Here is a 115,343-nt window from a genome sequence, read left to right as displayed (position 1 = left end):
TCCGTGGTCGTTTCGCTCCCCTCTGTCGTGGTTTCGTCCGCCGTCGTGGTGTCGCTCCCGGTCGTCGTCCCCTGTTCGTCGCCGCCGGTACAGCCGGCGAGTCCGACGAGCGTCGCCGCCGTGCCGTGTTTCAGGAAGGTGCGTCGTTCCATTACCCGGTGGTTACATGCAGTGGTACTTAGTTTTCGTGATGTTGGCTGGCCGTGATTCGCGGGCAGGTCGCGCGGTGGACAACTTCCAGCCGCCGACAGCCGAAAGGCTTTGACGGGGGGCTTCGATAGGCCGGGCATGGCCGCGTCGCGCCAATGGGTGCTGGCAGGGCTGCTGGCAGTCGTCGGTGTGCTCACGACTGCGGTACTGTTCAACGTGCTCAGCACGGTCTTCTTCGCCATCACGGTGGCGTACGTGCTGGTCCCGCTCCACAAGCGACTCGTCGAGCGCGGCCTCCCGCCGTGGTGGGCCAGCGCCGTCGCGTCGACGGTGGCGTTCTCGGGCGTCGTCGCGGTGTTCGGGTCGCTCGGATTCCTGCTCTACCGGCGGCGCACCGCGCTGTTGGGCAACCTCTCGGCGCTGCCCGACAGCGTGTCGGTCGAACTGTTCGGCGTCGTCTACGCGGTCGACGCGAGTACCGTCGTCGGGGTCGCGCGCGAGTACCTCACCGACGTGGCGATCTCGATGGCCAGCGTCCTCCCGATACTCGCGATCAAGGGGACGCTGTTCGCGCTGTTGGTGTTCGCACTGCTGATCCAGCGCCGCCGGGTCCGGACCGCCCTGCTCGCGCCGGTGCCGCCCGCGTACCGCGACGTGGTCGCAGCGTTCCACGAGCGTACGCGGTCGACGCTCTCGGCCATCTACGTGCTGCAGGCCGCGACCGCCGCGGCGACCTTCCTCGTCGCGCTCCCGGTGTTCTACGCGCTGGGCTACGACCTGTTCGTCACGTTCGCGCTCGTCGCGGGCTTCCTCCAGTTCATCCCGGTCGTCGGTCCCTCGTTTCTGCTCGCGCTGCTCGCCGTCGGCCGCGCGACCGCGGGCGAGATGGTGCCCGCAGTGGTGCTGCTCGTCGTCGGTGGGGTGCTCATCGGCTGGCTCCCCGACGCGGTCGTCCGGCCGCGACTCGCCCGGAAGACGGCCGACCTGCCGGGCAGCCTCTACTTCATCGGGTTCACGGGCGGCCTGCTGAGCATCGGTCCCGTGGGGTTCATCGCCGGGCCGCTGGTGGTCGCGCTGCTCGCCGAGGCCACGACGCTGCTCGCCGCGGAGGTCAACAGACCCGATCCGCCCAGTCCCGAATCGCCGCCGAAGATCCGGTAGGCGTTCGTCGGACGCCGACAGGACACACCGGACCTCCTCGACCGCTCGGAAATCAACAACTATTTCTCGAATTCGGCCCCTACACGTTTCGGGATGCTACTACAGGGAACGGTCGTCGCCGACGCCGAGACTGTCGTCGAGGACGGAGCGGTCGTCGTGGAGGGCGACGCCATAGTTGCGGTCGGCGAGCGCGAGGAGGTGACCGACGCGTACCCCGACCACGAGGTCCGCGAGTTCGACCTGCTTGCGCCGGGCGTTGTCGGCGGGCACGTCCACTCGGTCCAGTCGCTGGGCCGGGGCATCGCCGACGACACCGCGCTGCTCGACTGGCTGTTCGACTACGTGCTACCGATGGAGGCCGAACTCGACGCCGAGGGGATGCGCGTCGCCGCGGAACTGGGCTACCTCGAACTGCTGGAGTCCGGCGTCACGACCGCCATCGACCATCTATCGGTCCGCCACGCCGACGAGGCGTTCGAGGCCGCGGGCGAACTCGGCATCAGAGCACGGATGGGGAAGGTGCTGATGGACACCGACTCGCCCGACGGGCTGCTGGAGGACACCGACGCCGCGCTGGACGAGACCGAGCGTCTGATTCGGAAGTATCACGACACCCATGGCGGGCGCATCCAGTACGCGGTCACGCCCCGGTTCGCAGTGAGCTGTACCGAGGCGTGTCTTCGCGGCGCGCGCGACCTCGCAGACGCGTACGAGGGCGTCCGCATCCACACCCACGCGAGCGAGAACCGCGACGAGGTCTCGACCGTCGAGGAACGGACTGGTCGTCGGAACATCCACTGGCTCGACGAGGTGGGGCTGACCGGTGAGGACGTGGTGCTGGCCCACTGCATCTGGACCGACGACTCCGAGCGCGAGGTGCTGGCCGAGACGGGAACTCACGTCACCTACTGCCCCTCCTCGAACATGAAGCTCGCCTCGGGCATCGCGCCGATCGTCGACTACCTCGACCGGGGCATCAACGTCGCGCTGGGCAACGACGGCCCGCCCTGCAACAACACGCTCGACCCCTTCACCGAGATGCGACAGGCCAGCCTGCTCCAGAAGGTCGAGCACCTCGACCCGACCACGACGCCAGCCCGACTCGTCTTCGAGATGGCGACCCGGAACGGCGCGAAGGCGGCGGGCTTCGAGAAGGTCGGGAAACTCCACCCCGGCTGGAAGGCCGACGTCGTGGGGCTGACGACCGACATCACCCGCGCGACGCCGCTCCACGACGTGTTCTCGCATCTCGTGTTCTCGGCCCACGGTGACGACGTGACGTTCACGATGGTCGACGGCGAGGTGGCGTACGACGACGGCGAACTGCGGACCGGCGACGCCGACGAGATCCGCCGGCGGGCCAGCGAGTACGAACTTCCGGTCGCGGTCGAGTGAGCGCCGCGGAACCACCCAAAATCGGACTGACCCGCTCCTGCGACCACTTGTAACCGCTATCCGTCACCGTCAGTTAGGCGAAGGATTAAGTCACGCCTTGACAATCCATCGCGTAGTTACAAGCGTTTCGTAGACGCAAGAGCCCACCCATGCAGGAAACCCCAGACGTCGTCGTCCTCCGAGAGGGGACCGAAGGACTGTCGATGGAAACGTACGCCGAGCGACTGCGCGAGCGCCTCCCCGACCGGACGGTCGCGCATGCCCGGACTCCGAAACAGGAGCGCGAACTCGTCGCCGACGCCCGCGCGGTCACGGGAATAAATCTCGACGAGGAGTTGCTCGCCGCGGCCGACCGGCTCGAACTGTTCGCCTGTACGTTCGCCGGCACCGACCACGTGCCGATGGACGCGTTCGCCGAGCTCGGGGTCGCGGTGACGAACGCCGGCGGCATCCACGCGCCGGGCATCGCCGAGCAGGCCATCGGCAATATGCTGACGTTCGCCCGGCGCCTCCACGAGGGGTGGCGACGCAAGTCGAACCGCGAGTGGCGTCACTTCCAGTCGAGCGAACTGACCGACAGCACGGTCACCGTGATCGGCCTCGGCTCCATCGGACAGGCGGTCGTCCAGCGCCTCCAGGGGTTCGAGGTCGACACCGTCGGCGTCCGGTACACGCCGTCGAAGGGCGGGCCGACCGACGAGGTCGTCGGGTTCGACGACGACGCCATCCACGACGCACTCGCCCGGAGCGAGTACGTCGTGATCGCGTGCCCGCTCAACGACACGACTCGCGGGCTCGTCAGCGAGGCCGAACTGGCGACGATGCCGCCGGACGCGGTGGTCGTCAACACTGCCCGCGGCCCCATCGTGGACACCGACGCGCTGGTGTCGGCGCTCCGGTCGAACAAGATCCGGGGCGCGGCACTCGACGTGACCGACCCCGAGCCGCTGCCCGAGGACCACCCGCTCTGGAATCTGGAGAACTGCCTCGTCACGCCACACACCGGCGGTCACACCCCGCGCCACTGGGACCGACTCGCCGACATCGTCGCGGAAAACGTCGACCGACTCGACTCGGGCGAGGCGTTCGAGAATCAAGTACTTGCCCCCGAGGCACAATAACTCGCACAGATGGCTACACACGACACGCCGGCCGACTCTCCCGGGTCGGATGGGGCCGACGACCCCGCCGCGGACCCCCGTGCGGACTACGACTACGTCGGCGGCGAGGAGCACCTCGGCGGCGAGGAAGCACGCGCCGACTTCGTGGCCAACCTCGTCGCACGCGTCGACGGCGACGTCCGCTTCGACGAGTACACGCGCGAACTGTACGCGACCGACGCCAGCGCCTACGAGGTGACGCCGGTCGGGGTCGTCCTGCCGACCTCGACCGACGACGTGGCCGCGGTCGTCGAGTACTGCGCGGAACGCGAGATTCCAGTCCTCCCCCGCGGCGGCGGGACCAGCCTCGCCGGGCAGACCGTCAACGAGGCGGTCGTCCTCGACCTGACGAACTACATGAGCGACCTGCTCGACGTGCGGCCCGACGACCGACTCGCCCGAATGGAGGCCGGGGCCGTGCTCGCCGACCTGAACGCCGAACTCGAACCCCACGGGCTGAAGTTCGCGCCCGACCCCGCGGCCGGCGACCGCAGCACCGTCGGCGGCGCTATCGGCAACAACTCCACCGGAGCCCACTCGCTGAAGTACGGCAAGACCGACGCCTACGTCGAGGAGTGCGAGGTCGTCCTCGCGGACGGCACGGTCACGACCTTCGGCGAGGTGGGCCTCGACGAACTCCGCGAGCGCGCCGACGCGGCCGACGGCGAGGACGACGCGGACGCCGACCTCGAATCCCGAATCTACGCTGCGGTCGCCCGCATCGTCGACGAGGAGGCCGAGACGGTCCGCGACGTGTACCCGCAGCTCAAGCGGAACGTCTCGGGGTACAACCTCGACAGGCTGGTATCGGAAGCAAAGTCCGGCACTGTCAACCTCGCGCGCCTGCTCGCGGGGAGCGAGGGCACCCTCGGTGTCGTCACCGAGGCGACCGTCTCGCTCGAACCCGTGCCCGAGACGAAGTCGGTCGCGCTGCTGACGTATCCCGACCTGCTCGACGCGATGGCAGACGTGGACGACATCGTCCGGAACCACGACCCCGCGGCCGTCGAGGCCATCGACGACGTGCTCATCGACCTCGCGCGGGACACCGAGGAGTTCTCGGACGTGGTCGCACGGCTCCCCGAGGGGACCGGGACCGCTCTGCTCGTGGAGTTCTACGCCGACGACGAGGCTCACGGCCGCGAGCAGGTCGCCGATCTGCTCGCCGACCGGGTCGGCGGGACCGGCGAGCGGTCCGAAAGCGACGAACCGCGCGAGGGAAAGCGCGCGTTCGACGCGCTGGAGGCGTACGACGCCGACGAGCGCGCCCAGCTCTGGAAGCTCCGGAAGTCGGGACTGCCGATTCTGCTCTCGCGGACCTCCGACGCGAAGCACATCTCGTTCATCGAGGACACCGCGGTGCCGACCGAGAACCTCGCCGACTACGTGGCCGACTTCCAGCAGGTGCTCGAAGACAACGACACGTTCGCGAGCTTCTACGCCCACGCGGGTCCCGGCTGCATGCACATGCGCCCGCTCGTCGACACCAAGAGTCCGGCGGGCGTCGACCAGATGGAGTCGGTCTCCGACGCCGTCACCGACCTGGTGGTCGAGTACGGCGGGTCGGTGTCGGGCGAGCACGGCGACGGCCGGGCTCGGACTCAGTGGAACCGGAAGCTGTACGGCGAGCACGTCTGGACCCTCTTCTGCGACCTCAAGACCGCGTTCGACCCCGACTGGCTGCTCAACCCCGGCAACGTCTGCGGCGACGTGGACATGACCGAGAACCTGCGGTTCAGCCCCGACTACGAGTTCGACGCGGGGTTGGACCCCGCGCTGAACTGGGAGAACGAGAACGGCTTCCAGGGGATGGTCGAACTCTGTCACGGCTGCGCGGGCTGTCGCGGCCAGCAGGACACCACCGGCGGCGTGATGTGTCCGACCTATCGGGCCGCCGACGAGGAGAGCACCGCCACGCGGGGTCGCGCGAACCTGCTCCGGCAGGCGATGAGCGGGGATTTGGAGGCGGCGAACGCCGCCGCTTCGGAGCGAGCCTCACCCGCGGAGACGACGGCGGCGACCGATACGGAGTTCATGGCCGAGGTGATGGACCTCTGCATCGGCTGCAAGGGCTGCAAGCGCGACTGCCCGAGCGAGGTCGACATGGCCAAGCTCAAGGCCGAGGTCGAGCACGCCCACCACGACGAGCACGGCGCGAGCCTCCGCGAACGCCTCTTCTCGGAGATCGGCCGGCTCAACGCGGTCGGGTCGGCCCTCGCGCCGCTCTCGAACTGGGCGAGCGAACTGCCGGGAGCCCGCACCGTGCTGGAGAAGACGGTCGGCATCGCCAGCGAGCGGAGCCTCCCGACGTTCCACCGCGAGAGCTTCACCGACTGGTTCGAGGCGCGCGGCGGGCCGCGAGTCTCGGAGGCCGACGCGGCCCGGAAGGTCGCGCTGTTCCCCGACGCCTACACCAACTACAACCATCCGGAAGCGGGCAAGGCCGCGGTCCGGGTCCTCGAAGCCGCGGGCGTCCGGGTCCGGATTCCCGCGGGCGTCACCTCGACGGGACGTCCCGCTCACTCGAAGGGCTTTCTCGACAAGTCCCGCGAGCGCGCCGCGCAGAACGTCGACGCCCTCACGCCGAAGGTCCGGGACGGCTGGGACGTGGTGCTGGTCGAACCCTCCGACGCGGTGATGTTCCAGTCGGACTACCTCGATCTGCTGTCCGGTCCCGAGGTCGAGCGCGTGGCGGCCAACACCTACGGCGTACTGGAATATCTCGACCGCTTCGAGCTCACCGCCGACCTCGACTTCGACGCGCCCGACGAGTCGCTGACCTACCACGGCCACTGCCACCAGAAGGCGACCAAGAAGGACCACCACGCCGCGGCGGTCCTCGACGCGGCGGGCTACGACGTGGACCCGCTCGACTCGGGCTGTTGCGGGATGGCCGGCAGCTTCGGCTACGAGGCCGAGCACTTCTCGATGAGCCGGGCCATCGGCGAGATCCTGTTCGAGCAGGTCGACGACAGCGACGGGGACCTCGTGGTCGCGCCCGGCGCGTCCTGCCGGACGCAGCTGGGTGACCGCGAGGGGGCCAGCGACGAGCCGCCCCATCCAATCGAGAAGGTCGCAGGGGCCGTCGGTCGGTAGCACGTCGTCCCGAGTCGCTTCGACCGAACTGGTTCCGATCCAACCGAGGAACCCGTCCGCGAAGAACGGCCGCCAGCACAACCTTGATTGCTCGCTCGCCCGTCCATCGGACGATGACTGTCGCACGCACGGTCGAACTCGAGGGCCACATCATCGACTCGGGGATGATGCAGCGGTGCTTCGGCGTGGTGATGGATCTGGGCGGCAACTTCGACGTCGAGGAGTTCGATGTGGGCGAGCACAAGGACGCCGAGTCGTACTGCCGGATGACGGTGACGGCCGACGACGAGGAGTCGCTTCGGGAGATCCTCCACGAACTCCACCAGAGCGGCGCGCACCTCTCGGACCCGCCGGACGCGACGCTGAAGCCCGCGCCCGCGGACATGGTGGTCCCGCAGGGGTTCTACTCGACGACCAATCACCCGACGAAGGTCCGCTACGAGGGCGAGTGGCTCCCCGTCGAGCGCATCGAGATGGACTGTGCTATCGTGGTCGAAGCGGACGGTGAAACCGGGCCGCGCGCGTACACGAAGGTCCTGAACGCCATCGAGGAGGGCGACCTCGTGGTGACCGACGAGGCCGGCGTCCGCGTGGACCCGCCCGAGCGCCCGCGGGGGTCCTCGGGGCCGTTCGGGTTCATGCAGGGCGGCGTCTCGCCCGAGCGCCCCTCGGAATCACTCATCCGACAGATCGCCGAGGCCATCGCCGAGACGAAGGCCGACGGCGGGTCGGTGCTGGCGGTCGCGGGTCCCGCGGTCGTCCACTCGGGCGCGGGCGACGCGCTGGCCCGCCTCGTGCGCGAGGGGTACGTCGACGCGCTGTCGGCGGGCAACGGCTTCGCGGTCCACGACCTCGAACGCGGTCAGTACGGCACCTCGCTCGGCATGGACGTCGAGACCCTGGAGAGCCCGCGGAAGGGCCACAAGCACCACATCTATACCATCAGCAGGATCATCCGCGCCGGGGGCATCGAGCCGGCGGTCGAGCAGGGCATCGTCGAGGAGGGCGTGATGTACGAGTGCGTCACGAACGACGTACCGTACGTCCTCGCGGGCTCCATCCGGGACGACGGCCCGCTCCCGGACACCGTCACCGACGCGGTCGAGGCCCAGAACGCCATCCGCGAGCAGGCCCACGAGGCCGACATGGTGGTGATGCTCTCGACGCTGCTCCACTCGGTCGCGGTGGGCAACTGCCTACCGTCGACGACGCCGGTCGTCTGCGTGGACATCAACCCCGCGACGGTGACCCAACTGCTCGACCGCGGGAGCGCGCAGGCCATCGGGATGGTGACCGACGTGGGGACCTTCGTTCCCAAGCTCGCGGAGACACTGCTCGACGAGGCCTGAGGCGGCTGCGGCGCTGCTGGTTTTCCGGACCGACTCCGCGAACTCTTTATCCGGCGCGCTCTTGCCCATCACGTATGGAACCCGAGGACGAGCATCGACCAGGGGACGACCACTCGCCGGAGGACAATCACCGGTACTGGGCCGACCGCTCCGAGGAGTTCTCGCCCGCCTACTACGCCGACATCGGGCCGAACGAGGTGACCGAGCGCCTTACGGCCATCTTCGACCACTACGTCGACCGCGACGCCGCCATCCTCGAAGTCGGCTGTAGCTCCGGCCGCCACCTCGCCGGACTGCTGGACGAGCGGTACGAGAACCTCACCGGCATCGACATCAACGACGAGTCGTTCGACGTGATGGCCGACCACTACCCCCGACTCGCAGAGACCGGACGGTTCCACACCGGCGCGATAGAGGACCTCGTCCCGGAGATGCCCGACGACGAGTTCGACGTGGTGTACTCGGTCGAGACGCTCCAGCACGTCCACCCCGACAACGCGTGGGCGTTCGAGGAACTCGCTCGCGTCAGCAGCGACCTGCTCATCACCGCCGAGAACGAGGGCAACAGCCCCCGCCGGGGCCGCGAGGGCCGGGAGGTGAGCTGCGTCCACGACGACTTCCCGCTGTATCACCGCAACTGGAAGGAGGTGTTCTCGTCGCTCGGACTCGCGCAACTGCTCTGCGAGCCCGGCAAGCGCGACACGGTTCGCGTGTTTCGGGTGCTGTGAAACGCTACTGAACTGGACTCCTCACGTCGAACTCCTCACTTTTCACCCGCGAACTCGGCGGTGTCACCGAGTCCCGGCGCGCTCGCATCGAATCCATCGTCGCGTAGCTCCTCTGCGAACGCCTCGCACCTGTCGCCGTGGTTCACCAGGACTCGGGCGTCGCGGTAGTCGTTCAGGAACGCCAGCAGACCCTCGCGGTCGGCGTGCGCCGAGAAGTCGTACTGCTCGACCTGCGCGCTCACGGGCATCACCCGCCCGTCGATCTCGGCCCGCCCGGTGTCGAGCAGTTCCCGGCCGGGCGTCCCCTCGACCTGATACCCCGTGAAGGCGATCTTGTTCGTCGGGCTCCCGCGGATCTCCGGCACGTAGGTCATCGCCGGCCCGCCCGAGAGCATCGGAAACGAAAATGTGCTAGTAACATTGTTATGGGAGTGGCACATCACCATCGGGTATGGAATTTCAGTACCAAGGAATGAAAGTTCAGCAGAAACCGGACGCTCCATCGTTATATATGCTACAGGTTCCTGCTGAAGAATTGCTAGATTGGGCTGATGTACCCAGAAAAAAGGCAGATTTCATGGCTGGATACCAGCGAGAATTAAGCAGTCGCCATAAGAAGATCAAAGATTTCCTTGAATTGGATGAAAATAACGTCATTCCGGGTGCACTTCTTGTTGCAGTCGGTGATGACGCTATCACAGTAGATGAAGACGGGAACATAGTTGATGTTGAAATTTCGTATGAAGAGCGTGATCTAGACACACTTATTGAAGATACCTACCAGTCATTTTATTCGCGTCTTGATGAAGATGAACAGGAATTCGTCGATCAAGACGAGAGTGACGGGGACGACCCTGAAGAAGAGGACCGTTCTATCCCATCCTCATATCTAGCAGAACTAACAAAAGAGTTGAAACGAGCTAATGAGAATTTTGAAGAATTACCAGAAGAAAGGCAGGAAGCAGTTCGAGACTATGTAACAGGGGTTTCACGCCCTGGCCGAATTCTTGACGGTCAGCACCGTGTATTCGGAGCAAAAGAGATTGCTGATTTCGATGTCAAATTCCCCGTTGTCTTGATGCCGGGAATGAGTGAGAGCGAACAAGTTTTCCACTTTTATGTAGTCAATAATAAGGCTAGACCGTTAAAAAAGACTGAACTCCGGGCGACAGTAAGCACCTCACTTACAAATGCGGAAATTGAGGATTTGTATGAGCGATTCCGGGATGCCGGTGTGCGTGCCGAAGAAGCCCAATTGACGTTTAGAATGCACAGAAATCCAGACTCTCCTTTTGCAAATCTCATCGACTTTGGGCTTGAAGACAGTCAAGGTGTAATTGATGAGAATGTTGCTCATCAAGTCGTTATGGACTTTGTGAAAATGGGATCAAAGTTCCGTCCATTATATGCTGACGTAGACGATTGGGACCCCGACCCAGAATTCGACTATAGATTGAAAACCTTCTATGCCTTCTGGCGGGCTATTAAAGAAGTCTATCAAGATGCATGGGAAGAAGCAGTTGAAGAGGGTGAAGGACAGATTTTGCAAAAAGTCACTCTACTACAACTACAAGAATTGGTGCTTGAGCGCCTAAAGCCCCTGAATAGATTGTACACTGATGAGCTTGGGAAGGATCAACTATTCGCCAATCATGAGAATTTGGAAGGTGCAGTAGAGAACACCCTTGAAGACCTGCCAGAGGAGTTCTTCACGAGAGAGTGGCAGATGAGTGGATTAGATACGAGTGATGGTCATGACCTATTTAAAGAACAGATGGAAAAAGCAATGTCTGGTGCTCAAATCGGGAAACTGAAACTTTTCAGAGATACTAATTAGGTGTCTATGAAATCTTCTCTCGATGCCTTGCTGTATCGGGTTTTGCTCGGTGACCCTGATCTAGGAGACGATTTTAATGAAGAGTACCAAGAATATGCGGTGAAAAGAGCAGCTGAATTGATTGATGCTCATAATGATCTTAAGTCCATTCAGAAATACGAGGTTCGACTTCGGTTAGCAGGACATCTGTGCCCAAGAGAGGCTTTCAATCACGACCCACAGAGTAGGAAATCTCGCCACCGTATCATAAAAGAATACTTGGAGGATTCATTTAGCTTCGAAGAAGATGATGCTGATGAATTAAGTAGGGAATTATCAAAAACACTTGACGTGTGGGAGGAAGGACGGAAATCGGTAACTAGCTTTAAAAATCGACTCCTAAAGAAGCAGAATAACCAATGTGCACACTGCCACGTAGACTTTTCATCTGAGCCACGAACATCTGATGAAAGAGATATGTATAAGCCATATCATCCAAAAACAGAACTCCGACATACCCCAGAAGTTGATCACATTGAGCCTGTATCGACGTTTGGAACTAACAAAATGGATAACTTACAGGTTCTTTGTCGCCTTTGTAATCATGGAAAGGGTGATGGTCTTGGCGTTGATGTCAGTTCTGAAATTGATAATGCTGGAAAATCTGTCAAGGAAGTCTCATGGAAACACCGAGCAAGGATATTCTACCAAGTAGTAAAGCGACACTCAAGAACGTGCCAAATATGTGGGTCAAGCGATGCTGAGTTGACTATTCGTCGTATTAACCCAAAAGGTGCATATGTGCGGTCAAATCTTATCCCAGTTTGTGTGAGTTGTGTTGATTGGAATGACGCGTAGATTCTGAAGTGGCCACTAGAATTTGTGGCTCTGACCAATAGAGACGCCCATATGAATCAGTATTGGCAATTTCGACTCAATTAAATACTATGCAAAGACCCAAGCTTAGGAGCCGAGGCTTCAAACCCATCTGCTCTAAGTTCAGAGGCAAATGTCTCACACTTGTCTCCGTGATTCACTAGAACCGAGCTATCTAGATACGATCCCAGGAAATTCAAAAGGCCATTTCGATCAGCGTGTGCAGAGAAGTCATATTGTTCGACTTGAGCACTAACAGGCATCACCCGGCCGTCAAGCTCGGCACTCCCGGTTTCAAGTAAATCGCGACCGGGTGTCCCTTCGACCTGATAGCCTGTCATAGTGATTTTGTTCATTGGATTCGCCCGGATTTCCGGGATATAGGTCATGGCGGGGCCACCAGACAGCATTCCACTGGTGGTGATGATCGCTGCCTTCTGTTCAGTTATCCGCTTTCGCTGACCGTTACGTCCGGTGACGAACCGTGCGTGGGATTTTGCTCGTCGAAATGCATCTGCGTCGCAAAGGAACTCGGGATACTGCTGAAGCATCTCGGTTACCCGCTTCCCCATCCCGTCGACGTAACAAGGGATGTCGTAGGCATCACAGATGAGCATTATCTCTTGCGTTCGTCCGATCGCAAAAGCGGGGACGACGACCGTGCCACCCTCCCATAGCGTCGTCTCGACGCTCTCAGCGAATCGCTCCTCCACCACGGATCGGTCCTCATGCTCGACATCGGAGTAGGTGCTCTCGCAAATGACGACGTCAGCTTCGGGTCGTGCGGTCGTCCCTGAAACCAAGCGTTGATCATCAGTATGGAAATCTCCCGTGTAGAGTAGCCGTGTATCCCCATCGTCAACGAGCACGTGAGCGCTCCCTGGGATGTGTCCTGCATTGTAGAATGTTACGTCATAGCCAGCCGCTTCGAAGGTTTCCTGATACCCGTGCGTTTTCGACACCTGCGTAACTCGCTTGAGATCGTTCTCAGTGAACGGGCAGTTGTATGATCCCCCGTGTAGCTTGAGTGTATCCCGCGCGAGCGTCAGCGTCAGCTCGTACGTCGGGGGTGTCCAATGAATCAGCGGCCGTTCGTCACCGGAAAGCAGGGACGGTATCGTACCAACATGATCGAGATGCCCGTGCGAAACAACGACTGCATCCGGATTCGGTGTTTGCACCGGAAACTGAGGAGGATTGTCCGTCAACATCCCAAAATCGAGCAGAAGAGAATCGTCCACGAGAATGGCGCTTCGGCCGATCTCGCGTGCTCCGCCAAGAAACTGAATATCCATTATCGGATTTATACTCGCCAACCGCTTTTCTTCGTCGATTTACCCGAAGCTATCTGTAGAGGTAGCCAACATCAGTAAAACGGATTTACAGAAGCTTCTCAGGTAGCAGTAATCAAGGGCGGTGTTCGAACTCTAAGGACTCGCCCAGCTGTGGCGTTTCACTTTGGTTTTCATCGCCCTCGTCATACTCGAGAGTACGATCGACGAGGAGCATATCTTCCTGTGCAGCAAGCTTTAGCACCGGAGAGATGTCTGGTATCTGTTCGCGGGGATCAGCAGACCAGCGAATGACTACAGTTGGATCTTCAAACAGTTCGTCAAGTGGTCGCTCGTAATCTGACAGAGGGTTCCCGACCACTTCGAATCGGTCAAATACGTTATCGATGGTGGAAGCAAAATCCTTGAAACTCATGCTGGGTCGTATTCTAGTGGCAGAGAAGTTCACTGGGGTCAGTAGAGCACATCTGGTTCAGAAACGTCTGAGAATACTGAACCCCCACTCTGCCGGAGAGCGGTGATCGCATCGTCTGTCAGATCAGCCTCTGATACGACAATAGCGCCGTACAGCATGTCATTTGCATTGTCGAGAGCGTCACAGCCGTCATTCCGGAAAATAGATTCGGGATAATGGACAGGACCGAGCTTGATCACCGATTTCGACCCCTGTTTGTGACGACTTGCACTGCCATGCCGCGTTCCGAGGAGAACGACCGGATTGTCGATGTGGACTCCAAACTCATCAACATCAAGATGAATGTCGGAAAGTTCGTAGAGTCCGACGGGCGTTCCGAGCATTAGATACCTCCGAAATGCTGTTCGTAGACCTCGTCGACGGCTTCAGCCATTTGGAGATACGCTTCGTGATGTTCGCCCGGACCAATCCTGTTGTACCCTGCATCGGTCTCGATGGCTCCCGTTGAGTCCAGAACCGGCAAGTAAATATCCAGCATCAGACCTTCCAGGATCGACACGCTAACATCCGCGTCATACTCTTGGTCACGGAGCGTTGCACGAGTGAGTTCTTTGAGAGATACTGATCCATCAGCGTCTGCAAGAACCCGGAGAATGATACGATGTTCAGGGTCCCCTAGTATGGAGTGAATTTTCGTCTTTCGAGGTTTGTGCTGTCGATCGTCGAGTGAAGCCGATTGTGTAGTTTGTGTCATAGTCTGGCGGTTGCAGTGGATGTCGAATTTCGAAAATCCACTGCTGCTTCAGGTCGTTAGTGAAACGGAGTAGCATTAACAGCGACTCCCACAGTCCTTACTCGGCGTATTAGAGCCTCTGTCTGCAACACGACACAAAATACAATAATTCAAAAACTGGTCCCGCCCACAGGGTGCGTAGAGAAATGTACCATGGAAACCAACCAACTGTGCCGAAACCGTCGGGTTTCTCAGAGTGGAACCTGTGCAGGTCATCAGATTTAACCCCAACAGGTGATCGTACAGCCCTACCCACAATAATTAGAATTAATAAGAGTTATAATTGCAGTCCATACAGTAAAGTATTATGCTGAAATTGATTCTATCGGGCCGTCCTACGGCCAAATACAAAAACAAGGAGCGCCAGTAGAATGGCTCCAGCCGATGTTTCGGCAATCGTAAACAATTGACCTAACGTACCCATAGGCCGAAAATCACCAAATCCTAGTGCAGTAAATGTGAGTGTGCTATAATAGATACTATCCCAAATCACTCTGGGGTTACTGAGAGCATTTTTCCAAAAGATTGGCTGCCCAAGTGTTCCCTGTGATTCTACGGGATGAATCCAACCTCCCATCAAATATATGATAGAAAACAGCAATATTATTGCCCCAGACCAGCCAACTATCCGCGAAAAGTGTTCTCCGTAGCCGAACAACATTCGTTGGAGAGACTGAAACCAATAACCTAGTCTGTCTCCTTCTTTTTTAAGGCGGTGTCGATAGACACTTTGCCTTAGGATGTAGAACCGTCGTTGCCAATTGGGCAGGGCATTTGCTGTGGCGAGTTGTTCAAATTGGCGGTACACTGCCCCTGCTCGGGCTTCGGTTGAGATACTATCTGTCTGATCAAAGTCGGTTGGTCGATCAATGATAATGTTCGGATCGTATACGCATCGATAAGAGTCATTGCCTACAGGACCCCAAATATACGTGTGTAGCTTTTTTCTCCAACTACCGTCAGGCTCTACCTCCGAAAGAGAAACATTCTCAAAAGTACCTTCATTTACTTGGGAATCGCCGAATATGGCCCCATATAGCCTAGATAGTTCAAACTCAACATCAAACAAGTTCGCTCGGTTGAAGATGGCTAATTCTGCATTTGCATGAGAGAAATCAGCTTCTCGAAGAGATGCATCTGTGAAATCAGCACCTGAGACGTTAGCCTCGGAAAAATCTGCTTTCTTAAATGCGACTCCTTCAAAATCAGATTCACTAAAATCACCCTTGCTAAATGTGCATTCATTCATACTCGCGTCAGAAAAGTCACTCTCTGAGCCAGTAGAGACATCAAATTTAGTATACCAGAATTCAGACTCTTGAAAGTTTGCTTTCGTCATTCTCGCTGAGGTGAAATCGGAGTGTTCAAATTTTGCACCCTCAAATTCTGCCCTAAATAGATCGGCATCTTCGAAATTTCTCGCCCCTAAGTTTGTGCTTTTAAAATCAGAGTCGCGAAGGGAGCAATCAGCGAATGAAAACGCATCTATGTTAGGGCCATAGACCTCAAGCGCATTATCAAGTTGACCAATAGCTAAATCCATACCTCGAACAATAGCGCCATCAAGACGTTCACTACAGTTAGAATTCAGACGCCGAATGTCATCCGGAGAACGTGATCTGCTTAGTGTTTCTATGTTTTTATGCGTAGTATTTCGAGGATCTGCATGCCAAGGACATCGGTTAGTATCTGGAAGCGTTCTTCTAAAGCAACAATTTTGCCCAATAGTTGGGTTGTATTTTTGCCCGTCGAAATCCTCGGGCCAAGTGTATTTACATCGTTCTGACTGTAAATCAGACACACTACTCGGGAGGGGACATTCTGATATGAAAGTTCCGGCCAAAATGACACAACTCCAATTTATGTCATCCGTCTACACTTACCACGAATTTCGAGGCCTTCTAAAACAAAGGAAGCAGTTTTCAATTCTGCTACTATACTCGAGGGTCGTTGCGAACTAACAGTTCTACTGCTGCGCCAAATTCTGGTCCGGGGCGAATCATGTTGTCTTCGAAGTCGACAACGTCATGCTCAGAGAGGCGGGGAAGATGACGTCGACGGAGAGTCTGTCGGACATCATCGTAATCAGGATCCTGTTCAGTTTGTTCATCGATATGATCCCGAAGATTCAGCGCAAGTTGTCGGAGTGACATCTCTCTGTTCGGTGCAGCTAGAACCTGCCGTACGACATGTTGACGGCGGGAATTAGTCCACAGCTTGGCTTTTTCAGCGATGACCGCGGCACTGTTATCGATATACCGTTGGTCCTTGCCAAGCGGACCGGTCCTGTTTTGTTCATTTTCGCCATCAGAGGTCATAGGACCCCTCCTGCTTGGAGTTCTTTTGATAACGGTACGTCCGACTTCGAGCGTAGGATTCAGGTTTGGTGCTTACGTATCGAGTCATGCGGTCGAACTGGTCTGACCGCACCGAGGTTGGAGCACCCACGAGTCAGCGTGGGCCGCTCGCCTCTTTCGAGACGAGTGTTCCTCGACGCGGTTCAAGATGGCTTGAGGGACAGAAACCCCATAACTAGTGGGATGTTCGTTCAGTAGACCACATTTCACATCGATTCTTGGACGAACTCGGGTGTGACTAACTCTCGGTTTTCCTCAATAGCAGAATCCAGCACGCGGCTACAGATAGCCAAGGCCTGACGAACGTTACCCTGTGAACGTTGTAGAATCACGTCCAACGCTTCATCAGTAAACGGGTCTATCGAAGAATCTTCGTTCGCCCCATTGCGTTCTCGGCTGAGGTAGTCTGCTACCAGCTCGTTCAGATGCTCGTTCGTGAGCGGTTTCAGGGCAACCTCCTCTCCGATTCTCTCACTGAAGGCATGATACTCACTCATGACGTCTTGCCAGACTTCGGGGGCACAGCCAAACAACATACACAGCCCGGAACTATTCTGGTCCATCAGGTGTCGAATACTGTTGAGCGTAGCCTGCTCGTTTTTTGGGCTGAGACGTGCGATGCTCTCGAACTCATCGACGAAAACAAATACGCCAGTGTAACCGAGTTCGAGTAGCATATTCTTGAAAGCGGTAAACGCCCGGACGCCCATCGTATCGTCATCAAGTGCGCTGTGGATCTCCATCTCCTTGCGCTGCTCATACCGGATGCCCTCTGCGGTCAACCACTGCCAAGCATAGAGATTGGTGTCTTCGTACACCATATGTACGATCGCACGAGCAAAGTCGGCAAAATGGGTCACATCGCTTAACCGTCGAACTGCCTCCGGGACGATCTCAGAGAGAAGGACATCTCCTTCATCGATGAGCGATTTCATTGCGCTCGCGCTAATTGGATTTGCATCCGTGACGTCACGAGCAACCGAGGCGAGGTACTCGTAGGCCAATTCTTGGACTCGATTGAAACCTAGGTCGTACACGAACTCATGATAGATGTCGAGAAAGCCCTCTCCCGGTTGAGCAACGTACCCAACGACGACATCGTCCCGGTCCCGTAACAGTGAGCGGGTATATTTGAGTGTATGCGACTTTCCGTTGCCGTATTTCCCAGTGATAACGAGATGCTTGGACTTTCCAGTCGAAAGCATCGTGGAGACTGTGGAGCTAATCTTTTCGGAGACGTGTTGTTGACCACAGTATATTTCGGGGTCTTCTGCGGGAACCGGGCTGTACGGAAACGGATTGGCCTCGAGACCGTACTGTGAGTAATCTTGCTGTTCGTCTGAAATTTCGAATGCGTCGGACATTATGTATTCTCCTGGTGGAACGTGACGTCGCGGTCGTGGACCGCGAGGTAGTAGTATTGTTTGTCGTACAATTCGACGCCAGACATCACCTGCTGTGTTGATTGCGATGTGGAGACCAACGTTCCCTCATCTGCCACGGAAATCCGCTTGATCCCGAGAGTAGAATCTTTAGCCTCCGTATCCATCGGAGCCCCCGAAAGCTCGAGTTTGCCGACGTTTTGCTGGCAGAGAGCGACTAGTGCCTCGTCGAAACCCGCACGTGAACATCCAATTCGTTCACAGACTTCCTCCCGAAGTTGCGGTATCGACAGATAGCGCTGTCGCAAATCTACGCCTGCTGTCTGTTCGAGGTGGTCATAAGCGTCAAGCACCACGAAAGGGAAGTTGTCCGGAATGCTGGATTGGCTGGTCAAATAGTAGCTCCCAGTGAAGGCATTCCGCTGAACGCGGCCTAATCGTTCGGCCCAGTCACCGACGACCTCTATGCCGGTCTGATTGAAGGAATAGGGTGTATACTTCTGGTCTTCTTCCAGGCTCTCCAGAAGGGTATCGAGGTCTGTCGGTTCGAGCTGCTCCAGAACCTCGAGAAATGTTCCGTAGTGAGGGCTACGAGTCGCGAGGATTGAACTCACTTGCTGCCAGTTCTCATCCCGAATCGCCTCTAAGAAGGCTTCGCCGATAGCGGTGGTCCCGTAATAGGAATCGTCATCTGATTCGCGTTCGTCCAGCAGATCGATTCGTTTCGCTTCCAGAACCGTTTCTCGTGCTCGTCGATGACTTACATCGAGGGCGGTCTCGAGATCCTCTGTCGTTTTCTCGTCGTCTTCACAGGCATGTGTGAGTTCGACCAAACGACTCAGTGTGACTGGACGGATCGTCGCTCGTTCGTCACTCATGTGAGCCTCCTCACTTGCTGTTTTGCGGTCTCATAGGCCCGCCTAGTAACTTCGTTGCCCTGAAAGCGAAGATCGAGATAATTCTCGACGTCCCGATCAGACTCAGCTATGTATTTGAATCGCCGAAGCTCCGTTGCAAGCGCCCAGAGATTATGCTGAGTGAGCGCGGTTCGATCTTCCCGGATGTCTTCTAAGCTCCGTTGCCCACAGATCGGACAAGGGCAAGGCAACCGATCTAAGTCCTCGATGTTGTGGAGCTCTTCCCCTCCAAAACCAGGTATCAGGTAGTTACGATTGCCGGCACTTCTGATGAACGCCGACGAGTCGAAACTATCGACACCGAGATAAAGTAAAAGTGGTTGATACACTAATCCGCCGAGACCATAGACGTGTAGATGTTTCTCCGTCGCATTTCTTGCAGCAAGTACCAACTTTGTTACCTTTTTGTAATCTGTCCGGATCGGCACCATGCTCCCGAGTGCATATCCATCAAAATCTCCGCGGTTCTCCAGGTACTGGATATTGTTCCGAATCGTTTCTGGATCGTACCCATGAACGCTCGCAAAGAGTAGAGCATCGCCAGTATGGAGATCACTCGCATCGAGAGCAAACTCGATGCTTCGATCGATACGCCGTTGATTCTCTGCTGCACGGTTTTCTCTGGACAAAGGGATGTCAATTGTCCCGTGTATGTCGCTGTCCAATTTCCGTTGAGTTTTGATCGTCTTTTCCGGCGTAGTGTCGATCTCCTGTTCCGAAAAATCGAATCCACCGCTATCAGCGAAGATGATGGTGTCTTCTGGAACGTCCATCTCTTCGCGGAGAGTCACACCATTCGTTAGCCGATTCCACATCGGGTCCCGGTTCCGTATCGATCGAGCGTTAATCATCGCCGCGGAAAACTCCGGGATAGTGCCGACGTACTTGGGAGTGTTGTCACTCGACCGTTTTCCCACGTTCCGAACCGGGAAGAGAACTGGTGTATCCAGTTCTCCGTGGGGAAGATCGAGTTTCCGTTGTCTGTACAGCATCCCTCCCGCTCGGATATGCTGTTATCTTACTTAGATAATGGGGCGATAGAGGATCAGAAGAGGTGAAGTATAGAGGTCCGCCTTAGTAATTTCTCGTCTAATACTTCTCGAAGGCCATCTGAGTAGGTTCCTCTTCTACACGACGACAGAGGCCCTCAATCGCTTCAGGTTCCAGTGATTCGACACTGTCTATACGGTGTGCGAAATTCTTCATATAGTGTCCTTTCAACCCTACTACGATTGTGCCGTGGTTTTTCGCGTCTTCTGTGCGGGCAGGCACTGACACGATATTATCGAACTGGTCGTCGACGAGTTCCCGGTTGAAGACGACTCCAATACGGTCAGAACGAACGTTCTGGACCATATTATCGATGTCAATGCTGGTGTAGTAATCCTTCCCGAGAGTGAAGAAGACTACATCGTAGTCTGACTCGTTCAGCACCTGCTCTAAGTCGGCCTGAATGCTGAGTTGTTTAGATCGCTCCCTGATGTCGGCAACGCCCATCGAGCTGAACGTCACTTCGTATGGCGGCAACGGTTCGTCCTCGGAAACGAGGCCGAAGCCTGCACTTATGAAGTACCGCTTGACATCGTGACCTTCTCCTTTGAGCCGTCTAACCGCTTCCTTCACGAACTCCTGCTGTCGGCCCGTGTAGAGATCCTTGGCGTTGATTGCGGGAACATTATCGCGCTCCAAGAGCTCTTCTCTCGAGAATTGGAGCGTCTCTTCATCATCGAAGACAGGTGCACCTTCCGGGAAGTCCTTTGAACCAGAGCATTGGTCGATGACCAGAATGTCGAGTCCATCCTTGACGTTGATTTCGGGTGGGTGAGGCAGGAAGTCATCCCCAGCTATGTAATTCTCTCCGCACGCTTCCAAAGCATTCTGGCGCAGTTTCGATGGATCTTGGAACGTCTGGATTGTGCAGTTGCTTTCCTCCACGGCATCTACGATGTGCTCGTCGATTTCTCCGTCAGGTGTGTGAAGGAACACCTTCTGGTATCGCTCTGCTTGCTGACCAAGGTTTTCAGCCATGCGACTCCGGGCAAGCGAAACACCGGTGGGGGTTTCGTCCCACCACTCTCGTACACCGCCGGCATCCAAAACGCCAACTTCGGCAACTGGGAGATCATGCACCTGCTGCCAGAAGTCAGGATGCTCGGCTCGCAGGTAGTCCTCGATGGTTTCGTAGCCGTTCAGAGATGCCGTTCCTCGAGTTCCGATGAGGATTTTCGGTAGCTCGTCGGTGAACTCGTCGTAGAACCGTCGGGTGTTATGGAATCCACGTCGACGGTTGCGGTCGTTACCACGGAAGATACAGACCTCGATACTGTTCTCGGTACAGATCGAGCAATCGCACTTCTCCCAAGGTCGGTTTTGCAGTGTACGCTGGTACTCTTCTAAGAGGTCTTCGTCGCCGATCCACGTCGCGTAATCGCGAACGACGGTCCAAATCGCGTCATAAGTAGTTTCAGGATCGTCGTTTTCAAGGATGGTAGTCATACGCGGGAAAGGCTCGAACTCCTGCTGTGCGACGGTTAGTAGATCAGAATACTCTTCGAAGCTAACCGGGTCCTCGGGATCGTCTTTCCGAAGAAGCTTGACCAGCTTTCCTCGAAGATTGTCGCTGAAACTCGCCTGGAGCTCTCGGGCGTACTCGAAATCGTCTCTAAAAGCGGTTTCAACTTCTTGGAGTAGCGACGCGTCGTATTGCTCGTCGTGACGGTGTTCACGCAGATATTCTCGAGTGGCCGGAAGGACCTTTTCTGCTTTCTTCTGCCACTCGTAGAGGGCATCAACGATAGATTCTCCAGAATCGTAGGCTCTCAAGGCTACTAACGTCTCGCGGCCGCGAAGGGACTTTTCTACGGCCTCGGCAAGAGAATCACGGTTAGATGGGTAACGGACTCGAATCGCGTCGTATCGCTCGTCATTGTCAAGCCGATAGTTCTGCCCTCCGGTCCATGCCGAACGGAGCATACTCGCACTATCGAAACTGGTCATCCCCGATCGACCGACCGTCTCGAATCCTTCACTCTTCGCAAACCCGAAGACGTGCGAGTCAATGCGAGTGTTATTCTCGCGTTCAAACTCCTTTACAGTCTTTCCGACGCCCTTCACGATTTGCCTGACGTCGTGGATGGGACTGCCAGCGACGCCACCGATACCGAGATAATTGTATCCAATGTCGAGCACTTCTTCCGTGGCCTCGATATACGTCTCGGGGTTCCAGCCCTGGATCGCTACCATTAGCCGGAATGGGTAGTTACCTCGGTGGTACAGGTCGTACATCTCCTGAGCGTTCCGGAGAGTAAGCTCGTAGCGGAATGCCGCGTCATCCTCTCGGTACACCGCTCTGGGATCACGAGCCAATCGCGCAAGTACCGTATCGACGTCACCCTCGAAGTCTTCTGGAGCAAAGGCCTCAACCTCCTTCTTCGATTGAGTACAGATGGACGGTTCGTACTCCTCAACGTAAGTAGGCCATTCGTTGGGCCACTCGTCGACCATCAAATCGACGACGTCAGTCAGTGCGTCTGGGATGTCACTCTTCTTGAAATCGGCATGGAAGGCGCGTTCGTCGAGGTACAGTCGACCCTTGTCTTTCCCCGAACCCAAAACGAGGTGATCGATAGTAACGCCGACTGTGACTTCCAGCGTTTCGTAGAAGTCGAGCATCTCGGCGTTCCCGTACGGAGGGAACGGGAGAGACTTGTAGCCCCAAGCGCCGCAGTCGCTGATCGTCGGAAGCCATTCTGGAACGGACAACACCGGATCATCGTAGACCCCGTACTCGGCGAGACGATCCGCCTTGCGAGTCGTCTCTTCAACCTGCTCACGCGAAATTAGCACGCCGTCAATCGGGGTTGTGTCGCGCTCAAAAATATCCCAGATGTAATCTAAATCCCGCTCCTGACGGTCGAGAGTAGAGAGTTCGTCGTGTCGGAAATCGTAATGGGAATCGACCGCGTCGTCCCACTCAGGAACGTAAAACCTCACAGATTCTATTCACCGTCTTACGCTAAGTTGGTACCTCCTTATGAATCTCCCTTTCCGCTTCGTCGAAGTGTAGTTCCGGAACGAATGAAAATATTATCACGATAGGACGTACTCGAGTCCAAGGTGGCTTTTCCTGGTACAGTTGGAATTTCAACAGGTGATAGCGGTTGTGCTGGAATACAGCGCACGTATCTCACGCGCTGGGGTTAGATTATAATTCTGGAACCAGACATAGACGATATGGAGGTTTTTTCGTGGAACGTACAGGGTGCATTTCCGCCGGCCGGATCACCTGACCGAATTGACAATCAGATTCAGTTCATCGTGGAGAGTGCCGACTGTCCCGATCTTCTGATGCTCAACGAGGTGACGACTAACCGGCGCGAACTCTGGTATAACAAACTGGAGAGCATTGCCGGGTATACGGAAATTGTAGATACCTTGGATTGGAGTCGTAAACTTGGAGAGCTTGACGTGCCCCCCTTCCAAGATTTCAACGGAGTAAACGGGAATCTCATTGCGATACATGAGGACAGTGCTCTGGAAGACCTCAGTAGACAGACGCCAAGTATCAGTGACCCACCGTTTGGTGACGCTACCCGCAAGCACTGGGATACAAATTTCCCTGAGAAGATTCTCAACGCAGAGGCTAATTTCGGAGACACAACGATTGACCTCTGGAACGTACGGACTGTGCCTGGGAATATGTTCGGAGAGGAGAAGATCAAAATTCTGGAGAACGTATACAATCGCATTCTTGCGAAAGAGACCGGGCCCCGAATACTCGCAGGGGACTTCAACGCTCCCAAGGCTGAGACCGAGGACGGTGAGGTGATTCCGTGGCGAAGCGAGAAGGACGATGCACTATCGGAGCGATGGCAGGCCGCAGAGTGCAACATCCTGACAGGATTAGAGGATGTTGGGATGGTAGATGTCTTTCGAACGATCCACGGCTACAGCGATCTCGATACACTGGACATTAGTCATCCCACGGGTGACCGTGATACTCTGACTGGGAAACGATTCGATCATGTAATCGCATCAGAGAGCCTGAATCCTGGGGACTGCTATTACGACGGTGATGGGCTCGAATACAGTGATCACGCTCCGCTTATTGCCCGATTCTCGCCTGACTTCTCCACCTGAGACTGGAAACCATAGTGAGGATAGCCTCTCTATCTTGTACGCCGTTATTCGCAGGTATCAGATACGCTAAGCGATCTTTCCTCTGCATGCAGCATACTATTTCTCTCAACTGAGGTGGGTTTCGACAGAATCAGGTTTCTCCGAGAGAGGCGAATCTCGAAGCTTGTTTTGTTGCCCACTGAGCCGATTTACCCACGGTTAAGACGGTTCTCGCCCTACCCGTTCTTGACGCGCGGTGGTCCACAGAAGTGGGCCCGGTGCTGAGACACCGAACCCGCGCTGTCTGGAGCAGACAGCATGTACATAGTCGAGGACGATTCGCAAAAGTCCGACGATGGAATAGTAGACGCAACTATCGCATTGCCCTCAACGGAGGTGGAAAAGAATGGCAGCTACGAGTGACGTCGACACCAGATCGGCTCAGGTTCACGAACTCCTCGGCAACGAACGGCGTAATCTGCTCATTCGGTACCTCTCTCTGTTCGAGGAGAACGCCTCCGTAACAGTCCGTCATATCGCGAGGGTCATTCGAGGGATAGAGACCGGCACGCCGCCTACGCAGGTTAGTACAGGCGATTACGAATCAGCCTACAACGGACTGATCCAAACGCACCTTCCGAAACTCAGCGCGAGGGGCTTGATTGAGTACGATGAATCCGCGAAAGAGATAGTGGTAACCCCCCGTCTCCAGAGGTACGCATCGATCTCTGTGCTCGCTCAACTCGCCATCTCGGTCTAAGGTCACCTCTTCAGAATAAAGTCAGTCACCAGTCTATGCGGCCAATATCTTTATTTCTTGACCGCGTTTGGTTCAGTGGACGACGGCCTACCGCGTAGTGGGATGCGTGGTATGCTCTGGAATTACGTCGTCCCCACCTGGGAAGCTTGGGAGTTGCCATCCTCCATCGGTGGCACGAACTTCCCTTTTGAAATAGTGACACAGCGCCGCCAAAGTAGCCGGTATTAATTTGTGTGAACGCAGAACACTCGACCATGCCAAGAATATCTCAGTCAACCACGCTGGAACAAGTTGAACACATTCTCGGGAGTGGATCTGGGATCCTTGATTTTGCAGTTGAGGGAGAGAATGACTACTACACGTGGGAGGATGGTGAAGATGCGAATTGGAAGATAGAGGACGTTGACTGCGTCAAAAACGTTGAAGAAGATCGATTCATCATGTTTCCTGAAGGAGATTCATTCACGTGTGAGATCGAAACCGAAGAGGATAAGAGTCGAGTTCGCTGCTGGTGCGAATGACCGGTTTTGTACGAGTTGACTCTGGTGAACCACTGAGCAGCGGCGACTTTCGGTAGAAAATCCCATCGCGCAAGGCGTCACGCTGGAACGCTCTTTAATGCAACTTCGAAGGATCCGTGTTAGCGTGCTAATTGGACGGGTTCACAAAGACTCCAAGACACTAGAACCTGATACGGTATGGCGACCCTCCTGAACCTACGAGTTACTAATAGCAGTGGGGACTGAAAACGCAGAAATGATAGATAGAGCTCAATTTAGTAGGCATTAGCACATGTGTATTTATATAAATCTGGCAAACATCCTAATATCAGAACTTTCACACAATACCTCTTGCCACGTCCCCCAATTCTCAAGGAATGTGTGCAACCTGCCCACATTAAGATAATCAATCAAACTATTTCGAGAGCGTATTTAATTTGAGTTATAAAATTCGTCTTATATTTGGTGAGTTACCTAGCACATATCTGATTTAGAATATGGGGTTTCGGATTTCTTCTTGCGGTTTCTGAAACCATGTGGGCAATCTGCCCACATTATAGTAAATAGTCTTTCATAATGTACCTCAGACGCACTCCATAATGGTAATATTATTTATAGTAAGAATGGTGATACACAGAATATCATTTGGATGATTTCAGAGTCGTATCGTTGGCCTGCGATTTTTAGATCGGTGTGGGCAGGTTGCACACATTTGTGTCATCCCGAGAAGCTATATTTACCGCCAGCACAGTTTATTCGGACTCTTCGTCGAGAAACAAACTTCTAGATTCCACTTTGAAACCTATAATCTTCTTAGAAAGTGCGAGGCCAGCAATGGCGAGAGTCGGCGAAAACTCTCACGCTTTCTCTCGCCATTAGAGAGGATATTATCGGGTCTAACGAGCCGATGTAGCAAAAAATGGAGTCGTGAGGGTGGTTTTGAGTCCGTAAGAACCCATGCCTATGAGCCATTAAGGCGACGAACCGAGTGAGCCAACTTGCGAAGAACTTCAGCCGCCAGTTGGGCTATCTACATATTTGCACCACTTGTATACTAACGTATGTTTCTTAGGCAGGGATCCGAATGCGCTTGTTAGGCAGAACAAGCCTAGCTATAGTACGTTGGTATTAGCTGGTGATCGGGAATCTCTTGCAACCGCTCAATCGATAATTCGTCAGCCGCCGAGATGTCCCATACGATGTCGAAGAATTCGATCGCGGCATCGACAAACTGCGTTCGTTCGGTGTAGATCCCACATTCGGGGTTCCAGTCGTAACTGTTCTCCATGAAGTTCGCAGACCCGAGGAGTGCGGCCCCTTCCTCCGGTGCACCGACCGTCTGGAGTTTGCCATGAATCCCGATTTCATTGAGATCACGGAAGTCCATATCGGGCGTCACACGCTGGTGTTCCTTGAACCGCGAATAGGTACGCACCGTCACTCGATCACGATGTTCTTTGATTTCGCTCAGCAGGTTTCGTTGAAGCCGCCGCCACTCCCAGGGTTCCTTCGTATGGCGAGTGAGCAAACGCAACTCGAAGCCGTGTTCGAGAAGACGACGAATCTGGGCCACGTACTCATTGAACGTATCGTCGTCGAACGGTGTCATGATGCGCAAAACCTTGTCCTCAATGTTGCGCTCGAGGCCGAGGCTGAACAAGCGGTCGGTCATTGCAGTGTACGGTTTCAGTCCCGACGAGCGCCTCTCATGCCAGCGGCGGAGACGTGCCCGTTCTCTACCGAGTCCACGTGAATCTCCGGCGTAGCCGTCCATCTTTTGCTCTCCGAGAGCGTCCGGATCGACGAGCGTGTAGGTGAAGTAGGTCGGCGCGATCGCCCCGCTGTCGATCGATTCGTAGTCCTGAACCACCATCGACTCGGTCGCAACGGGGGTTGGTGGGAGTGACACCGTCTCTTGAGAGAGGGTGTCGATGCGACTCTGAATGTCCGAACAGCGTTCCACGAGGTGTTTCGTATATTCATCTCGTACAGCCTCGACATCGACAGCTTCTGGCACGGTCTCAAATTCGACGAGGCCATCGCTGACCTCACACTCGACTCCCGGAACTGATGAAAGTGCTTGGTAGAGAGAGTACGGCGTTACGCTCGGCCACCGCTCAGTAACGAAGTGCATGTCGAACGTCGCCAGGACGGGGTATGCCGCAACAGTGGCGACGACTTTGAGAGCTGCCTCCCGTTCATCAGCGCTAAGATCCGCATCTTCCGATACATCGTCGAGTCCGACCGACTGGTCTGTGTTGACTCTCTCTAAGTCGGCCTCAGTTGATGGCACCAGCAGTGACCGCACTTGGTCGAATTCGTCCTCGTATTCCTGCCGCTGGTTACGGACTGCGTCTTCGATTTCCGTTTCATCGACTGTGATCGCTTGCGTACTGGCGAGGTTTGCTACCTCGGCCATCTCCAGTTCTCCCTTCGTCGGAGTTGTTCCAATTAATCGCTGCACGAGGTCTTCTAGACAGACTGCGTCCGCAGATTCGATGACGCGAGAGAGGATGTCGCGATAGGCTTCTGCAACAACTGTCTCGGTAGACATTGTCTGCTGGGCCGACAGCGAACTGTCGATCCGTTCCCGATTGAGGTCGACGCTGTCGGGATAGATCGTCATGAATCCGAGCGACCCTAAGAGGGGAGCGAGAACGGTTTCATCCCACTCGTCGGCGAGTAGGCTGTCGAGTTCGCGTCTCGGGACGTTATCCTCCTCGATCTCGTTGCACGAGCGAAGCACCATCTCAGCTGGCTGAAGCCGAGCGACAGTAGCTGTTCGGATGAACGGTTGTGGCTCGTCCGAGATTAGCACTACCATTCCCAGTAGCGAAATGGTGCCGTTGTGGACGAGACCGAGTTCGTCGAGTAGCCACTCGTGTATCGAGACGACGGGATCGCGGCCTCGTTCGTCATTCGTTCTGATTATTTCAGTCCGAACGTGCGGTTCGAGCCGTTCCTGTATCGGCTCCCCAGTTGCTTTTGCGGCGAGCGCAGAGTACACGCTCTCCGCTGAAAGCGCCCAGAGGCGCTCAGGTGACTGCGTCCGGAGTTCGTTCGCGGCGTTGAGTGGATCACTCATCGTTCCTCGGTTCGAGGTGAAGGTCGTGAGACAGCAGGTCTAGCAGTTCGTCCTTCGCAAACGATTCGGGGTCGTTCTGCTCTACACACCCATACTGGTAGAGGCAGAACGGACATCCGTTCTCGCAGTTGCACTTCGACTCGTCCGGTGAAAACGCCTCACGCATGAGTTCGACGGCGCGTTCGAATTTTTCTCCGTCATCTTGGGTCAGCAGCACGGTGATGCCGCTTCCACCTTCGTCGGAATCGTAGACTAGTGTTCCTTCGTCCTCGATGGATTCTGGAACCTGCCTGACACTAACGCCGCCGATGTACTGAAGTGCGACTCGGAGGCCGTGAGCGAAGCCGTGTTCGAGTTCTTCGCTGTCGAAGCGTACCCGGGCCGCCTTCGTAGAGAACTTCGTTGCGGGCCGGACAGCCTCGCTCTCATCGACAGGATGTTCGACGTTGTTCGTACAGTATGCCGAGTCTCCAGTTTTCGCGATTGCTCCGTTACATCCGTCGACACCGCACATCTCAAACACGTTCGGTAATGGGTCTGCTCCACCGTCCTTGTAGGTCGCCCAGTATTTACTCGTCGAGGCGAGTAGCGTGACGTCACCGTACTCGAACTGTCCGTGGACGGTCCCGTTTTCGTCGACGATGTCCCGGGAGAACGTCGCCTCGAACGAATCGCCGGCATCGGTTTCGACAGGAGCGTACGTGCTCTGGGGTTCCGTATCGTTCTGATAGACCGTCGAGGGTTGAAGTTGCTGGGTACTTGGCGTCGAACTGAGCGGGAGATCGTGCTGATACGCGATCACTCGTTCCGGGACCTGAGTGACGAGCGGCTTTAGTCGCGTCCCGCACGACTCGCAGTTGGAGGTGTCGCTATCGTACTCGGAAGCACACGTTGGACAGATAGCCGCATCTTCGAGGTCGTCAGTGATGCGTGCAGATTCCAGCGGCTCCCAATACACCTGTGTCACGACGTAGGTCTCGCTGTCGTAGAGATACGCAGCGCCAGGATGGAGTTCAGAGAGAGCGATGCGGCGCTCGCGTGAACCGTCGCTGACGTGCTCGAAGTCTTCACCGACGAGTTGGTAATCGACCGAACTACCAACCGACCGCAATCCGAACGCAGCAGGACTCTCCCGGTTCAGATAGCTACCGAAGTCCATGTCCTCGAGCCGGTCGAGATAGTCGTTCAGTTGGTCGAGTTGACGTTCGACCTGCTCTCGCTGTTCCCGAAGGCGGCGCTTTTCGTCGCGGTCGCGAGTGTTCCGTTCTTCTCTTCGTAAATCACTCACTTCCTCGTCAAGTTCATCGATGTCGTCGTAGATGTCGTCTTGCTGGTCGCGATAGAGATCGACGATAGTCTCCTCGAAGCTCTGTTTGTCCTCGGTCCCGGCGAGAATCCCTTCGACGATGTCTCCATGCTTATCGAGAACCGACTCGACGACACCGTCACAGTCGTTACGCTGACACTCCCCGCCGTAGCCAGCGGCGTGCTTTCGGCCACACGCTGAACAAACGCTGAACGACAGGAGGTCCTCCAACCACTGCTCGATTTCGTCTCGGTTCTCGTCGAGAAGCCTCCGAAGTGCTTCGAGCGGAGCATCATCGTTCCAACTCTGGACTTGGAAGTTCGTGGACGAAAGCACCCCGGTGAACGTCATCACGTCGTTCGGTCGGGGCTCCGTTCGCGGTACTGGCTCGCTGTCACAGACGATGAGGTCTTCGAGACCGCTCTGTTCGCGGCGCCATGGGATCCATTGGGTCGTCGCAGCCCAGTCGAGGACGGCCCACGAAAGCGACTGGTGGAGCACTTCGTGGTTCACCTCGTTGAGCGGAACTTGCTGGGGATCGGCCGCGATGAGTTCCTCTGGGTGTTCGTGGTAGTAGTAATCGATGGGGTTCCGCTGGCTGACCGAGTGAATGAGGGAATTGCCCGAAGCCCGACCCGCACGTCCGATTCGCTGAAGATACGAGTTAGCGTTCGGCGGGGTCCCGTACAGGAGGAGCGTGTTGAGATCGCCGATGTCGACACCTAACTCCATTGCCGGCCCGGACGAGAGGAAGTGTGGGTACCGCCCCTGTCGGAACTGATACTCCAGTTTTCGCCGCTCGTCGCGATCGGTCTCACCGTAGTAAGCCCGCGCGAGCAACATCATCGGGTCGGATGTCGAAACCTGTTGAGCAGTCAGGGAGTAATGGGAGTGAGAGAACTCCGACCGGTCCTCTATCGTCGTTCCGAACTCGATGACATCATCCGGTGCGAGCCCTAGAGTGACCTCGAGCGAGGTCGCATATTCCTCTCCGCTCGGACTGTAGTTTGTCGGCGTCACGTTGTCGACGACAGCACATTCGACCGCATCTTCGTCGACCATGACGTACCGACTCCCCTCCTCTTCGACGCGACGTAGAATACCGCGATCGACGAGGGAATCGAGATGATCGTGTCCGTCCTCGATCTCGTCCACCAGATTTGGCTCATAATGGTGGTTTTGACCGATTGCCTCTACGAGCAAATCACGCTCGCCCTCGCTGAGTTCGTCAAGTTCGGCGTCCAGTCGAACGTCGACCAGTCCCTCGTCGCTAAGTTGGTTACTGCGGTAACGCTGACTGTACTTCCCTTCAAAGACGCGAGACAGCAATTCTTCCGTCAGGTATTCGTCGACCGACTGGTCGTAGCCGGTCAGATGTTCGTACATCCGCGGGGCGTTACCGTCCTTACCGACTAATTGCCCTTCGTACTGGTGAGCATCGTCTACTCCGCACTCCACGACGTCGGACAGTGTTGCCCAACCCGATTCGTCGGCCTCCGAGCTGACGCTATCTACGAACAACTGGTCGAAGAAGAACGACTCTTCGGGTTCGCGGAAGTTCCGCTCGAGTTCCTTCATGTCGGACTGGCTGTCCGCGAACGAGAGCATCTTCGATTCTCCGAAGGTACTGGGATCGTCGCGATCTGCCAGTGAACGCAACAAATAGCGCCCGCTCGTCACAGCAGCATTGGCCGGACCACGGAGCATCGAGTCGTATCGCCGGTTCTTCGCGTAGGTCTCTCGCCGATCCTCGTGGTAACACGGCAGTCCGCCGGGGAAGTTGCTCGCTTCCCTGATTCGTCCGTTATCGTCTACTATCCGAAAGTTCCCGTAGCCCTTCGCTCGGCGTCTAATCTCGGGATCGTCGCAGTTGCAGTTGTGTGGACCGTTAGGAAGGAACTCGTGCCCGCAGGACTGACACTCGTCGACCATGTTGATGTCGAACAGCGCGGATCGAACGAGTTTCCGTTTATTGCAGCTGCACGACGCCGGCGGATTACCGAAATACACTTCGTCGCACCCGGGGTCGCTGCACGTCCATCCGAGGAACCGTTTGGGCGTGAGTTCGCCGTCACAGTCGTCAGTAGTACACTCCTGGCCTTCTGGATCTTCATAGACCTCTCCACACTCAGTGCAATACTGAACATCCTCGTCTGCAAGCGGCTCTAACGCAGTGGAATGGCAGGAATGACATTCGGGTTCCCGTGCTTCCTCGACCGTGAGTTCGCCGTCACAGTCTGGGTTGGTGCAGACGTGCTTCTCCATCGAGTCGTCGAGGACCATCGCAGCGTCGCAGTCGGGACAGTCATGCTGGTGGTCAACCTTCTGACGATCGCCACAGTCCGTACACTCGTAGTACGGTCGCCAGTAAACCCGAACCATCTCCGGTGTTTCGCCGTCGATAGTCTCACATTGACATTCTCTCCGTTGGAAATACTCGAAGCGGCCCTCTTCCGACGTGACAGTATGAGGCGCAAGGCGCTCACAGTTCGGGCAGAACCACGATTCAAGCGACTCTTCACCACACTCGTTACACAGCGAGAGTTTCGTCACGAAGTGGTGGCCGCACTCAGTACAGGACGACTGCGGGGTGTCGTAGACTGTCCCACAGTTGATACACGTATAGTAACCGTCGAGCGGCCAACTGAACAAGTGGGCGCGGCGCTCGAGAATACCCGACACCTCGCCGATAGTCATGAAGTTCGCTACGACCGTCTCTGCCTGGGACTCGGAGAGCCCTGCCTCGTCGATCAGACGGTCTCGAAGGCCGACTGGTCGAAGTGGGGTCTCACGGAGCGCCGCGTAGATCCCGCGGACGAACTCAAGGGGTCCTCCTTCGTCTTCGACTAGGTGTTCGTAGAGCGCATCATCAACACCCTCACTACCGCCCTCTACATCAGCGGCGTCAAGTGCCTGCCTCGAGGCATCGCTGTCGCCGGCACGTAACTCCTCTTCGTCCATCTCTGCCGAAACAAAGCCGTCGGGAATGTCGACAGGGAACGGTGCGTCGAGAGTACGTTCGTCTTCTTCGACAACTTCGACGTCAGGGTCGACGAACGGATTGATGCGCTGGAAAACCGTCCGCTTGTTCTCTACGGTCGCCGACGCACCGACGATGGTGAGGTCGTCGTCTGCCTCACTCTCGTACCCGTTGAGTTCCTGTCGCTCACGAATATACCGGCGCATGAGCGTCGACGTGAACGAACCGAAGAGTTCGGAATACTCGTGGATCTCATCGAACACGAAGTATTTCGGCTCGGCGACGAAGCGTTGCTGTTCTTCGTCGCCGTTGACGTTGAAGAGTCGGTAATTGATCGTGTCCGGGTTCGTCAACAGGATGTCCGCTGGTGATTCGACGATGGCATCACGGGTGACCTTGATGAAGTCAAAGGTGAGATCGTCTTCGTGTTCCACCATCGGCTCGACGACGAACGAATCGTCGTCACGCTGGCGGACCGTCAGCGACGAGTCACACTCGTCGCACGGACAGTCGAAGTATTGGAACGTGGTTTGGAGGTACGCGAGCTCATCGGGGTCGCGACGCTTGGTGTCACCGTCGTAGATACCGACAGTCACTTGCTCGTTTGGCGATCGATCCCGGTTGAGCGTGAAGAGGTAGTCGATCAATCGCTTCAACTGGTCCTGTGCGAGTGCTTTTGTCGGGTATGTGAGGACGCACTTGACACTGTCTGGTGGATGGTCGTCGTGCTGGCCGGCTTTTGCCTCAGTAATGAACTGGAGGATGGGGATGAGCCATCCCTCGGTCTTCCCCCGACCCGTACTTGCGGTCAGGAGCGTGTGGTTGTCCTCGAGAACCGATTCGACCGCTGACTCCTGGAACTCGTACAGTGAACGGAACCCCGCCTCAGAGAACGTCTTGGTGACATCATCGTGGAGGCCATGGTTGTCGGCGAACCTCTCCCAGGAAGTATCGCTCATCCGGGGGAGATCGAGCACTTGGAGGTAGGGCCCCTTCGTCCGGATGAACTCAGGAAGGTCCTCCTCCAGTGACTCGCCAGACCCGTCGTGATACCGCGAGACGAGGTTCTTGACGGCTCGCTGTGGCTGAGAACCGGCGTAATGTTCAGCGTACGATTCGCGCATCGAGTTCGCGAGTTCGAGTGGGTCGAAATCCATCGGTGGCAATTTGTGTGGGATGTTGGTCAGTCGGTGAGCTGTTCGTCGATCTCGTGGTTCGTGATAGGCTGAATGATCACGCTACCGTTGGCGAGGATGTCTCGAAGACGTTCTCGGTCGAACGACCGCTGGTCGTTCCTGACGTCACAGCCGTATTGGTAGAGACAGGACGGACACCCGTTCTCGCAGTCACAGTCGAACTGATCGCGCATAAGTCCGACTGCACGGTGGAACGCCCGGAACTCTCCGTCCGTCCGTTCGAAGAGAAGTCGCGCGACGTCGGACCCGCCCTCTTGAGACTCGAAGACGTCTACATGATCCTCACCGACATATTCGGCGAGATCACGAATGTTAACGCCGCCAAGGTATTGCAGCGCAACTCGGAGGCCGTGAGCCAACGTGTGCGACAGGTCGCGGTCGTTGAGGTCAACTCGGACACCCTGAGTGTCGTACTGGTATCCAAGGCGAATGAACTCGGAGTCAGCACCGCGGCCGTTAGGGAAGTGGTCGGGGTCGGCGCTGCACCGACACTCGTCGTCATCGTCACGATAGATGACGCCTGAACAGTTCTCTTCACCGCATACCTCAAAGGATGTCGGCCTCGGATCAACCTCCCCTGACTTGTACTTCGTCTTGTAGCTCTTCGTGTGCAGCAGAACCGAGTAATCGCCGTACTCGATCGTCCCGAGTGGATCGCCATCGGCATCCTGGAGTTCGAACGTCCGTTCGGAGTCGAACTTGAGTATCGATGTCTCCCGCTCGGCGTACGTGTTCTGGATCGGTTTGTTCGGTTCGTCGTGGAGGTAGCGCGCTTCGTCACCCTCTGCGGTCAGTTTGAGGTTATCGTGGTAGGCATCGACCGAATCGAGTACCGCCAGTCGGCGTCGCTTGAGCGGTACATCATTATCGCAATCACACCCGTCAGCGTCGAGGTCGTGCGAGGTGTGGCACGCCGGGCAGACGAGTTCCTCGGCCAGATGATCTCCGTCGACAGCTTCGCTCACGGTATCACGGAGGTCCGAGCTAGCCTTGTCGTCGAGTCGGACGCGCGAGACGGTGTACGTCTCCCCGCCGTCAAGGTAGGCGGCGCCGGGGTGGAGTTCTGAGAGCGCCATCTGCATTGCACGTCCGCTCCCCTGATCACCGACGTTCCGGCGGTTGTACCCTTCATCGACCAGGGACAGGCCGGCCGTCGTGGCGACGCTCCGCATCGAGAAGTCGTATTTGCTTTCACGGGACTCTCTGAGGAAGTCGAAGTAGCTCTCGCCACCCAGATCAGAGAGGTAGTCCTCGAGAACCTCGACGCGGTCCTTGAGGCCCCGGCGTTCGCGCATGATGCGTGCCCGTTCGTCTGACCCGGCCTGCTGCTGGTCACGACGCAACCGAGAGTTACGTCGTTTCAGATCAGACAACTCACTTTCCAGCCCCCGTTTATACTCGCGGTATCCAGTGATGTAGCGCTCGTCAAAGTTCGCGAGAACGTCGTCGACAAGGTGGCCGAACTCGCTCTGAGCGTGCAGGATTTCTCCATCACAGTCACTGTTGGTACACGTTTCGCGATCGTCGTCAGTAGCATACCGCCGTTCACATTCTTCGCAGTAGCGGTAGTCGAGGAGAGACTCGAGGTAGTCGGCGATGTCTCGTTCGTAGTCGTCGACGACTTCGACGAGTACGTCGAGTTTTGAGTCGTCGCTACCGAGCGACAGCGTGTCGGCACCAAGGGACATCACGTGGGTCAGTTTACTGGCGTCGTCGCGTTCGCTCTCGTCGAGCATGCTCCGACGGTGATAGGTATCTCCACCATCGATCGACCGCGCACGACCGTGTCGACTGACGTCCCACGGAATGGTGAAGTTAGCCGCCACGTAGTCGAAGATCCCCCACGACAGCGAAACGCGTAGGACCTCCTCGTTGTGTTCGTTGAGCGGTACTGGAGTCGGGTCAGTGTCGATGAGTTCGTCCGGGTGATCGTAGTAGTAGTAGTCGATCGGGTTGCGCTGACTGACCGAGTGAACCATCGAAGAATGGGAGCTGCGCCCCGCACGCCCGACCCGCTGGAGGTACGCGTTCATGTTCGGCGGCGTCCCATACAGCAGGAGTGCGTCGAGGTCGCCGATGTCAACCCCGAGTTCCATCGTCGGTCCCGAAGAGAGGTGGTGGGGGTAGTTCTCCTCGCGAAAGAGGTACTCTAACTCCCGACGCTTGCGCTTATTCGTCGCCCCGAGATACTCCTCAGAGATGAGAATCCGTGTCTCTGAGTATTCGGCACGGTGCGCACGCTGTGTAAACCGGGGGTGAGAGATCGATGCTCGTTCCGTGAGCGACGTTCCCGATGGGACAGCAGACTTCGTGTCTATACCGAACTGATGGTGGAGCGTCGTGTAGTACCGCTCAGTATCGGGATCGAACCGGATGCTGTCCCCGTCGCCTGCGACTGTGATAGCGAGCGCCGACGGATCAAACGAGACGTAGTCCTCGGTGTGTCCGTACGTGAGAATGTCGCGATCGACCAGTTCCTCCACCACCGCTTCGGCTGAGCGGTCGGGACTCGAGTGGTCAAAGTTTGCGACTGGATAGTCGTTCCCCTCGTCGACGAGTTCGCGGACGATCGCGCGCTCGTCGCTGTCGAGTTCTTCGAGACCAGGGGCAAAGCGAACGTCGATCAAGCCCTCCTCGGCGAGGGATCCATCGCGTTCACCCAAGCGTTGACTGTATGTGTGCTCGATTGCGCGCCGGTTCAAGCGGTCTCGAAGCGCGTCGTCGTTATCCCATCGCTTCCGGGGCTGATCCTTCAACCGCGACTTCAGGTCGAACTCGACACTCCTCGTGACTCGAGGGGGTTCCAGCGCATCGTTAACCTCGTCGACGATGTCTGCGGCATCTTCGAGGATTTGACTGAACTGCGTCCACTGGTTCCCGTCGTCGCGCGACGACGCACTTTCGATTAACAGTTGATCAAGAAGGGTCTCGACCTCTGGTTCCGAGAAGTCACGACTGAGCTCCTTCATGTCACGATGAGAGTCAGCGAACGACAGGAGCTTCGCCGCCTGTTGGCCCTCCTCGTCAGCAACGCGGCGCAACATGTACTGCGAGGTGGTCACCGCGAGGTTGCTCGGACCTCGCATCAGTTCGTCGAACCGGCGGTCAATCTCGTACCGGGCATACGTATGCGGGCACGGGACGGCCGACGGCTGCGAACTCATCGTGTGAATCCACCCACTGGTGTCGATCGTCTTGTAGGCCTGATGGTGACCGGTTCGCGGATGGATGTCCGGATCGTCACAGTTGCAACCCTCGTCGCCGAGGAATGCTGTCTCACACGAACGGCAGTGTTGGTCGTCGTGAATCTCGAAGAGTCCGCGCTTTACGAACGACGATGAGCCACAGTCGCATTGATCGGGGGAATCATCGAAGAGGACTCGATTACAATCGTCGCTCCCACAGACCCAGGGAAGGAACCTCGTCGAGGTGAGTGAGGAACCACAGTCGACACACTGGTCAGGGGCCTGCTCGGGGTGTTCGTAAGTCGCGCCACATTCTGGGCAATCGAATCGACTCGCAACAGTAGCTAGCCCGAAGTCGGTCCCGTCACAGTTGTCGCAGACTCGCTCAATCTCGTGAGCTGACTCACACTTCGGATTAACGCAGGTGAACGTCTCATCGTCGGTCCTGACGGTTTTGAAACCGCACTCGGGACAGTCACGGGTCGTCGTTCGCTCGGTTCGGAGTCCACAGTCGAGGCACTCGAGGAACGGCTGGAACGTCGTACGAACCATCTGGACGACATCGTCGCGCGCTACCTCACATCGGCGGCAGACGTGTTCCTCGTCTTGGTCGATCGTCCCGTGTTCGGTCGGCGTGTACGGCTCTAGTTGGTCGCAGCCTGGACAGTACCATCCGACAAGGTGTTCGTCGCTACAGTGTCGGCAGTAGGTAGAGCGCGTGACGAAGTCGAACCCACACTCGTTACAGTCGTCCTGTGGGGAGCGGTACGTTGCGTCACACGATGGACACGTATAGAAGCCGTCGATTGGCCAAGAGAACACGTGACTTCGGTTCTCCAGCATACCGGAAAACTCACCGAGGGTCCGGACGTTCGACACCAGTTTCGATGCTTCATCGGTGTCGAGATTCAGCGTCGTCGCTAACTCGTTGTGTAGTTGGGACCGCGTGAGTGGCTCATCGTACAACAACTGGTGGACGTAGCGAACGACCTGTGCGCCGGGGTCGTCCTTGGCTTCAGTGAGGTAATCGAAGAGAGCGTCACTCGCTAGCGTCTCCCGGCGGTCACGGTCGTAGCTCGATGCATCCTCCAGCGTGTAGTCGAACGCATCGAGGCCCGGAACAACGTCGTCCGGCGCGGCCGTCGCACGCAGAATGCGGTCGACGGACAGACTGTGCGACGTTAGCTCTTCCGGAACATTGTCCGGAACCTCCCCATCGAGGTCGCGTGGTGACTCACTCACCTGTTTGACGTCGACGGCACCGCTAACCTTCTGGAACAACTCGACATCGTTCTCGACGGTCGCACTGCTCGCGACGAGTTGTAAGTCGTCGAGGCCGCGTTCCTCGCGGAGCGACTGGATTCGCTTCATCAGCGTCGACGTGTAGCTCCCGAATAGGCCGTCGTAGGTGTGGACCTCGTCGAAGACGAGGAATTCGGGTTCGTAGACGAACCGCTCGTGCTCGTCTTCGGCGTTAGTGTTGATGAGTCGGTAGTTGATCGTGTCCGGGTTCGTGAGCAGGATGTCAACGCCGTTCTCGAGGATGTCGTTCTTCGTTAGCCGCAGGAAATCGAGCGGAACGTCGTGCGGATCATCGTCTTCACAGTGCGCTTTTTCTGGGATGAGTTTGAACCGAGCACCGGTGTTTCGGATCCGAACACCACCACCGCAGTCTTGGCATTTATCGAGTTCGTCATTGTACCCGGGGCACTCGAAGTGACGGAAGGTCGCGTTGAGGTACCCTTCGGAGCCTGATTCGCCGACATTCCGCGGGGTATCACCGTCGTAAATACCGACGGTGATCTGTTGTTCCGACCGTAGGTGGTTGTTGATGAGGTAGAGGTACTGGAGGAGGCGCTTCAACTGGTCCTGTGCGAGCGCCTTCGTCGGATAGATGAGCGTGGCCTTGACGCTCGTATCGTCACCCCCGTCACCATGCCGTTTGTCTTCGAGGATGCGGTTGAGGATGGGAATGAGCCACGCTTCAGTTTTTCCTCGTCCCGTCGCGGCAGTAATGACGGTATCATCTCCCTCGAGAATGGCCTCGATACTACGCTCCTGGAAGTCGTAGAGCCGCTCGAAGCCGATCTTCGAGAAAGCCCGGCGGATGTGCGGCTCGAGACGTGCCGACCTAGCGAACGCGTCCCACGAACGGCCGCTCCAGTTCGGGATGTCGAGTGCCTGAAGGTAGGGGCCGCGCATTCCCGTGATGTCGTCCTCGCCGTCTGCCAGGCGATTAGCGACGCTACGCGCAGCTCGACCACCACGACCGATAAAGTAGTCGTGGTATGCAGCTTGCATTTCTTCCGCGCTGGCGACGGGATCCTTCATCGTTACAGGTTGAGTTCCACCGCCGACTCTAGTTCATCCACGCGCTTCATCTCCTCGAGCGAGTCGAGCGAGACATCCGCCAACGTAAGCTGTTGGGACTTACTGAGCGTCTTTACGTCCTCGATTGTGGAGTCTGAGAGGTCGTGCTTCTCTTGAAAGTCGTCGAAGCTCTGGAGCGATTGATGTTTCTCCCAGTCGTTGGTGGCGTTATCCCACTTTGACACGAAACTCGTGGCGCTTCCACTCGAGTCCATCAACTCTCGCGTAAGCAACGTGTGCATGTGGTTGAGTGTACGCGCGAAGTCCGAGTCCTGCCCACCGAGGATCTTCTGGAGTTCTTCCGCTGCCGCAACCTTTGTACTCCAATCGTTGCGCTTGCTGTCGAGTTGACCCTCGATGGTTTCCGTGACGTTCTTTATCTGCTTCTTCGCCGACCGAATCTGCTCGATATGGGTCTCGACGTCCGATGTCAGTTGGACCTCGAGGTCGCTCTGACCGTCTGCGCCAAGATCGTCGAGTTCCGCGTCCCCTTCGCCCATGTCGTCGTTCTGGACGTTCTTGAGTAGATCCTCTTGAGTCACCTCGACCGCTTTCTCCGCCACCTGAACCGCGCTACTGGTCATCGATGGCGCGGAACCGTCGAAAGCCTCCTCAAGCACTGTCTTGTAGTATTTCAGGTCTCGAAGACGCTTAGCGAGTTCGTCGAGTTCGTCGTTCACCTCGCTGATGTTGTGCCGCGCGACCGAGACGTGATACTGCGTGTTCTGTGCCTGCTTGTGTTCTCGAGCCTTGTCTTCGAGGGCGTCAACGGCCGTCGGTAGTGATTTCGATTCGCTCATTTTACAGATCCTCCGTCAGAGAGACGATCGACTGGCGCTTCTGCTCGTAGTTACTGTACTCGCTGAGTTGCTTGATGCGATGTTCGAGATCGGCCCCGGTAGCGTGTTCCTGGTCTTGGAGATCGCTGATCAGCGAGTCGAACGCCTCGTATATCTCCCACGCTGCCTGTTCGTCTTGGCTCCGGGCGAAGTCGTGAAGTCGAGCGATAAACGTCACACCGGTTGCGTCACCCATGTTCCGGAACTGCTCAACGTCATCACGGAAGGCCGTGAGCTTCACTTCCTCCGGCGATTCGGTGAGCAGTTCGTAGGCGCCCTCGTAACTCGACTTGATCGGAACGTCCATCGCACCTGCGCACTGATACAACGTCTCGAACCACTCTGCGAGCTGATCGACGGTATGGCCGCTGTCGTACCACCGTTCAACGGGTTCGAGCGCCTTTTGGATGTGTGATCCGTCGTCGTCGACCGTGAGCCGCTGGAGTTCTGCGGCGTAATCCGAAATCCGATCGAAAAGACTCGATACCTTTGTATTGGCGTTATTTCGCGTCGTTCCGACCTTGTACGCGTCAGCGAGTTCGTCGGTATCGATGACCATCGTAGCGTCGATGTGTGCCTCGAGGTCTTCGGCAACCTCCCTACGTGCTTCAGACAGGCGCTCGTAGTCTACGACGTTCGATTTGAGGAGGAAGAAACCCTCGATAAGGTCACTAATATCCCCCGACGACACGGTGAGGTCGGTGAACGCCTGTCCAAACGCGCTATCTCGATCGAAGTTTTCGACGATCGGTTTACCGTACGACTGGTTGCTGTCGTACTCCTCGAAGACGATTTCTGAGGGGATCTGATCGTCGTCGACCTCAACTCCACGGGCAGCGTTGATAAGGAAGAACTGTGCGAGGACCAGCGTTTTCTCTATCGTGAGTTCCTCGGGAAGACAGTCCTCGATCTCTTCGCGCATTTCATGCTGGAACTGGGCGACGTTAGTGTCTGCCCACGCACGGAGCTGATCGAAGTTCGTCGTCGTCGGGTCGAACATATCGAACAGTCCGTACTCCAGCATCGGAGTGTAGAGATCGGCGTGTTCTGCACCCCATTCGAGTTCGATGTCGACGCTAGCTTGGCGTTGTTGGTCTCCTTGAATGGAGACCGGAATACTGTCGCCGCGAGCGTAGTAAATCCCACCGACCGACCGCGTCGAGGAGTTCGGATTACTCAGGCGCGTAGGGTTGTGCCACCGTTCGAGAACGGCGACTGCGCCGTCGTGGAGCGTGTCCGAACTGGGATACTCTTCGCCGCTCGTGACCCAGTCTTGGAACTCCTGGAATTTGCGCTGTCGCTCGCGTTCTTCCTCGCTCAGTTCTGGTTCGTCGATGACCTCAACTTGCTCGTCTTCTGGATCCTCGTCGTCTGCTGCTTCTTCGCCGTCTTCGACCTCAGAAGAGTTGCTTTCTGTATCGTCTCCGTCGTCCTCGGTATCGACCTCGTGATCCGGTACCGGCGGATTCTTGATCTTATCGAGTACCGCACTCCCCTTGCCCTTGTCGAACACGACGTAATCGCCTTTCACAGCGGCAGTGTCGTCGTCCGGTAGTTCGATGCCGAACGTTTCGAAGATGCCGACCTTGACCCCGACGCCATCCTCGACAGGTACTCCGTACCAGCGGCTGACGTCTTGGTAGATTTGGTCGTATTTCATGTCGATCTCGAAGGTCGGCGTGTCGACGAACGAGTTCGACTTCATCGCTTCGTAAGGTGCCCACGTCGACTTGAGACAGTGCTTGACCACTCGAAGAAGCAACAGCCGCGGCGTCTTCCGGTTGCTTCCCTCGTCGTTTAGCTGTCGATAAGCGACGTGTATGAAGCGCTCGTTAAACGGGTATAAACCGTCGAAAGCTTCTGCAACGTCCTGAGGCGCGTCTGCCACATCAGAATTCCGTTTGATGGCACCTAGATACGATCGGGCGAGGGCTACCGAAGCATCGTCGTCGAGGAAGTACGCCTCGCCGTTCTCGTCGGTCATCGTTAGGTACCCCTCGGACCGGCCTTGCATGTACGTCGCTGCATCTTCGCGAGCGAGGGCGTCGTCGATGTTGTCCTGCTCCCAGCCGATCGTCCAACCGAGGACGATGTCGTAGCTGCTACTACTAAGTTCGAAGATGTGGTCCAGGAGTTGCTCTTTCAGGACGCTGAACGTCGTGAGGTCCTCACAGATGAGTACCGGCCGGATACCGCGCTCCTGATACATCTCCGAGTATTGCTGTAGCTGTTCCTTGAAGTCGCCCACGAGATTGCGGGAAAGGTACTCGTGAGCCTCGTTCTTCAGGACAGAGTACAGAACGTCTTTGTTCTCCGTGAGCTTCGTACTGAAGCTCAGTTGCAGGCGTAGAGTGCGGAAATCTGCGCGGGTTAGCAGATTGAAGTCGGGATTCTCGTCACGAGAATCGAGAGCTTCCTGATACTCCCTGATGTTCTTGGCGAAGATTTCTCGCAGGTCGCTATTATCGCCTCTGCTCTCGGTCAGCTCCTGTATTTCTTGGTCTGAAAAGTGCTCGGTTGACCAGATGCCGCGCATGTACTCGACGATAGCACTGGCCGCATCGGCAGGGTCGAGATCATCGATATTTCTGACATCGGTGTCGACGTCGAGTGGCTCAGTGAGGACGTCGATGATCTGATCCATTCGGGTCTGGCTACGGGAGACGTGCAGGGCGACGTAGTCTTCAACACCGTCGTCATCCTCGCCGTACCCATTGATCTGGTACTTCGTCCATTCACAGAGCTGGCTTTTCCCCGACCCTGGTTCACCACGGAGGATGAAAATACGGTTCGGGTCGTCGATATTCGACGCAGTAATCGCGTCGAGTACGTTCTCCTGGGTGACGAAGTCGCCCGAGATACCGAGTGGGGTCAGCGTGTCTGCGTAAATCCGATCGATGTCGACGTGGGTCTCTCGGAACTGTTCGGGCGTCTTCTTCTTCGTGTGGGCTTCCGACGTGATGAAGTGGTCGACTTCCTCGTCGTCCCAGTATTGGGGCATCTCTCCGCTGGCCGGTGAATCTTTGATTTGTTGGCTCATTGGTGAGTGAGAAGTTGGTCGAGAGGGTACTGATACGCCGTTTCGTCCGGTCGAGAATGAATCGAAACGTGCGTCACGCTTCGTCTGTTTCCGCGGACGTCATCGTCGAGGTCTGCTGGTGGCACTTCTACCTGGTTCTGCGCGTCGCCGGGTGCAGACAGGGACAGGACCCCATCTTCCTCCATGTTACGGAGGACATCAGCGATTGCAGGGTGAAGCCGCGGCGTTCCAGTTCGTGCCTTGTAGACGGTGAACAAGTTGTCGTTGATCCAGTTGAGTGCGCGTCGGAATTCACCGTCTTCAACTGTCTCTCCGTCGTAGCCTGCGTCCTCTCCTGAACTAGTTGGGGCGAGTACGAGCGCGTCGTACATCACCGCGCGACAGGGACTCAGCACGAGACCGTCCTCGGTCTCCGACACGAGACCCAGTTGCTCGCACAACGTCACCCACATGTCGATCTTCTCGTCGGTCCAACTGAAGTCGTAGTCAGTCTCGCGCTTCAGAATGGTTCGAAGGTTGTCTCGGCCAGCGTTCACCGTTCGGCTCCCCTCACTCAGTAGGGCCCGGTGAACATCCCCAAAGTGGGACTGACGACCGTCCTGCTGATTGCAGTGGTATAACAACCGTGCTTCGAAAGGGAGACCCTCGAAGTGCCGTTCGTTAATGGGTTCGACCGTATCTTTGATGTCTCCGGTCGGACTCTCGACGAGATCGACCGCATTCAGGAAACGAAGTGACCCTTCGACGTGATCGGTTTTCACCTCACCGCCGGTAGCTGGTCGACCGAATTTGCTCGTGACTTCAGAGACACTGGTGGTCCCCTGAAGTGAGCTATAGATGTGTTTTAGCTCCGGTGCTCGCACCGAGATGAACCCGGTGAGTAGTTTGTCCGGCTTGTTGGTCGCCGGTGTGTATGTTGTACTCATATATCCTCCTGGTGGCGATAACGATAACTGTCTAATCGATCTTCCTCGAATTCTACACGTTCGAGCATGTCGAGCATGCTGTTCGCGACTTTCTGCGTGGGCCCGCGCTCAGTCCACGAACGGAGCGCCTCTCTGATGCGCTCGGAGTAATCTTCCAGTACACGGTCTACGTCCTCTCGAATGAGGTAGTAGAGAGGCGCCCAGGCGGGACTGTCAGCCGGAATCTGCGTGTAATCGAAGAGGACCGGAATCGAGCCTGCCTCGAGACCCTCCTGTTTGTGATGCGCAGAAATCTGATGGAAGAACAGATTCTGCGTTGTTGATAGCGGTAGATCCGAGTCGAGGTTGTACTGTATGTACCGCTTCAGCAGTCCTTTGTAATCGGTGACCGTGCACTCGAACTCGTCGATGAACGACTTCCCCGGTTTCTTCGTATGACGGGGCATCTTCGGTGTACTCGTATCAGTGACGAGCACATATGGCAGACTTTCCGGGCGCTTCCGCAGCAGCCGCCGAATAACGTCTTGATCGTCGAACGTGCTGTCTTCGTCCCGTAGTTCTCCCGTCAGCATCTCTTGGCTGACGTAGTGAACTAGTGGAAACTCGACACCATCCACCCCATTCTCTCGGAGATTCTCGTTTGGAAGCAGTTCGTACTCAACGAGTCGCAACCCGTTATCGTATATCTCTGGATGCGAAACTCTATCCAGGCCGAATTCGGCGAGGAACGGCAACGACCTGAGTTGCGCGCGTGCTTGCGAACCAGTCTTTGCTAGTTGCGGATCCCGAATCACGAGAAACGAATCTCGTGTTCCGATGAAGTCCGCTAATGCTGGCGTCTCTGAGTCGGGTGGATCGTGCATCGTTCTGGGTGATCGCTTGGGAGTTGGTTTCGGCGTCGGTGTGGGATGGACGCCGTCTGCACGCACCCATTGACCGTAGCTATCGCTACGTCGTTCTCAGCCTTCTCAGGCCGTGAACGTAGGATGCGAACGCATAGCAGTCAGAGTGGAACCCACATAAAACTGTCGGGTAGATTATAATTTCATAGATGCCTCTACTCGCCCCGTCGGCGAGATGAGCGAACACCTCACACTCTCTGTCGAATCATCATATAATTATCGGCGATGAAACAGTTAGGCGTGAGTTGCGATAATGCGACACGGTACATCGCGAACTAAACCAAGACATCCGATGTGGCAGTGATTTCTGGACCCTTTTCGTCGCTCCTGTTCGAATACGGTGCGTACTGTTGCACTATTCCGGAACAGTAACGAGGCTTCGAGCAGATGCTATCGATATGCGTACATACCTCGCTCCATTGGGATTCGATAGTCGACGCGTAGTCAGACCCGTTTTGAGTGAAGGCATAGAAACAGGAGATCGAGTCGTGTTGCTGCAACCCGCAAGCAGTTCCGATCGAGGAGAGGATGCTTTTCAGGAAGTTCAAAATGTCCTGACGCAAGTAGTCCCGGACCTAGACTTAGAAACAGAGCATCTACCGTACACCGATTTTGTCGAGACAACGTTGTACTGTGCTGATCTCATCCAGGCATCGGAAGGTGAAACCATCGTTATTTTGGGTGGTGGTGCGCGGGAATTACTGTTGCCACTAACAGTGGCGACATTCACTAGTGATGAAAATATCGACACAGTTCTCCAGGTGGGCGATATAGATAGCAGTGTCCGACGGTTACCACGCTTGAATCTTCGCGGGGAAGTTTCGGACGCTGAAGCAACTCTTCTCGCCGACCTCCACGACCTGGATACAGTTTTATCAATAAGTGAAATAGCAGATGAGCTTGATAAGTCGAAGAGTACAATCGCGCGCCATATCAGCAGTCTAGAATCTGAGTGGTTCGTGCACACCAGAAAGGATGGAAGAAGTAAAACGGTCGAGATAACTGATAGTGGACGGGTTTTCCTAAAAACAAGAACTGCTAGTGTTATCTAATATTATCCACTCTGACGTTGGTTCGTTCCATCGTCTAAATCTACGATGCCGTATCGGTCGATCTGTCCTTCTACATCCGAACCCAATCGGAACATTTGAAGTATATACTGACCTCCGAGCGACAATTTGAGCTGATTCTCTGAAGTTTCAGTAACGGTTCCATCCGAGATGAGATCCTCTATTCGATCCCGTATCCGCTCGGGATTAGCGGAGACAACCGCAACGATTTCGTCAACCTCTGGGGGTTCGTCGCTGCTATGAATCGCATCGAGAATTTCATAATCTAGTGGCTCAATCTCTGTCACTTCTACGGGTTCATCTCCCGCTGTGGACGCCCCATATGGTGAGCCAGTAAGATAGCTGACCCCTTTTCCCGTGATGCGATAATAGGACCCCTCCTCGCGAACTTGTTCTACAAAGCCTGCTTCAGCCAATTTATCGATTCGTCTCTTTATCGTCGAATACGAGACGGACTTGTCGTTGAGCTCGAGGTTCAGTTCAATCCCTCGCTTATTGATAGCGACACCGCTCTTTCCCAGCAATTCGAGGATTAGATCATCGTTTTCATTCAGCCAACTCGGCTGGATACGACGCATTTTCGCAATCGTACGCGCGCTGCCTTTTTATTAGTGTCCCACATTGACTCGCATCTATGGTTATTATATTTCTCCTCTTGTGACCAAATAGTGTGCCACATTTATATACTATCGGCCATAATCTGGGGATGGAAACGATGCACGAAGATCATCGATGCGCCCTGAATAGAGGTGAAATAGGCTGTGGGAAGTAAAATCGGCTCGTCTGGGACCTGGTGCGATACGGAGGAACAGGTAGCCTGGCCAGAGTGGTCACCTAGTGACGAGGGCACGAACAGTCCCTACGGCGATCCAGACGATTGGTCCAAGGTGCAGGCCATCGGAAACGGCTCGGACCAACGGCAAGCAACCGTAAATCGAGACACGAACGGCGATCCCCTCGGTATCGCGATTATGCTGAGTGCTGCCGAGTTGCGTCTGCTTGGAGTCGATCTTGACGGCGTCAACACCCTCGATTACTGGGTAGAGAACGGCCAACTTCGATTTGCCGAAGCGAGATCGTCACGTGTCGGTACAGAACCTCGGAAGGATGTCTGAGTCGCAACCTGCTACTGCATATCCGACCGAAGAGCAGTACGATCGTTGGACAGACCGTGCAGAAGAGTACGGGATGAGTATCAGCGAATTCATTCAAGCGATGGTGGAGTCCGGATTAAAGAAGTTCGATGCTCGCGTTGAACCGGACGAATCTCATCGTGAATTGCGAGAGCAACGTAACGATATAAAGGACGAACTCGAACGTGCCCGAGACCGCATCGACACGCTAGAGGATCGACTCCATGGGACGGAACGCGAGACGATCCAGACCTACGTCGAGAAAAACCCTGGAGCAACATACGAGGAAGTCACGCAGCATATCATTGACACTGCTCCAGATCGGATAAACGGGCATCTGGATGCGTTGCAGGGCGACTCGATAGAAACTGTTGGTGATCGGTACTATCCTGCAACGATGAAACCACAGGAGGAGGTCGCGGATGCCGCGTGAACTCTCCAAGGATCCGAAAGACCGCCTCGGCGTCTACAAGCGACTCGAGGAGGTGCCTTCGCGGTACCGCCTGAACCAGCACGCTGCTGCGTACCGCGACAAAGACGTATGGGAGACGTTCCTCGAGGACCATCTGTTCCCACAGTATTCGAGTGATCGGTACCGGCAGGACACTCGCCGTGCGGGACAGCTCTGGAAGGAACACGTGGCCGATCGTGGTCGACACCACGCACTCGCGACTCCTGCTGACGTCAACCAGTGGTGTAAATCACTGCTGGACCGACGAAACGTCAGGACCGTGTACAACCATTACTGGGTTCGTTTAGAGCGATTCTACAATTGGCTGCTCGCACGAACTGATCATCCACATGTTTACCAGCCGTTCCTGATGGCTGCGGTGGAGTACGATACCGCTGGCCGGGTTTGGGATGCAAAAGTCAGTTTGAGATAACATCCATGAGCAATGAAAACAGGAACAACGACGGTATCGACGCACAGCGCCAGGCGTTCGCTGACGCGTTCGACCTGGAAGCTGATCCGCTCGCGAAGTACGAAGAACAGTTTCAGACCCTCGACGTCGATCCTCTCGAGGTATACATGAAGGAGGTTCTGGAGTCGCGAGGGCTCTCGACGAGTCGAGAGAACGATTATCGCAGGATCTTCCGGCAGTTCAAAGAGCACATGGAAGAGCAGGGTCGGCACTACGCCTGCGCAAACACAGGTCACATCACGAGCTTCGCTGAAGCGCAGTGGACCGATCGAGGCCATGATGTCGGAACTATCAAATCGCACCTACGCGCGCTGAACCGCGCCTATCAGTATTGGCAGCGCGAATCGGTGTTTCCTCACGGTGAGGACTTCAACCCGATCGAGGCCGCTCGCGAAAAGATCCCGTTCCGAGAGTGGAAGAGTGAAGAACCCGACAAAGATCATCCAAATGTTCCCCTCGAGGACCTGCAAGAGGGAGTCAGGACTATCAAGCACATCAGAGACAGATGCTTTGTCTGCGCGCAACTCAAGCTGGGGATGCGAGCAGGAGCGGTCTGCAACAGTAAGCTCAAAGACGTGAGCATCCAGCATCCCGACATCGAGGAGAGCTATCCGGAACTGGGAACTCATCCCCAGATTCGTGACTACGAAAATGCGATCTACATCCCGCCGGCAGACGAGCGGGATGGGAACAAGTCCAAACGAGGGCGCGTCCTGCCGCTGGACGACGAAATGCGTCAACTCCTCGTCCAGTGGCTGCTCATTCGACCCGACAACGGTGAGCCGTGGCTGTTCCTCTCCGACCAGCGACACGATCAGTTGTGGCCGAAAAGGATCAACGAGGCGTGGAAGACCGGGTTTCATCCCAAGTACGCCGAAACCGAGCACCACGAAGCTGTGACGAGTCACTTCGGACGACACTGGTTCTCCAGCTTCTGGCGTATCGACCAGGATCTCAACCGTGAACTGGTCAAGTACATGCGTGGAGACGCGATCGGCGACGCAGCAGTCGACTACGGTGAAGCGATTGACGTGTATCTCCACACGTATTATGAGGACATAGAGAACATCTACCGTGAGAACATTTTCAAGTTAGGTATTGGGCTATACTAAACGCTCAAACACTATCTGCTGACATTAGTGTAGTCAACCGATTCACAGTAAGAAGTCTCGCTCATTTGAGAGCAAGAATATATAACTCATTTGTCTAAATCGGTGGTCTTAAGTTATATTATTGATGTTGTTAGTGGTGTGTCAGAAACACCCGAGTTAGAAATCCTATCTGAACCTAGTGTATTCCTGCATCGGAACAACCCAGCAGTCCCATCATCTACGTCCTCTAAACTGACCAAAGAAGGCATCGGCATCGTTGACTGGGGAATGGGTTTGTCTTGGGAATACTCCGAAGCAAGTGACAAGAGAGTAGACAATGCACAGACCGCTTTAGAAACAATCCTAAGTCTAAATCAGAACGGGGGATATGGAGTTATCCATACAGTAGGCTACGAAGATGTCGTGATTGGGCGTGCTGAACCACCTTGCATCCGTTTCCTTGAGCTCGAAGACACGAATGGCCAAATCCGCTTCTTCAAAGGATTTGAACTCGAAGAATTTGCTTCTGTAGATATACGAAATGATTTTCCAGACCTTCATCAACGGATGGTAGACCGTGCAAGCCATGGAACAACTGTCCCCGTGAAGAAAGATTACAGACATCTTGTGACAGATGCTTTCGTTGACCTTGATTTAGACGGGAAACTGGGATAAGATAGCTCGCGTCTTACTTTCTCGCTTGGTTTTTCCTAAAATCCTGTTCACTATTAGATATATACAATGGTTCTATTATCAGTAGAGTGATTACCTCCTATCAATGAAAATAGTGCCAAATGACTCTCAAATCCGAATTCCATGATGAGGTCAAAGCCGCTTGCCAAGCTTACATAGAATCAGTACAGCAGGGTGAAGATGAAGTTCCGACTGAAACAATCTATCAGTTTAAAAAGAAAGGGGTCAAATTTCGTGAACCAAAGGAAGTAGCTCGTCCATCACTGGCTCTGCGGCGAAATCCGGGTGAGCATTACAATGGGGAATTTGAAACGGTAGCGAAGGACTTAGCTCTGGAACTTGAATTCGATATGGTTCCTGAGGTCGATATTGATAAAGATGGGATAGCAGGTGTTGCTCATACAAAACTTGAAGAGAAGTTAGAAGAATGCTTTCGAGAGTTCGCAGGCGTTGTCATGGACTATGCAGGTGATTTTGATTTTGATGAAACTGCTTTTGAGACTGCATTCGATCGGCAGTTCGAACCGGAGTATACTGACAGAAAGAAGTATGAGATCATCGTGCCAATTGAAGGCGTACATTCTAGCTCTAACATATCTCTCGATACTGACCTAAGTTTAGACACAGACTTTGATGGCCCATACAGTATTTCCCATATCGAAATCACAGATATTTCTCGGAAAGAGCAAAATGGGATAATTTCATTTAAAACCCCTTCGGACGCTCAAGGAACGAAAGTTATCCGTGATAAGTCTCATTCAAAAGCCATTAGAATAGGAATTGAACGTCGTCGACGAGACTTACGATCTTATTTACAAGGACAGCGAGAGGAGGAGTTAGAGGAATTATCAGCGGAATCAATATCTCTCTTAGCGTCGGATACCCTTTCTTGGTTGTTTCACAGCCATATAGTTAGAGAGTTAGTTAACACTCTCGAGCAAACGCTCCATCTTTACAATCCTCGATGTGAACCGGGTTTTGGGACAGGATATTTATTAGCACCGAACTGGCTTGATTACCGCGGCATATCATCGAATATAGCCGATGAATTCTATGTCGAACGGGACGGCGGCCATGGCGTAATTGATCTTGAGAGTGAGAATAGTGGAGATTTCCAAAGCTTTTGGAATCGATATGCATCCTATTTCACCGGAGAGGAGTCGCCCTATGATAAGCCGATGGTTAGATTTGAAGAAATGTTCACAAAGCGGCGTGATGAAGATGCTGTTCTTGATTGCTTAATTGCATTAGAAGGAACGCTGCTCATGGGTACTCGAAGATCATCATACACTTTCCGAATCGGACTCCGAGGCAGTCTCCTTCTTGATAACTCAAATCGGATTTCGTGGGACCGTGAGCGTATACGGAACTTCTTGCAGGGTCTATACTCTGTCCGCGGGGAAATTGTCCACCAAGATAAACCCTTAGAGCAAGCGATTAATGCCTCAGAAAATGATGAACTCACCAACTATTCTGCACCACAACTCACTGAGCGGGCGCGAGTCGTTTTCTCTAGTATAATTCTCAGATACATCGATCATGATATTGATCACGGCTTAGCTATACAAGAAGTAAATCAGGATCTAGACGAAGCAGCGTACAATGCATCCTATTCTCCAGGATCCTCATAGCTATAAAATCTATAGCCCCCTTCTGAGAACTACGGCTCGTCATTCCCTTAACCCGCAACTGCTAGCGGATCTTCGTTTCCGAGCATCCCGCTGGTCGTCACGATCACCGTGTTCTGGTCGGCGATGCGCTTGCGCTGGCCGTCTCTCCCCGTCACGAATCGCGCGTTGGACTTCGCGCGCCGGAGCGCGTCGGCGTCGCGCACGAAGTCCGGATACTGTCGCACGATCCGGGTAACCCGCTGGCCCATCCCGTCGACGTAACAATCGACGTCGTGGGCCTCACAGACCAGCAGTATCTCCTGCGTGCGCCCGATGGCGAACGCGGGGACGACGACCGTCCCACCTTCCCAGATCGTCGTCTTCACACTCTCGGCGAATCGCTCCTCCACGGTTGCTCGCGGGTCGTGGTCCACGTCCGAATAGGTCGATTCGGTGATCACCACGTCCGCGTCCGGTCGCGCCGTGGTGCCGGACAGCAACTGCTGGTCGCCGGTGTGGAAGTCACCCGTGTAGAGCAGGCGCGTCTCGCCGTCGTCGACGAGCACGTGCGCGCTCCCCGGGATGTGGCCCGCGTCGAAGAACGTGATCTCGTAGCCCGCCGCGCTGAAGGTCTCGCGGTAGCCGTGGACCTCCGAGACCTGTGAGAGGCGCGCGATCTCGGCCTCGGTGAACGGGCAGTCGTAGCTTCCGCCATGTAACTTGAGCGTGTCCTCGGCCAGCACGCGGGTCAGGTCGCGCGTCGGCGGCGTCCAGTGGATGGGCGGCCGAGCGTCCCCGGAGAGCAGGGAGGGGATCGCGCCGACGTGATCGAGGTGACCGTGGCTCACGACCACGGCGTCCGGGTCGGGGTCGCCGACCGGGAACGACGGCGGGTTGCCGGTCGCCATCCCGTAGTCGAGCAACAGCGAGTCGTCCACGAGGACGGCGCTCCGGCCGATCTCCCGGGCTCCGCCGAGGAACTCGACGTCCATTGGCCGCCGATAGTCGGCCGAACGCCTTTCGTCCGTCGGTTCCGAGGTGGTTTTCGTCCGCCGATTCCCGAACGCCTTCCCGCTGCCAGTTGCCGGATGCGCTGGCACGCGTGGCGGCCGCAATCTGCGGCCGCCACGCGTGCCAGAGCGGATTCGTGACCTCGGCGAGGATTCGTGGCCCGTTCTACGGCACCCCAGTCGCTTGGAACATTTTACGAGGGAGAGAAGGTGAGAGCGGAACTACTTCTTGAATACGCTGCCTGATTGAATTTTGTTTTGGCAAATAGAGTTCCAATTGAATAAAGATTTAACTACCTGGTCGTACCATAGTGCTCACGAATCACATGGTTGACGACACAAATACGAACTGGCTGACACCGTCCCGGCGTCGAGTCCTGTCCGGACTCGGTGGGGCTGGTGCGGTATCGCTCGCGGGTTGTATGGGCGGCGGTGACTCGGAGGACCAGGAAACGACCGAGGACGGTGGGGACGACACGACCGAATCCAGCGGCGGGGACACGACCAGCGACGACGGCGGGGACGGCGGCGACCCGACGACCGTCAGCATCGGCATCACGAACGGTGGCTGGGACCTGATTCCAGCCCGCGACACCGACTTTGACTCGAACAAGGTGTACACCCTCATCTACGACAACGTCGTCAACCTCAATTCCGACGCCGAAGTCGTGCCAGACCTGGCCTCGGACTGGTCGCGCGAGTCCGACACCCAGTTCGTCTTCGAACTCGAAGAGGGCGTCACGTTCCACAACGGCGAGGACTTCACCGCCGACGACGTGAAGTACACCTACGACTGGATCCAGAACAACGAGAACCCGCGGAAGAACTACGTCGCAGCGGTCGAGGACGTGGTGGTTGAGAACGACACGACCGTCCGCTTCGACCTCTCGGAGCCGTACGCGCCGTTCCTCTACAAGGTCCACGCGGTCATGTGGCCGCTCTCGGAGACGGCGATGAACGAGTACGGCGACGACTACAACCAGAACCCTGTCGGTACCGGGCCGTTCGAACTGACCTCGTGGGACTCCGGTAACAAGGCAGTCCTCGAGAAGTACGACGACTACTGGAAAGAGGGCGAGCCCAACATCGACCGGATCGAGTTCCGCATCCTGCCCGAGGACTCCTCGAAGGTGGCTCAGCTCGAAGCCGGCAGCATCGACCTCCTCGACCGCATGCCCGCGCAGTTCACCGACCGCGTCGAGAACTCGGGCAACGCGAGCGTCATCACGACCGGCGGGGTCAGCTCGGGCCGCATCGACTTCAACACCGACGTCGAACCGCTCGGCGACCGGAAGGTCCGGCGGGCCATCGCGTGGGCGCTCGACAAGCAACAGATCACCCAGACCGTCCTGCAGGGGTACGGCACCCCCGCGAAGTCGGTCCTGCCGAACTCGCTCCCGCAGTACAACGACTCCATCTCGGACTTCAACCATCCGAACGGCGACGCCGAGCAGGCCCAGTCGCTGCTCGACGACGCGGGCTACAACGACCTCTCCCTTACCATCAAGACCTCGACGAGTTCGCGCCACGAGCGGACGGCCACGCTCGTCCAGAGCATGCTGGGTCAGGTCGGGATCGACGCGTCCATCCAGACGCTAGAAGGCAACGCGTTCTTCTCCCAGGAGACCGAGGGCGACTACGAGATCGCCATCTCGAACTGGACCTGGTTCGGCGACCCGGACACGCTCCTGTACCTCTACCACACCGACGGCCTGAACGTCTGGAACATCAGCAACGAGGAACTCGACGGCCTCCTCGAAGAGCAGCGCCGGACCGTCGACCCGGAGGCGCGTGGAGAGATCATCAACGAGATCCAGAAGATTGTCTACGACGAGGCGTACTCGGTGTACACGTACTACCCCGACCGCATCCAGGGCATCTCGAACCGCATCGAGGGCTACGAGCAGTACGCGAACGGGTCGTTCCGCTCGCTCGACTCGGCCTCGGTGAACTGAACGCTGCGCTTTCGGCTGATTTGGGTTTCTTTTTCCGCATTCGTTCGTCAGCGTCGCTCAACGGAGGTCTCTCCGCTTTCTTAGAGCGGTACTCTAGCCCTTCTCCGAGCAACACTGTGTTTTGATTCCGGCGCGCGCGAGCAACGCGCGCGAGGGACGAGTAGCGCAGGCCGGAGCGAAGCGGAGGCCGAGCAACGCAGGAGGCGGGGGAGGTTTGAGGCTGCGGTGCTGTGCGGTTGCGGTCACGCCGAGGCGCAAGCAGTAGCTAGCCCGAGCCGCTCTTCCGGCAGAAGTGATCACACCGTGAAGCTAACTTTCGCTTGATCCTCGGCGTGACCGCACAGCGACCGCACCGCCCCGCAACGGCCTCGTCCTCCCCAACTGCTTGCGCTTCTCGCTTCGCTGCGATGCTCAGCCCTCGCGCGTTTTGGCGCGACACAGAGGTCGCGGCCGCACGCGCCGGTCTGGAGGGCTGAGCTAGCGCGTGCACAGTGGAACGGACAAACCAGCAGACGAAGTCGAAAATTGGCGTCCGATACTCCCACCCGACGAAACCCGTCTCTCTCAGACCGAGTCCCCGCTGCCGTCGGCCCGCGCGGCGTCACCGGCCTCGGACTCGGGCGGGCCGTCACTGACAGTAGCCCCGTCCGCGCTCTCGCCCCGAACCACGTCGTGGTGGAGCAGACACGCCACCTCGCCGTCGTCGTTCGCCACGAGCTCCGGGTCGTGGCTCTCGCACTCGGCCATTGCCTCCGGGCAGCGAGTCACGAAGTTACAGCCCTCGGGCGGTCGCTTCGGGTCCGGAATCTCGCCGTCGAGCACGATGCGGTCGACTTCCGCCCCCGGGTCGGGGTCGGGCACCGCGCTGAGTAGCGCCTCCGTGTAGGGGTGCTGGGGCGCGCCGAACAGCCCGCGGGTGTCGCCGACCTCGACGATGCGGCCGAGGTACATCACCGCCACGCGGTCGGCGATGTGGCGGATGACCGAGAGGTCGTGGCTGATGAAGACCATCGAGAGTCCGCGCTCGCGCTTGATGTCGTCGAGCAGGTCGAGCAGTTGGCCCTGCACGCTCACGTCGAGCGCGCTGGTGGGCTCGTCGGCCACGATGACGTCCGGGTCGACCGCGAGCGCGCGAGCGACCCCCACGCGCTGTTTCTGCCCGCCCGAGAGCTGGTGCGGGTAGTCGTGTCTCGTCTCGGGGTCGAGCCCGACCTCGGTCAGCAGTTCGGCGATGCGGTCGTCCACATCGGTGGCAGCGTCGTGCTTCTTGATCGCGAACCGGAGGATCTTCCCCACGGTCTGTCTCGGGTTGAGCGAGGAGTTGGGGTCCTGAAAGACGAACTGGATGCGGCTCCGGAGCTCCTGCTCGGGCACCTCGGCGAGCGGCCGCCCGTCGAAGCGGATCTCGCCGCCCGTCCGGTCGGTGAGTTCGAGGAGGAGCCGGCCGAGCGTCGTCTTGCCCGACCCGGACTCGCCGACCAGCCCCAGCGTCTCGCCCTCCGCGAGCGAGAGGTCGACACCGTCGACGGCCCTGACGGGCGGTTCCCCGCCGGGCAGGAGCCGGTCGAGCAGCGAGTCGGCCGAGCTGAAGTCCTTCTCGACGCGCTCGCCCTCGACGATGGTCGGGCCGACCTCGGGGGTCGCGGTCTGCTCGCGTTTCGCCTCGGGAATCGGTTCGAGGGTTCCGATGTCGTCGGTCCGCACGCAGGCGACTTCGCGGCCCTCCGCGGATGCGGCTTCGCGGCCCTCTCCGGAAGCGACCTCCCTACCTTCCGCGGGGGCAGCGTCGCGCCCCTCCGCGGAGGGGCGCGACGCTGCCCCCGCCGGTTCGAGCGGCGGGTCGTCCACGTGGCAGTCGTCCGTGCTGTGGGGACACCGCGGCGCGAAGTTGCAGCCAACCGGGCGCTCGCCGGGATCGGGGACGTTGCCCGCGAGCAGTTCGGGCTCCACGTCGGCGATGCGCGGCGTCGACCGGAGCAGCCCCGCGGTGTAGGGATGGCGCGGCTCGACGAACACCTCCGAGACCGGCCCCTGCTCGACCACGCGCCCGGCGTACATCACCGCGACCCGGTCGCACGTCTCCGCGACCACGCCGAGGTCGTGGGTGATCTGGACCAGACTCGTCTCGCGGTCGCTCACGAGGTCTTCGAGCAGGTCGAGGATCTGGGCCTCGATGGTCACGTCGAGCGCGGTGGTCGGCTCGTCGGCGATGAGCAGGTCCGGGTCGCAGGAGATGGCGATGGCGATGAGCACCCGCTGGCGCTGCCCGCCCGAGAGCTGGTGGGGGTACGTGTCGATGACCGATTCGGGGTCCGGAATCCGGACCTGTTCGAGCAGGTCGATGGCCTGCTCGCGGGCCTCGGCCTTCGTCACGTCGCGGTGTTCGAGGATGGTCTCGGTGATCTGGGTGCCGACCGTCAGCACCGGCGTCAGCGACGACATCGGGTCCTGGAAGATCATCGCGACCTCCGTGCCGCGCACGTCGGTGAGTTCGCGCTCGGACAGTGACGTGAGGTCGTGCCCGCCGAGTTCGACCGACCCGTTCGCGATGCGGCCGTTCTCGTCGAGCAGACCCATGATCGACCGGGCGGTGACGCTCTTGCCGGAGCCCGATTCGCCGACGATGCCGAGCTTCTCGCCCGACTCGACGTCGAAGCTTACGTCCTCGATGGCGCGGATGCTCCCGTTCGGGGTGGCGAACTCGGTTGTCAGATCGCGGACCGAAAGTAGTGCATCAGTCATCTCAGAACCTCCGTTCCGCGCTCTCACGCGGGTCGAGTGCGTCGCGCAGGCCGTCGCCGATGAGGTTGAACCCGAGCACCGTCACGAAGATGGCCGCCCCCGGGAACAGCGAGATCCACGGGGCCGAGGTGAGGTAGCCGCTCCCGTCCGAGACCATCTGGCCCCACGTCGGGGTCGGCGGCTGGACGCCCAGCCCGAGGAACGATAGCGACGCTTCGGCGATGATTGCGAACGCCATCAGCAGCGACGCCTGTACGAGCAGCGGCGAGATGCAGTTGGGCAGCACCTCGCGGAACACGATGTGGGGCGTCGAGTAGCCCAGCGCCTTCGCGGCGTCGACGTACTCCTCGTTCGAGACGCTGAGCGCGGTGCTGCGCGCGATGCGAGCGAACTGCGGGACGTAGACGATGCCGAGCGCGATGATGACGTTCGTGAGGTTGAACCCGAGCGCCGCGACCAGCCCGATGGCGAGCACGAGCGCGGGGAACCCGAGCATCACGTCGACCGTCCGCATCACGACCGTCTCGACGGTGCCGCCGAGGTAGCCCGCGACGACGCCCAGCGGCGAGCCGAGCGATGCGGCCACGAGCACCGCTGTCAGCGCGACCTGGATGGACACCTTCGCGCCGTAGATGGTCCGGGCGAGCACGTCCCGACCGAGCGTGTCGGTCCCGAACGGATGGGCCATGCTCGGCCCCTGCAGCGGCATGAACTCCGGCGCGAACGGACTGTAGTAGACCGACGTGATGAGCGAGTTCCCGAGGAAGGCGTCGTCGACGTACGAGAAGATGCCGACGAGCGTCACGACCGAAACGACGACGAGGCCCGCGACCGCGAGGCCGTGCGCGCGGAAGCCCCGCCACGTCCGCCGGAAGCCAGTTGGACTCTCGGGCTTCGTGGACTCGTCTGCCGTCTGTCCCGCCGAGTCGTCGGTTCCAGCGGAGCCGCCGGTTGGATTCTCCCCACTCACGATGCGCTCACCCGTGGGTCGAGGTAGGAGTAGGTGAGGTCGACGATCACGTTGATGAGCACGAACAGCGTGGCGACGACGAGCACGGTCCCCTGAACGGTCGGGTAGTCCTGCTGCTGGACCGCCGACCAGATGAGCCGGCCCATCCCGGGCCACGCGAACACCTGCTCGACGACGACCGTCGCCGAGAGCAGGTAGCCGAACTGGAGGCCCGCGACCGTGATGACGGGGAGCAGCGCCTGCTTGAGCGCGTGCCGGACGAAGATCTTCCGGGAGCCCAGGCCCTTCGACTTGGCCATCTTGACGTACTCCTGATTGAGGTTGTCGAGCATCGACGAGCGGGTCTGTCTGGCGAGCAGCGCGGCGAACGCCGTCCCGACCGTGATCGCCGGGAGCGCGACGTGCCTGATGGCCGCCACGGGGTCCTCGGAGGGCGGGACGTAGTTGCCGGGCGGGAAGACGTTGTACGTCCGCGCGAACAGCAGGATGAGGATGAGGCCGAGCCAGAAGTTCGGGATCGAGATGCCGGTCAGCGCGCCGAGCGTGACGCCGTAGTCGCTGGCCGAACCCTTTCGAACCGCGCTGATTATCCCGGCCGGGATGGCGATGACGACCGCGATGAGCATCGACGCGACCGCGAGGAACAGCGTCGCGGGGAGTCGGCTCGCGATGAGCGCGGTGACCGAACGGTTCTGGGTGAGCGACTGGCCGAGATCGCCTTGGAGAATGCCGCCGAGCCAGTTGGCGTACTGGACGTACAGCGGGTCGTTCAACCCGTACGCTTGCCGAATCTGGGCGACGTTCTCGTCGGTCGCCTCGATGCCGAGCATGTTCACGACGGGGTCGCCCGGTGCCGAATGGATGATGATGAAGACCACGACCGAAACGCCGAACAGGACCGGGACGGTCTGGAGCAGTCGAATTGCGATGTAGCGATACCTCACGCTCCTATCCCCCGAGTCGAACGTCGATACGACGGTCGGATTCCTGTGCCACTTTCACACGTGCCATAACCCGACAGGCGTGTATAAATCTTCGGTGTTTGTTGTTCACCAACAATGGGGAACTGTTGGAGGTTGTTCCGCGAAACCGGGTTTCGTTCCAATTCTATGCGAGAGAGAATATGGAGACGGAAAGAATAGCCACCTATCGTTGCGGTTTCAGGTCAAGGGTTGCGAATCATTTCGAGTCCGAAGGCAGAATCTCCGAAGCGGGGCGGCCGGGCGGCGGTATCGTGTGCCGCCGCCCGGCCGCCCCGCCATCGCAGCGTGAGAAGACTTATTTCGCCGGTCTTCGGGGTTCGAAACACGTCCCCAATGTCAGTAATCGAGATAGACGGTCTGACCAAGCAGTTCGGCGACGTGGTCGCGGTCGACGACCTCTCGCTGTCGGTCGAGGGCGGCGAGGTGTTCGGCTTCCTCGGCCCCAACGGCGCGGGCAAGTCGACGACCATCAACGCCATGCTCGACTTCACGAAGCCCTCCAGCGGCGCGGTCCGGGTGTTCGGCCGGGACACCCGGCGCGAGTCGGTCGCGGTCCGGCAGCGCTCGGGCCTACTGCTGGAGGGGTACGGCGCGTACCCCCGACTCACCGGGCGCGAGCACGTCCAGCACGCCATCGACACGAAGGACGCCGACGACGACCCCGACGCGCTGCTCGACCGCGTGGGGCTCGACGAGGCGGCCCGCGAGCGCCGCGCCGGCGGCTACTCCAAGGGGATGCGCCAACGGATGGCCATCGCGGTCGCGCTGGTCGGCGACCCCGACCTGCTCGTGCTCGACGAACCCTCCACCGGGCTCGACCCCAACGGCGCGCGGATGCTCCGCGAGGTCGTCACCGAGGAGGCCGACCGCGGCGCGACCGTCTTCTTCTCCAGCCACATCCTCGAACAGGTCGAGGCGGTCGCCGACCGTATCGGTATCCTGCTCGACGGTCGACTCGCGGCGGTCGGCGAGGTCGAAGAACTCCGGGACGAACTCGGCGCGGGCGCCACGCTCTCGGTGTGGCTGTCGGCCGTCCCGGACGAACTCCTCGCCGAGATGCGAGCCGTCGAGGGCGTCCGCGAGGTGACGGCCCGCCACGGCCGCGTCGAGGTCGACTGCGACGGCCGCGGGGAGACGAAGCTCCGCGTGCTGAACGCCGCGGCCGACGCGGGCCTGTTCGAGGACTTCGCTGTCCGCGAGGCGTCGCTCTCGGACGTGTTCTCGAAGTACACCGAAGGTGACGCTTCCGAAGGAATCGATGGCGATGCATCGGGACTCGCGGCGGGCGACGCCTCGAACCGCGACGACGGCGGCTCAGCCACGCCGATGGAGGGCGACGCGTGAGCTGGACCGACGTCTACCTGCGCGATCTCACGAGCGTCTACCGCTCGCGGACCGGGACGGCCGTGACGGCCATCGTCGCGCTCGTGACCGTGGTCGCCGTGGGGCTGTTCGCGCTCGCGGCCGACGTGGCCGCGATCGCGGCGGTCGGCGCGCTGCTCACCGTCGGTGCCATCGCCGCGCTGGTCTTCCTCGGCGACCCCGCCCAGATCGCTGGCGTCGTCGTCACGTTCACCGTTCTCGCGGTCGCGCTCACGCTCGCACTCGCGGACCCGCGGACCGCTGGGGTCGGCCCCGACATGGAACTCGCGGTCATGTCCGTGGGCTCGGGCCTGTCGTTCGTGCTCCCGCTGGTCGGCCTCGTCGGGAGCTACGCCGCGCTGGTCGGCGAGCGCGAGACGGGGAGCGTCCGCTTCCTGCTCGGCCTGCCGAACTCCCGCGACGACGCCTTCCTCGGGAAGTTCTGCTCGCGGGCCACGGTCGTCCTCGTCCCGCTGGTCGTCTGCCTCGTGCTCACCGGCGGCATCGTCGCGTTTACGTTCCAGAACGGCTCGTTCGTCGGAATGGTCGGACTCGCCGCGGTGTCGATCCCGTACGCGCTCCTGTTCGTCGGCATCGGGCTGACCGCGTCGGCGTACGCCGACAACTCCAACCGGGCGGTCGCAGTCGTCATCGCGGTGTATGCCATGCTCCGGGCTGGCTGGCCCGCGATCCAGTTCGTCCTGATGCAGAGCGTCGAACAGCAGTACCCCCGACCGGAGTGGTTCTTCTGGGTCGGTCGGCTCAACCCCCTCAACGCCTACGTGAAGCTCACGACGCTGTTCGCGGACTTCGAGTACGGCCACCCGCTCGTCACGGCCCCGAGCGAGTCCGTCACGTCCGCAGCGACCGGCTACCCGTTCGCCGCGGTCGTCCTGCTCGTCTGGACGGTGCTCGCGCCGGTCGCGGGCGTGCTCTACTTCCGGAATCGAGACCTGCTGTAGTTCTTCCGACCCGGCTATCGCCCCGTCTCCTCGATTCCGAACCAACCCTCAAGACGCTCCAAACCCTACCACCACGCAATCGAATGGCCCGCGAACTCGAACTGCCGAACGGCGAGACCGTTACGCCCGAGGACGTGTTCCTCTACGAGAACTACCCGTATCGCGTCCAGTTTCCGGACGACGACGCGTCCTCGGCGGGCGACGCGTCCGCAGCGGACGCGTCGCCCGCCGAGGATGCGGACTACGAGTTCGAACTCTCGCCGCTGTACTGGGGCGGCGGGGAGATGGACGTCCCGTTCCGCGACCGCGAGGCGCTGGTCGAGCAGTGGGGCCCCGAGTCGCGGGGCACCATGACCGCCGACGAGTGGGAGTCGTGGCTTGTGGAGGCCCGCCACGACGACCGATTCGGCGACGACGAACTCGACGCCGTCGCTCGCGAGCTTCCCGTCGACGACCCCGGACTGCTCGGCCGTCTGCGGCGGACGCTCGGGCTCTGAGTGAACGTTCAGGATCTGAGCGACTGACCGACGTTCCGTCGCTACTGACGCTCCTCGTCGAGAAATCGCTGGGTCAGCTCGGCCGCCGCCGACCGGAACGCGCTCACGTCGACCGAGCGGTCGCCGTGGAACAGCTGCTTGTGCTCCTCGCGAACCACGTCCTCGACCACGCGGTCGAAGACGGCGTCGAAGGTGACCGGTCGCTCGTGGTCGGCGAGCTTGTGGGCGGTCTTCTCGATCCGGTGGCGGGTGACGTACTTGTCGGCCAGTTCCTCGGCGGGCGCTTCGACCGGGACGGTGTCGTCGACCTCGCGAAATTCGGGGTGGAGCAGCTTCGCGCGACCGCCGGTCTTGTTCCGAACGACGACGCCCTCCGCGGGGCCGGCGTACCACGCCGATTCGGGGACCTCGTAGTCCGCGGGGTCGAAGTCGGTCGCCCGGACCTCCTTCTCGAAGGCGTTGACGGCCGCCAAGCCGAGCCGGTCGTACACCTGCTCGACCGCGTCCGGCGGGAGGAAGCGGCCCTCCTCGCCGTCCCACACGTCGAAGCCGAGGAAGGAAGGCGTCCGGTCCCAGTCGTAGTCGACGGCGTGGCGGTGCATCGCCTCGCCGAAGCAGACTACCGACTCCACGTCGGCGACCGCGCGCCGGAGCGCCTCGCGGTCGACCCGCTCGCGGACGTGCCGGACCGCGTGACGGTACGGGTCGGGAATCTCGTCGGCGTCGCGGTAGGTCCGACTTCGGTCGCCGAACTCGACGACGCCGTCGTCGAGCAGCCGGAACCGGAAGTTCGCGCCGTCGACCTTCTCCTGGAGCCAGAGGTGGCCCGAGTCGAGGAGGTCGGCGGGCGCGTTCTCGACGCGCGGGATCGACGGGAACTGCTTCATCCGACGTGGAGTAGTCGGTGCGGGGAAGTAAGGGTTGGCACGGGAGGCCGTCCGAGCGACTTTTGAACGCCACTCGCCAACGTCGACCCGGTGAAGCTCCACGTCAGATACGAGGGCGACGACGACCCCGAAAAGTGCAGCGCGCGAAAGCTCGCGCGGTTCGACCTCGCCAAACTCCATCGGAGCGCTCGGGCGACCCCCTACGGCATCGTCCTCAACCCCCACGCCGAGCAGGCGCTCTCGCCGGCCGACCGCGAGGAGACCGACGCGCTGGTCGCGCTCGACTGCTCGTGGGAGACCGCCGAGCGGGCGCTGTTCGAGATGCCGGGCGTCCACCGCGCGCTCCCGTTCCTCGTGGCGGCCAACCCCGTCAACTACGGCAAGCCGTTCCGGCTCAACACGGTCGAGGCGTTCGCGGCCGCGCTGACCATCCTCGGCGAGCGCGACCACGCCGAGGAGATTCTGAGCAAGTTCACGTGGGGCGAGACGTTCCTCGACCTCAACGCCGAGCCGCTCCGGCGGTACGCCGACTGCGCGGACTCGACCGAGGTCGTCGCGGTCCAGCAGGAGTACCTCGACGCCGGGAACGCCCAGCGCGCGAGCGGGGATTCGACGGCAGTCGACACAAACGAGGGCAACGCCGACCAAAGCGACCGGTAATCGTCCGCGAGTCGGTTGCGACCGCCGAGAGAAGTGTCGAGCGAAAGACCTACTGAACGCCGGGGAGACGCGTCAGGCATGAATCCGTACGTCGCCCTCGGTGCGGCCATCTGCTCGGAACTCGTCGGAACGACCGCGCTCAAGCTCTCGGAGGGGTTCTCGCGCCCGCTCCCGAGCCTCGGCGTCCTGGTCGGCTACGGCGTCGCGTTCTACCTCGTCTCGCTGACGCTGGAGGACCTCCCGGTCGGCATCGTCTACGGAACGTGGGCCGCGCTGGGAATCGTCGGCGTGGCGGCCATCGGCGTCGTGGTGTTCGACGAACGACTCGACGCGGTCGGCGTCGTCGGCATCGCGCTCATCGTCGCGGGCGTGTATCTCCTCAACGTCGTCTCCGACGTGTCGGCGCACTAGCCGTCCCGACGCGGCGAGTGAGTCTGTAAGGTTTAAATGCGGCGGCGGCCAACCGGTCTGTATGGCCAGCTTCGAGAAAGCCGAGGCGCGCATCCTCGACAAGATGATCTGCATGCGCTGTAACGCTCGCAACCCCAAGGAGGCAGACAACTGCCGGAAGTGCGGCTACGGCAAGCTCCGCCCGAAGAGCAAGGAACCGCGCAACGCCTGATTGGCGCCTCTCTTCGCTCTCGACCGCCTTCGGGTAGTTGCTTCTCTGTTTTTCTGTGAGTGTTCGTGGGACGGGTGTTTCGACAGCGTGGGCTCGGTGGTCCGTTCCTCAGAAGCGTGCGCTCGATGGAACATTCCACTCCGGCGCGCGCGAGGGACGACCGAGCGAAGCGAGGGAGGAGGCTGGGGAGGCGTGGGGCCCGCGGTCGCGGTGCTGGTGCGGTGCAGTCGCGGTGCGGTCACGCCGAGGCTCAAGCAGTAGCTAGCAAGAGCTGCTCTTTCGACAGAAGTAGTTGTGCAGTGAAGCTAGCTTCATCTTGAGCCTCGGCGTGACCGCAACCGCACCGCGAGAGCCTCGTCCTCCCCAACCGCTTGCGCTTCTCGGCCTTCGGCCTGCGATGCTCAGCCCTCGCGCGTTTTGGCGCGAGATAAACTCGCGCCAGCACGCGCCGGATGGAAAGGACGAGCGAGCGCACGCCGAGAATAAAAATGATCCGTTAGAAACCGTCCCAACTCCACGCGTCCTCAACGTTTATTCGCCGGAGCCCGGGTCGCCAGTCTCCTCGATTCGGTCCCGATACTTCACTAGCGCCTCGTCGAGCGCCTCGTCGGCGTCCACGTCGAGCGACTCTGCGACCGCGAGCAGGGCGAACAGCGCGTCGCCGAGTTCGTCGCTGTTCACCGCCACCGCGTCGGGCTCGTCGCCGTAGTCGGTGGAGGCGTTCACGTCCTTCGCCAGCTCGCCGACCTCCGAGGCGAGGTCGAGCACGCGGTAAGCCGGGTCGCTGTCCATCTCGTAGGTCGCGAGGAACTCCGCGACTCGCTGCTGAGCGTTCATGGCTCTCGGGTCCAACCCCGGAATCGACGGTAAAACGAGTGCCGGTTTTGCTACTCCTCGGGGTACTTCGGTTCCCGGCGCTCGGCCCGCTCCAGCGCGCGCTCGACGACCTCGCGCACGTCCCCGTGGAACTCGTCGCCGTGGCCGGCGTACATGTGCTCGACGCCGTGAGACTCCGTCGCACGAGCTGCCGAGCTTCGCTCGGCAACGCCCTCGGGCAGTCGGTCCAGAATCTCGCGGATGCTCTCGATCTCGCGCTCGCGGGACTGGCCCGGCATGTCGGTCCGGCCGAAGCTCCCGTCGTCGAACGCGCCGTCGTTGTACACCACCACGTCGCCGCTGAAGAGGGTCGACTCGCTCACGAACGCGAGGTGGTCGTCGGCGTGGCCCGGCGAGTAGACGGCCTCGAACGTCTCGTCGCCGATGCGGACGGTGTCGCCGTCGCCCAGCTGTTCCGTCTGGCGCGGGTGGTCAGCGTAGCAGTAGAGTTCCGCGTCGAACGCGTCCAGCACCGCGTCGAGTTCCCCGACGTGGTCGCCGTGCTGGTGGGTCAGCACCACCGCGTCCACGTCCTCGACGTGGTCGGCGATCACCTCTTCGACGCCCGGCATGGTCCCGGCGTCGACCAGCACGGTCCGGTCGCCCTCGACGAGATACGCGTTGCAGGTGAACGTCTCCGCTCCGGCGGTGACGTCGTGGACTCGCATGCCGGGCGGTTCGTGACCACCCCTCAAAACTCTGATGGGCGGCGAGGAACTTTAGTGGCACAAGTGCTTACTGTTCATTAGACATGGGCTTTGGGAGCTACGACGAGTCCGAACAGGACAACCAGGAGTACGACGCCGATCTCGACGACGAAAACGGCGTGGCGACCGACGAGAACGCCCACGAAGGTAGCGTCGACTTCGAGATCGGTGCCTCGAACGACGAGCTCCTCGACCGGCTCCAGGACATCAAAGAGGACGGCCAGAAAGAGGCCTGAGCCGTGCGAACGGAGTCCGTGCCGTGAGCGCGAGGCACGACCCGTGATGCCGAGGGGCGACCCGTGAAGCCCGGCGTCCGCGCGCTGGGCGTCGCCGAGTCCTACCGCGGAGACCGGAGCACGCTCGCCGGTGCGGTCGTTCGCGCGAGCCGCGTCGCCGACGGCTTCGCCTACCGGACCTGCACCGTCGGCGGTCTCGACGCCACCGACGCGATAGTCGACCTCTTCCACTCACTCGACCGCGAGGACGTGAGCTACGTCTTCGTCGCGGGCGTCGCGCTGGCGTGGTACAACGTCGTGGACTTGCACCGGGTTCACGCGGAGACCGACCGACCAGTTATCTCGGTCACGTTCGAGGAGAGTTCGGGGCTACTCGCGGCGCTGGAATCCGAGTTCGAGGGCGAGGCGCTGGACCGGCGACGAGAGATCTACGAGCGCCAGCCGGCCAGAGATCGGCTTTCGATAAACGACCAGACCGTGTTCGTGCGCTCGGTAGGACTGGAGTCCGGGCAAGCCCGCGACGCGGTCCGTGCCTTTACTCCGGAAGGCGGTCGCCCCGAACCCCTGCGAGTGGCCCGGCTGGCGGCGCGAGCGGGCGACGGGTTCCGGCGGAGGGAAGTATCCGAATGACGGGTCGGCCCCGAGCCACCGATACTTACTACCCCGGTCCCGTGGCCCCACGCATGGATAACATGGACGGCCTCGAAGTGACCGAGTGCACGCGCTGTCCCGAACTCGTCGACAGCCGGACCCGGATCGTCAACGGCACCGGGCCCGCGGACGCGGACCTGCTGTTCGTCGGCGAGGGACCCGGCCAGCAGGAAGACCAGCAGGGCGAGCCGTTCGTCGGCCGAAGCGGCACCATCCTCGACGACAAGCTCGACGCCCGCGGGCTGGCCCGCGAGGACGTGCGCATCACCAACTGCGTGCGGTGTCGACCGCCAGAGAACCGCGATCCCACAAGCGAGGAGCTACAGAACTGCTTTCCGTACCTCCAGCGCGAGATCGAGCAGGTCGACCCCGACGTGATAATCACGCTCGGCAAGGTGCCCAGCGAACACCTGCTCGACCGCGACGTGGCGGTCACGAACGAGGCGGGCTCGCTCGCGCAGGCCGACCTCGGCGGGAGGGTCCGGGACGTACTCATCTGCGTCCATCCGGCCGCGACGCTGTACGACCGCAGTCAGGAGGAAACCCTCGACGCCGCACTCGACAAGGCCGCCTCGATGGCGGGCGAGGGCGGAGGCGGCGGACAGTCCCGGCTCGGCGAGTTCTGAGTCGGACCCCGAACCGACGCCCCGAGCGACGAGTCCGCTGGCCCGCTACCGGTCCGTCCGCTCTCTCCGGCGACGAATCGCACCTTACTTATCGCCGCGCTCCCTCACTCGACCTGAATGGACGACCCCGTCCTGCTCACGGGCGCGGAGGGCCGCGTCGGACAGGCCATCCTCTCGGAGCTGTCGGGGGAGTACGACTGGCGACTCCTCGACAGGGACCCGCCGACCCGCGACACGCGCCACGAGTTCGTTGTCGCCGACATCACCGACGAGGACGCGGTCCGCGAGGCGATGGCGGGCGTAAGCGCGGTGATCCACCTCGCGGGCGACCCGCGGCCCGAGGCCCCGTGGAACAGCGTTCTCGCGAACAACATCGACGGGACACGCAACGTCCTGCAGGCGGCCGTCGAGGAGGGCGTCGAAAGAGTAGCGTTCGCCTCCTCGAACCACGCGGTCGGCGCGTACGAGACCAGCGAGCGCAAACCCGACCTCTACCGGCCCCACGACGACTTCCTGCTCGACGGCGAGGAACTTCCGCGCCCGAGCAACCTCTACGGCGTGAGCAAGGCGACCGGCGAGGTGCTGGGGCGGTTCTACCACGACGAGCACGGCCTCAGCGTGGTCTGCGTCCGCATCGGCAACCTCACGAAAGGCCATCCGCCGAAGGACTACGAGCGCGGGCAGGCGATGTGGCTCTCCCACCGGGACTGCGCACACCTGTTCGACCGGTGCCTGCAGGCCGACTACGGGTTCGAGATCGTCTACGGCATCTCGGACAACGACCGGAGGTACTACTCCATCGAGCGCGCGAAGGAGGTGCTGGGCTACGACCCGCAGGACAACTCGGCAGAGTTCGTCGAAGACGAGAAGGTCGCGTCGGAAGGTTAAGATCGGCACAAGCTGCTTTCGACTTCGATTCTCCGACCCGCAACGCGGCTGGTTCCCGAAAAGTTCCGTGCGTATGCTAAACGTTATCCCTCACCGCCGAGACCACTTTGGTCATGGTGAGTACGCAGCGTCGAGTCCAGTCGGTCGTGACTGACTTTCGTATTTGGGGGATAGCTGGCCTGCTATGGGGTTGGCCCGCTGTTGGAGCGCTTCTCCAGACGACGGTTATCACGGAGCTCGCCACGCCGCTTTCCTACCTGTATCTGCTCGTTCTGAACGCGTTCGTCCACCAGTATCCCGGGTTCTACGTGTTCTGGGTCGGGCTTGCGCTCTTTTGTTTTGGTATTGCTGCCATTCTCGTCGGTCTATTCGACTGGATCCGCCTCCGTCTCGTTTCGGACGAACGAGAACAGGATTCTCGGCTACCCGACTGATTATCACGACTGTCCCTCAGTACATCGCGCCTTTCCATCAGTAACCCTAAACGTTTGGTGACAATGTTACTACTACATTCGGGAAACGAACCTTTCCCCTAGATAGTCTACACAAAACGCCCCATTCTTTTTTATAACTTGTCTTATATAGGCGTCATTGATGGAACGACGACGATTTCTCGCGGCAGTTGGGGCCACCGGATTAGCAGGCTATGCGATGCGAAGACCAACTGCGACGGAGCTGAGTTCGTTCCAGGAAGGACCTTCAATCGGGTTAGAACCAGTCGTAGAGGGGTTCCACGAACCACTCGCGTTTCAGACCGCGCGTGACGACCAACTCAAATACGTCGCCGACAAGCACGGACGCGTTTTCGTCCGCGACGGCGACGGTCTCCGAGAGGAACCGTTTCTCGACGTGTCCGATCGACTCGTCGAATTCTCCTCGTGGGAGCAGGGCCTCCTCGGGTTCGAGTTGCATCCCGACTTCGAGCGCAACGGCAAGTGTTACGTGCGGTATAGCGCACCGCCCGACGACAGCATTCCGGAGGCGTTCAACCACAGGTTCGTCCTGTCGGAGTTCCGCGCCGGGGCGGACCATCGCCGTGTAAACCCCGACTCCGAGCGCGTTCTCCTCGAAATCCCCGAACCGGGGGGAAACCACAACTCGGGAGCTATCGCGTTCGGACCGGACGGGTATCTCTATATCGGGGTCGGGGACGGCCAATCCGGGAAAGGTGACCGCGGCACCGGGCACGCCACGGACTGGTACTGGCTCAATGAGGGCGGAAACGGTCAAGACGTGACCGAGAACCTCCGCGGGAGTATCCTTCGAGTTGACGTGGACAACCGGGCAGACGGCAAGGAATACGCCGTTCCGGACGATAATCCATTCGTCGGAGAGGAAGGACTCGACGAACAGTACGCGTGGGGGTTCCGGAACCCGTATCGAATGTCGTTCTCCCGGGGCGACCTCTACGTTGGCGACGTCGGTGAAGGCCACGTCGAAGAGGTGAACAAGGTCGTGAAGGGAGGGAACTACGGGTGGAACGTGAAGGAGGGCCATCGCTGTCACAACAATCGGCTCTGGATGGCGGCACTAGCGAAGACGCCGTGGTTCGAGAAGACGTATCCGATATGCCCGGACGAGACTCCCGACGGCGACCCGTTGCGGGATCCCGTCGTCGCGTATCCGCACTACCGGGAGGGAGAACGAGTCGGGAACGCGGTTGTCGGCGGGTACCTGTACGAGAATGAGACGATTCCAGCACTCCGGAACAAATACGTGTTCGCCGACCTATCAGGGCGTGGTTCCGGGCTGTTCGTGGCAACACCGACCGAGGACGGGTTGTGGCCGATGGCAAGCGTCGACGTGACGACGGGGCTGGATATGGAAAACCGGTTCGTCCTTTCGCTCGGACGCGATGGGGCAGGTGAACTCTACGTCCTCACGACCCAGTTTACGGAGGGATCAGGTGCGGTACACCGGGTAGTTCCGTCGAAATAGGAGTTCCCGAACTACTCCTCAGGCAAATCGTGTCAGCGAAACTTGCCCACTAATCGAACAAGCCCTCCACGTCCTCCTCCTCGTGGTCGCGCTTCCCCGCAGCGCCTTCCAGTCGCTGGAAGATGATCCCGCGATTCGCCGCGTCGCGCGCGAAGTCCATCACGAAGGTGACGAACTGGCTGGTCGCCGCCCCGCGTTCGAGGTCCGCGCGGGCGTACTCGACCGCGCGCTCGACCACCCCTTCGTCGTAGCCGTACTCCTCGGCCAGCACCGCGGCCGCGATTGCGGCGGCATCGAACTGCAGGTCCTCGGCCATTACGACCACGCCCTCGTAGGTCAGCGTCGGCAGCGCGACGCGCTCGACGTGTTCGGGGTCGGCCGCGACCGCGCGGAGATACTCCCGAGCGTCGCCGACGTTCACCCCGCGGTAGTCGGCCGGCAGGTCGGCGAGGTAGCCCGCGCCGCTGTCGGCGAGCCCGCGGACGCCCGCCCAGTTGGCGTCGTGGGTGTGGTGGACCGCCGCGGTGAACTGGATGAGACCGTGGAGGAATCGCTCGTCGTCAGTCCCCGATTCGAGGTCGAGCCAGTGGTCCTCCCACGCGTCGTGGGCCGCGTGGTACTCCCCGGCGTTGTAGATGGCGATTCCGGCGCGGAGGTAATCGTGCATCGGTCGATTTACGTTCGGTCGTGGGAGGTGAATGGTTTTCGGATGGAATGACTGGAAGTCGAGACCGAACGACGTTTGCTGTGGACTCTGTCGGTGACTGGGAGAATCACGACTTCGTTTTCGAAAGCCCCCGCCCGCTCGCTGTCGCTCCGGCGGATATTCTCGCGCCTCGCTTCGCTCGGCGCTCCGAATAGAGCCGCCAGAGACGACTACAGTAAACGCCGGAAGACAACCCGCGACTTCCGAGGTCACACTCGCTTCGCTCGCGTGACCGCGACCGGGCGGCCCCTTTCAGTCCCACCCGATGGGACGTGTCACCGAGCGCTCTCTGGTGGATGCTTTACCGGGGGTTCCTCGGCGGATGGCACACCAAGTGCTTCCAGTGGAACGGTCCACCGGCCGAAACAGGTCGGACGGGTATCCAGCGCGAATCCTACGTTTCCCAGTCGGTCACGCTCGGTGGGGCATCAGCGTCGGTTTCGTCGGCAGAATCGGATTCGTCCACGGCATCGAACCCGTCGACAGCGCCGTCGGCGAGGGCCGAGACGTCCACCACCTCGACGTCCTGGTCGCCGACCAGCAGCTCCTCGATGGTCCGGGCGACGGCGTCGGGGTCGTCGGTCCCGCCCGCGTCGGCGACGCTTCCCACCGAATCCGGGTCGAACGGCAGGTCGAGCGCAGCGTAGACGGGGTCGAGCACGCCCGCGATTTCGGCGTGGCCGCGGACGACCACGACGCCCGAGACGAGCGCCGCGCCCTTCCGGACGCGCTGGGCGACCCCGACCAGCTTGCCGCCGCGCCGGAGCGAGTAGTCGCCGGGGCAGAAGCTCGCCTCGGGTTCGCCGCGGCGCGCGGGCACGCCCAGCCGCCAGAGCGCGCGCTGGACCGCCTGCGTGACCTCGTCGTAGCGCTCGTCCATCCCTTCCCGCATGTCGTCGAGCGGGACTACCTTCGCGAACGCGACGGTGTCGCCGGTGTAGGCCACCGCTCGCCCGCCGACCGAGCGTTCGACCGGCTCGAACCCACAGGCCCGGGCTACCTTCGCCGCCACCTCGTAGTCGTCCGCGCGGGCGTCGCGCCGACCGAACGCGAGCTGTCGGTGGGGTCGCCACGCCCGGACCGAGGCCTCGCCGTCGTCGGCCGCCCGGTCCAGCATCGCGGCGACGACCTCGCGGTCGGCGTCCCGGGTCGCCGCCCGGCCGCGGAGTACGCGCATGGTGAGACGGTCGCATCCGGAGTACCTAAATCCTCGCGTCTCGGACGGCCGGACGATGGTCACCGTCGGCCCGGCCGCGCTGGCGCGGTTCCCGCGCTTCTCGCTGTACAACTCGCCGTACGCCGCCCACGACGCGGGGTGCGCGATAGATCTGTACCCGCACCGGGGGGACTGGCGCGAGGCAGGTGACGGAGACGAGGCGAACGACAGCGACGAGAATCGCGAAACCGCCGCCCCGAGCCCAGTCGCCGGCGAGGTCGTCGCGACCCGGACCGTCGAGGCCCCGCCGAAGCCCTACGCCGCGGCACACGACCACCTCGTCGTGGTTGACACCGGCGACCACCTCGCGCGAGTCCTCCACGTCGACCCCGCGGTCGAGCCGGGCGACGAGGTGGCTCTCGGCGACTCGCTCGGCGAGATGGTTCGCTCGGGCTTCTTCGCGCCGTGGGTCGACAACCACCTGCATCTGGGGTTCCGCGAGCGCGACGCGAACCCCTACCGAGCCTCGGGGTCGCTCCCGGTCGAGGTCGCTCCAAGCGCGGGAATAGCCGGAGTTCCGTGGGACGGGACGGGGACCGTCCTCGTGCGCGGCGACACCTACGTCGTCCTCGACGCACCGGATCATCCCGCACCCGGCGAGCGCTTCGCCGGAATCGCACCGGACCCGAGCGGAACCGAAGACGATGGCGTCCTCGACGGCGGCCTTCCCCACTACGACGGCGGTGGTGTTCTCGGCGACGGTAGTCCGGAGACCGTCTCGTTGGCGGGTCAGGGCGTCGGGACGGCGGCGGGCCGAACGGTCGCGTGGGACGACCTGACCGTGCTGGCGAACGGGACGCCCATCACGGGCATCTCGTTGTTCCTCGCGCGCGAGGCGCTGGGGGTGAAGTTGGTCTGTCCGGACGTGGATTTCGAGGTCGGAGAGGCGGTCGAGGTTCGTTTCGAGACAGACAGGTAGCTCCGGTACCTCGTCAGCAACGTGCCAGCCGGACGTGAACCCCCTGAAAACTGTTACAGGTCGAACTCGACTATTCCGTCTGGAACGAGATCTCCTCGGTCGTCGTCACCTCGCCGAACAGCCAGTCCGAGTGCTCGACCGCGTACTCCTTGTGCTCCTCTTCGATGTAGCCAATCGCGTCCTCGACCAGCACCGGGCGGTAGTCCCGGAGTCCTGCGCTCCCCGCGGTGTGGAGCACGCAGACGTTCGCCAGCGTCCCGCAGATGAGCAGGTCGTCGATCTTGTGACTGTCGAGGTACCCCTCCAAGTCCGTCTGATAGAACGCGTCGTAGGTGTGTTTCTCCACGATGTGGTCGTCTTCGCGCACGTCGAGGTCGTCGTGGAGTCGCGCGTCCCACGAGCCCTCGACGACGTGCTCGCCCCAGCGGGCGAACTCGTCGTAGTAGTGGTTGCCCTCGAACTGCTCGTTCGGGTGGACGTCGCGGGTGTACACGACCGACGCGCCGGCCTCGCGCGCACGGGAAACCACGTCGGTTACGTCCGCGATGGCGTCCTCGCTGGCGGGCGCGTAGAGGCTGCCGTCCGGGTGGCAGAAGCCGTTTTGCATGTCCACGACTACGACTGCCGTCGCTTCGGGGTCGACGTTCATGTGCGAGGGTAGTGCGTACTGGTCGAAAATACTTTCCGACGATGGTTGGGGTTCGGCGACTCCGCTGACGACGGACGGGAGGTGAACCGACCGCGGCGAGTCGAGTCCCGCCGACCCCGACTCGCGACCGCATTTTTCATCGGCCCATCAAGAGATTTTTGACGGAGTAGCCCAACGTGATTGGCACAGAGGATGCGCACCAGCATCGCAATCGCAGTCGTGCTGATGCTCGTCGTCGCGGGTTGTTCGCAGGCCCCCGGCGGTGGGACCACGACGGCAGACACGACGGACGTGACGACCGGTGTCGACTCGGAGCCGGGAACGACCGACTCCGACGCCGGAACGGAATCGACGACCAGCGACGACGCCGAGGAAGTCGTCAAGCCCGACGACCCCGGGACCGACGTACTCGGGTGGGAGGCGGGCATCTGGTACAACGAGACCATCGACGTGAACCCCGAGAACGGGCTGAACGACACGGAGATGAACCGGACCGTCGCTCGCGCGATGGCCCGCGTCGAGCAGATCCGCGAGTTGGAGTTCGAAGAACAGGTGCCCGTCGAGATCGTGACGCGCGACGAGTTCCGCGAGGAGCAGCGCGGCGGCTCGACGCCGAACGACCGGCGGCTGTTCGACAACGCGAAGTACGAAGCGCTGTTCATGATCGGCGAGTCCACCGACTCCATCGCGGTCCAGAACGCCAACTCCGGCACGTCGGTCGGCGGCTACTACAGCCCGAGCGAGGAGCGCATCGTCGTGGTCTCCGAGAACACGTCGACGCCCCAGCTCGACGAGATCACGCTCTCCCAGGAGCTGTTCCACGCGCTTCAGGACCAGAAGTTCGACTTCGGCTCGTTCAACCAGTCCACGCGCGAGCTCCACAACGCCAAGGACGGCCTCATCGAGGGTGACGGCAACTACGTCGACTACCTCTACTCCCAGCGGTGTCAGGACGAGTGGAACGGCGACTGCCTGACCCCCACGTCGGAGTCGGGGTCGAGCGGCCAGCTCGCCAACTTCGGTCCGTACCTCCTGAAGTTCCAGCCGTACAGCGACGGCCCGGCGTTCGTGCGGTCGATCCAGCGACGGGGCGGCTGGGAGGCCGTCAACGACCTCTACGAGGACCCGCCCGCCAGCACGGAGCAGGTCATCCACCCGAACAAGTACGGCGAGGACCAGCCCGCCGAGTTCAACGTGGAGGACCGTTCGAGCGCGGACTGGGACCGCCTGCGGCTCGACGCCCGGCCGAGCTACGGGAGCGTCGGCGAGGCGGGCATCGTCTCGATGCTGTTCTACCCCTACTACCCGAGCCAGGGCCAGACCCAGATCGTCTCGGCCCAGCAGTTCTTCAATCTGAAGGAGGGGAGCAACCAGATCCAGCAGTTCGACCCGATGAACTACAACAGTAGCTACTCGAACGGCTGGGACGGCGACAAGCTCGCAGTGTACACCAGCGAGTCCGCCGCCGAGAACGAGACCGGCTACGTCTGGAAGTCCGTCTGGGACTCCGAAGCAGACGCGCAGGAGTTCGTCGACGGCTACCAGCAGCTGCTCGACTACCACGACGCCGAGTCGGTCGACGGCCACGCGGACACGTGGCGCGTGCCCGACGACAGCGAGTTCGGCGACGCGTTCTACGTCGGCCAGCAGGGCGACACCGTGGTCGTGGTGAACGCGCCCAGCGTCGACCAGCTGTCGGAGGTCCGCGAGGGCGCGGCACCCGAACAGTAGCGGCGGAAACGGGGAGGAAACGAGCGACAAACGCGGGGTTTTTTCGCTTCGCCCGAGGTACGTCCGGACATGACTCTCCCGAGGCGGTACGTATGAGCGACCGGTTCGACGTAGTGTCGGAGTCGGCCGTCCGCGACGGGACCGCGACCGACGCCTACTTCCTGCGGACCGAGGAGACGCTGGAGGCCGCCGGCCGGAACCCGCGAGTCGTCGCGGAGGTGACCCAAGATCAGTTCCCGACCGGCGAGTTCGACCTGCTCGCGGGCGTGAAAGACGCCGCCCGCTTGCTCGAAGGACTGCCAGTCGACGTTGACGCGATGCGCGAGGGGCAACTGTTCGACGGCGGGCCCGTGATGCGAATCGAAGGCGACTACCTCGACTTCGCGCGGTACGAGACCTCGCTGCTGGGCTTTCTCTCCCACCAGAGCGGTATCGCCACCGCTGCGCTCGAAACCCGACGGGCCGCCCCGGACTCCTCGGTCCTGAGCTTCGGCGCGCGTCACGTCCACCCCGCCATCGCGCCAGTCGTCGAGCGCGGCGCGCTGATCGGCGGTCTCGACGGCTTCTCGCACGTCGCGGCGGGCGAGGTGCTCGGCCGGGAAGCCAGCGGGACGATGCCCCACGCGCTGGTCATCGCGTTCGGCGACCAGGAGGCCGCGTGGACCGCGTTCGACGACGCGGTCGCGCCCGAGGTGCCCCGCATCGCCATCGCCGACACGTACGCCGACGAGAAGGACGAGTCCATCCGCGCCGCCGAGGCGCTCGGCGACGCGCTCGACGGAGTGCGACTCGATACCACGAGTTCGCGCCGCGGGGACTTCTGCCACATCGTCCGCGAGGTCCGGTGGGAACTCGACGCGCGGGGCTACGACGACGTGGAGATCTTCGTCAGCGGCGGACTCGGCCCGGAGGAACTTCGGACTCTCCGGGACGTGGCGGACGGCTTCGGCGTCGGCGGCCACGTCAGCAACGCCGACCCGCTCGACTTCGCGCTCGACATCGTGGAACGCGACGGCGAGGCGGTCTCGAAGCGCGGGAAGCTCTCGGGCGTCAAGCAGGCGTTCCGAACCCCCGACGGCGGCCACCACGTGGGCCTCGCCGACCGCGCGGACCCCGAGGGCGAACCCCTGCTCGAACCGCTCGTCCGCGACGGCGAGATCGTCCGAGAGTTCGAAGTGGACGAGGCCGCCGAGCGCGCGCTGGCGGACGCCGACGCCGTGGGGTTCCGCGAGGAGGAATAGGTCGGCTTTGCGCTCTGCTGGACCGGGTTTTCCAAGCTCGTCCCGACCAGCCGGTCGCTTCGGCAAGCGAATCAACCGATTCCCTGGCGGACTGAACGGGCGAGCGCGTGAGGGCTTTCGAGGCCTCTCACGTTACGATAGTCTCACCGGACATTGCACTGCCAGCACCCTCCAAAAAGGACCTAACTTATCTCTCTTCGACCGTGCCTTCGGGCTCGCGCTCGGTGAACACCTGGCCGTCGAACAGCGTGACGTGAACGTCGTCGTCCTCCCACGCGCCGCGCGGAAGGCCCGCCTTCCGGCAGGTCCGGTCGAGATACTCGAAGACGCTCCAGTCGTTCTCCTCGGGCACCGTGGGGTACATCCACGCCTGCTTGCCCCGACCCTCGACGGCGACCCCGTGGGTGCCGAGTTCGACGTCTTCGACCGGGTCCTCCGAGAGGCGCGTGTCCTGGACCACGCACACCGAGATCTGCAGGTTCGGAAGTTCGGCCTCCTCCACCTCGGAACCACACGAGTCGTCGCTGGCGGCGCTGATGGCCGAGTCGACGATGAGATGGCCGAGCTGGTCGCTTCCCTCGTACGCGCCGTCGCAGCCTCGAAGGCGGCAGCGCCCTCGCGTGGACGCGAGCCGAACGAACACCCCCGTGCGTGCGTAGAACGCTTCGCGCATGCTGCCGGGCTGCTCGCGCTGGCCGTTGATGACGTAGGATTCGACGGACTCGCGTGCGAGTTCGACCGCCCGCGTACCATCCTCGTAGGAGAGAGTTACTGCCTGAGCCTGTGCCATACGTAATTCTCTATGGCAGGAAGTACCTTCAAGTCTTCCCTTCAATACTAAAGACGGAAACGTTCCGATACCGTTCAGATGGGAACGATTAGCACGACGTCACGCCGTGCCTGAAGTCGGTAATCGGTGACTAACTCGGGAATAGCTGGTCGAATCCCGGCAACGACCGTCCCGACACCGGTAATGGTGCATTTCCCCAGGATCGAACCCCGATCTCACCGAACGCCTTAAAGCCGGCCAGCACCTACCTTCGAACGGCAGAGGGAGCCGAGTTCCCGCGGGAGCGCGCGGCGCACGCCGCGCGCACACGGTGTCGGTGGCCCCGGCATCCACGTGAGGAAAGTCCCCCCACCGTCCGGGCGGGCGACCGGGCGCAAGCCCGGAGCGGGAGACCGCTGGCTCTGGAACAGAAACGAGACCCCTCTCCCCGACCGATGAGATATGCGAACCCCGACCGAGCGAAGGCACGTGCCGAGTGAAGGAACGGGGAGTTAATCAATCGAGGGCGTGCGGCGGCCCTGCCGCCTCACTAAACGTGCTGGCGTTGCCAGCACGCAGACGGGAGAGAATGGATGGAACGGCGAACCCTCGCCGGTGCAAGTCCGCGTCACGCGATGCTTCGCATCGCCAAGGTAGCTCGGACGACGACGCGGACGCTCAGCCGAATACTCGGCCGAACAGAAGGGGGCTTACTCCCCTCAGCCGCTTTCGTACGACGAGCGGTGCAGCTGTCAACGTTTCCCCGACTCGACCTCGCCCGGCCTCATCCCACGACCACGATGAGGAGTAGGATGGCGGCGAGCAGTTCCGCCGCGAGGACGGTGACGGCCGCCCCGATCTTCAGCGCGTTCGTGCCCGTTCCCCTGAAGGCGCTCATCTCGTTCCCTACTTGCGAGCGACTCACAATAAGTCGGACACACTGTTGCCGACCGTTTGCGATTACGGCCGATACCCAACGCAATGAACTCCCGTGAACGGTTTCAGCGCCAGAGAAATCCCTCGTTGGACCGAGAGGAACGTTCCGTTGCCCATTATTAACAACTACTACCGTAATCGTTGTTAAGAACTCCTAATTTCGACCGGGTTCGTGACAGTAGGGTTAATATCGCTTCGGCGGCTACGTCCATCCAATGAGTTCCGATGAGCGCGAACGCACGGTCCGGTTCTCGGTCCCCGAGATGGACTGTCCGTCCTGCGCCGGGAAGGTGACCGGCAGCGTCGAGCGCCTCGACGGCGTGCGCGACACCGACCCGGTACCGACGACCGGCACGCTGGTGGTCACCTACGACGCGGCGGCGACCGACTCGGCGGCAGTCCGCGAACGCGTCGAGGCGGCCGGATACGGGGTCGAAGGCGACGGATCCATCGCGAGCGACGACAGCGAAACCGCCGGAGAGCTTCGGCTCTCGGTGCCGGAGATGGACTGCGCCTCCTGCGCAGGCAAGGTCGAGAACGCCCTCGACGGCCTGCCGGGAGTCGAAGGAATCGACACTCGACCGACGACGGGCGAGGTGCTCGTGACCGGCGACGCCGACCCCGCCGAGGTTCGCTCGGCGGTTCAGGGTGCGGGCTACGAGGTCGTCGGCTCCTCGGGCGACGACGAAGGCACAAGCGACACCGGCGCGAGCGGTGGCGGTCCGAGCGTAGCCGACAAGAGCGAGGTCTGGACGAGCCCGCGCGGCATCAAGACGTGGGTCGGAGCCGCGTTCCTCGTCGCGGGCCTCGCCGTCGAGTTCTTCCTCACGAGCGCCGACGCGCTCCTGTTCTCGGCACTCGGCCGCGAGTTCCACGTCTCCGCCGTCCTGCTCCTGTTCGCTGCCGGGGTCGCGGGGCAGGCCATCCTCCGGAACGGCTACTACTCCGCGAAGACGCTGAGCCTCGACATCGACCTGCTGATGGGGACCGGCGTGGTCGCCGCGGTCGCGGTCGGCCTCTACTTCGAGGCCGCCACGCTGGCGGTCCTGTTCAGCGTTGCCGAGCTACTGGAGCAGTTCTCGATGGATCGGGCCCGCGACTCGATGCGCGAGCTGATGGACCTCTCGCCCGACACCGCGACGGTCCGGCGATCTGACGACGATGGAGAGACGACCGAGGAGACCGTCCCTGTCGAGGAGGTCGCGGTCGGCGAGACGGTCGTCGTCCGGCCGGGCGAGAAGATACCCGTCGACGGCGACGTGCTAGAGGGTTCGAGCGCGGTGAATCAGGCCCCTATCACGGGCGAGAGCGTCCCGGTGGACAAGTCGCCCGGCGACGAGGTGTTCGCCGGCACCATCAACGAGGAAGGGTATCTCGAAGTCGAGGCGACCGCCGAGGCCAACGAGACCACGCTGTCGCAAGTTGTCGAACTCGTCGGCGACGCCCAGCGCGACCGCACCGACCGCGAGCAGTTCGTCGACCGGTTCGCGAGCTACTACACGCCGATCATCGTCGTCGGGGCGCTCCTGACCGCGTTCGTCCCGCCGCTGCTCGGCGAGCCGTTCCGGGTGTGGTTCGTCCGCGGGCTGACGCTCCTCGTCGTCGCCTGCCCGTGCGCGTTCGTCATCTCGACGCCCGTCTCGGTCGTCTCCGGCGTGACCAGCGCGGCGCGAAACGGCGTGCTCGTGAAGGGCGGCCCGCACCTCGAATCCATGGGGACGGTCGAGGCGGTCGCGTTCGACAAGACCGGGACGCTCACCGCGGGCGAACTCGCCGTGACCGACGTGGTCGCGCTCGGGGACAACGACGAGTCGGACGTGCTGCGGTGTGCCCACGACCTCGAACGCCGGAGCGAGCACCCCATCGCGGAGGCCATCGTGGACGAGGGTCACCGGCGCGGGGACCCCCATGACGAATCGGGCGAGGACCGTCCCGTCGAGAATTTCGAGAGCCTGACGGGCAAGGGCGTGCGCGCGGACCTCGGCGGCGTGACCCACTACGCCGGCAAGCCCGCGCTGTTCGCGGAGTTGGGCTTCGACCTCGAACACGTTCACCTGCACACCGACGGCGGGGAGTCGATGACGGACGGCGGCCAGATCGTCTCCGAGGCGACCGAGAGCCGGTGCGCGGACCGCGAGGACTGCCTCGACCTGCTCGCCGACGTGGTGCCGCGATTCCAGCGCGAGGGCAAGACGGTCGTCCTCGTCGGCACGGACGAGGAACTGGAGGGCGTGCTCGCCATCGCCGACGAGGTGCGCCCGGCCGCCCGCGAGACGGTGGCTCGCCTCCAGTCGTTCGGCGTCGAGTGCGTCATGCTGACCGGCGACAACGAGGGCACCGCCCGCGCCGTGGCCGAGGAAGTCGGCGTCGACGAGTTCCGCGCGGAGTTGCTCCCCGCGGAGAAGGTCGACGCCGTCGAGGAGTTGGTCGACCGCCACGGCTCGGCCGCGATGGTCGGCGACGGCGTGAACGACGCGCCCGCGCTCGCCGCCGCGACGGTCGGCGTGGCGATGGGCGCGGCCGGGACCGACACCGCCATCGAGACCGCCGACATCGCGCTGCTGGGCGACGACCTCCGGAAGGTGCCGTACCTGTACCGGCTCTCCCGGAAGGCCAACGCGGTCATCCGGCAGAACATCTGGGCCAGCCTCGCGGTGAAGGCCGTGCTGGCGGTCGGTGCCCCCCTCGGGCTGGTGTCGGTCGCGGTGGCGATTCTGGTCGGCGACATGGGGATGAGCCTCGGCGTGACCGGGAACGCGATGCGGCTGGCGCGGGTGGAGCCCGACGAATAGGTCGTTCGTCGTTTTTCAGCTCAACGGTCGCCAAATTGTTGACATACGCCGGCGAAGTTGGCGTGGCATTTCCGAAAGCCCTCGGTCGCTTCGCTCGCGGTTTCACTGCTCGCGTCGCCGCGGCGTGAAGCGCCGCGCTCTCGCTTCCTCGCCTTTCATCTGCCGAGGAACCGCACTGCGCCCCGTACCTCCCTGCCGCGCTCGCGCAGGACTGCGCGAGCGCGGCGCATCCCGTGGTCGGTGGCACTTCACGGAACCGAAAGCAGCCTCACCCGTCGAACACTGAATGCGACGTCCGGATCTCGCCGATCAACTCCCGCACGTCCTCGTTGGAGTCCTCGTCGGGAGTCAACGGCTGCTTCCCGTCGAAGGTCTCGTGGACCTCGGCCACGCTGTCGGCCAGCGTGTCGAGACCGTAGCCGCCTTCGAGTACGAATCCGAGGGCGGCCCCGAGCTCCTCGGCCAGCTCGCGGACGCGCGCGGCCAACATCCCGTACCCCTCGGTCGAGACCCGCATCCGGGAGATGGGGTCGTGACGGTGGGCGTCGAACCCCGCGCTCACCAGCAGAAGGTCGGGGTCGAAGGCCTCGAACGCGGGCGCGATCAAGTCGTCCATCACGTCGCGGTACTCCGGATCGCCCGCGCCGGCGGGCAGCGGGACGTTGAGGGTTGCGCCCGCGCCAGACCCCTCGCCGGACTCGCCGATCTCGCCCGTGCCGGGGTAGAGGCCCTGCTCGTGGACCGAGGCGTAGAACACGTCGCCCGCGTCGTAGAAGATGTCCTGCGTGCCGTTGCCGTGGTGGACGTCCCAGTCGAAGATGGCGACGCGGTCGGCGTCGCCGCCGTGATCGTCACTGCCGCGGTCGTCACCGCCACGGTCGTCTTCCCCACCACCGTCGATGGCGTACCGGGCCGCGACCGCGGCGTTGTTGAAGAAGCAAAACCCCATCGCGTCGTCCGCGACCGCGTGGTGGCCCGGCGGCCGCCCGAGTGAGAAGGGTGTGTCGCGGCCTTCGTCACCGTCGAGCGCGGCGTCGGCGGCCCAGCAGGCGAGTCCCGCCGAGCGAAGCGCGGCGTCCCACGTGGCCTCGACCGCCACGGTGTCGGGGTCCCAGTTGCCGCCGCCCGAGTCGCAGAACTCGCTGAACTCCGCGACGTAGTCGGGGTCGTGGACCGCCTCGACGAGTTCCCGGTCGGCGGGGTCGCTCTCGACGTACTCGACGCCGTGCTTGCGGGCGAGTCGCTCCCGGATGGCCCGGAGCCGGTCGGGGTTCTCGGGGTGGCGCTCGCCCGTGTCGTGGGCGAGACACTCCTCGCTGTAGCCGAAGTTCATCCGAACAGTTCGAAGTAGGTGTCGATGTCCTCGGCCTTAACGGTTCGCCGGTCGGCGTGGCGCGCGAGGACCGCCGCGGCCCGGGCCACGTTGTCGGCGTAGTCCTCGAGGATGTCCGCCAGCGCGATGCGGGCGTCCATCGCCACCCGGTAGCTGTCGTCGATGCGGAGCCGGGCGATACGGTCGACCGGCGCGACCGGGAGTTCGAGCGACTCCTTGTCGACCACCTGCTCGACGCCGAAGTCCCCGCTCATCAGGGTCTTGCGGCCGTCGGCGGTCGCCTCCTCGGCGGCGTCGATGGCGAGGTCGGCTCCGTGGTCCTGGATTCGGCGGGCCAGTTCCTCGGCCGCGCCCGCGCTGACTCGGAGGTTGCCCGCGTTCCGTCTGATGATGGTGTCGACCGGTGCGAACGGCAACTCGACGCTCATACCCAATGCCGGGTATCTCGCGCCCTTAGTTCTTTCCGTAGCGCGTTTCCTCGTTACTGCGTCGTTTTCGGCACGGTAGCGGTCGGACTCGTTCGCGAAGCGGAACGCTCGCGACCGCAATCAGCAAATATGGTGGTCCAAAGAGTAATATATTTGGTCGCACTACATCCGAACCATGTCCGAACTCCCGCCCGACGGCGAGGACGTGAACGAACACGTCGTAGACGAGTGGGTCGAAGCGACGACGCCGTTCGAGCGCGTCCGGACGGTGATGAAGCGGACCTACGAGGCGGAGTCGGCCCCGACTATCGCCGAACGGGCACGAACGACTCCGACAACTGCGCGAACCCACCTCCAACAGCTCGCGGACAGCGGATTCGTCGACGAGGTACCGGCGAGCGGCGGGACCACCGTTTACGAGCGGTCGAACGAATCGCTCGTGTTGGAACAGGCCCACGACATCCTCGACGCGACCAGCACGGAGCGACTGGTCGACCGAATCGGGGAGATGCGTGAGGAGATCCGGGCGTATCGGAACGAACTCGACGCCGATTCGCCCGAGGACGCCGCAATCCGTGACTGCGACGTCGACAGTGAGACGCTTCGGGAGTGGCAGACCACCCGCCGAAATCTCGACATCGCCAAAGCCGCGCTCGCGCTCAGCCAAGCCGAAGAGACTGTCCAACGGACGAAGGCGGTGTAGTTTCGGTGTCGTCGCGTAACTCCGCGAGCGAATCCCACGCACTCCGCAGGCCGACCGACCGAGGCGCGCTCCTCGACTTTCGAGAGGTGTTCACCGAGATGGAACCGCTGGCCGAGGGCGAACTCGACGACTTCTTCGAACCGTCCAAACTTCACGTCTACCTGAGCGACGGCGTAGGGGCGGCCGAAAGTGCGCGACTCGACGTTATCTGGACGACGCTCCACGATTACAACATCCACTACACAGACGGACTGGACCGGAATCTCCGCTGGGACGTACATCCCCACGACTATCCGGTTCCGGGCGACGACGGACACTTTCATCCCCAACCGGACGCCTCAACCGACCCGGAGGCAGTCGAGTGCTCGTGTATCGCGGTCACCGAGATTCCGCTCGTTGCCCGCGCCGCGCACACGCTCTGGCGACGAGTCTACGAACAGGGGTCGTTCGACGGCGTCAACGACGCAGTAGATCCACCGTAGTCGTCGGGGCGACTGCCCCAACTTCAGAACACGTCCTCGGCGTCGAGGGTCCCGTCGCTGAGCTCCCCCCGCGCGGTGACCTTCTGACCGAGGGTCACGTCGGCCGCCGACTCGACGCTCACCGTCTCCTCGCCGTCGTCTAAGATTATCGGGTCGCCCGCCTGGACGACGGTCCCCGTGAACTCGACGAATTCGCCACCGGTCGCGGCGTCGTCGGCAGTCGCTCCGTCGGCGCTCGCAGTATCGGTTCCAGCGGCTTCGGCTCCGCCGGCTTCAGTGCCGTCGCTCGCGCCCTCGTCACCGAACGAGTCGAGACCGGCCGATTGGCTGCCGGACGAGGAGTCGTCGGTGCTGCCCGCGCTCGCGTCTGCTCTTCCACCGCCGTCCCCGCCGCCGACACTTGCGTCGGCTTCGCCGAGGACGGTCACGGTGGACTGCCAGCCGGCCGACCCCTCGATGTCGTCCTGCCAGCCGTCCTGGATCTCGAGGTCGGCGAGCTGGATCTCGTCGCCGGGCGCGATGTCCGCGTCGGCTTTCTCGCTCCAGAGCGCGACCCGGATGTCGCCGGTCTCGTCCTGCACGCGGACGTTCCGGACCTGCCCCTCCGAGCCGTCGTCGCGGTCGAAGGTGCGCTTGGGGTCGGCCGAGCGCACGACGCCCGCGATGTCGACTTCGTCGCCGATCTCGAGGTCGGCGATGTCGGCGGTCTCGGGCACGTACTCGACCTCCTCGTCGATCTCCTCTATCGCGCCGCGGTTGCCGACGTGGAGTTCGAGGTCGCCGTCGCGCTCGCGGACGTAGCCGTCCACGACCTCGACCGAGACGCCGGGGTCGAGTTCCTCCGCGGCCGCGGTGCGCTCGTCCCAGAGCGTGACCCGGATTCGTCCCGTCGAGTCGCCGAGCTTGAGGTTGGCGACCTTGCCCTCGGAGCCGTCGTCGCGGTCGAAGGTGCGGACGTCGTCGGTGTCGAGCACCTTCCCGCGGAGATTCACGTCCGAGAGGCCCAGCGAGAGGTCCTCGACGCGGTAGGTGTCCCGGACCTGCACGTCCACCTCGACCTCGTCGGCGGGCTCGGCGTCGTTGACGTTGACCTCGACGCCGTTGTACCCCTCCTTGGGTCGTCCCGCGACGCGGAGGGTGTCGCCGACGTCGAGCTCCTCGCTCCCGGCGTCGGCCTGCTTGTCCCAGAAGGTGATGCGGATCGACCCCGTCTCGTCGGCGACCTCGACGTTGAGCACGCGGCCGTCTTCGCGGTCCTCGTCGTCGCGCTCGAACGTCCGGAGGTCGCCGACGCCGACCACCTTGGCGACGAACTTCACCTCCTCCATCCCGGCCTCGATGTCCGCCACGCTGTCGACCTCGCCGCCCTCCTCGTCGAGTTCGTGGGCGATGAGCATCGCGGCGGTCTCCTCGTCCGCGAGGCCGCCCATCTGCTCGACCTTCTCCTCGACCGCCTCCCGGAACTCCTCGAGGGAGACGTCGGCGTCGAGGTCGGCGTGAACGTCCTCTATCGCGCCCATAATCGTATGGTATCGCAGGCGTGGCCCGCGCTTAAGTATTGTCCTATCCGCGAACGGCGGTTCGGCTCGGCGCTGGCGTGCGGTTTCCCCGGCGGGGCTGGCTCCCGATTTCGGTAGTGGTGTCGAGCGGTCACGCTCCGAACTGGTCCCGCCTTCGGATTTAAACTCTCGGGTGAGCTACCGCTCTCGTCGGTAGTTTACCCGAAGGCTCGTTATTACGATTTCTCGGGACCGGAGTAACAGAACATAGTTCAATCCCCCGTCGCCATCTTCGACTGATGACCGTTCTCTCGGCGTCTCGCTGGCACGGGTCGGCGCGTGGGCGCGTTCTGAAGTACTATCTCTACAAGTCCACCAAAGCCGTCGAGTTCTATCGGCCGATCATGTACCTCTTCTTTCTCGCGCAGGGCCTCGACTTCACCCAGATCGCGATCCTCGAAGCGATATACAACCTGACGACGCTGCTCGGTGAGATCCCGACCGGCTACGTCGGGGACCGCGTCGGTCGGCGAAACAGCCTCCTCGTCGGTACCGTGCTGATCTCCGTGACGCTGCTCGGAATCGGTCTCGCCGAGTCGTTTCTCTCGTTGGCCGCCCTCTACGTCTGTTGGTCCGCGGGGTACAATTTCAGATCGGGGAGCGAGGACGCGTGGCTCTACGACACGCTCACCGACGACCTCTCGGAAGACGAGTTCGCGCGCGTTCGCGGTCGCGGGGAGTCGGCATCGCTCGCGGCCGGGGCGGGCGCGGCCATCGTCGGCGGGTATCTCGGGAGTATCGACCTCTCGTACCCGTGGTTCGTCGCCGCGGCCGTCACGGGGCTGGGCGCGATCGTGCTCCTCACCCTGGGCGAGTCGGAGACGTACGAGAAGACGGATTCGGACGACCTGACCTTCCGGCGAACCGTCGACATCGTCACCGAAGCGCTGTCTCAACGGAACCTCCGGGCGTTCATCCTCTATTACTACGTCCTCTACGCTGCCGTGGCGTATCTCGTGTTCGTCTTCCTCCAGCCGATATTCCGGACCGTCGTCGTCGACGTCGGCGTCTCGCCCGCTCAGGTCGAATCGCTTCTCGGGTGGTTCTACGCGGCGTACAGTCTCGTCGGTGCGGTTCTCAGCTACTACACCGGCGCGATCAAGGAGTTGTTCGGTATGCGGACGTGGTTCCTGGTCCTTCCGTTCGCGGTCGGCGCGGCGCTGATGGGGATGTACTTCGTCCCCGTTCTCGCGCTTCCGACGTTCCTCGTCGCTCGGGGGCTCTCGGACGTCACGCGATCGTTCGCGGGGCAGTACGTCAACAATCGCGTCGAAACGCTCGGGCGGGCGACCGTGTTGAGTGCGATGGCGATGGTCAGCGGATTGGCGGTCGTTCCGTTCCAACTCGGGAGCGGCGTCATCTCGGACTCCGTCTCCCCACTGTTCGCATTAGCCATCGGCGGCGTAATCCTCGTCGTCGGATCGGGTGCCATCCTCCTGTGGGAGGTGCCGGTGAACGACTGATCACTCGTCAGCAACGATGAACTTCGACGGAGTCGGCAGATTACCGCGCTCCTCGACCGGCCGTGACCACTGCACTCCTCGATAGACCGCGACCACTGCACTCCTCGATAGACCGGTACGCTCCCCGCCTCGCTACGCCGGCTCGGCCGTCGTGACGGTCGTCGTCTCGCCCATCGCCTCGTGGACGACCTCGACGGTAGCCGGTAGCCCGCCCTCGAAGGCGGCGGTGATCTCGTAGTCGATCTCCGTGATGCACTCGGCGCACACCTCCGAGCCCCCCTCCTTGGTCGAGGCGACGGTCAGCGTCAGCGCACCGGACGCCTCGTCGTAGCTCGCGCCCGCGAGTTCCGCGATGTAGCAGGCGTTCGACCCCGCGATGGTGCCGGTAACTCCCACCTCGGCGTCGGCCTCGCGGAAGCTGACGCTCGCTTCGTTCGTCGGCTGGCCGCAGTCCGAGTCGACTATTTCGAGCGACGCGTCGGCCAGCGACGACTCTCCGCCCGACGAATCGGTCGTCTCGGAGGGCTCGGTCGTCCCGCCCGAGTCGCCCTCCGTGGTCGTGTCGGTCGGTTCGTCGGTCGTCTCCCCCACGTCTCCGGCGACGTCCCGGTACTCGCTGAGACAGCCACCGAGCGACGCGGTGCCGACCGCGGCACCGACGGCCGTGAGTAGCTCACGTCGGTCCATACCGGAACCACGACGCGCCCTTTCATATGCTTCATGGATGGAAAAATGATTGTTTGAGTTTGGGTCGCTATCGCACGCCGGTAGGCAGACCGTAACCCCTATTAGTGGAACCGGCCAAGGAAGAGTCGAGTCCTGGTAGGGTAGTGGACTATCCTCTTGGCTTGCGGAGCCAGGGACCGGAGTTCAAATCTCCGTCAGGACGTTCATTCCTTTCGACTGCTTCGCTTCGCTCAGCAGTCGGTGCGTCAGTCACGTCCTGACGTGCCCTCACTCGCTTCGCTCGTGAGGACTCCGTCAGGACGTTTCTGCGAAGCGCAACGACGACGAGCGAAGCGAGGAGTCCGCGCTGCGCAGAAACACCACAGCGGCGATTTGAGCAGACGAGTCGCAGCCTGGACGCCCAACGACCGTGCAGTGCTGGGAAGGCTTCCACCGGGGCAAAAGTGGGAAGGTTTTTGCCCGCGCGCGCAACATTTTCTGGTAATTGTGAGCGACTTACTGTCGATCTCGAATCTGCGAACGCAGTTCAACACCGAGCGCGGTGAGGTCGAGGCCGTCGACGACTTCGACCTCACGATCCGGGAAGGCGAGACCGTCGGGCTCGTGGGCGAGTCCGGGTCCGGCAAGAGCGTCAGCGCGCTTTCGCTGATGCAGTTGGTCGACGACCCCGGCGAGGTCGTCGACGGGGAGGCCCGGTTCTCCCACCCGCCGCTGGTCGAGGACTTCGCCGAGCGCCACGCAGAGGGCATCGGCGAGTACGTCTTCCCCGACGAGGGGTACGTCGACCTGCTGTCGACGCCCGAGGGACCGATGCGCGAGATCCGGGGCGGCGAGATGAGCATGATCTTCCAGGACCCGATGACCTCGCTCAACCCCGCGCTGACCGTGGGCGAGCAGGTCGCCGAGAGCCTGCGCCTCCACCAGTACGGCGGCCGCCGGAAGGACTCGTGGTGGAGCGCGGTCCGGGAGATCGCGCCGAGCCTCGGCGGCAAGGAGGTCTCCGAGGAGGTGCTGCGCGACACGATCGACATGCTGGAGCAGGTCGGCATCCCCGAACCCACCGAGCGCGTCGACGAGTACCCCCACGAGTTCTCCGGCGGGATGCGCCAGCGCGTGCTCATCGCCATCGCACTGGCGTGCCAGCCCAAACTGCTCGTCGCCGACGAGCCGACCACCGCGCTCGACGTGACGATTCAGGCCCAGATCCTCGACCTCATCAACGACCTGCAGGACGACCTCGGCATGTCGGTCCTGTTCATCACCCACGACCTCGGCGTGGTAGCCGAGACCTGCGACCGGGTCGCGGTGATGTACGCCGGTGACATCGTCGAGGTCGGGCCGGTCGACGAGATCTTCCACAACCCGAGCCACCCCTACACGTACACGCTGCTGGAGTCGATCCCGGACGAGACCAAAGATCGACTTACCCCCATCGAGGGGAGCGTTCCCGACCTCATCGACATGCCCGAGGGGTGTCACTTCGCGCCGCGGTGTCCGTGGGCCCAGCCGGAGTGTACCGAGGGCGAGATTCCGAACCTCCAGCACGGCCCCGCGGAGGTCGACCACCGCGCGAAGTGCGTCCTCGAAGACTTCGACCAGAGCCAGTACGGTGAGGACCGCGAGGGCATCACCACCAGCGACCACGAGATCGGCGACCGGTTGCTCGAAGTCCAGGGGATGAAAAAGCACTTCTCGCGGGCCGACGGGATGCTCGACGAGTGGCTCGCCGGCGACATCGAGAGCGTGAAGGCGGTCGACGGCGTGAGCTTCGACATCTACGAGGGCGAGACGGTCGGCCTCGTCGGCGAGTCCGGTTGCGGGAAGTCCACCGCTGGCCGGACCCTGCTCCACCTCGAGGAGCCGACCGACGGCACCATCGTGTTCCAGGGGACGGACCTCTCTGAGCTCGACCGCGAGGAGTTGCGGGAGAAGCGCAAGGACATGCAGATGATCTTCCAGGACCCCCTCTCTAGCCTCGACCCGCGGATGACGGTGGGCCAGATCATCGCCGAGCCCCTCAAGATTCACGACCTGCCCGAGGAACCCCCAGAGGGCGACACGTCGAAGAAACAACAGCGACGCGAGCGCGTCCTCGAACTCATGGACGCCGTCGGGCTGGAGAAGGGCCAGTACGACCGCTACCCACACGAGATCTCCGGCGGGCAGCGCCAGCGCGTGGGCGTCGCGCGCGCACTCGCGGTCGACCCCGACTTTATCGTCGCCGACGAGCCGGTGTCGGCGCTCGACGTGTCGGTGCAGGCCCAGATCCTCAACCTGCTCGAAGACCTCCAGGAGGAGTTCGGACTGACGTACCTGTTCATCGCTCACGACCTGAGCGTGGTCCGGCACATCTCCGACCGCGTCGCGGTGATGTACCTCGGCGAGATCGTCGAGGTCGCGGAGACCGACGAACTGTTCGCCGACCCCAAGCATCCGTACACGCAGGCGCTCCTCTCGGCGATCCCCGAGCCCGATCCCCGGGTGGACACCGACGACCGGGTCATCCTCGAAGGCGACGTGCCCTCGCCCATCGACCCGCCGTCGGGCTGTAACTTCCGGACGCGGTGTCCGAAGATCATCCCACCGGAAGATCTCGACGTCGAACAGGACGCCTACCGGCAGGTGATGAACTACCGCGAGCGCGTGGAGGACCGCCGCATCGACCTCGACTCGGCGTGGGAGGAGGCCGCCGGAAGTGGCCGGGCCGAAGCGGAGGCCGCTGCTGCCGCGGACGGAGGCAGGCCGGAGGCCTCCGCCGAGGCGTTCCAGGCCGTCCTCTGGGACCGGCTGTTCGACCCGGAGCCGACGGGCCGCCCGCGCGAGATCGTGGCCGAGTCGTTCGACAACCTCGCGGACGGCGACTGGGAGGCGGCCGAGTCGCTGCTCGGCGAGCACTTCGAGAGCGTCTGCGAGCGCAAGAACCCGGTCCTGCAGGACGACGCCCATCCCGCGGCGTGTCACCTCTACGATCAGCCTGAGTGACGATTTAACGCGGACAGCGTGGTAGAGCGATTCCGGGTCGGTACGTGACCCGGGCGGATGCAAAGCGTTACTTCTGATCCTCGTCGTGGAGTGGTCTCAGTAGCGTGATCTGGAGACCGTGTTCGGTCGTCGAAACCGCCGCCTCGATCTCGAAGACGTCCGCGAGGAGCTGGCTCGTGACGACCGTCTCGGGCGGTCCGGCAGCGTACACTGACCCGCCTTCGAGTGCGACCACGTGGTCGGCGTAGCGGGCCGCTTGAGCAATGTCGTGGAGCACGACCACAACCGTCGTCTCGCTCTCGTCGCGGAGCGTCTCGACGACCTGCATCACCTCCAGTTGGTGGTGCGGGTCGAGGAACGTCGTCGGCTCGTCCAGTAGCAACACGTCCGTGTCCTGGGCGAGCGCCATCGCGATCCAGACGAGCTGCGTCTGGCCGCCGCTGAGCGTACCGACCTCGCGGTCGCGGAGGTGCTCGACGCCCGCCATCGCGATGGCGTCATCGACGGCGGCCTCGTCGGCGTCGGTTCCCGACTCGAAGAACCCGCGGTGGGGGTAGCGGCCGCGTTCGACGAGCTCCTCAACACTGATGGTGTCCGGCGCGGTGTTCTGCTGGGAGAGCCGACCGAGCTTCCGCGCGAGTTCCTTCGAGCCGAACGAGTCGACGCGCCGGCCGTCCAGCAGCACGCGGCCGTCCTCGGGCTCCAGGCGGTTCGCGAGGCCCTTCAGCAGCGTCGATTTCCCGCTGCCGTTCGGCCCGATGAGCGCCGTCACCTCGCCCTCGGGGACCGCGAGCGTCTCCCCGTCGACGACCGGCTCGCCGGCGCCGGGGTAGCCGACGACGAGTTCGTCGGCGTTGATGGCCGTCTCGCCGTCACTCGCCTCCTCGGTCGGTTCGCGCGGTGTTTTTCCGTCCTGCATCACACTTCACCCAGGCTCTCGGTCTTCCGCATCAAGTAGAGGAAGTACGGGCCGCCGACCAACCCGGTGATGATGCCGACTGGGAGCTGGATGGGGCTGAGCGCGAGGCGCGCGCCAACGTCCGCGCCGACCAACAGCGCCGGCCCGAGGAACAGGCAGCCGACGAGCAGCCGCCGCGAGTCGCCACCGACGACGTTCCGCACCATGTGCGGGACGATGAGGCCGACGAAGCCGATGAGGCCCGCGACCGCGATGGCGGCCGCCGTCGACAGCACGGCGATGCCGGCGACTGCGAACCGCATCTTCTCGACGGGCATTCCCAACGATTCGGCGGTCTCCTCGCCGAGTGCGAGCACGTCCAGCTCCTGGGTCACGGTGAACGCGAGCGCGAGTGCCAGCACAGTGAACGGGGCCGCGATGCGGACCTCGCCCCAGTCAGTGTTCAACAGCGACCCGGAGAGCCACGCCTGCGCGGACATCACCGTGCCGAGGTCGTCGATGAAGAAGAACAGCGCGCGCTGTACGGACCCGAAGACGGTCCCGACAATGACGCCCGCCAAGACCAGCCGCACCGGGCTGGTGCCGTTCTTCCACGCGATGATGTACACCAGGAGGAACGCCGCGCCGCCGCCGAGCGCGGCGAGCACCGGAACAAACGGGAGAAACTCGGCGAACGCCGTCAGGACGACCAGCACGACGAGCCCGGCACCGTCGCTGACGCCGAGGATGTACGGGCTGGCGAGTTCGTTCCGCGTGGTGATCTGGAAGATGGCGCCGGAGACGGCGAGGTTCGCGCCAACGAGCGCGCCGACGAGGATGCGCGGCAGCCGGATGTTCCAGACGATGTGCTGTTGCTGGGTGAACCACTCGGGGACGTCGGTGCCGAGCAGGAACGACCGCCACGCCTCCGCGCTGAACAGGATACTGGGATCGAAGACCGCGCCCCAGGCTTCGCCAAGCGTCAACGGGAACGCACCGAAGCTCACCTGGAGGAGGGTCGCTGCGACCAGCACTGCGGCGCTCCCGAGCGCGACGCCCGCGAGCGCCGAGTCGGCGTACCAGCGGCTGGCCGCCGTCCGTCGGTCCCTGATGCGCTCGAATAGTCCCGGCATCGAACCTAAAGGTCGCCGTTGACGATGTCGACGAGGCGCTGGCGGTCAAAGAGCTGTTCGTCATTGGAGACGTCACCGACGGCGCCGGGCCACTGGCCGAACTCGTCGGGGTAGACCTGCTTCGCGACGGCCTCGGTGGAGAACATGTCGACGATGGGGCCCATGTACTGGCCACCGCTCCGGACGACGTTGCCGTTCTGAACGGCCGAGAGCTGCTGGCCGTTCTCGTTGTTCTCGAACGGCTCGATGACATTCGTGACGAACTCCTCGTGCGTCGAGGAGGTGAGGGCGCCGACAGCGCCGATGTAGTCGGGGTCGACCCGGAGTAGTTCCTCGTAGCCGACGGGACCATCGGGGTACTGGCCCTCGAAGGCGTCCTGCATGCCGAGGCGGTAGTAGGACTTGGTGTTGTTGCCGAGGCGGTGCAGTGGCGCGATGCGGAACCGCCCGGAGTCTGGGCTGACGCCGCGCCAGATGGCGGCGATCGTCGGCCGCTCGTTTTCCGGCGGTAGCCCGTCCTCGATGGTGTCAACGAGGTCGTCGTGCAGCGACTGCCACGCCTCGAACTGCTGCTGGCGCTGGAACACCTCCGCGACCTTCTCGAAGGCTTCGTACATCGTGTACGGGTTCGGGTCATTTTGGACGGCTGACTGCGGGGCGAAGCGCAGCGTGGTGCCGAGGAACGGGCCGGTCTGCGACTCAACGTCGTCGAAGTCGGAGTCGTCCCAGCTGACGTAGCGACCGATGTTGTCACGGGAGATGAGCCAGACGTCGGCATCGGCGGCGTAGAAGTTCTCCTTGTCGTAGCCGGACTCGGCGTCGCTGGCGATCTTGGTGATCCGGCTCTCGTCGAACCTGAGGTCGAGGAGGTCGTAGAACTTCAGAGGTGCACGTTCGAGGCCAGTGGTCGCCGTCGGGTGGATGCCGAGAGCCATCCCCATGTCGATGAAGGGGCTGGTGCCCACGCCGTACGTCTTCGGAATCTCCTCGAACGTGTACGGGTCGTTGGGCTCTATCTCGACCGTGTACGGTGTGGAATCGTCGGTCGTGGTCTCGGACTCGGTCGTCTCCGATTCTTTCGCCTCCGATTCGGACGCTTCGGTGGTCGTGTTCGGGGTCGATTCAGTCGTACTCGTCGAACTATCGTCGCTACCGGTACAGCCGGCGAGTCCGGCCGCGGCGATACCTGCGGTACTTGCGAGCAACTGGCGTCTGCGCACCATATATTTTAGGCTGGCCTAAAACATCTTAATGATTCTCTCCGTTCGGAGTGACGCGGTCGATTGGCTGTTCACGGCGTGTTATCGATGACTGGCCCTGAACGCGAACGCATCGACAGTCACACCTCGTCGTCGCTGACACGCTGTTCGAGCGGTATCGCGCTCTCGCGGTATCGCTCGACCGTCTCGCGCGCCCATTCTACCACTTCGGGATGCGTGGATCGGATGATGTCGAAGCCCGTCTCGTGCTCCCGGTCGACCGTCAGGAACACCGCCTCGTCGTCCATGAGGTCGATACTACAGGGTACTCGTTCGTCGGTGCTGTAGTAGACGGTCGACCCGGCAGTAGCCTCGATATCCCGCCACCGGTCGAACAGCGACGGGTCGTCGAGCATCGTGTCGGTAACGTCCGAGTCGAAGACGGCCGCTCCGTCGGGTTCGGTCCCGCTTCGCACGGTCTCCCCGAACGAGTACATCGGCAGCGAGATGAACGTCCCCAAAAGCGAGCGAAACGACGACGCGTCCCGAACCGCGTTGGCGACGACGCGGGCACTGGCCAATGGGTCGGTACTCTCGGCGGCCACGAGTTCACCGTCGACCAGACACCGGAGGTCGAAGCCGAACCACTCCGCCGGCAGTCGCTCGACCACGTCGGGATACTCCCGGCCGACAGAGACGGTCCCGAGCAGTCGGGCGACGTCCCGGTAGACCAATTCGCCGAACGCGGTCAGAGCGTACCTGTTTTCGGGCGGTCGTCGCGTAATCCACTCCCGATCCTCCAGATCGCGGAGGATGCGACTCAGCGTCACGCGCGTCACGTCCATCCGTTCGTTTATTTGGTTCCGCGTACGTTCCCTTCCGTTCAAAAGTCCAAGAACGCGGATGCGGTGTTCTGAGCGGGCGAGAAACGCCATCGGCTCGACAGCGTCTGTCGGCAACTCGTCGACGGTTCCGTCCTCCGTTCGGTCGTCAGCGTTCGTGGACATCATCTGATTGGCGACCAATTGTTTAGGGCGGCCTAAATCAGTTCCTACTTCCGGAGCCGAGGCCCGCTATCGTCGTCGCGTCCTGCCCGTTCTGGGCTTCTCGACAGATCCCAACCGGTCTTCAGAGGCGCCGCCGATCTCCCGGCAATGCTTGCGGCGAGACATCACAGTTGAACCAACCGACCCACCGACCAATCCGCTCCCGTAGGCTTTTATCCAAAATCATTGATTGGTGGGGTGGATGACTTCAAACGACACATCCGTTTCAAGGCGAAGCTTGTTGAAGGCAGCCGGCGGGGCGGCCGCGTCGGCGTCCGTCGCGGGGTACGTGGGAACAGGGAGTATGGACGACGTGCAGGACCAGGAGGGCGGGACCGTCACGTACGCCCGGGGGAACGACTCGGGCACGCTCGACCCGCAGAACACTACGAGCGGCGAGGACGTGAAGGTCATCAACCAGATGTACGACACGCTCATCGACTTCGAGCCGAACCAGACCTCGCTGCAGGCGGGGCTGGCAACCGAGTACTCGCTCGACGGGACGACGGCGACCCTCACGCTTCGGGAGGGCGTGCAGTTCCACAACGGCGAGGAGTTCACCGCCAGCGACTTCATCGCCACCTACCGGCGGTTCACCGACTCGGACTACCAGTACTACCCGGGCGACGAATACATCTCGGCGTACGGTCCGTTCACGCTGGGTAACTGGGTCGAGAGCGTCGAACCGGGCGGGGCGGCCGGCGGCGGAGCGGGAACGACCGCTGGCGGAACGGAGACGGACGGGGGAACGACCACCGAGGCCGCGATGGTCGATCAGGAAACGACGACCGGTACCGGCACCGAGACGGCGGCCGGGACGACGACCGCTGCGGAGGACGGAACGGAGACCGCCGCTGGCGGCACCGAGACGGTGACTCCGACGGAGGGCGACGACCAGTACGGCCTCACTATCGAACTCAGCCAGCAGTACGCACCGTTCCTGCGGAACTTGGCCATGTTCGCCTCCAGCGTGCTCTCCCGGCAGGCGATCCAGGAGTACGGCACCGACCTGAACCAGAACCCGGTCGGGACGGGCGCGTTTCAGTTCGAGAACTGGGATCAGGGCAACCAGCGTATCCGCCTGTCGGCCAACGGCGACTACTGGGGCGAGGGGCCGTTCGTCGACGAGGTGGTGTTCACGGCCATCGGGCAGAACACCTCCCGCGCCCAGACGCTCGTCTCGGGCGGTGCGGACATCATCGACGGTCTGGGTGCCCAGTCGTCTCAGATCGTCGATAACTCCGACGCGACCGAACTGATCCGAACGCAAGGGATCAACATCGGCTACATGGCGTTCAACATGGCGCGATTCGAGCCGTTCCGCGACCGACGGGTGCGGCAGGCGATCAGCTACGCCGTCGACACCGAGGCCATCGTCAACACCATCTTCCAGGGTATCGCGGTGCAGGCGAGCCAGCCCATTCCCGAGCAGGTGCTCGGCTACAACGAGGAGTTGGACCCCTACCCGCACGACCCCGAGCAGGCCCAGTCGCTGCTCGACGAGGCGGGCTACGGCGACGGCTTCGAGTTCGAACTCGCCACGTTCCAGAACCCCCGCACCTACAACCCCTCGCCCATCCAGGCCGCCCAGACGGTCCGGTCGAATCTCGACGAGGTCGGCATCTCGGTCACCGTCAACCAGCAGCCGTTCAACCCCTTCCTGGAGTACACCTCGCAGGGACAGCACGACGCGTGTTTCCTCGGGTGGATGACCGACAACGGCGACCCGGACAACTTCTACTACGCGCTGTTGCATCCGGGTATCGACGTCGAGGACGTGCCCGAAGGCCAGGACTGGGTGAGCTTCGACACCGAGGGGTTCAACACGACCAACCGCGCGGCGTGGGCCAACACCGAGTTCATGGAGGTCGTCGAGGAAGGCCAGGGTACCCTCGACGAGGACCAGCGCGCCGAGCTCTATCGGGAAGCCGGTCAGATCGCCCACGACGAAGCGCCGTGGGTGTTTATCGACCACGCCGAGGAGCTCCGCGGCGTCGCCAACCGGATAGGGAACTTCCAGATTGCGCCCATCAGCGGGCCGCTACTCAAACGGGTGCGGATTCAAGGATAGCTCGATTCGTTCTTTCGTCGGTCGACGAAACGGTACCTCAATATCGAGTTATCGTTTTATTTTGGTCTGGTTTAGGTTCGGCATACTTATGTGGGAGGTCCGAGGAACATGGCCTATGGCGCCAGACGACAGTCTCAAGCGGCGTAGCTTCCTGAAGGCGGCTGGCGGTGCGGCGGCCGCGGCCACGTTGGCCGGATGTACCGGCGACGATACCCAGGAGTCGACAGACACGACCGAGGAGAGCGGTGGCGACGACACCACCGAGGAGATGGGCGGCGAGGAGACGACCGCCGAGGACGATTCCGAGAGCGGCGGGACGACCCTCACGTACGCCCGCGGGAGTTCCTCGGGGTCGCTCGACTTCCAGAGCACCACCAGCGGCGAGGTCGCGAAGGTCACCAACCAGATCTACAACGGCCTCGTCCAGTTCGATCCGGGCACGACGTCCATCGTCTCCGGACTGGCCACCGAGTACAACGTCGACGGGTCGACCATCACGATGACGCTCCGGGAGGGCGTCCAGTTCCACAACGGCGAGGAGTTCACCGCCGACGACTACGTGGCGACCTACGAGCGGTTCACCAATCCCGACCACGAGTACTACCCCGGCGACGACTACGTGTCGGCGTACGGTTCGTACTCGCTGGGCACCATCGACTCGGTCGAGAAGACGGGCGACTACGGGCTCGAGATCACGCTGGCGAAGCCGTACGCTCCGATGATCCCGAACCTCGCGATGTTCTGCTCGCGAGTCCACTCGGAGGCCGCCATCCAGGAGTACGGCGACACCCTCAACGAGAACGCGGTCGGGACCGGCCCGTTCGAACTCGACAACTGGGATCAGGGTAACGAGCGCATCCGACTGTCGGCCAACGACGACTACTGGGGCGAAGTCCCGAAGGTCGACGAGGTCGTGTTCACGGTCGTCGGCAAGAACAACTCGCGCGCCCAGACGCTCGACTCGGGCGGCGCGGACATCATCGACGGCCTCGGTGCGGGCTCCTCGCAGATCGTCGAGGAGTCGAACAACGCCGAACTCGTCTCGATGCCCGGCATCAACGTCGGCTACATGGCGTTCAACATGGCGCGGTTCGAGCCGTTCCGCAACAAGAAGGTCCGGCAGGCGGTCAACTACGCCATCAACACGAAGGCCATCGTCGACACCATCTTCCAGGGCATCGCCTCGGAGGCGAGCCAGCCCATCCCCGAGAGCGTGATGGGGTACAACGACAGTCTCGACCCGTACCCGTACGACACCGAGCAGGCCCAGTCGCTGCTCGAAGAGGCGGGCTACGGCGACGGCTTCGAGTTCGAGCTCGCCACCTTCAAGAACCCCCGCACCTACAACCCCTCGCCCATCCAGGCCGCCCAGACGGTCAAGTCCAACCTCAACGAGGTCGGCATCACGGTCAACATCAACCAGCAGCCGTTCGACCCGTTCCTCGAGTACACGGACACGTACAAGCACGACGCGTGCTTCCTCGGCTGGATGACCGACAACGCCGACCCGGACAACTTCCACTACGCACTGCTCCACCCCGGCGTCTCGACCGACGCCGTGCCCGACGGGCAGGACTGGATCGACCCGGACAACCACGACGGCATCAACACGCTCGACGCGGCCGCGTGGGCCAACACCGAGTACATGAACCTCGTCGAGGAGGCCCAGACGAGCTACGAAGAGAGCGCGCGCGCGCCCAAGTACGAACAGGCCGCCGAGATCTTCCACGAGGAAGTCCCGTGGGTCGCCATGAACCACGCCAAGGCGCTCCGCGGCGTCGGCAACCACGTCGAAGGCTTCAAGATCGCGCCCATCGCCGGGCCGTTCCTCAACGTCGTCTCGCTGAACGAGTGAGATCGGCCCGAACCAGTGGTGCTCGGTGCCGACTGAACGGCGACGCCCGACCGCGGTGACGGCGCCGCGGTAGCGAGTCTTTTTTGTCCCTCGCAATTCTTTCCCCGAGTGAATGATTTCCAAGCGGTTTGTGATAAAGCGGCTACTGCTCCTCGTCCCGGTGCTGTTCGGGGTGGCGACGTTCGTCTTCGCCATCCTGCACCTCTCGCCGGGCGACCCCGCGCGGGTCATCGCGGGCCAGCGGGCGTCCGAGGAGTTCGTCCGCCAGATTCGGACGGAGCTCGGTCTGAACGACCCCATCTGGGTGCAGTACGGCCGCTTCCTCTTCGAGGCGGTTCAGCTCGACTTCGGCCAGTCTTACCAGATCCAGCGCGGCCAGCCTGTCACGGAGGTGCTCCGGTACAAGCTGCCGGTCACGCTGGAGATGGCCATCTACGGACAGTTGTTCGGCATCCTGCTGGGCATTCCGGCCGGACTGCTCGGCGCGGTCAAACAGGACGCGGTGAGCGACCACGTGACCCGAATCGGCGCGCTGACGGGTATCTCGGTCCCCATCTACTGGAGCGGCCCGCTCGTCATCCTGCTGTTCGCGCAGGTGCTGGGCTGGTTCCCGGCGAGCGGTCGCATCGCCTCGGAGTTCAGCATCGAACCGATAACCGGCGTGATCACCTTCGACACGCTCATTAGCGGCAACTTCGCGGCGTTCCAGTCGGCCGCGATGCATCTGTTGCTCCCGTCGCTGGTCATCGGCATCTATTCGATGGCACTCATCTCGCGGATGATGCGGTCGTCGATGCTGGAGGTCATCCGCCAGGACTACATGCGGACCGCCCGCGCGAAGGGTCAGGGTTCGAAGATCACCGTGATGAAACACGGCTTCCAGAACGCACTCATCCCGGTCGTGACGGTTATCGGCATCCAGTTCGGCTCCCTGCTGGGCGGCGCGGTGCTGACCGAGACCGTCTTCGGCATCGCGGGCATCGGCACGTTGCTGGTGCGCGCGATTCAGGTCGGCGACTACCCCATCGTGCAGGGCACCGTGCTGACGTTCGCGTTCCTGTTCACGATGGTGAACCTGCTCGTGGACATCACCTACTCCTACCTCGACCCGAGGATCGAACAATGAGCACGCAAACTGAAACCGAGGACGTGGGGGACCGCGGCGTCGTCGAGCGACTCCGGGCCTCACCGTTCCTCTCGCAACTGCTGTCGAATCGACTCGCCGTCGCGGGGCTGGCCATCATCTTCGGCATGTTGGCCATCGGCCTGTACGCACGGCTGTTCATCGACCTCCAGTCGGTCACCACCAGCCAGATTGGCACGAACCCCAACGTCGCGCCGCCGAGCTGGCTCGGCCCGAAGGAGGCGCAGGTCGTCACCGACTACGGCACGTGGGCGTACCCGTTCGGGACCGACATCCAGTCGCGCGACATCTTCCGGCGCGTGCTGTACGGCGCGTGGATCGCGCTCAAGTTCGGTACCATCACGGTCGCGGCCTCGACGGTGCTGGGGGTCGGCCTCGGCATCATCGCGGCGTACTACGGCGACATCACCGACAACGTCATCATGCGGACGATGGACGTACTGTTGGCGTTCCCGAGCCTCCTGCTCGCGCTCGCGCTGGTCGCCATCTTCGGAAGCGGTCTCTGGAAGGTGGTCATCGCGCTCACGCTCGTCTACACCCCGCGATTCGCCCGCGTCGTCCGCGGGGCGGCGCTGAAGGTGCTCGAAGACGAGTACATCGAGGCCACCGAGGCGCTCGGGGCGAAAGACCCCCGGGTGCTGGTGCGCCACATCCTGCCGAACTGCCTCGCGCCCATCACGGTCCAGTCGACGCTCAACTTCGGCCTCGCCATCATCGACATCGCGGCTCTCTCCTTCCTCGGGTTCGGCTCCGAGGCCGGGACGCCCGAGTGGGGCCTGATGCTGGCCAACGGCGTCGAGCTGGGCCTGCTGACCGGCGACTGGTGGTGGTCGTTCTTCCCGGGACTGTTCCTCGCCATCACCGTCCTCGGGTTCAACCTGCTTGGCGACGGGATGCGCGACGCGCTCGACCCGCGGATGCGCGAGACCGTGGACTGACCGATGGCGTCGGACTCGGCGGACGAATCGTCGCCGACGCTCCGCGATTATGCAATGCTGATCGGCCGCGCGCTCGCGCTCGGCGCTGTCCTCGCCGGGGTTGCGGTCCCGTTGGTCGTCCTCTCGGGTGAATCGGTCCGGTTCGCCAGCGAGAAGGTGTTCGCGGTCGCCGCACTCGTCTTCGGCTTCTCGATACTCGGTTGGTCCGGGTCGGTGTTCGCGGGCCGGGGCATCGAGAACTTCCAGCGGTACATCGGCGGGCGCTCGGACTGGTCGGAGGCCGACTCCCGGCGCGCGATGATGGTCCTCGGCAGCGTCGGGGCTGGCGGCATGGTCGGGGCGAGCCTGACGACCGCGGTGGTCGGAGCGGTGGTCTGACCGCGCTAATTTAAGTGAGCGCGCCGGCTATCGGCGGGCATGAACGAGGTTACGCGACAAGCAATCGCCGTCGGCATCGGGCTCGCGTTCGTGGTCTGGCAGGCTTCTCAGGAGCCGGGGCGAGCGTTCGCCGCTATCCTTGCAGTCGCCGCGGTCGGGTACGCAATCGCGCCGATCGTTCGCGACGGCGTCGCAGGATAGCGTTCGCTCGCAACGGTACGATAGGATAGGACAGGACTTCTCGAAACGGAGTGGCGGGACGAAGAGCGCGCGGTCCCGCCGGAACGGCGGCGAGGGAGTCAGACCTCGCCGTGGGCTCCAGTTGCGGACGAGCACCCGGAGTCGGCCGGTGGTCTGTCTTCGTCGGGCGGTGCGTCAGTCGGCTGCGGTGTGCCGACGGGGCGTTCTACGGAGTGTTACCACATAACGCCGAGTTTCCGGGCAATATATTCACCCCTCGTCGAGATATCGCTACGAACGTAGCCCTAGCTCCGTAATACCTGTTCAAACAGCCAGAATTGACAGGGGAGAACGGGCCGTCGCTTGCTACGCATCGAATTCGGTCCTCGCCACTCGTCGAACGAGAACCGCACTGGCCGCGCAGAGTCGTCACTCGCGGACGTTCTCGCCGACCGGGTCGCCGAAGCGCTCGCTGTCCTCGTCGCGCTCGTAGACGACCTGTCCGCGAACCATCGTCAGCTCGGGGAACACGCCCGCCATCCCCTCGAACGGGGTCCAGCCGCACTTCGAGTGGAGATCTTCGCCGCGTATCTCCCGCGAGTCGTCGGGGTCGACCAGCACGAGGTCGGCCATCAGCCCCTCTTCGACCCGGCCCCGCCGCGTGAGCCCGAACACGTCGGCGGGGTTTGCCGCGGTCAGGTCGCGGACGCGCTCGTAGCTCAGGTTACCCGTCCGGGCTTCCTCCAGCAGGAGCGGCAGCGCCGTCTCGACGCCGGGCACGCCGCTCGGGGCGTCCCAGATGCCGGCGTCCTTCTCCTCGCGGGTGTGGGGCGCGTGGTCCGTCGCGACCATGTCGACGGTGCCGTCCGCCACGCGCTCGAAGAGCGCCTCGCGGCGAGACTCGCTCCGGAGCGGCGGGTTCATCCGCCCGAAGGTGCCCAGTTCGTCGTAGTCCTCGCGAGACAGGAACAGGTGGTGGGGCGTCACCTCGCAGGTCGCGTCGGCCGCGGTTGCCACGTCGACACCTTGGGGCGTGCTGGTGTGGGCGACGTGGATTCTGGCGTCGAGTTCGTCGCCGATCTCGCAGGCGCGCTCGACCGCCGCGACCTCGGCCTCGGCGGTCCGGTAGGCGCTCCACGCGTCGGCTCGCGGGCGATGCTCGCTCGCCCGTTCCGAGGCGCTACGCGCCTCGCGGTCGTCCGCGGACCGTTCGGTCGCGGCCTCCGAGAACAGGTCGGCGTCCTCGGCGTGGACGGTGACCACGCGGTACTCGTCGGTCGCGCGCTCGACCGCCTCGCGGAACAGTTCTTCTTCGATGCCCATCTCGCCGGTCGAGTCCGCGAGGAACACCTCGCCGAGCGCGAGCACCGGCCGGTCGAACAGCTCCTCGGAGTCCCACTCCTCGGTGACCCCGCCGTTGATGCCGTAGTCGACGTACGAGGACTCCGCGCGGTCGGCCTTCCGGTCGAACGCCTCGCCGTCGACGGTCGGTGGATCGGTGTTGGGCTGGTCCACGACGGTGGTGACCCCACCCGCCGCGGCCGACCGGCTACCGGTCTCCCACGTCTCCTTGTGGGAGAAACCGGGCTCGCGGAAGTGAACGTGGGCGTCGATCATCCCCGGCAGGAGGAGCTTTCCGTCGGCGTCCAGCGATTCGCCGGACTCGGTGAGCGTCGAGCCGACCGCGGCGATGCGACCCGCGGCCGTGTCCACGCGCACGTCGACTTCGCGGCCGTCGGCCAGCGTCGCGTTCCGGATAGTGAGCATTTCTCGTCCGGTGGTTGGAGACTAGCCGTTCTAAGCCTCCCGGTTCGCCGGCTTCGCGGGACTGGCGTCGAGATCGCCGTCGTTGGGGCCGGCGTCGCGTGTGGACTCGCCACCCATGTTCAGATACGCGCGACCACCCCTGTTTCACGGGGTGAGTCAACCGATAGTCCTGGAGGACTGAAAGGGCGAGGGCAGTTCGGCGACCCCGACGACGCACGCACTGGGCCGAACGACCGCAGGGAGTGAGGGAAGCGCGCAGCGAGTGAGGGAAGCGCGCAGCGAGTCGCGGGAGCCGAACTGTCCGAGCTTTCGAAACCACAAAACTATCTCTACAGGCCTATCGCAACACTACCGCCACACGACCCACCGATATTTAAGAGGCGTCCGACAGTACACGCGGTCATGATAGACAACGTCGTCATCGCCACGGACGGCTCCGAAAGCGTCACGCGGGCTGTGCGGGTCGCGCTCGACCTCGCCCGGCGGTTCGATGCCTCGGTCCACGCCCTCTACGTGGTCGACCGCGGCGAGATCGAGTCCTCGCCCGAGGAGTTGCGCGACGAACTCCAGAACGCACTCGAGTCGCAGGGCGAGGACGCGCTCGCCGCCGTGCGCGAGCACGCCGACCGGGGCGTGACCACCGCGGTCCGGGAAGGTCGCCCGGCGGCCGAGATCACCGAGTACGCCCGCGAGCAGGACGCCGACGCGGTCGCCACCGGCACTCGGGGTCGCCACGGCGAGAACCGCTTTCTCATCGGGAGCGTCGCGGAACGGGTGGTGCGGTCGTGTCCGGTTCCCGTGTTGACGGTTCGGCAACTCGAAAACGACGCGTAATCTGTCGGATTCTCGTTTTTGAGTCCGTCCGCGATTCGTTTCCTATCGAGGTTCTCTGAAGCGCGAATAGCAAGTTCGGAGCGAAGACTGTTTAGAAAGCCCCCGCCCGCTCGCTTTGCATCTCAGTCGATTTTGGCCTAACGACGAGAGCCAGGATCGGGAACGTTTTGAAAGCCCCCGCCCGCTCGCGGTCGCTCCGGCGGATATTCTCGCGCCTCGCTTCGCTCGGCGCTCCGAATAGAGCCGCCGGAGGCGACCACGTAAACGCGAGCGGGCGGCCCCTTTCAGTCCCACCCGGCGGAATTCGTTGCACCGGCCGATACTCGGTGGTCGGTCCCACCGAGCGCGAGCCTCAGGCCTCCCCAGCCTCCTGCGGTCCTCGGTCGCTACGCTCCACTGCGGTCCTCGTCCCTCGCACGGTTTGGCGCGACACGAGGTCGCGCCAGCGCGCGCCGGGTCGAAAGTTGCATCGAGCGCAGCCTGCTGGAAGCTTCATCGAGCGCGGTCCGGCAAGTATCCATCCCGTTTCACAACCGAGGATTCTTCCCCGCCGCACCCGGAGTGAAACCCATGAAAGACTGGGTCATCGACGACGACAATCTCTCCCTCGAGCGCAAGTCAATCCTGCCGGGCGAGGGCTTCTTCGTCCCGGATTCCGTCGAGGAAGCGAAAGAGGAGGCCGAGGTCGAGGCGGCGCTGACCGGCGCGGACGTGGTGATCGTGGCCGACCCCGACGCCGACGGCCTCGCCTGCACCGCGCTCGTCCGCGAGGCGTACGGCGACGCCGCGCTCGTCCCCGCCGGGCCCCACGACCTCGACGACGCGCTCGAACGCGTGGCCGAGTACGGCGAACCCGGCGCGACCGCGTTCGTCTGCGACCTCTGTCCCGACAGCTACGACGACGTGGGCGAGGCCCTCGAATCGCTGGTCGGGAGCGCGAACGCGGTCCGGTGGTTCGACCACCACCAGTGGGCCGACCCGGTGGCCGCCGCGGTCCGCGACGCGGGCGTCGACCTCGTCGTCGGCGACAGCGAGGAGGAGTGTACCGCCGACGTGGCGGTCCGCGCGCTGGAGTACGACTTCCCGGACTACCTCGTCGAACTCGCGGCCGTCACCCGCGACCACGACCTCTGGATCCGCGACGATCCGCGGAGCGACGACCTCGCGGACTTCTCCTACTGGGCCGACCCCGAAGAGTACATCGAGGCCGTCGCCGAGCACGGCGCGGACCTGCCCGAGGACGTCGAGGAGTTCCTCGCCGAGATGCGCGTCGAGAAGGACGCGCTGATCGAGAAGGCGGTCGCCCGCGCAGATATCGAGGAGGTCGGCCCGTGGACGGTCGGCGTCACCTACGGCCGGTGCTCCCAGAACGAGGTCGCCGAGGCGCTCCGCCAGCAGGGCACCGACGCCGCCGTGGTCGTGAAACCCTCCGGGAGCGCCTCGATCCGCGGCACCGACAACTTCGAGCGCGCACACGAGGTCGCACGACAGGTCAACGGCGGCGGCCATCCCAAGGCCGCGGGCTGCAAGCCGGGCATCTACGACGACATGCTCGACTACGCCCACCACTGGACGACCCGCGGGGCCGTGGCAAAGCAGGTGATTCTCGACGCCTTCCGAAATCTGGAGGTCGAAGAGGCAGTGGGCGAAGAAGACGGGAAGGCGGACGAGGGCGAGTAAGAAACGTAGACGCCACCGAGCGAGCGCGGCGGCGCGAGCCGAGGGCGACCGTCGGCAGGAGCCGAGGGGAGCGACGACGGGGCGGAAGCGTCAGTAGTGCTTGCCCCGGTACTGCTCGCCGAGTTCGGTCGTGAAGTCGGTCAGTCGCACGACGTCGTCGGTCGTGCGGTCGTCGTACTGCTCGACGTAGCTCTCGGCGTCGGGCCGCTCGGCGTAGGGGACCGGATTGGACATCATCGGCAAATCGGAGACGCGCCCGCCCTTCGTTTCGAGGACGAACCACGCTTCGAGCGCGTCGGTCAACTCGTCGGTGGCGTAGTCGTGGACCCACGTCGAGACGATGCCGTCCTGCTCGCGGCCCTCAGCGAACGTGGCGGTGTCGGCGTAGAACGCGCCGAGACACCCCGGCGAGCAGGGGTACTCCCGACCGCCGTCCTCGAACGCGACCTGCGCGTTGCCGTCGGGGAACTGCGCCGATTTCATCCCGCACACCGGACAGGTCGCGTCCTCGGGAACCTCGACGGCGTCGAGGACCGACGGGCCGCTCACGTCCGGGAGGAATCGGCCGCGATACGTGTTGGCCAGCGACGGGTCGAACGCATCGAATCCCACGACGGCGTGTTTCGTGACGTCGTCGTACTCGCCGACGTAGCTGTCGGCGTCGGCGACCTCGGCGTACGGGAGCGGGTTTCCGCTCATCGGCCCGCCGGCCCGGTCGTCGTTCGGGTCGAGGACCCAGCTCGCGGCCGTCGCGTCTATCAGGTCGGTCGTCGCCCGGTCGTGCGCCCACGCCGACGCGATGTCCTCGACGGTCGCGCCGTCGACGAAGGTGCCCGGCTTCGCTGCGAGGGTGACCAGACACCCCGGCGAGCAGGCGTACGCGCGCTTCCCGCCGTCGAAATCGAGCGTGAGTTGGCCGTTCCAGTCCGGGAAGTTGGCGACCGTCATGCCACAGACCGCGCACTCGTCCGACTCGGACGGCTCGACCGGCTCCGAGAGCGCGACCGTCTCGGCGTCCGTGGTCGTCTCGGCGTCCGTCGTGGTCTCGTCTTCCGTGGTCGTCCCGCTCTCCGTCGTCTCGCCTGCCGTCGTCGTCTCGGACGCCTCCGTCTCGGTTTCCGTGCCGTCGCCGCCGGCACAGCCGGCCAGTCCGGTCCCGAGGGCGACTGCCCCGGCGGTCAGTACCGTTCGGCGGTCGAGAGCCCGGTTGGGCGTGTCGTCGTCGTGCATACGCCCAACTCCTCCGCGGGGGTTAATGAGTGGGATGGCACGGTACTCGAAACGGGGAACGGGCCGCGCCCGGGTTCCCGGGTTCGAAGAACGTACTACCCCGCTTTAGGCGCTCGACTCGGAACGGTCGGGACACGATGCGCCGAAGCGTCGCCGCCGCGCTGGTGGTCCTCGTCGCGGGCGCGTACGTCGGTCCGTTCACGGTGGACGCGACGCCGTCCCCGGAGCCGGTGGCGTTCGATCACACCGTCAGGGTCGGTCTCCCGGTCGAGACGGTCCGGACTGCCCAGTCTGGCGGTCACGTCGTTCCGAGGGTCGAAGTCTTCTACGCCCAGTACGACCGCGTGGTCGGCCACTACGGCGTGGCGTCGTTCGTGGAGACGAGTCGCCGACCGGGCCACACCGCCCGGTTCGGGCCGCCGCTCGCGGTCTACGTGAGCGACTTCGCGGGGACCGACCCCCGACTCACCGACGGCTTGTTCGTGAACGCGAGCGGCGATCCCGGCTGGGTTCGCGCCGCGGAGGCCCGCTTCGTGGTCGCGCGGGCGGGAGACGGGACGCGGGTCGTCCCGTTCGGCGACCCGGCCGCGGCCCGGTCGTTCGCCCGGCAGGTCGACGGGACGGTCCGTGACTGGGGGTCGGTTCTCGAAACGGTCTCGGGGCGCGAATCGTACGATTACGACTCGCGGGTCGAGCGGCGGCACGCGTCCGCCGACCGGACCGTCGCAACACTTCGGCCCCTGCTCGACCGGCCGGTCTCGGTCGTCGTCGGGGAGGACGCACCTACCGTCGCGGCCGCGGTCGAGCAGGCCCCGCCGAATACGACGGTCGTCGTCCCCGGCGGCGTCTACCGCACCCGCGTCCGCGTCGACAAGCCGTTGACGCTCCGGGGCGCGGGACCGAACGCGACCGTCTTCGACGGTGGCGGCGACGGGACCGTCGTGTCCGTCGACGCGCCGCGAGTCGCGGTCACCGACCTCGCGGTGGAGGGCGTCGGCACCCAGACTATCGACGCCGACGCAACGACTACCGGCTGGGACTCGTCGGTCGAGCGCACCTACGGCCGGGGCGACGCCGGAGTCGCGGTGCTGAACGTCTCGAGCGTCCTCGTGGACGACGTCATGGTCGAGACGCCCTCGAACGGCGTCCTCGTGCGCGACGCCGACCGGACGGCCGTGACCAACGTCACCGTCCGCGGCAATCCGGTCCAGACGGAGGGGTACATGGGCGTGATGGCGATGCGGTCGTCGGTGGTCGTGCAGGACTCGACGTTCGTGGACGGCCGGGACGGCGTCTACGCCCACCGCGCCGACGGTCTGGTGGTCCGGAACTCGACCATGCGGGACCTCCGATTCGGCGTCCACCTGATGTACACCTCCGGGTCGCTGCTGGCCGGCAACCGGGTTCTGGACGCCGACACCGGGCTCGTGATAATGACCCGGCCTGCCGACAACGCGGTGGTGGGCAACGACGTTCGACGCTCGAACCACGGCATCGTGACCGCCGGGGCCGACTCCTACGTCGCCCGGAACGTCCTCGCGGACAACGGCGTCGGACTCAAAATCGGGTCCCGGACCTCGCTGTACGAGCACAACGCGCTCGTCGGCAACGAGGTGGGCGCGGAAGCGAGTTCGTTCGTCGCCTCGAACCGGGTCGTGCGCAACGACTTCGTGGACAACGCCCGGGCGGTCCGGGACGGTGCGGGCCAACTGCGGGTCTGGTCCGCGAACGGGTCGGGCAACTACTGGGACGACGCCGTGGGGGTCGGTCAGGACGGCGGCCTCGACCGACCCTACCGACCGACCGGTCCGGCCGACCGCGACCTGCGTCGCCCCGGCGCGCTCGCGGTCGCGCGCTCGCCGGTCGCCGTCTCGCTCCGCGCGCTCAGGGGCGCGGTCCCCGGCATGCGCGACCGGGGCGTCCTCGACCGAACGCCGTCCGCGACCCCGCACAACCCCGTCCTGCTCCGCCGAGCGGAGGCCACACATGCCACGTGACACCGCCCTGTCGACCTCGAACCTGACGCACAGATACGGCGACCTGACCGTCCTCGCGGACCTCTCCCTCGACGTCGCGGTCGGCGATCTCACGGCGGTCGTCGGCCCGAACGGGGCCGGCAAGTCGACCCTGCTCCGGGTCGCCGCCGGACTGGAGACGCCCGCCGAGGGCGAGGTGGCCCGACCCGACCCCGACCGGGGCCACGGCGTCGGCTATCTGCCGCAGGCGTTCACGCCCCGCGCGGAGTTCACCGTCGCCGAGACCGTGGCGTACTTCGAGGCCGCGGTCGAGGCCGGGCCGGACCCCGAACGACTCCTCGACCGCGTGGGGCTGGCGGGCGTGGCCGACCGCCAGGTCGGGGCGCTGTCGGGCGGCATGCGGCGACTGCTCGGCCTCGCCGTGGCGAGCGTGGGCGACCCCGCCCTGCTCGTGCTCGACGAACCCACGAGCGGCCTCGACCCGACGATGACCCGCCGGGTGTTCGAGGCGGGGTCGGCGCTGGCCGACGACGGGCGCGCCGTACTGGTGGCCACCCACGACCTCCGGGCGGTCGAGCGGGACGCCGACCGGGTCGTCCTGCTCGACAGGGGACGGGTCCGCGTCGACGGTCGCGACGTCGAACGGCTGGCCGCGCGATACGAGTCGACCGTCGAGGCCGATTCGGGAACGACCGTCCGGGAGGGCGCGCGATGACCGGCGCGAAGTCCGCAGACGAGAGTCGATCTCACGAGGCCGGCGCGCGTCGGTCGCGCGCGACCGACGCGCGCCACGCGCTCGCTCGCGCCCGCCGCGAACTCCGGAGCGTCCGGCGGACGCCCGCGCTTCACGCGCTCATCGCGGGCGTGGCAGCCGCGTTCACCGCGTTCGCGTGGACGGCTGGCGCGTCCGACGGGTACGTCCCGACCGTCGTTGCGCTGTCGACGCCCGCGGAGGTTCTCGTCCCGGTGCTGGGGTTCGCACTGGGCTATCGCGTCCTGCTCGACGACCGCCGGGGCGGCGAACTCGCAGTCCTCGATACGCTCCCACCGTCCGACGCGTCGGTCGTGGCCGGCACCGCCCTCGGTCGCGGGGTGGCGCTCGCGGTCGGGGTCGCGGTCGCGCTCGCGCCAAGCCTCCTGCTGGCGTGGCTCGCGGGCGGGTCAGGGTCGGCGCTGTACGCGGCACAGCGGGGTGCGGACTCGCCGCTCCTGTTCGCCCGGTTCGTCGCGCTCACCACCCTGTTCGGGCTGTCGGTGCTGTCGGTCGCGCTGGCAACCTCGGCGGTGGCCGACCGGCCCCGGAGCGCGGTCGCGCTGGTCGCGGTCGTCTGGGTCCCGGTCGCGGTCGCGGCCGATCTCGGCAGCCTCGCCGCGCTGTCGGGAGCCGTTTTCGGGCCGGACGCGGTGGTGGCGCTGCAGGCGGTGAGTCCGGCGAGCGCCTACCGCGGACTCGTTCTCGAAACCGTGCTGGGAGCGGCGACCGGGCCGTCGGTCCGGGCCGGCGCGCCCGCCCTCGACGCCGCGAGCCTGCTCGCGTGGACGGTTGGAGGGCTGGCACTGGCGACCGGACGGCTCCGGGAGTAGGGCACCCCCATCACGACGGCTCCGACGGTCGCCCGTTCGAGAATCGGACTACGGTGTTTTCTACCCCGGAGTCCCCTCCATCGGACATGGACCGACGACGATATCTCGCCGCGCTCTCGGGAATCGGCGCGACCGCCGGCTGTCTCGGCGTGAACGTCGGCCCGTTCGGGGGCGACGGCTCCGCGAACGCCTACCTCGACGAACCCGACCGGGAGGTCGACGGCTCGGCCCTGCCGTATCCGACCTACGGCGACGAACTACCCGAGGTGACGGTGGCCGACCCCGTGGCCGGCCGGGACGTGACCACGACCGCGTTCGACGACCGGGAGGTGCTGATGACGTTCTTCTACAGCCACTGCAACACGGTCTGTCCGTTCCTCATCTCGTCGCTCCGGTCGGTCAAGACCGCGGCGGTCGAGGGGGGGTACGGCGACGAGCTCGCGGTTCTGGCGGTCACGTTCGACCCGGAGCGCGACACGGCCGACCGACTTCGGGAGTACGCCGAGACCATGAACGTCGACCTCGACGCCGACAACTGGTTCTTCCTTCGGCCGGAGACCGAGGACCGCGCCAAGAGCGTCGTCCAGGAGACGTTCGGCGTCGCCTTCGAGAAGACGGGCGCGACCGACAGCAGCATGTACATGTTCAACCACCTCGGGCTCGTGGTACTCGTCAACCGGGACGGCTACGTCGAGCGCGCCTACTCCGGCGACGACCCGAAGGCCGACCGCATCCAGCGCGACCTCGAAACCGTCCGGACGCGCGTGGCCTGACGCGGTCCGCGCAGCAGGACGTACGTCGCTTGGCCGCGCCCAGGGGCGTACGTCGCTTGACCGTGCGGTCGAGACGCTTCGCGGGAGCGGTCGGGGCGAACGCCAGAGCCGCATCGATACGTGCCGCAGGCGGGTAAATCCTGTAGTACGGTTCTCGAAAGTGAGAATCCAAGCGGAACCTAAAGACGCCGAGTGGGAACGTCGGGGTGAGCGCGTTCCCGTGAGTCCTCTCCCGTCCGTCGACGCCGCCGTGGGAGCCCCGGTCGAACTGGGTCTGTTCTTCGTCATCGGCCTGTTCGGCACGAGCCACTGCCTCACGATGTGTGGGCCGCTCGTGTCGGTCTACTCCGAGCGACTCGCCGAGAAGAACGCCCGTCGGGACCGGACCGACCGCGCGTCGACCGAGCAGTTACTGGTCCAGCACGCGCTGTTCAATCTCGGACGGCTCACCATCTACGCCACGCTGGGCGGCCTGTTCGGCCTGCTCGGCAGCACCGTATTCCGGACCGCCGACGTGGTCGTCGTCTTCGGAAGTGAACTCCGGGGGATCGTCGGCATCGCGACCGGTCTGCTCGTGGTGCTGACCGGCGCTGCCCACGCCGCGGGCCGACACAGCGGTGCCCTCTCGGGTGAAGTGCCGATGCTGGCCGGCATCACCCGGCGAATACGCGAAGGCGTCCACTCGGAACTCGACCGATGGCTCGGCGGCTACCGGACGTTCGTCCTCGGGTTCGTCCACGGCTTCCTGCCGTGTCCGCTCCTCTACCCCGCGTTCCTCTACGCGTTCACCACCGGCGACCCGGTCGGCGGCGCGCTGGCGCTGGCCGTGCTGGGAGCGGGGACGTTCCCCGCGATGTTCCTGTACGGGACGCTGTACCAGACCGCGGCGCCGCGTCGGCACGCCTTCGTCTATCGGCTGGTTGGCGTGGCGTTCGTCCTGCTCGGTGTCAACACCCTGCTGTTGGGAACGTCACTGCTCGGCTTCGACGTGCCGTACCTGTTCCGGGCTCCCGTCTACCAGCCGCTCGGGTCGCCCGGCGTCCAGCACGTCCCCGTCCTCGTGGCACTGCCGGTCGCCAGCGTCGGGTCGCTACTGCTGGTGGGGGTCGGCGCGGTCGCGCTGTACCGACGCCGGTCGGTCTCGTACCTGCTGGTGACTCTCGCGCTGGTGGCGTTCACCGCCCAGACGCTCGCCTCGACGCTGACGTACCTGGACGTGCTGGCCGGCGACACCTACCAGCTACTCGATTACCTCTCGAACGCGGTGACGGTACTGCTGATACTGGGTGCCATCTACTACGTCTCGGTCGAAGAGAACGACGCTGCCGACGAACCGATAGAGGAGATCGACGAGAGATGAACGAGACGAGACGACGCATCAGAACGCATATCGACGACAACCCCGGCGTCCACTTCAAGGGACTCGTCCGCGAGCTGGAGATGGCATCAGGGCAGGTCCAGCACCACGTCTACCGACTCATCCGAGAGGACGATGTGGTCGAGGAGTCGCTGTACGGTCGCTCCCACTACTACTCGCCGGACTACGACGAGTGGGAGCGGGGTGCACTGGCGCTGTTGCGCCGCGAGACCGCCAGAAACGTGCTGGTCGAACTGCTCGAAGACGACGGTCGAGCGCCGGCCGACCTCGCCGACGCCGTCGGGGTCGCCCGGAGCACGCTGGAGTGGCACCTCGACCACCTCGTCGAGCAGTCGGTGGTCGAGAAGCGCCGCGACGACGCGGGGCGAGTGACCGTCCACCTGACCGACCCCGAGGACACCGCGCTCCTGCTGGCGGAAATCACGCCGTCGTACTCCGACCGGTTCGTCGACCGGTTCATGCGACTGGTCGACCAACTGCTCGAAGACGCCGCCTGACGGTCGGTCTGTTGCTCGCCGACGCCACCCCGGTCTCGCTTTCGAGAACCGTGCCCCACCCTACTTGGGACGCCGGTACCAGCACACGGACGATGGACTTGACGCCGGTCGGGGGTGCAACGGACCTGGCACTGAATGGGGGCCTCGTCGTGCTACAGTCGGGAGGAGCGTTCGCGATCGCGCCGCGGGTCGAACTCTCCGTGTTCCTACTTATCGGCCTCCTCGGGGGAGCACACTGTCTGGGCATGTGCGGGCCGCTGGTGTCGATGTACGCTGACCGGATGGACGGCGGCACCGACGAGCGGGCCGTGACCCTCTACGGGGTTCGCCAGCAGTTGCTGTTCAACCTCGGTCGCGCGGCGACATACGCCCTGATCGGCGGCGCGATGGGCGCGCTCGGCGCGGCCGTGGTCGACGCGGCCGCCGTCGCCTCGGCCGCCAACGCGGTCCGGGCGGTGGTCGGAGTAGTCGTAGGGCTGTTCGTGGTCGCGGTCGGAGTCCAGTACGCCCGAGGCGACACGACCGGCGGCGTCGTGGGCAGACTCGAACGCGGGCGGTTCGGGGCCACCCTCGGCCGGGCGACGGCCGCGCTCACCGGCCGGATCGACGGGTGGGTCGACGGCCCGCGAATCGCGTTGCTCGGGGCGGTCCACGGTGTCCTGCCGTGTCCGCTCCTCTACCCTGCGTACCTCTACGCGCTAGCGCGGGGAGACCCGGTCGGCGGTGCGCTGGCGCTCGGGACGCTGGGCGTCGGGACGGTGCCGGCACTGCTGGTCTACGGCACTCTGTTCGAGTCGATGGGCGCGGCCACGCGGACCCGCCTCCACCGCGCGCTCGGCGTCGCGTTCGTCGTCCTCGGTTATCTGCCGCTCTCGCACGGACTCGTCCTGCTGGGCGTCCCGGTGCCGTTTCCGCCGGTCCACGAGATAATCTATCAACCGGTCGACGCCATCGTGAGCGCCGCCGAGTACTGTCTGCCGGCGTAGTCGTCTGCCGACGGCGCTGACGGGGCTTCGCGCCGTCCGCGCCACGAGCGAACCGTTTAACCGCGGACCCGTCCTTCTCCGAGGCATGACTCTCGCTATCGACGCCGAGAAGCCCGTGGTCGGCATGGTCCACCTCGGTCCCCTCCCGGGCGCACCCAAGTTCGCCGGTGACTTCGAAGCGGTCCAAGACGCCGCCGTCCGCGACGCCCGACGACTCGAAGCCGGGGGCGTCGACGCCCTGATGGTCGAGAACTTCGGAGACGCGCCGTTCTACCCCGACGACGTGCCCGAGCACGTGGTCGCGTCGATGACCCGCGTCGCGACCGAGATCCGCGGGTCGGTCGATCTCCCGCTGGGGATCAACGTCCTCCGGAACGACGCGACGGCCGCGCTCTCGGTCGCTGCAGCAGTCGACGCGGCGTTCGTGCGCGTGAACGTCCACGTGGGCGCACGCGTGACCGACCAGGGAATCGTCGAAGGCGCGGCCCACGAGACGATGCGCCTGCGCGACCGACTCGGGAGTGAGGTCAGCGTCCTCGCGGACCTCGACGTGAAGCACTCCGCGGGGCTCGCCGACCGCCCGCTCGACGCCGAAGCGGTGGCCGAGCCGGTCGAGCGCGGACTCGCCGAGGGCGTGATCGTCTCCGGCGCGGGCACCGGCCACGAGGTCGATTCGGGCCACCTCGACGCGGTGGCGGCGGCCCGCGACGAGGCAGGACTCGACGCGCCCGTCCTCGTCGGCAGCGGCGCGACCGCGGAGAACGTCGCCGACCTGCTCGCGGTCGCAGATGGGGTCGTCGTCGGCACTGCGCTCAAGGAGGGCGGCGAGACGACCAATCCGGTCGACCAGGACCGCGTCGCGGCAGTCGTCGCGGCCGCCGACGAAGTGCGGTAGAGCACGGTCGCCGACGCAGTGCGGTGGAGCACGGTCGCCGACGCAGTGCGGTAGAGCAAGACCACCAACGCAGTGCGGTCGGGCCCGACCCGCGGCCCACCTCCGCCCCCGCCCGACCG

93 protein-coding genes, 1 tRNA gene, 1 other RNA gene and 2 pseudogenes (1 of these 97 only partly in view) are annotated in these 115,343 nt (G+C 62.2%); 56 read left to right on the top strand and 41 right to left on the bottom strand.

Features of this window, described 5'->3' with window-relative positions:
- Positions 1-152, bottom strand: the 5' end (the start) of a protein-coding gene (locus DPQ64_RS01275) for a thiamine ABC transporter substrate-binding protein (protein ID WP_115862546.1). 1,027 nt of this gene lie to the left of the window's left edge; the window shows 152 of its 1,179 coding nt (coding positions 1-152); it begins with the start codon at positions 150-152; its stop codon lies off the left edge, out of view.
- Positions 153-288: 136 nt separating this feature from the next.
- On the opposite strand from DPQ64_RS01275, the gene DPQ64_RS01270 reads away from it, so the two are divergent.
- From DPQ64_RS01270 to DPQ64_RS01245, 6 genes are all read left to right on the top strand, one after another.
- Positions 289-1,311, top strand: coding sequence for an AI-2E family transporter (locus DPQ64_RS01270; RefSeq protein ID WP_198661963.1), 1,023 nt, complete (start codon positions 289-291; stop codon positions 1,309-1,311).
- Between the two features lie 93 nt (positions 1,312-1,404).
- On the top strand, positions 1,405-2,706 hold the full coding sequence (locus tag DPQ64_RS01265; protein ID WP_115862545.1) for a 5'-deoxyadenosine deaminase: 1,302 nt from the start codon (positions 1,405-1,407) through the stop codon (positions 2,704-2,706).
- A 149-nt stretch (positions 2,707-2,855) separates the two neighbouring features.
- On the top strand, positions 2,856-3,827 hold the full coding sequence (locus DPQ64_RS01260; RefSeq protein WP_115862544.1) for an NAD(P)-dependent oxidoreductase: 972 nt from the start codon (positions 2,856-2,858) through the stop codon (positions 3,825-3,827).
- A 9-nt stretch (positions 3,828-3,836) separates the two neighbouring features.
- Positions 3,837-6,962: an FAD-binding and (Fe-S)-binding domain-containing protein gene (locus tag DPQ64_RS01255; protein ID WP_115862543.1), complete on the top strand. Its 3,126-nt coding sequence runs from the start codon at positions 3,837-3,839 to the stop codon at positions 6,960-6,962.
- Between the two features lie 113 nt (positions 6,963-7,075).
- Positions 7,076-8,311, top strand: a complete 1,236-nt coding sequence (locus tag DPQ64_RS01250; RefSeq protein WP_115862542.1) for an ornithine cyclodeaminase — start codon at positions 7,076-7,078, stop codon at positions 8,309-8,311.
- A gap of 74 nt (positions 8,312-8,385) precedes the next feature.
- Positions 8,386-9,039, top strand: a complete 654-nt coding sequence (locus DPQ64_RS01245) for a class I SAM-dependent methyltransferase (protein ID WP_115862541.1) — start codon at positions 8,386-8,388, stop codon at positions 9,037-9,039.
- Between the two features lie 35 nt (positions 9,040-9,074).
- Here DPQ64_RS01245 and DPQ64_RS01240 read toward each other — a convergent pair.
- Positions 9,075-9,434: pseudogene (locus DPQ64_RS01240) on the bottom strand (MBL fold metallo-hydrolase RNA specificity domain-containing protein); the annotation flags it as partial.
- A gap of 56 nt (positions 9,435-9,490) precedes the next feature.
- On the opposite strand from DPQ64_RS01240, the gene DPQ64_RS18495 reads away from it, so the two are divergent.
- Positions 9,491-10,876, top strand: coding sequence for a ParB N-terminal domain-containing protein (locus DPQ64_RS18495; RefSeq protein ID WP_157971546.1), 1,386 nt, complete (start codon positions 9,491-9,493; stop codon positions 10,874-10,876).
- A gap of 6 nt (positions 10,877-10,882) precedes the next feature.
- A complete protein-coding gene (locus DPQ64_RS01230) occupies positions 10,883-11,713 on the top strand; it encodes an HNH endonuclease (RefSeq protein WP_115862539.1) in 831 nt (276 codons plus the stop codon).
- 80 nt (positions 11,714-11,793) lie between these two features.
- Here the strand turns inward: DPQ64_RS01230 and DPQ64_RS01225 are convergent, their stop codons facing one another.
- The 10 genes from DPQ64_RS01225 to DPQ64_RS01195 all read right to left on the bottom strand — a co-directional run bounded on the left by DPQ64_RS01225 (position 11,794) and on the right by DPQ64_RS01195 (position 22,880).
- Entirely contained in the window at positions 11,794-13,026 is a 1,233-nt protein-coding gene (locus tag DPQ64_RS01225; protein WP_115862538.1) for an MBL fold metallo-hydrolase, read from the bottom strand.
- Between the two features lie 112 nt (positions 13,027-13,138).
- Positions 13,139-13,438, bottom strand: coding sequence for a hypothetical protein (locus DPQ64_RS01220; protein ID WP_115862537.1), 300 nt, complete (start codon positions 13,436-13,438; stop codon positions 13,139-13,141).
- 38 nt (positions 13,439-13,476) lie between these two features.
- On the bottom strand, positions 13,477-13,821 hold the full coding sequence (locus DPQ64_RS18490; protein ID WP_157971545.1) for a hypothetical protein: 345 nt from the start codon (positions 13,819-13,821) through the stop codon (positions 13,477-13,479).
- Positions 13,821-14,192, bottom strand: coding sequence for a hypothetical protein (locus DPQ64_RS18485; protein WP_157971544.1), 372 nt, complete (start codon positions 14,190-14,192; stop codon positions 13,821-13,823). The genes DPQ64_RS18490 and DPQ64_RS18485 overlap by 1 nt, the downstream gene beginning before the upstream one ends.
- Before the next feature lie 361 nt (positions 14,193-14,553).
- On the bottom strand, positions 14,554-16,032 hold the full coding sequence (locus tag DPQ64_RS01215) for a pentapeptide repeat-containing protein (RefSeq protein ID WP_157971543.1): 1,479 nt from the start codon (positions 16,030-16,032) through the stop codon (positions 14,554-14,556).
- 133 nt (positions 16,033-16,165) lie between these two features.
- Positions 16,166-16,549, bottom strand: a complete 384-nt coding sequence (locus tag DPQ64_RS18480) for a DUF7344 domain-containing protein (RefSeq protein WP_157971542.1) — start codon at positions 16,547-16,549, stop codon at positions 16,166-16,168.
- A gap of 245 nt (positions 16,550-16,794) precedes the next feature.
- Entirely contained in the window at positions 16,795-17,952 is a 1,158-nt protein-coding gene (locus tag DPQ64_RS01210) for a BREX system ATP-binding domain-containing protein (RefSeq protein ID WP_115862535.1), read from the bottom strand.
- On the bottom strand, positions 17,952-18,848 hold the full coding sequence (locus tag DPQ64_RS01205) for a hypothetical protein (RefSeq protein ID WP_115862534.1): 897 nt from the start codon (positions 18,846-18,848) through the stop codon (positions 17,952-17,954). Before DPQ64_RS01205 ends, DPQ64_RS01210 begins: the two co-directional genes overlap by 1 nt.
- Positions 18,845-19,879, bottom strand: a complete 1,035-nt coding sequence (locus tag DPQ64_RS01200) for a tRNA-guanine transglycosylase (protein WP_115862533.1) — start codon at positions 19,877-19,879, stop codon at positions 18,845-18,847. Before DPQ64_RS01200 ends, DPQ64_RS01205 begins: the two co-directional genes overlap by 4 nt.
- Before the next feature lie 97 nt (positions 19,880-19,976).
- Entirely contained in the window at positions 19,977-22,880 is a 2,904-nt protein-coding gene (locus DPQ64_RS01195) for a DUF6884 domain-containing protein (RefSeq protein WP_115862532.1), read from the bottom strand.
- A 240-nt stretch (positions 22,881-23,120) separates the two neighbouring features.
- Here DPQ64_RS01195 and DPQ64_RS01190 point away from each other — a divergent pair, with 240 nt between their 5' ends.
- From DPQ64_RS01190 to DPQ64_RS01180, 3 genes are all read left to right on the top strand, one after another.
- Entirely contained in the window at positions 23,121-24,026 is a 906-nt protein-coding gene (locus tag DPQ64_RS01190; protein ID WP_115862531.1) for an endonuclease/exonuclease/phosphatase family protein, read from the top strand.
- 385 nt (positions 24,027-24,411) lie between these two features.
- Entirely contained in the window at positions 24,412-24,765 is a 354-nt protein-coding gene (locus DPQ64_RS01185; RefSeq protein WP_115862530.1) for a DUF7344 domain-containing protein, read from the top strand.
- 233 nt (positions 24,766-24,998) lie between these two features.
- Positions 24,999-25,286 carry a hypothetical protein gene (locus DPQ64_RS01180; RefSeq protein WP_232820448.1) on the top strand — a complete coding sequence of 96 codons (288 nt, stop codon included), beginning with the start codon at positions 24,999-25,001 and terminating at the stop codon, positions 25,284-25,286.
- Positions 25,287-26,373: 1,087 nt separating this feature from the next.
- Here DPQ64_RS01180 and DPQ64_RS01175 read toward each other — a convergent pair.
- The 7 genes from DPQ64_RS01175 to DPQ64_RS01145 are packed head-to-tail and all read right to left on the bottom strand — an operon-like array spanning position 26,374 to position 45,055.
- Positions 26,374-28,350, bottom strand: coding sequence for a phospholipase D-like domain-containing protein (locus tag DPQ64_RS01175; RefSeq protein WP_115862528.1), 1,977 nt, complete (start codon positions 28,348-28,350; stop codon positions 26,374-26,376).
- Positions 28,343-33,793, bottom strand: coding sequence for a DEAD/DEAH box helicase (locus tag DPQ64_RS01170; protein ID WP_115862527.1), 5,451 nt, complete (start codon positions 33,791-33,793; stop codon positions 28,343-28,345). The genes DPQ64_RS01175 and DPQ64_RS01170 overlap by 8 nt, the downstream gene beginning before the upstream one ends.
- A gap of 26 nt (positions 33,794-33,819) precedes the next feature.
- Positions 33,820-39,348 (bottom strand): DEAD/DEAH box helicase, encoded by a 5,529-nt coding sequence (locus DPQ64_RS01165; RefSeq protein WP_115862526.1) that lies wholly within the window; start codon positions 39,346-39,348, stop codon positions 33,820-33,822.
- Positions 39,349-39,350: 2 nt separating this feature from the next.
- Positions 39,351-40,187: a hypothetical protein gene (locus DPQ64_RS01160; RefSeq protein ID WP_115862525.1), complete on the bottom strand. Its 837-nt coding sequence runs from the start codon at positions 40,185-40,187 to the stop codon at positions 39,351-39,353.
- 1 nt (position 40,188) lies between these two features.
- Positions 40,189-43,266 carry a hypothetical protein gene (locus DPQ64_RS01155; protein WP_115862524.1) on the bottom strand — a complete coding sequence of 1,026 codons (3,078 nt, stop codon included), beginning with the start codon at positions 43,264-43,266 and terminating at the stop codon, positions 40,189-40,191.
- The gene (locus tag DPQ64_RS01150) at positions 43,263-44,192 is read right to left on the bottom strand and encodes a hypothetical protein (protein ID WP_115862523.1); all 930 of its coding nucleotides are present in this window, start codon (positions 44,190-44,192) and stop codon (positions 43,263-43,265) included. The genes DPQ64_RS01155 and DPQ64_RS01150 overlap by 4 nt, the downstream gene beginning before the upstream one ends.
- Positions 44,189-45,055 carry a hypothetical protein gene (locus DPQ64_RS01145; RefSeq protein ID WP_115862522.1) on the bottom strand — a complete coding sequence of 289 codons (867 nt, stop codon included), beginning with the start codon at positions 45,053-45,055 and terminating at the stop codon, positions 44,189-44,191. The genes DPQ64_RS01150 and DPQ64_RS01145 overlap by 4 nt, the downstream gene beginning before the upstream one ends.
- A gap of 437 nt (positions 45,056-45,492) precedes the next feature.
- Here DPQ64_RS01145 and csa3 point away from each other — a divergent pair, with 437 nt between their 5' ends.
- The gene (gene csa3 / locus DPQ64_RS01140) at positions 45,493-46,146 is read left to right on the top strand and encodes a CRISPR-associated CARF protein Csa3 (RefSeq protein WP_115862521.1); all 654 of its coding nucleotides are present in this window, start codon (positions 45,493-45,495) and stop codon (positions 46,144-46,146) included.
- 2 nt (positions 46,147-46,148) lie between these two features.
- Here the strand turns inward: csa3 and DPQ64_RS01135 are convergent, their stop codons facing one another.
- Complete coding sequence (locus DPQ64_RS01135; protein ID WP_232820447.1) at positions 46,149-46,742, bottom strand: winged helix-turn-helix domain-containing protein; 594 nt, start codon at positions 46,740-46,742, stop codon at positions 46,149-46,151.
- A gap of 505 nt (positions 46,743-47,247) precedes the next feature.
- On the opposite strand from DPQ64_RS01135, the gene DPQ64_RS01130 reads away from it, so the two are divergent.
- The 5 genes from DPQ64_RS01130 to DPQ64_RS01110 all read left to right on the top strand — a co-directional run bounded on the left by DPQ64_RS01130 (position 47,248) and on the right by DPQ64_RS01110 (position 51,635).
- Positions 47,248-47,730 carry a hypothetical protein gene (locus DPQ64_RS01130; RefSeq protein ID WP_232820446.1) on the top strand — a complete coding sequence of 161 codons (483 nt, stop codon included), beginning with the start codon at positions 47,248-47,250 and terminating at the stop codon, positions 47,728-47,730.
- Positions 47,720-48,181: a hypothetical protein gene (locus DPQ64_RS01125; protein WP_115862519.1), complete on the top strand. Its 462-nt coding sequence runs from the start codon at positions 47,720-47,722 to the stop codon at positions 48,179-48,181. The genes DPQ64_RS01130 and DPQ64_RS01125 overlap by 11 nt, the downstream gene beginning before the upstream one ends.
- A 5-nt stretch (positions 48,182-48,186) precedes the next feature.
- Positions 48,187-49,332 carry a tyrosine-type recombinase/integrase gene (locus DPQ64_RS01120; protein WP_115862518.1) on the top strand — a complete coding sequence of 382 codons (1,146 nt, stop codon included), beginning with the start codon at positions 48,187-48,189 and terminating at the stop codon, positions 49,330-49,332.
- A 138-nt stretch (positions 49,333-49,470) separates the two neighbouring features.
- Positions 49,471-49,986: a hypothetical protein gene (locus DPQ64_RS18475; RefSeq protein ID WP_157971541.1), complete on the top strand. Its 516-nt coding sequence runs from the start codon at positions 49,471-49,473 to the stop codon at positions 49,984-49,986.
- Positions 49,987-50,105: 119 nt separating this feature from the next.
- Positions 50,106-51,635: a HEPN domain-containing protein gene (locus DPQ64_RS01110; protein ID WP_115862516.1), complete on the top strand. Its 1,530-nt coding sequence runs from the start codon at positions 50,106-50,108 to the stop codon at positions 51,633-51,635.
- An 80-nt stretch (positions 51,636-51,715) separates the two neighbouring features.
- Here DPQ64_RS01110 and DPQ64_RS01105 read toward each other — a convergent pair.
- Positions 51,716-52,606: pseudogene (locus DPQ64_RS01105) on the bottom strand (MBL fold metallo-hydrolase); the annotation flags it as partial.
- 344 nt (positions 52,607-52,950) lie between these two features.
- Between DPQ64_RS01105 and DPQ64_RS01100 the strand changes: the two are divergent.
- On the top strand, positions 52,951-54,579 hold the full coding sequence (locus DPQ64_RS01100) for an ABC transporter substrate-binding protein (RefSeq protein ID WP_115862515.1): 1,629 nt from the start codon (positions 52,951-52,953) through the stop codon (positions 54,577-54,579).
- Positions 54,580-55,143: 564 nt separating this feature from the next.
- On the opposite strand, the gene DPQ64_RS01095 is transcribed toward DPQ64_RS01100, so the two are convergent.
- From DPQ64_RS01095 to DPQ64_RS01085, 3 genes are read right to left on the bottom strand one after another with little or no spacing between them, the layout of a single operon-like run.
- Positions 55,144-57,321, bottom strand: a complete 2,178-nt coding sequence (locus DPQ64_RS01095; RefSeq protein ID WP_115862514.1) for a dipeptide ABC transporter ATP-binding protein — start codon at positions 57,319-57,321, stop codon at positions 55,144-55,146.
- Position 57,322: 1 nt separating this feature from the next.
- Positions 57,323-58,291 carry an ABC transporter permease gene (locus DPQ64_RS01090; protein WP_115862513.1) on the bottom strand — a complete coding sequence of 323 codons (969 nt, stop codon included), beginning with the start codon at positions 58,289-58,291 and terminating at the stop codon, positions 57,323-57,325.
- Entirely contained in the window at positions 58,288-59,235 is a 948-nt protein-coding gene (locus tag DPQ64_RS01085; protein WP_115862512.1) for an ABC transporter permease, read from the bottom strand. Before DPQ64_RS01085 ends, DPQ64_RS01090 begins: the two co-directional genes overlap by 4 nt.
- 372 nt (positions 59,236-59,607) lie before the next feature.
- Between DPQ64_RS01085 and DPQ64_RS01080 the strand changes: the two genes are divergently transcribed.
- From DPQ64_RS01080 to DPQ64_RS01070, 3 genes are all read left to right on the top strand, one after another.
- A complete protein-coding gene (locus DPQ64_RS01080) occupies positions 59,608-60,618 on the top strand; it encodes an ABC transporter ATP-binding protein (protein WP_115862511.1) in 1,011 nt (336 codons plus the stop codon).
- Positions 60,615-61,598, top strand: a complete 984-nt coding sequence (locus DPQ64_RS01075) for an ABC transporter permease subunit (RefSeq protein ID WP_157971540.1) — start codon at positions 60,615-60,617, stop codon at positions 61,596-61,598. Before DPQ64_RS01080 ends, DPQ64_RS01075 begins: the two co-directional genes overlap by 4 nt.
- A gap of 83 nt (positions 61,599-61,681) precedes the next feature.
- A complete protein-coding gene (locus DPQ64_RS01070; protein WP_115862509.1) occupies positions 61,682-62,095 on the top strand; it encodes a hypothetical protein in 414 nt (137 codons plus the stop codon).
- A 41-nt stretch (positions 62,096-62,136) separates the two neighbouring features.
- Here DPQ64_RS01070 and DPQ64_RS01065 read toward each other — a convergent pair whose 3' ends face one another.
- Positions 62,137-62,982 (bottom strand): RNA ligase family protein, encoded by an 846-nt coding sequence (locus tag DPQ64_RS01065; protein WP_115862508.1) that lies wholly within the window; start codon positions 62,980-62,982, stop codon positions 62,137-62,139.
- Positions 62,983-63,072: 90 nt separating this feature from the next.
- On the opposite strand from DPQ64_RS01065, the gene DPQ64_RS01060 reads away from it, so the two are divergent.
- The 3 genes from DPQ64_RS01060 (at position 63,073) to DPQ64_RS01050 (ending at position 64,264) form a co-directional block, all read left to right on the top strand.
- Entirely contained in the window at positions 63,073-63,642 is a 570-nt protein-coding gene (locus DPQ64_RS01060; RefSeq protein ID WP_232820445.1) for a DUF367 family protein, read from the top strand.
- 78 nt (positions 63,643-63,720) lie between these two features.
- Entirely contained in the window at positions 63,721-64,053 is a 333-nt protein-coding gene (locus tag DPQ64_RS01055) for a DMT family transporter (protein WP_115862507.1), read from the top strand.
- A gap of 61 nt (positions 64,054-64,114) precedes the next feature.
- Complete coding sequence (locus tag DPQ64_RS01050; protein ID WP_115862506.1) at positions 64,115-64,264, top strand: 50S ribosomal protein L40e; 150 nt, start codon at positions 64,115-64,117, stop codon at positions 64,262-64,264.
- Positions 64,265-64,795: 531 nt separating this feature from the next.
- On the opposite strand, the gene DPQ64_RS01045 is transcribed toward DPQ64_RS01050, so the two are convergent.
- Together DPQ64_RS01045 and DPQ64_RS01040 are read right to left on the bottom strand one after the other, a co-directional pair.
- On the bottom strand, positions 64,796-65,101 hold the full coding sequence (locus DPQ64_RS01045) for a MazG nucleotide pyrophosphohydrolase domain-containing protein (protein WP_115862505.1): 306 nt from the start codon (positions 65,099-65,101) through the stop codon (positions 64,796-64,798).
- A gap of 50 nt (positions 65,102-65,151) precedes the next feature.
- Positions 65,152-65,808 (bottom strand): MBL fold metallo-hydrolase, encoded by a 657-nt coding sequence (locus DPQ64_RS01040; protein WP_115862504.1) that lies wholly within the window; start codon positions 65,806-65,808, stop codon positions 65,152-65,154.
- A gap of 83 nt (positions 65,809-65,891) precedes the next feature.
- Here DPQ64_RS01040 and DPQ64_RS01035 point away from each other — a divergent pair, with 83 nt between their 5' ends.
- The 6 genes from DPQ64_RS01035 (at position 65,892) to DPQ64_RS01010 (ending at position 70,186) form a co-directional block, all read left to right on the top strand.
- Entirely contained in the window at positions 65,892-66,083 is a 192-nt protein-coding gene (locus DPQ64_RS01035) for a DUF5786 family protein (RefSeq protein WP_115862503.1), read from the top strand.
- 63 nt (positions 66,084-66,146) lie between these two features.
- On the top strand, positions 66,147-66,713 hold the full coding sequence (locus tag DPQ64_RS01030) for an endonuclease dU (protein ID WP_115862502.1): 567 nt from the start codon (positions 66,147-66,149) through the stop codon (positions 66,711-66,713).
- Between the two features lie 53 nt (positions 66,714-66,766).
- On the top strand, positions 66,767-67,360 hold the full coding sequence (locus DPQ64_RS01025; protein WP_115862501.1) for a uracil-DNA glycosylase: 594 nt from the start codon (positions 66,767-66,769) through the stop codon (positions 67,358-67,360).
- Between the two features lie 117 nt (positions 67,361-67,477).
- On the top strand, positions 67,478-68,248 hold the full coding sequence (gene azf, locus DPQ64_RS01020; RefSeq protein WP_115862500.1) for an NAD-dependent glucose-6-phosphate dehydrogenase Azf: 771 nt from the start codon (positions 67,478-67,480) through the stop codon (positions 68,246-68,248).
- Positions 68,249-68,361: 113 nt separating this feature from the next.
- A complete protein-coding gene (locus tag DPQ64_RS01015) occupies positions 68,362-68,682 on the top strand; it encodes a hypothetical protein (RefSeq protein WP_115862499.1) in 321 nt (106 codons plus the stop codon).
- 160 nt (positions 68,683-68,842) lie between these two features.
- Positions 68,843-70,186, top strand: a complete 1,344-nt coding sequence (locus DPQ64_RS01010) for a PQQ-dependent sugar dehydrogenase (RefSeq protein ID WP_115862498.1) — start codon at positions 68,843-68,845, stop codon at positions 70,184-70,186.
- A 49-nt stretch (positions 70,187-70,235) separates the two neighbouring features.
- Here the strand turns inward: DPQ64_RS01010 and DPQ64_RS01005 are convergent, their stop codons facing one another.
- Positions 70,236-70,853: a DUF309 domain-containing protein gene (locus DPQ64_RS01005; protein ID WP_115862497.1), complete on the bottom strand. Its 618-nt coding sequence runs from the start codon at positions 70,851-70,853 to the stop codon at positions 70,236-70,238.
- A gap of 433 nt (positions 70,854-71,286) precedes the next feature.
- Positions 71,287-72,069: a lipoate--protein ligase family protein gene (locus tag DPQ64_RS01000; protein WP_115862496.1), complete on the bottom strand. Its 783-nt coding sequence runs from the start codon at positions 72,067-72,069 to the stop codon at positions 71,287-71,289.
- Between DPQ64_RS01000 and DPQ64_RS00995 the strand changes: the two genes are divergently transcribed.
- Entirely contained in the window at positions 72,068-73,027 is a 960-nt protein-coding gene (locus DPQ64_RS00995) for a hypothetical protein (RefSeq protein ID WP_394338824.1), read from the top strand. The genes DPQ64_RS01000 and DPQ64_RS00995 overlap by 2 nt on opposite strands.
- A 70-nt stretch (positions 73,028-73,097) precedes the next feature.
- Here the strand turns inward: DPQ64_RS00995 and DPQ64_RS00990 are convergent, their stop codons facing one another.
- Entirely contained in the window at positions 73,098-73,676 is a 579-nt protein-coding gene (locus DPQ64_RS00990) for a cysteine hydrolase family protein (RefSeq protein WP_115862494.1), read from the bottom strand.
- Positions 73,677-73,868: 192 nt separating this feature from the next.
- Between DPQ64_RS00990 and DPQ64_RS00985 the strand changes: the two genes are divergently transcribed.
- Together DPQ64_RS00985 and DPQ64_RS00980 are read left to right on the top strand one after the other, a co-directional pair.
- The gene (locus DPQ64_RS00985; protein ID WP_115862493.1) at positions 73,869-75,407 is read left to right on the top strand and encodes an Hvo_1808 family surface protein; all 1,539 of its coding nucleotides are present in this window, start codon (positions 73,869-73,871) and stop codon (positions 75,405-75,407) included.
- Positions 75,408-75,499: 92 nt separating this feature from the next.
- Positions 75,500-76,648, top strand: a complete 1,149-nt coding sequence (locus tag DPQ64_RS00980) for a nicotinate phosphoribosyltransferase (RefSeq protein ID WP_115862492.1) — start codon at positions 75,500-75,502, stop codon at positions 76,646-76,648.
- Between the two features lie 187 nt (positions 76,649-76,835).
- On the opposite strand, the gene DPQ64_RS00975 is transcribed toward DPQ64_RS00980, so the two are convergent.
- Positions 76,836-77,438, bottom strand: coding sequence for a TIGR00296 family protein (locus tag DPQ64_RS00975; RefSeq protein ID WP_115862491.1), 603 nt, complete (start codon positions 77,436-77,438; stop codon positions 76,836-76,838).
- A gap of 302 nt (positions 77,439-77,740) precedes the next feature.
- On the opposite strand from DPQ64_RS00975, the gene rnpB reads away from it, so the two are divergent.
- Positions 77,741-78,142, top strand: an RNA gene (gene rnpB / locus DPQ64_RS00970) — RNase P RNA component.
- A gap of 426 nt (positions 78,143-78,568) precedes the next feature.
- Positions 78,569-81,145: a heavy metal translocating P-type ATPase gene (locus DPQ64_RS00965; protein ID WP_115862490.1), complete on the top strand. Its 2,577-nt coding sequence runs from the start codon at positions 78,569-78,571 to the stop codon at positions 81,143-81,145.
- Positions 81,146-81,413: 268 nt separating this feature from the next.
- On the opposite strand, the gene DPQ64_RS00960 is transcribed toward DPQ64_RS00965, so the two are convergent.
- Positions 81,414-82,478 (bottom strand): histone deacetylase family protein, encoded by a 1,065-nt coding sequence (locus DPQ64_RS00960; RefSeq protein ID WP_115862489.1) that lies wholly within the window; start codon positions 82,476-82,478, stop codon positions 81,414-81,416.
- The gene (locus DPQ64_RS00955; RefSeq protein ID WP_115862488.1) at positions 82,475-82,906 is read right to left on the bottom strand and encodes a histone; all 432 of its coding nucleotides are present in this window, start codon (positions 82,904-82,906) and stop codon (positions 82,475-82,477) included. Before DPQ64_RS00955 ends, DPQ64_RS00960 begins: the two co-directional genes overlap by 4 nt.
- Before the next feature lie 175 nt (positions 82,907-83,081).
- Between DPQ64_RS00955 and DPQ64_RS00950 the strand changes: the two genes are divergently transcribed.
- Together DPQ64_RS00950 and DPQ64_RS00945 are read left to right on the top strand one after the other, a co-directional pair.
- Positions 83,082-83,609, top strand: a complete 528-nt coding sequence (locus DPQ64_RS00950; RefSeq protein ID WP_115862487.1) for a DUF7342 family protein — start codon at positions 83,082-83,084, stop codon at positions 83,607-83,609.
- A 5-nt stretch (positions 83,610-83,614) separates the two neighbouring features.
- Positions 83,615-84,091 (top strand): hypothetical protein, encoded by a 477-nt coding sequence (locus DPQ64_RS00945; protein WP_115862486.1) that lies wholly within the window; start codon positions 83,615-83,617, stop codon positions 84,089-84,091.
- 23 nt (positions 84,092-84,114) lie between these two features.
- Here DPQ64_RS00945 and DPQ64_RS00940 read toward each other — a convergent pair whose 3' ends face one another.
- Positions 84,115-85,611 carry a single-stranded DNA binding protein gene (locus DPQ64_RS00940; RefSeq protein WP_115862485.1) on the bottom strand — a complete coding sequence of 499 codons (1,497 nt, stop codon included), beginning with the start codon at positions 85,609-85,611 and terminating at the stop codon, positions 84,115-84,117.
- A gap of 278 nt (positions 85,612-85,889) precedes the next feature.
- On the opposite strand from DPQ64_RS00940, the gene DPQ64_RS00935 reads away from it, so the two are divergent.
- Positions 85,890-87,113 carry an MFS transporter gene (locus DPQ64_RS00935; RefSeq protein ID WP_198661962.1) on the top strand — a complete coding sequence of 408 codons (1,224 nt, stop codon included), beginning with the start codon at positions 85,890-85,892 and terminating at the stop codon, positions 87,111-87,113.
- A 132-nt stretch (positions 87,114-87,245) separates the two neighbouring features.
- On the opposite strand, the gene DPQ64_RS00930 is transcribed toward DPQ64_RS00935, so the two are convergent.
- Positions 87,246-87,800 carry a hypothetical protein gene (locus DPQ64_RS00930; RefSeq protein WP_115862484.1) on the bottom strand — a complete coding sequence of 185 codons (555 nt, stop codon included), beginning with the start codon at positions 87,798-87,800 and terminating at the stop codon, positions 87,246-87,248.
- A gap of 129 nt (positions 87,801-87,929) precedes the next feature.
- Here DPQ64_RS00930 and DPQ64_RS00925 point away from each other — a divergent pair.
- Positions 87,930-88,002, top strand: a tRNA-Arg gene (locus DPQ64_RS00925).
- Between the two features lie 284 nt (positions 88,003-88,286).
- Positions 88,287-90,782 (top strand): ABC transporter ATP-binding protein, encoded by a 2,496-nt coding sequence (locus tag DPQ64_RS00920; RefSeq protein WP_115862483.1) that lies wholly within the window; start codon positions 88,287-88,289, stop codon positions 90,780-90,782.
- A gap of 67 nt (positions 90,783-90,849) precedes the next feature.
- Here DPQ64_RS00920 and DPQ64_RS00915 read toward each other — a convergent pair whose 3' ends face one another.
- From DPQ64_RS00915 to DPQ64_RS00900, 4 genes are all read right to left on the bottom strand, one after another.
- On the bottom strand, positions 90,850-91,701 hold the full coding sequence (locus DPQ64_RS00915) for an ABC transporter ATP-binding protein (RefSeq protein ID WP_115862482.1): 852 nt from the start codon (positions 91,699-91,701) through the stop codon (positions 90,850-90,852).
- Entirely contained in the window at positions 91,701-92,813 is a 1,113-nt protein-coding gene (locus DPQ64_RS00910; protein ID WP_115862481.1) for a FecCD family ABC transporter permease, read from the bottom strand. Before DPQ64_RS00910 ends, DPQ64_RS00915 begins: the two co-directional genes overlap by 1 nt.
- 5 nt (positions 92,814-92,818) lie before the next feature.
- Positions 92,819-94,036, bottom strand: a complete 1,218-nt coding sequence (locus DPQ64_RS00905; protein ID WP_115862480.1) for an ABC transporter substrate-binding protein — start codon at positions 94,034-94,036, stop codon at positions 92,819-92,821.
- Between the two features lie 116 nt (positions 94,037-94,152).
- Positions 94,153-95,019, bottom strand: a complete 867-nt coding sequence (locus DPQ64_RS00900; protein ID WP_368275953.1) for a helix-turn-helix transcriptional regulator — start codon at positions 95,017-95,019, stop codon at positions 94,153-94,155.
- Positions 95,020-95,479: 460 nt separating this feature from the next.
- Between DPQ64_RS00900 and DPQ64_RS00895 the strand changes: the two genes are divergently transcribed.
- The 6 genes from DPQ64_RS00895 (at position 95,480) to DPQ64_RS18470 (ending at position 101,645) form a co-directional block, all read left to right on the top strand.
- Positions 95,480-97,129 (top strand): ABC transporter substrate-binding protein, encoded by a 1,650-nt coding sequence (locus DPQ64_RS00895; RefSeq protein ID WP_394338825.1) that lies wholly within the window; start codon positions 95,480-95,482, stop codon positions 97,127-97,129.
- A gap of 115 nt (positions 97,130-97,244) precedes the next feature.
- Positions 97,245-98,984, top strand: coding sequence for an ABC transporter substrate-binding protein (locus tag DPQ64_RS00890; RefSeq protein WP_115862478.1), 1,740 nt, complete (start codon positions 97,245-97,247; stop codon positions 98,982-98,984).
- 112 nt (positions 98,985-99,096) lie between these two features.
- Positions 99,097-100,110: an ABC transporter permease gene (locus tag DPQ64_RS00885; protein ID WP_115862477.1), complete on the top strand. Its 1,014-nt coding sequence runs from the start codon at positions 99,097-99,099 to the stop codon at positions 100,108-100,110.
- Entirely contained in the window at positions 100,107-101,066 is a 960-nt protein-coding gene (locus DPQ64_RS00880; protein WP_115862476.1) for an ABC transporter permease, read from the top strand. The genes DPQ64_RS00885 and DPQ64_RS00880 overlap by 4 nt, the downstream gene beginning before the upstream one ends.
- A 3-nt stretch (positions 101,067-101,069) precedes the next feature.
- Entirely contained in the window at positions 101,070-101,444 is a 375-nt protein-coding gene (locus tag DPQ64_RS00875; protein ID WP_115862475.1) for a DUF7268 family protein, read from the top strand.
- A gap of 39 nt (positions 101,445-101,483) precedes the next feature.
- The gene (locus DPQ64_RS18470) at positions 101,484-101,645 is read left to right on the top strand and encodes a hypothetical protein (protein ID WP_157971538.1); all 162 of its coding nucleotides are present in this window, start codon (positions 101,484-101,486) and stop codon (positions 101,643-101,645) included.
- A gap of 408 nt (positions 101,646-102,053) precedes the next feature.
- On the opposite strand, the gene DPQ64_RS00870 is transcribed toward DPQ64_RS18470, so the two are convergent.
- Positions 102,054-103,391: a dihydroorotase gene (locus tag DPQ64_RS00870; RefSeq protein ID WP_115862474.1), complete on the bottom strand. Its 1,338-nt coding sequence runs from the start codon at positions 103,389-103,391 to the stop codon at positions 102,054-102,056.
- 402 nt (positions 103,392-103,793) lie between these two features.
- On the opposite strand from DPQ64_RS00870, the gene DPQ64_RS00865 reads away from it, so the two are divergent.
- Positions 103,794-104,225: a universal stress protein gene (locus tag DPQ64_RS00865; RefSeq protein WP_115862473.1), complete on the top strand. Its 432-nt coding sequence runs from the start codon at positions 103,794-103,796 to the stop codon at positions 104,223-104,225.
- A gap of 570 nt (positions 104,226-104,795) precedes the next feature.
- Positions 104,796-105,905 (top strand): DHH family phosphoesterase, encoded by a 1,110-nt coding sequence (locus tag DPQ64_RS00860; RefSeq protein WP_115862472.1) that lies wholly within the window; start codon positions 104,796-104,798, stop codon positions 105,903-105,905.
- Between the two features lie 90 nt (positions 105,906-105,995).
- Here DPQ64_RS00860 and DPQ64_RS00855 read toward each other — a convergent pair whose 3' ends face one another.
- Positions 105,996-107,135, bottom strand: coding sequence for a nitrous oxide reductase accessory protein NosL (locus DPQ64_RS00855; RefSeq protein WP_115862471.1), 1,140 nt, complete (start codon positions 107,133-107,135; stop codon positions 105,996-105,998).
- Between the two features lie 137 nt (positions 107,136-107,272).
- Here DPQ64_RS00855 and DPQ64_RS00850 point away from each other — a divergent pair, with 137 nt between their 5' ends.
- The 8 genes from DPQ64_RS00850 to DPQ64_RS00815 all read left to right on the top strand — a co-directional run bounded on the left by DPQ64_RS00850 (position 107,273) and on the right by DPQ64_RS00815 (position 115,224).
- Positions 107,273-109,132, top strand: coding sequence for a NosD domain-containing protein (locus DPQ64_RS00850; protein ID WP_115862470.1), 1,860 nt, complete (start codon positions 107,273-107,275; stop codon positions 109,130-109,132).
- Positions 109,122-109,826 (top strand): ABC transporter ATP-binding protein, encoded by a 705-nt coding sequence (locus tag DPQ64_RS00845; protein ID WP_115862469.1) that lies wholly within the window; start codon positions 109,122-109,124, stop codon positions 109,824-109,826. Before DPQ64_RS00850 ends, DPQ64_RS00845 begins: the two co-directional genes overlap by 11 nt.
- On the top strand, positions 109,823-110,695 hold the full coding sequence (locus DPQ64_RS00840; RefSeq protein WP_115862468.1) for an ABC transporter permease: 873 nt from the start codon (positions 109,823-109,825) through the stop codon (positions 110,693-110,695). Before DPQ64_RS00845 ends, DPQ64_RS00840 begins: the two co-directional genes overlap by 4 nt.
- An 86-nt stretch (positions 110,696-110,781) precedes the next feature.
- Positions 110,782-111,468: an SCO family protein gene (locus tag DPQ64_RS00835; RefSeq protein WP_115862467.1), complete on the top strand. Its 687-nt coding sequence runs from the start codon at positions 110,782-110,784 to the stop codon at positions 111,466-111,468.
- A gap of 220 nt (positions 111,469-111,688) precedes the next feature.
- Positions 111,689-112,828 carry a sulfite exporter TauE/SafE family protein gene (locus tag DPQ64_RS00830; RefSeq protein WP_157971537.1) on the top strand — a complete coding sequence of 380 codons (1,140 nt, stop codon included), beginning with the start codon at positions 111,689-111,691 and terminating at the stop codon, positions 112,826-112,828.
- Complete coding sequence (locus DPQ64_RS00825) at positions 112,825-113,343, top strand: winged helix-turn-helix transcriptional regulator (RefSeq protein ID WP_115862465.1); 519 nt, start codon at positions 112,825-112,827, stop codon at positions 113,341-113,343. Before DPQ64_RS00830 ends, DPQ64_RS00825 begins: the two co-directional genes overlap by 4 nt.
- 92 nt (positions 113,344-113,435) lie before the next feature.
- Positions 113,436-114,329 (top strand): sulfite exporter TauE/SafE family protein, encoded by an 894-nt coding sequence (locus DPQ64_RS00820; protein WP_115862464.1) that lies wholly within the window; start codon positions 113,436-113,438, stop codon positions 114,327-114,329.
- A gap of 85 nt (positions 114,330-114,414) precedes the next feature.
- The gene (locus tag DPQ64_RS00815; RefSeq protein ID WP_115862463.1) at positions 114,415-115,224 is read left to right on the top strand and encodes a BtpA/SgcQ family protein; all 810 of its coding nucleotides are present in this window, start codon (positions 114,415-114,417) and stop codon (positions 115,222-115,224) included.
- Positions 115,225-115,343: the final 119 nt, after the last annotated feature.

Source organism: Halorussus litoreus (assembly GCF_003382685.1).
Lineage (GTDB): Archaea > Halobacteriota > Halobacteria > Halobacteriales > Haladaptataceae > Halorussus > Halorussus litoreus.
The sequence above is the reverse complement of the archived record's forward strand: the minus strand, read 5'-3'. Positions and strand labels throughout refer to the sequence as shown.

What these genes read in the sequence shown, in the direction of transcription:
- DPQ64_RS01270 (WP_198661963.1), top strand. Translation starts at nt 289, where the DNA reads ATGGCCGCGTCGCGCCAATGGGTGCTGGCAGGGCTGCTGGCAGTCGTC.
- DPQ64_RS01265 (WP_115862545.1), top strand. Translation starts at nt 1,405, where the DNA reads ATGCTACTACAGGGAACGGTCGTCGCCGACGCCGAGACTGTCGTCGAG.
- DPQ64_RS01260 (WP_115862544.1), top strand. Translation starts at nt 2,856, where the DNA reads ATGCAGGAAACCCCAGACGTCGTCGTCCTCCGAGAGGGGACCGAAGGA.
- DPQ64_RS01255 (WP_115862543.1), top strand. Translation starts at nt 3,837, where the DNA reads ATGGCTACACACGACACGCCGGCCGACTCTCCCGGGTCGGATGGGGCC.
- DPQ64_RS01250 (WP_115862542.1), top strand. Translation starts at nt 7,076, where the DNA reads ATGACTGTCGCACGCACGGTCGAACTCGAGGGCCACATCATCGACTCG.
- DPQ64_RS01245 (WP_115862541.1), top strand. Translation starts at nt 8,386, where the DNA reads ATGGAACCCGAGGACGAGCATCGACCAGGGGACGACCACTCGCCGGAG.
- DPQ64_RS18495 (WP_157971546.1), top strand. Translation starts at nt 9,491, where the DNA reads ATGGAATTTCAGTACCAAGGAATGAAAGTTCAGCAGAAACCGGACGCT.
- DPQ64_RS01230 (WP_115862539.1), top strand. Translation starts at nt 10,883, where the DNA reads ATGAAATCTTCTCTCGATGCCTTGCTGTATCGGGTTTTGCTCGGTGAC.
- DPQ64_RS01225 (WP_115862538.1), bottom strand. Translation starts at nt 13,026, where the DNA reads ATGGATATTCAGTTTCTTGGCGGAGCACGCGAGATCGGCCGAAGCGCC.
- DPQ64_RS01220 (WP_115862537.1), bottom strand. Translation starts at nt 13,438, where the DNA reads ATGAGTTTCAAGGATTTTGCTTCCACCATCGATAACGTATTTGACCGA.
- DPQ64_RS18490 (WP_157971545.1), bottom strand. Translation starts at nt 13,821, where the DNA reads ATGCTCGGAACGCCCGTCGGACTCTACGAACTTTCCGACATTCATCTT.
- DPQ64_RS18485 (WP_157971544.1), bottom strand. Translation starts at nt 14,192, where the DNA reads ATGACACAAACTACACAATCGGCTTCACTCGACGATCGACAGCACAAA.
- DPQ64_RS18480 (WP_157971542.1), bottom strand. Translation starts at nt 16,549, where the DNA reads ATGACCTCTGATGGCGAAAATGAACAAAACAGGACCGGTCCGCTTGGC.
- DPQ64_RS01210 (WP_115862535.1), bottom strand. Translation starts at nt 17,952, where the DNA reads ATGTCCGACGCATTCGAAATTTCAGACGAACAGCAAGATTACTCACAG.
- DPQ64_RS01205 (WP_115862534.1), bottom strand. Translation starts at nt 18,848, where the DNA reads ATGAGTGACGAACGAGCGACGATCCGTCCAGTCACACTGAGTCGTTTG.
- DPQ64_RS01200 (WP_115862533.1), bottom strand. Translation starts at nt 19,879, where the DNA reads ATGCTGTACAGACAACGGAAACTCGATCTTCCCCACGGAGAACTGGAT.
- DPQ64_RS01190 (WP_115862531.1), top strand. Translation starts at nt 23,121, where the DNA reads ATGGAGGTTTTTTCGTGGAACGTACAGGGTGCATTTCCGCCGGCCGGA.
- DPQ64_RS01185 (WP_115862530.1), top strand. Translation starts at nt 24,412, where the DNA reads ATGGCAGCTACGAGTGACGTCGACACCAGATCGGCTCAGGTTCACGAA.
- DPQ64_RS01175 (WP_115862528.1), bottom strand. Translation starts at nt 28,350, where the DNA reads ATGAGTGATCCACTCAACGCCGCGAACGAACTCCGGACGCAGTCACCT.
- DPQ64_RS01170 (WP_115862527.1), bottom strand. Translation starts at nt 33,793, where the DNA reads ATGGATTTCGACCCACTCGAACTCGCGAACTCGATGCGCGAATCGTAC.
- DPQ64_RS01165 (WP_115862526.1), bottom strand. Translation starts at nt 39,348, where the DNA reads ATGAAGGATCCCGTCGCCAGCGCGGAAGAAATGCAAGCTGCATACCAC.
- DPQ64_RS01160 (WP_115862525.1), bottom strand. Translation starts at nt 40,187, where the DNA reads ATGAGCGAATCGAAATCACTACCGACGGCCGTTGACGCCCTCGAAGAC.
- DPQ64_RS01155 (WP_115862524.1), bottom strand. Translation starts at nt 43,266, where the DNA reads ATGAGCCAACAAATCAAAGATTCACCGGCCAGCGGAGAGATGCCCCAA.
- DPQ64_RS01150 (WP_115862523.1), bottom strand. Translation starts at nt 44,192, where the DNA reads ATGAGTACAACATACACACCGGCGACCAACAAGCCGGACAAACTACTC.
- DPQ64_RS01145 (WP_115862522.1), bottom strand. Translation starts at nt 45,055, where the DNA reads ATGCACGATCCACCCGACTCAGAGACGCCAGCATTAGCGGACTTCATC.
- csa3 (WP_115862521.1), top strand. Translation starts at nt 45,493, where the DNA reads ATGCGTACATACCTCGCTCCATTGGGATTCGATAGTCGACGCGTAGTC.
- DPQ64_RS01135 (WP_232820447.1), bottom strand. Translation starts at nt 46,742, where the DNA reads ATGCGTCGTATCCAGCCGAGTTGGCTGAATGAAAACGATGATCTAATC.
- DPQ64_RS01125 (WP_115862519.1), top strand. Translation starts at nt 47,720, where the DNA reads ATGCCGCGTGAACTCTCCAAGGATCCGAAAGACCGCCTCGGCGTCTAC.
- DPQ64_RS01120 (WP_115862518.1), top strand. Translation starts at nt 48,187, where the DNA reads ATGAGCAATGAAAACAGGAACAACGACGGTATCGACGCACAGCGCCAG.
- DPQ64_RS01110 (WP_115862516.1), top strand. Translation starts at nt 50,106, where the DNA reads ATGACTCTCAAATCCGAATTCCATGATGAGGTCAAAGCCGCTTGCCAA.
- DPQ64_RS01100 (WP_115862515.1), top strand. Translation starts at nt 52,951, where the DNA reads ATGGTTGACGACACAAATACGAACTGGCTGACACCGTCCCGGCGTCGA.
- DPQ64_RS01095 (WP_115862514.1), bottom strand. Translation starts at nt 57,321, where the DNA reads ATGACTGATGCACTACTTTCGGTCCGCGATCTGACAACCGAGTTCGCC.
- DPQ64_RS01080 (WP_115862511.1), top strand. Translation starts at nt 59,608, where the DNA reads ATGTCAGTAATCGAGATAGACGGTCTGACCAAGCAGTTCGGCGACGTG.
- DPQ64_RS01070 (WP_115862509.1), top strand. Translation starts at nt 61,682, where the DNA reads ATGGCCCGCGAACTCGAACTGCCGAACGGCGAGACCGTTACGCCCGAG.
- DPQ64_RS01065 (WP_115862508.1), bottom strand. Translation starts at nt 62,982, where the DNA reads ATGAAGCAGTTCCCGTCGATCCCGCGCGTCGAGAACGCGCCCGCCGAC.
- DPQ64_RS01055 (WP_115862507.1), top strand. Translation starts at nt 63,721, where the DNA reads ATGAATCCGTACGTCGCCCTCGGTGCGGCCATCTGCTCGGAACTCGTC.
- DPQ64_RS01050 (WP_115862506.1), top strand. Translation starts at nt 64,115, where the DNA reads ATGGCCAGCTTCGAGAAAGCCGAGGCGCGCATCCTCGACAAGATGATC.
- DPQ64_RS01045 (WP_115862505.1), bottom strand. Translation starts at nt 65,101, where the DNA reads ATGAACGCTCAGCAGCGAGTCGCGGAGTTCCTCGCGACCTACGAGATG.
- DPQ64_RS01040 (WP_115862504.1), bottom strand. Translation starts at nt 65,808, where the DNA reads ATGCGAGTCCACGACGTCACCGCCGGAGCGGAGACGTTCACCTGCAAC.
- DPQ64_RS01035 (WP_115862503.1), top strand. Translation starts at nt 65,892, where the DNA reads ATGGGCTTTGGGAGCTACGACGAGTCCGAACAGGACAACCAGGAGTAC.
- DPQ64_RS01025 (WP_115862501.1), top strand. Translation starts at nt 66,767, where the DNA reads ATGGATAACATGGACGGCCTCGAAGTGACCGAGTGCACGCGCTGTCCC.
- azf (WP_115862500.1), top strand. Translation starts at nt 67,478, where the DNA reads ATGGACGACCCCGTCCTGCTCACGGGCGCGGAGGGCCGCGTCGGACAG.
- DPQ64_RS01015 (WP_115862499.1), top strand. Translation starts at nt 68,362, where the DNA reads ATGGTGAGTACGCAGCGTCGAGTCCAGTCGGTCGTGACTGACTTTCGT.
- DPQ64_RS01010 (WP_115862498.1), top strand. Translation starts at nt 68,843, where the DNA reads ATGGAACGACGACGATTTCTCGCGGCAGTTGGGGCCACCGGATTAGCA.
- DPQ64_RS01005 (WP_115862497.1), bottom strand. Translation starts at nt 70,853, where the DNA reads ATGCACGATTACCTCCGCGCCGGAATCGCCATCTACAACGCCGGGGAG.
- DPQ64_RS00995 (WP_394338824.1), top strand. Translation starts at nt 72,068, where the DNA reads ATGGTGAGACGGTCGCATCCGGAGTACCTAAATCCTCGCGTCTCGGAC.
- DPQ64_RS01000 (WP_115862496.1), bottom strand. Translation starts at nt 72,069, where the DNA reads ATGCGCGTACTCCGCGGCCGGGCGGCGACCCGGGACGCCGACCGCGAG.
- DPQ64_RS00990 (WP_115862494.1), bottom strand. Translation starts at nt 73,676, where the DNA reads ATGAACGTCGACCCCGAAGCGACGGCAGTCGTAGTCGTGGACATGCAA.
- DPQ64_RS00985 (WP_115862493.1), top strand. Translation starts at nt 73,869, where the DNA reads ATGCGCACCAGCATCGCAATCGCAGTCGTGCTGATGCTCGTCGTCGCG.
- DPQ64_RS00980 (WP_115862492.1), top strand. Translation starts at nt 75,500, where the DNA reads ATGAGCGACCGGTTCGACGTAGTGTCGGAGTCGGCCGTCCGCGACGGG.
- DPQ64_RS00975 (WP_115862491.1), bottom strand. Translation starts at nt 77,438, where the DNA reads ATGGCACAGGCTCAGGCAGTAACTCTCTCCTACGAGGATGGTACGCGG.
- DPQ64_RS00965 (WP_115862490.1), top strand. Translation starts at nt 78,569, where the DNA reads ATGAGTTCCGATGAGCGCGAACGCACGGTCCGGTTCTCGGTCCCCGAG.
- DPQ64_RS00960 (WP_115862489.1), bottom strand. Translation starts at nt 82,478, where the DNA reads ATGAACTTCGGCTACAGCGAGGAGTGTCTCGCCCACGACACGGGCGAG.
- DPQ64_RS00955 (WP_115862488.1), bottom strand. Translation starts at nt 82,906, where the DNA reads ATGAGCGTCGAGTTGCCGTTCGCACCGGTCGACACCATCATCAGACGG.
- DPQ64_RS00950 (WP_115862487.1), top strand. Translation starts at nt 83,082, where the DNA reads ATGTCCGAACTCCCGCCCGACGGCGAGGACGTGAACGAACACGTCGTA.
- DPQ64_RS00940 (WP_115862485.1), bottom strand. Translation starts at nt 85,611, where the DNA reads ATGGGCGCGATAGAGGACGTTCACGCCGACCTCGACGCCGACGTCTCC.
- DPQ64_RS00935 (WP_198661962.1), top strand. Translation starts at nt 85,890, where the DNA reads ATGACCGTTCTCTCGGCGTCTCGCTGGCACGGGTCGGCGCGTGGGCGC.
- DPQ64_RS00930 (WP_115862484.1), bottom strand. Translation starts at nt 87,800, where the DNA reads ATGGACCGACGTGAGCTACTCACGGCCGTCGGTGCCGCGGTCGGCACC.
- DPQ64_RS00915 (WP_115862482.1), bottom strand. Translation starts at nt 91,701, where the DNA reads ATGCAGGACGGAAAAACACCGCGCGAACCGACCGAGGAGGCGAGTGAC.
- DPQ64_RS00910 (WP_115862481.1), bottom strand. Translation starts at nt 92,813, where the DNA reads ATGCCGGGACTATTCGAGCGCATCAGGGACCGACGGACGGCGGCCAGC.
- DPQ64_RS00905 (WP_115862480.1), bottom strand. Translation starts at nt 94,036, where the DNA reads ATGGTGCGCAGACGCCAGTTGCTCGCAAGTACCGCAGGTATCGCCGCG.
- DPQ64_RS00900 (WP_368275953.1), bottom strand. Translation starts at nt 95,019, where the DNA reads ATGTCCACGAACGCTGACGACCGAACGGAGGACGGAACCGTCGACGAG.
- DPQ64_RS00895 (WP_394338825.1), top strand. Translation starts at nt 95,480, where the DNA reads ATGTACGACACGCTCATCGACTTCGAGCCGAACCAGACCTCGCTGCAG.
- DPQ64_RS00890 (WP_115862478.1), top strand. Translation starts at nt 97,245, where the DNA reads ATGGCGCCAGACGACAGTCTCAAGCGGCGTAGCTTCCTGAAGGCGGCT.
- DPQ64_RS00885 (WP_115862477.1), top strand. Translation starts at nt 99,097, where the DNA reads ATGATTTCCAAGCGGTTTGTGATAAAGCGGCTACTGCTCCTCGTCCCG.
- DPQ64_RS00880 (WP_115862476.1), top strand. Translation starts at nt 100,107, where the DNA reads ATGAGCACGCAAACTGAAACCGAGGACGTGGGGGACCGCGGCGTCGTC.
- DPQ64_RS00875 (WP_115862475.1), top strand. Translation starts at nt 101,070, where the DNA reads ATGGCGTCGGACTCGGCGGACGAATCGTCGCCGACGCTCCGCGATTAT.
- DPQ64_RS18470 (WP_157971538.1), top strand. Translation starts at nt 101,484, where the DNA reads ATGAACGAGGTTACGCGACAAGCAATCGCCGTCGGCATCGGGCTCGCG.
- DPQ64_RS00870 (WP_115862474.1), bottom strand. Translation starts at nt 103,391, where the DNA reads ATGCTCACTATCCGGAACGCGACGCTGGCCGACGGCCGCGAAGTCGAC.
- DPQ64_RS00865 (WP_115862473.1), top strand. Translation starts at nt 103,794, where the DNA reads ATGATAGACAACGTCGTCATCGCCACGGACGGCTCCGAAAGCGTCACG.
- DPQ64_RS00860 (WP_115862472.1), top strand. Translation starts at nt 104,796, where the DNA reads ATGAAAGACTGGGTCATCGACGACGACAATCTCTCCCTCGAGCGCAAG.
- DPQ64_RS00855 (WP_115862471.1), bottom strand. Translation starts at nt 107,135, where the DNA reads ATGCACGACGACGACACGCCCAACCGGGCTCTCGACCGCCGAACGGTA.
- DPQ64_RS00850 (WP_115862470.1), top strand. Translation starts at nt 107,273, where the DNA reads ATGCGCCGAAGCGTCGCCGCCGCGCTGGTGGTCCTCGTCGCGGGCGCG.
- DPQ64_RS00845 (WP_115862469.1), top strand. Translation starts at nt 109,122, where the DNA reads ATGCCACGTGACACCGCCCTGTCGACCTCGAACCTGACGCACAGATAC.
- DPQ64_RS00840 (WP_115862468.1), top strand. Translation starts at nt 109,823, where the DNA reads ATGACCGGCGCGAAGTCCGCAGACGAGAGTCGATCTCACGAGGCCGGC.
- DPQ64_RS00835 (WP_115862467.1), top strand. Translation starts at nt 110,782, where the DNA reads ATGGACCGACGACGATATCTCGCCGCGCTCTCGGGAATCGGCGCGACC.
- DPQ64_RS00825 (WP_115862465.1), top strand. Translation starts at nt 112,825, where the DNA reads ATGAACGAGACGAGACGACGCATCAGAACGCATATCGACGACAACCCC.
- DPQ64_RS00820 (WP_115862464.1), top strand. Translation starts at nt 113,436, where the DNA reads ATGGACTTGACGCCGGTCGGGGGTGCAACGGACCTGGCACTGAATGGG.
- DPQ64_RS00815 (WP_115862463.1), top strand. Translation starts at nt 114,415, where the DNA reads ATGACTCTCGCTATCGACGCCGAGAAGCCCGTGGTCGGCATGGTCCAC.